Below are 115,343 nucleotides of genomic sequence, written 5' to 3' on the forward strand. Positions count from 1 at the left end.
ATCAGTGGACATTAAAAAAGATGACTCCGATTGAATATCGGAACCATCTTTTCAGTGCTTGATTTTTCAGGGCTTTTTTATTAAACTGTCCATTTTATAGGGTACAGTTCATAGAAAAGAGGGTTTCTTATTACGTGAAAGACTGAGCTAGAGCTGGCGATTTCATTGGCACATGATTCGTTTGTGCATGATTCTCTTCTAAAATTACATCTACAATATGAGCAGCTGGTTCTGGACGATAAATGCTTCCCATTGCTTCTTTCATTTGTAAAAGTTTCTTATCATCCTCTAATAAAGCTTTTGTTTTCTCAAACATTTCAGCATCATCACGTATTACAACTGCTGCCCCCTTGCTCTCAAAGTAAATTGCATTTTCGTTTTCTTGCCCCGGTACAGGTTTGTATAAAATGACAGGTACTTGTAAAGCTGCCGCTTCACTTAATGTAATGCCTCCCGGCTTTGTAATCATACAAGAAGTAACACGGAATAATTCGTCAATATTCTCTATATAGCCAAATACTTTTAGTGCTTCAGAATTTTGTTCCTGTAGCTTCAATAATTCTTGTTTTAGAGCATCATTTTTCCCACAAACAACAACCACTTGTAGATTAGGAACAGACATAAATGACGCGCATAAATCTTTAACGTTCCCTAATACACCATGAGCTCCTGCTACAATAAGCAAAATCTTTTTCTCACGAGATAACTGATATTTATTATATATAAGTTCTGAATTCATAGTTAACTCGAAATTTTTACGAATCGGAATCCCAGTTTCTACAATACGCTCTGAAGGTACACCGATTTCAACCATTACTTGTTTTATATAATCTGTTGCAACAAAATAACGATCTACTTCACGATGAATCCATATTTTATGCAAACAGAAGTCCGTTAATACATTATAAACAGGAATTGAAAAACCTGTTTGTTTTTTCAGCTCTGGCACAGCAATAATTGGAAATGTATTAATGACTATATCTGGTTTCTCTGTATGCAAAAGTGCTTTCAGACGCTTTCTCCCAAAGTTGGCATACCACGATGCGATTTTTTTATCGTAAATTTTCTCTACACCATAATAAAATAAACGATATAACTCTTTACCTATCGTATAGCTTTTTAAATATAGATATTTTGTGATATCCGTTATAATTGGATGTGATTCTCCAAATAAATCACAAACAATCACATCTTCGATTCCTTTTTGACGAAATGCTTGTTCTAATGTTTTTGCTACTTGCACATGACCATTGCCGTAATGTGCTGTTAATATTAAAACCTTGGGGTTTTTTATCAAACAAATCCACTCCTAGCTTTTTCGCTTCTCCGTATTGCATATACGACAATAGGAAAAACATTTTCCTAAAAAAATTACATATTTGGATCCCAACACTTTCATGTTAGCTATGTACCTGTCGTGGATATGCAAGGCATATAAGATTGACCCCTTAATCCTATTTATGCTCATATCTTTACATTATACTTTCCTATAAGAGCTTTCGCAATAATTTGAAGGTGTTCTACATTCCATCATACGCGCCCTAATACATCTTAATTCTTTTTACTATTTAGATTTCCCTTTACAATTATGTAAATTTCTCTTCTAATCCCTTTACAAAAATATGGATATTCCACTTTCAGTATACTCCTTTATCTACATATACTCTAGCGTTTATTAGAGGAAAAAGAAAAGTCTAATCCAAAGTATGGATTAGACCGCTTTTAAAATTTCTTTTGCATGTAAAACACTTTGTTCTGTTGGAGGTTCAACACCTTGAAGAGGATACTTATGTCCAAGTGTTTCCCATTTATATACACCAAGTTTGTGATATGGTAGCACTTCAACCTTTTGTACATTAGATAGACTTTGAATAAAATGAGATAATCTTTGTAAATCTTCCTCGCTATCTGTAACGCCAGGAACTAATACATGTCTTACCCAAATGGGTTTCTTTTTATCTGATAAATAACGAGCAAATTGTAAAATATGCTCATTTGGTTTTCCTGTTAATTTTCGATGCTTTTTAGAATCAATATGTTTTAAATCCAGTAAAACCAAATCTGTGTAATCCATTAAGATATCTAATTTTCTTTGGAACTCTGGTTCTTCTGAGTAACAACCTCCCGAAGAGTCAATTGTTGTATGAATTCCAACTTCCTTACATTTTTTGAATAATTCAATTAGGAACTCTAATTGTAATAACGGTTCTCCACCACTAACTGTAATGCCGCCTCCTGAAGCCTCAATAAAGGGAAGGTAACATGTAACATCCTGCATAATTTCATCAACTGTTATTTCTTTTCCTTTACCAATCTCCCATGTATCAGCATTATGACAATATTGGCAGCGTAATAAACACCCTTGTGTAAATATGACATAACGAATTCCTGGGCCATCAACAGTACCACAAGACTCTACAGAATGAATTCTTCCTTTTACCATGTTACTTCCTCCTTTATTGAAACAACTCCCCCCGTTCCCTTATTAAGAGACAGGGGGAAATTTTTCTTTACATGCTTTCATGCATTGTACGATTAATTACATCAATTTGTTGTTCACGAGTTAATTTAATAAAGTTAACAGCGTAACCAGATACACGAATTGTTAATTGTGGATATTTTTCAGGATGTTCCATTGCATCCAATAATGTTTCACGATTAAATACGTTAATATTTAAGTGATGTCCTTCTTTTACTGCATATCCATCTAACATAGATACTAAGTTACTAACTTGTACCTCTTCTTCTTTACCAAGCGCTTTCGGAATGATGGAGAATGTATTAGAAATACCATCTTGCGCATCTTCGTATGGTAATTTCGCAACAGATAATAGCGATGCTAGTGCACCTTTTGTATCACGTCCATGCATTGGGTTTGCACCTGGTGCGAATGGTTCTCCAGCACGGCGTCCATCTGGAGTATTACCAGTTTTCTTACCATATACCACATTAGATGTAATTGTTAAGATTGACATTGTATGAACAGAATTACGGTATGTTTTATGTTTACGAAGTTTGTTCATAAATGTTTTCACAAGATTTACTGCAATTTCATCAACGCGGTCATCATTGTTACCATATTTCGGGAAGTCACCTTCAATTTCAAAGTCAACCGCGATACCATTTTCATCGCGAATTGGTTTTACTTTTGCATATTTAATTGCACTTAAAGAGTCAGCTACGACAGATAGACCAGCGATACCTGTTGCCATTGTGCGAAGAACTTCAGTATCATGAAGTGCCATTTCGATACGTTCATAGCTATATTTATCGTGCATGTAGTGAATTACATTTAATGTATTTAAGTAAAGACTCGCTAACCATTCCATTGTCATATCAAATTTATGCATCACTTCATCATAATCTAGTACGCTAGCAGTAATTGGTGCAAACTCTGGTCCTACTTGCGCTTTTGACTTTTCGTCTTTCCCGCCATTAATAGCGTATAATAAAGCCTTCGCTAAGTTTGCACGAGCTCCGAAGAATTGCATTTGTTTACCAATTCTCATTGCGGATACACAGCAAGCAATACCATAGTCATCGCCATATTCTGGACGCATAATGTCATCATTTTCATATTGAATTGCAGATGTTTTAATAGACATTTTTGCACAGTAGTTTTTAAATTTCTGTGGTAATTGCTTAGACCAAAGAACTGTTAAGTTTGGCTCTGGCGCAGGTCCTAAATTGTCTAATGTATGCAAGAAACGGAATGAGTTTTTTGTTACTAATGGACGACCGTCAAGTGCAATACCACCGATAGATTCAGTTACCCAAGTTGGGTCACCAGAGAATAATTCATTATAATCAGGAGTTCTCGCAAATTTTACAAGACGTAATTTCATAATGAAATGGTCAACAATTTCTTGCGCTTCCTCTTCAGTTAAAGTGCCATTTTCTAAATCTCTTTCAACATAGATATCTAAGAATGTTGAAGTACGTCCAAGACTCATTGCAGCCCCGTTTTGTTCTTTAATTGCTGCAAGATAAGCAAAGTATAACCACTGGAATGCTTCTTGTGCATTTGTCGCTGGTTTCGAAATATCAAAACCGTGAGAAGCTGCCATTTCTTTTAACTCTTGAAGTGCACGAATTTGCTCAGATAATTCTTCACGTAGACGGATAACATCTTCACTCATTACACTTCCTGTTAGATTTAAATCCTCTTTTTTCGCTTCAATTAAACGATCTACCCCATACAATGCTACGCGGCGATAATCACCAATAATACGTCCACGTCCATATGCATCTGGAAGGCCAGTAATAACACCTGATTTACGAGCTGCTCTCATTTCTGGAGTGTAGGCATCAAATACACCTTGGTTATGAGTTTTGCGCCAATCTCTAAAGATACGACTTAATTCTTCATCCATTTTAAATCCATATGCTTCACAAGATTGCTCTGCCATACGAATACCACCAAATGGTTGTAAAGAACGTTTAAATGGTTGATCTGTTTGAACACCTACTACTTTTTCAAGCTCTTTATTTAAATATCCTGGACCATGTGATGTAATAGAAGAAACAATTTTTGTGTCCATATCAAGAACGCCACCATTTTCACGTTCTTGCTTAGTTAGATCCATTACTTGATCCCAAAGTTTTTTCGTTGCTTCTGTTGCTCCCGCTAAGAAAGATTCGTCACCTTCGTAAACGTTTACATTATTTAAAATGAAATCGCGAACATCAATCTCTGCTTTCCATTTTTCACCTTTAAATTTTTCCCATGCATGTTTTACAGTTTCTAATACTTGAGTCATCCTAATCTCCTCCATTTTTTGATTAGTACAGGACTAAGATTTTTTATATAACAGCTTACACATTTAGAATACTACTTTTAAAAAAAAATGAACGAGATAGTTGTGACACATTTGTGAAACGTTGAGCAAACAACTATATAGATAGTGTTAATATTAGTTTAATACTCTTTTCAATTGGCTCTTTCCTTAATTATATTTTTTTAGTATCCTTATAAACGAATCCTATTCTGTGGTATAAAAAGTCATACCCATTATAAACTGTAATACCCTTACCTCTTATTCTGTTATATTGTTTTTTATGACAGAATAGACGAAGTGTACCAAATCGGTACACTTCTTTTTTATAGCTTTAAACTTTAAACCTTACGACGAACAGGCATCATCACGAATCATTATTTAATCATTCTCTATTTCACGAAACCACTGAATCGTCTCTTTCAATCCTTGTTCCCATGAAACATTAGGATGGAATTGACATATTTCTCTTAGCTTTGTAACATCAGGCTTTCGATTCGGAATTTCTTCAAATCCATGTGGATACACCTTTTCAAATGGTACGTGAACAATTTTGGAAGATGAATTCGTCAATTGATGAATATCTTGTGCTACTTCTTGAATACTTTTTTCGTCTTCAGATCCTATATTAATGATTTCTCCATTTACGTTTTCATCCATTGCGGAAATTGTCGCTTCTACCGCATCACTTACATACGTAAAACAACGCGTTTGCTTTCCATCTCCATATACAAGAAGATCATCACCTTGAAGAGCTGCACGAATAAATCGTGGAATCACCCCAGCATATGGACCATCTTTTGCTCTTGGGCCATAAATATTAAAATAACGGACAATTGTTACTGGTAATCCTTGTAGCGCATATCCTAAACACAATGTCTCTTCTAATGTTTTACAAATTGCATAACTCCACCGAATTTTAGATGTTGCTCCATATAACCGATCACCATCTTCCGAAAACGGTGGCGTTCCTTTTCCATACACTTCAGAAGTGGAGGCGAAAATCACTTTCTTCTTTCCCGTTAATGCTGCTTGTAAAATATTTCTTGTTCCATCAAAATTCGTTTCAATTAATTCAATACTTTTTTCCATCGTAGTCTTTACACCTAAAATAGCAGCTAAATGAAATACAACATCATGCTGATCTACCAATTCATACATCGAATTTTTATCAAGAATACTAATCGGAATAATTGGGATTTTTTCTATTAACTCTTCATGATATTTACTTTTTCCTTTATAAAAATTATCAACAATCGTAACTTGATGACCTCTTTTCACAAGTTCTTCAGCTAAATGTGATCCAATAAATCCTGCTCCACCTGTAATCAAACAACGTTTCTTCATGCACTCACCTTCTTTAGTACACCTCGTGTATCTATTACATGTCCCATTCCTTTACATATATTCCAATCTATATTGGAATGATCTGTTACAATTAGTATACAATCTGCTTTTTCTAATATTTTCTTCTCAAGTGGAATAGAATCATATATTTCGTCTCCAATTTTTGCAGATGAAATATATGGATCGTGATATTGTACTTTATATCCCTCGTTTATTAACAGCTCGATAATTGGTAATGCTGGAGATTCTCGTAAATCATTTACATCTTTCTTATACGCAATACCAATCAGAAAGACAGTTCCTGGAGGAGCACTCCATTCTTTCACCTGCGTTACAATTTGCTTCGGCATCTTTTCATTAATTATATGAGCTGCTTCGATTAATTGACTTGATCGCCCTAGCTGTCTTGCTTTCCACTGAAAATATAAAGGATCAACTGGAATACAATGCCCTCCTATTCCTGGTCCCGGCCAATATGGTGTAAAACCAAATGGTTTTGTCGCCGCAGCTTCAAGAGCTTCACGAAAATCAATCCCTAACTTTTCACAAAGTATATTTAACTCATTTACTAAGGAAATATTAACTAAACGCTGAATGTTTTCAAATAACTTACACATCTCTGCTACTTTTGGAGAACTAACTGGAACGACTGTATCAAATACAGTACTATACAATTTTTGGACTTGTTGCTTACATCTCTCAGTTTGACCACTAATTACTTTTGGAATGGTTTGCACTGTATATTGCTGATTCGCTGGATCGATTCGCTCTGGTGAGTATCCAATATAATAATCTTTTCCAACTTCTTTACCTGATTGAGCAATGATCGGAATGATGACTTCTTCCAATGTACCCGGATATGTGGAACTTTCAAAAATGAAGGTTTGTCCTGCTTGAAGGTTTTGTTTTATATAATGAGAGGCTGCAATAAGAGCACTTAAATCAGGTTCTTTTTGTTTATTAATTGGCGTTGGTACCGTAACAATCACATACTCGCTCTTTTGAAATTCTTCTATCCCTGTATGAGGCGTATAAGCTACCAACTGCTTGTTTTGCACCAAACCTTTTAAGACATTCGAAGAAACATCTGGTATATAGCTATCTCCTTTTTCAATTCGTTCTATTTTTCGTTTATCTTGATCTAATCCGACTACGTTATATCCTCTTTCCGCAAAATGTATCGCTAAAGGAAGACCAACATAGCCCAATCCAATGACAGTTATCTTCCTACTATCATTCATTTTTTCTTCTCCTTTCTCTTTTGCCATATTTACTTCGCTGTTTATGAAATGAGCGTAGCGAAGTTTATCAAAAATACTATTCATTATTTAAAAAATAATGTAATAGTCTATTAAAAACGTTTACTAGTTTCCTCCAGTGTTTACTCAATAGACGCATTCTTAACTTTTTTCATTTATATAAAATAATATGGATAATACATCTGTACATCTTAATGTATACAAGTATTACTGATTTTGTGATAGGTAAGTCATACATTTCCAGAAAAATTAGTAGTTTCGTACATAAAGTGAAACTTTCATCAGCGAAAGCTTTCTTTATCCCCATGTCCTAAAATAACAGATAAGCTCATTACATGAAAAAGCAGATGATGTCTCATCTGCCTTTTTTGCTTCTACTCTTTTAACATAATTAGTGCAGCTACAGCATAGTATACTGCCTTTGGTATTTCAGTCTGTTCTGCTACTGATATCGTAATAAGTGAACCTCCACTGGCTGAAAAATACTGAATAGCTTCTAATGGAATCCCACCTTCTTTTACATCGATATAAGTTCCATCACGCCAAATTCCTTTCTGCAACGTTGCTGATAAATCACCTGTAACCTTTCCAATCTCGTTTCCATTTGATAACAAAAAAATCCATTCCCACTTTGTTAACTTTAATAGTTGATTTAATTCTCCTATTTTTTCTCCATCCACATGATAAAATGAATAAGAATTCCTTATCCCTCTCTTTTTTTTAATTCGTAATACCTCTTTCCCAATTTGATTGTATAAATAAAATTGCTTTTCATATGTTCCTTTTGAAAAGAATGACAAAATACATTTCCAAACTTTTTGTCTATGTGTATGATATATTTCTTTTAATATTCCGATTGCACTTCCATTTAGTCCAAAGTATGTAATTGTTGTAAATATTCCTGTCTCCTTACGCATAACAAATCTTTTTTGCTCTAGCAATACAGTGTCTTCTTTTTCTTGAATGATTTGTTCGATTCTTTTTGCTCTTCTTCTCTCAATGAAGCTATAGATAGATAGTATACTCGCTGTTACTACAACACCTAGTAACTTTATATGCTCTCGTCCTGAACGAAACAGTGTGTCTTTCCTATATTCTAAAAAGAATTCAACCCCCAAAATAATCCACACGATTACAGCAAAAAGCATTATGCGCTTTGCATTACGTGCATGATGCTTATGAATCCCCATACTCTCTCCCCCATATCCATATAATCCTTCTTCATATACAAAAAAACCTCCCCTCTAAACAAACAGAGACTATCTCAAAGATAGCCTCTTACACTTCAATATGTTGCAACATTGTATACATATCATTATTTACTTTACCAAACGATTTAATATTATTTTGAATATTGGATAATAAAATAACATGTATATTTCCGCTTTTGCTAAAGCCATTTAAGCAATTCCAACCGGGCATAACACCGTGATTCGAATAACTGCCTGGATTCACATACCATCCAAATCCATAATCTTTTTTTACAGGTGTGAACATTTGATTATAACTCTCTTTTGAAATGAGTTTTCCAGAGAATAAGCCTTCATTAAATAAATATAAATCATACGCACTTGTATATATATCACCGCATCCATATAATTGTGACATGCTTGGAATAGCAGGTGTTGTCATATTATTATTCACAATCTTATATCCAGTGGAAGGATATCTTGTTTGCTCTAAAGCCCTTCCAAAACCTGAATTTTTCATTCCGATCGCATCAAAAATATGTTGCTTTATATATTCTTCTAACGGTTGTCCGCTCACTTTTTCAACAATATAAGCAAGAATAGAATAGTTAGAATCAGAGTACTTCCATTTTTCTCCTGGATTTGCTAAACGCTTTTGTTCTCCAATTCTCTTTAACAATTCCTCGTGAGAGATGTCTTCACTCCCTGCTTCATATTCTGGAATTCCAGACGTATGCGTTAATAGATGCGATAGCTTCAGTCCCTCACCTTGTGGGAAATCGGGAATATATTTTGTTACTGTATCTTCTGTTTGCAGTTTATTTTGATCCTTTAACTGCATAATCGCAGTTGCTACAAACGCTTTTGAAATCGAACCAATATAAAATGTCGTTTCTGAATTATTTGGTATTTTTTTCTCTTGATTCGCTAGACCATATCCTTTATTTAAAAGTACTTTACCATTCTTTACAACGACTGCCGTTCCACTAAATCCTTTACTTTGCAAATATTGATCTAACTCAGCATTTTCGTTAATATCTTGCGGAGTCTCTTCAACAGGTTGTTCTGCCGCTTTCACTGTTTGTTCTTGTTGTTTTGGTTGTTGCTCACTTTTCTTCGGTACTTCTTCTTTCTTTTTCATCTCTGTTGCAGCTTTTAACGTATTCTCTTTTTTACTATGAGACATAATTTTTGTATATCCAAAATATACAATGAAAAATAACAGACTGAGAATCACTATTCCTTTTATATATGCTATTGATTTCCGAGCTTTCGGATTCACGCTATCCTTTTCCTGTTCCATAACTACCGTTTTCCCCTCATTTTATTCATTTTATGAAAAAACTAGTCCCATTTTTTCACAAGGAATGGAAAATCCATTTCATACCATACTTACTGTATCATGCACTACGCTGATTACCAACTAATATGTACAAAAAAGAAAAAGAAAATTTTCAAAAGTAAGATTCACATATAAAAAAGGATATCCCCTAAAAGATGAATTTTATCAATCTTTTCGGATATCCTCTTTTTTCTTCAATTTATACGTGTTTTTTCATATCTTCAGCAACTGATTCAACGTTCGTTCCAACGATAACTTGCACACTTGTGTTACTTAATTTCATAACACCTTTTGCACCTGCACGTTTTAACGCTGGTTCGTTTACTAAGTTTGCATCTTTTACTTGTAGACGAAGACGAGTCGCACAGTTATCAATCACTGTTAAATTGTCTTTTCCGCCAAGTGCAGTTACATATGTTTCTCCAATAGAACCTGCAACTGGTGCTTCATCGCCTGCTACTACTTCCTCATCATCTTCACGACCTGGAGTTTTTAAATTAAATTTCTTAATTAAGAAATAGAATACTACAAAGTAAATAACTGCATAAATGAAACCGATTCCTGCTAGCAATAATGGTTTTGTTGCAATACCAAAGTTTAAGAAGTAATCAATAGCACCTGCACTAAATGAAAAACCATCATGAATGCCAAGTGATGTTGTTACAAATAATGAAATACCTGTTAATACAGCATGGATACCATATAATACTGGAGATAAGAACATGAATGAGAATTCAATTGGTTCTGTAATACCAGTTAAAAATGAAGTTAAAGCCAGACCAGCTAACATCCCTGTAACCATTTTACGTTTTTCCGGTTTCGCAGCTGCAATCATTGCGAAACATGCTGCTGGTAAACCAAACATCATAACTGGGAAGAAACCAGTCATAAACATACCTGCTGTAGAGTCTCCATTTAAGAAACGAGCAATATCACCATGGAATACAGTTCCTGCTGCATTTGTAAAATCGCCAAATACAAACCAAAAATACGTGTTCATCACATGATGCAATCCAATTGGAATTAATAAACGATTTAATAGACCAAAAATACCAGCACCAGTTGCTCCTAACTGAACAATACCATGTGCTACTGCATCAATACCACTTTGAATTGTCGGCCAAATTTGTCCAAATACTAATCCTAAAAGAAGCATAACAATAGAAGTAATAATTGGTACGAAGCGTTTTCCTGCAAAGAATCCTAACCATTCTGGAAGTTTAATCTTATAAAACTTATTATACAATAAGCCTGTAACTACCCCTACGATAATCCCACCAAAAATAGCCATATCTATTTTCGGTGATAAAGTAGCTGCTTTTGATATATTTGTCATCGTTTCTGCAAGTTTTGATGGCTCTAGATTTTCACTTTTTCCAAGTATATCTTGAACCGATTGTAATTTATCATTCAATTCTGCTGTTGAATATGTTGTACTAAGCGCATTAGTCGTATACTTCATCACATAAAATCCTATTGCACCAGCAAGACCTGCTGCTCCACTACCATCAACTGACAAACCGATTGCAACACCAATTGCAAAAATAAGTGCTAAATTTTCAAAAATAGCTGTACCGGCCTGTGCCATAACAGGTATATCAAAAACATCAGGTTGACCTAATCTCATCAACAAACCTGCTGCTGGTAAAACTGCAATTGGGAGCATTAATGCTTTACCAATACGTTGTAAAAACTGTAACATTATGATTCCCCCTATCTAATTTTTGAAATCGTTACCATTATATAAGTGGTTAAGAAAACGCTTTATCTATCGAAATCATCATAACATACAGTTGTATAGATGTGTAGTTTTTATTTTTGAAAATTTTATGGATATATTTTTTCAAAATGATTATATGAGAGGACATTTTTATCATTGAGATGTTCTTCAGCTCTACTCATTCTGAATCTTGATTAATTGAGCTTTTACAAATATCCCTATTCTCAACCTATTTCTTTACTTTAAAGTTTCACAATCCATAAAGTGAAACTTTAATCAGTGGGGGTTTTCTTCATCCCCCACTGATTATGAGCCCTCACCAATCGGGCTGTTACGGGCCACCTATCTTCCTTGCTTCTCTCTGAACCTTGAGGTGGGAGTCTTACTTGCCCGTTAATGCGGGATAAATAGCAAGATAAAACGAAATCTCTCCTCCTTCCATGAACATTATAAAAGATAACGGATTGTATAAAAGTTTTATTTTATCATTCCACTTTTTCATGGTATTATTTATTTCCCACCATACACGGGAATAGTAAACTTAGTTTATTCAAAATAGGAGCGTTGGTATTATGCAGTGTGTTGAAACAAACAACTTAAAACAGTTGTTAGAACAAGTAAAACCATATACAAAAAAAGGGAAACTTGCTACTTATATCCCCGAATTAGGAAATGCAAATCCAAACGACTTAGGAATTGCAATTTACCATAAAGAAACCGAGTATGTTCATGCCGGGAGCTCCCAAATACTTTTTACCCTTCAAAGTATTTCAAAAGTAATTACACTTGCTCTTGCCCTATTAGACCGCGGTGAAGAATATGTATTTTCTAAAGTTGGAATGGAACCAACGGGGGATCCATTCAATTCCATTATTAAATTAGAAACAACAAGCCCTTCTAAACCTCTTAATCCAATGATTAATGCAGGTGCACTAGCAATTACAAGTATGCTGAAAGGAGCGAATAACGAAGAGAAAATAGAACGAATTCTCAATTTCGTACGTGAAATCACGGATAATCCTACTATTCATTATTCTGCAAAAGTTGCTACTTCTGAGCTAGAAACAGCTTACTTAAATCGTTCGCTTTGTTACTACATGAAGCAAAATGGTATTATCGATAGCGATATTGAAGAACTAATGGATTTATATACACGCCAATGTGCAATTGAAGTGAATTGTATTGATTTAGCACGCATCGGTTTAATTTTTGCAATGGATGGCTATGATCCATATAAACAAAAACAAATTATCCCAAAACATATTACAAAAATTTGTAAAACGTTCATGGTAACTTGCGGTATGTATAACGAATCTGGAGAGTTTGCCATCCGTGTTGGAATCCCTGCAAAAAGCGGTGTTGCCGGCGGCATTTTCGGCTGTGTAAAAGGAGAAATGGGCATCGGCATTTTCGGACCAGCACTAGATGAAAACGGAAATAGCATCGCTGGATTTAAAATATTAGAACTGCTATCAGCTCAAGAAGGCTGGAGTATTTTTTAATGATAACGTTCAAAAGAGGTAACCTATTTCTAGTAAAATAAGGAACCCTCTTTTTATTATGCATATTTCACTCACTTCTGAATAATATAGTACAACCTAACGCTATACTTGGTGGAGGTGTAAAAATGAAATTGATATTCCAAATGGCCAAGCAGCCTGTTTTGGAAAAAACAATCCTTCTCTTTATACTTAGTATTGTAGAAAGCTTAAAATTAAAAGTCGTTTCACTAGATGAGGCGCATCGATACATATTTAATTTAGACGTCTTAGAGTTATTAATGGATCGTAATATTGATGATCAAGTATTAGAACTCATTCATTTCGGAATGAGCCTTGAGGACATTCTTCATGTCCTTCCAGAAGAGCTTGAACAAAGTGTTGAAGAGTTGAAATGGCGCTGTATTCAAGTTCTTAGTGAATACGAAATGTATGAAGAACCCCAGCAATTAATTGAAGATATCCGCTAAAAAAGCACCTATATAGGTGCTTTAATGTTTCTTTAAACTATTTTTATACGTTTCAATATTAACAGGTAATTCTTCCTCTTCTAACGTATGCTCATTCACATCTTTATGAATAAATGCCCCTTTAGGCGGCTGATGATCATGCCCTTTTTTCTTATGGTCAAATGCTTTACCACGTCCCATATCCATCCCCCTTTCTATTTACGAAATCAATATTAGTATGAAGAAAAAAGCGTCGATATATGCAATGCTTTGGTGTATTTCCAAGGAAATACTCGAATTCTATTTTTCTGTATCATGTTTACATTAATTGATCAATTCCAATTAAAATCAATAAAATCCCAGCAATAATTGTCGCCCATTTCCCTAAGTATTCCGCAAAAAATCTTTTTCCGATATAAGAAAAAGCACTAATACAAATAAAACTAAATGCTCCTGAAATGATAGCCGTCCACCAAAGATTTAAATTAGTTACTCCCGCATCAAACCCTCCGGCAATATTATTAATTGACAATGCAACACCTAACACAAGTGCTTCAGAAAAACTAATCGTTTTTGAACCATCAAAATCAGCATTCTCTGGATTACGTAATATGCCGATTATACTCCCATCTTTCTCTAATCCTTCTGCTGATTTATTCAATAAAGGCTGGCATAAAACAAAGATTCCAATGATTCCAAGAACAATTGCTCCAATTAAATTTGCCATAAAATCTGAAATAAATAATGAAATCCAATTTCCAAATAAACCAGCTAATAAAGTAAAAAGAAACCCGAAAAAAGCGATAATGAAGTTGTTAAACCAAGAAATACGAATATTACGAATCCCGTATGCAATTCCTACACCCGCATTATCTAAATTAGAAGCAATCCCTATTAACAAAATAGAAAATAATCCTGCCGAACTCATCAACATTCACTCCTCATTTTTATTTTCCATGCATGTTATGCAAATATTGAGCAATTGTGCCTGTCAGCTTCATATACTGTTAATAAAAACTCAACATTTGTTCAACACTTTAGAAACAAGAAGGAGTGCTAAACTATGTCTACGGAAAATCCGAATGATAAGCTTGGCGCATTACTAAAGAATTTATTAAAAGAACGCGCTCTATCTATGCGTCAATTAGGAACACTCACAAATATTGATCCATCAACGATTTCACGAATTATAAATGGTAAACAACAAGCAAAGCAAAAACATTTGCAAAAGTTCGCTGAATCTTTAAAAGTCCCACCACAAATGCTATACGATGCACTGCATTCAACTTCTTCCCCTATCAAAAAAGAAAAAATCGATATGTATAACTCCATTGATACGATTCAAGATACCCTACAGTCATCGAACCTTTTTGATTATGATTACACAACAATACGCGTCAAACAAGAATTAGAAAACTATGAACGGTATGCGCAAACGACAGAAGGACAAATGCGTATTCATGAAAGCTTCTCAACAAAATTGAAGCAAATTGATAGCACAGGCCCCTTTATTGAGCAGCTAACAGAAATGTATCAACAATTTTGCAAAGATACGATTTCTGAAAAAGAACGTGCTGTAATCGGAAGTGCTTTATTGTATTTTGTTTTATCAACAGACATTATCCCAGATTATATATTTCCTATTGGCTATTTAGACGATGCAATCGCAGTTGAGTTAGTTAAAAAAAAGCTAGCTCATTTGCGGAAAGAGATGTAGAAAATATGACAGAAACCTGTGCCAAACTATCATAAAACATGACAGTTTGGCACAGGTTTTCCATGCTATATCGGCGGTTCGATGCAAAATATCGACCAGACAACACCATTCGTCACTTTGCCTCTATTAAAAAACACTACAAAAAATCGCACAAGTCTTCTCACTTGTACGATTCCATAACAAGAATTATCTTACTTTTCTGTATGACACCATTCGTATATAAAAGCAGTTATTACTTTTGTAAACTCAACGAGTTGCTGAATCTCCACTTTTTCATTCACAGAATGAGCTTCTTCCAAAGTGCCTGGACCATAAATGACAGCTGGAATATCGAATTCGCTAAACCAGCCTCCGTCCGTTACTGTTGCTGACATATCAAGAATGGAACTACGCTTTAATGAAGATTCATGTATAGATGCAAGCCTTTGCACTGCTGGATGATTACCATCTATTTCTAATGACGGAAAAACTTCACCTCGATCTACAATCATTGATTCTCCGCCCCATTCAAATTGTGGTGGATTTTCACGAAGCCATGGATCTGCTGTAGCAATTCTGTCAATATATTCTTCAATTTCTTTTGCAACTTGATCATGCGTTTCATTTGGATAAAAATGCACCGTAATCCATAACCGGCACTCATCGGCAACGAATGCCGCATGCCGTCCTCCTTCAATAACCGCCGGGTTAATCGTTGTTGTTCCAAATGGATACCCTTCATACGTCTTCATTACGGCCCAGTGACGTTCTAACTCCTGAAGTCCCTGGATAATTTTCATCATCTTTTCAATTGCGTTCGCTCCAAATAAACCTCCGCCAGCATGAATCATCTGTCTACGCGTTGCATCATGAAAGGTTTGCGGACTTTTTACAGTGATCCAACCTGTAATGACACCGCCTTGTCCTTGCATATGTAAATCACTCGTATCAACAACAACAGCAAAATCAGCTTCATATCCGCGCTTACAACATTGAAGTGTTCCTGCTTCTCCTACTTCTTCCCCAATTACCGATTGAAAAATTAAATCCCCAGGTAATTCAATTCCTGACTCTTTTAAAAGCTGAATGGCAAATAAGGCTCCTGCTAATCCACCTTTCATATCAGCAGCGCCGCGGCCAACTAACCATCCATCCCTCACAAATGGTTCAAAAGGCCCAGTTTCCCAATCTTCATCTTCTGATACTTCTGCTACATCCATATGCCCATTAATAATTAAACTTTTATGTGAATCACTAGCTGTTCCCTTTTTCACACCAACAACATTTGGGTCATTCGGATACACGTCCCATTTATCAATAACAAAGTCACGTTCTTTCAAGAAATCCGCAATAAATTGCTGCGCTTCATTTGTATTTCTAGCTGGTGGCGCTGGTGTTTCAAAGCGGATTAATGTTTTTGCAAGTTCTAATAGTTCTTCTTTTCGTGAATCGATTTGTTCAAGTAGTTGCGAAATCGACTGATTCATTATACATCCCCCTTTGCAGACATAATGTGTATTTCAATGTTTATTGTCACAAAAAAAGAGACTGTTTACAATTTTACAGTCTCTTTCACTATTTAAAAATCAACCTTTTCTAAATACAATCCGTTCGCATCCGCAAGGCAATTAATCTGATTCCTTTGTTTTGCTTCTAAAATTTGCGGAATTGCTTCAGCGTCAAGCTGTCCTAATCCAACTTCAATTAATGCTCCAACAATTTTTCTTACCATATTGTGAAGAAAACCATTTCCGCTCACTCGAATTTGAATAAACCCTTCGCTTTCAAAAACATCGAGCACATATACTTCTCGAACCATTGATTTCTTTTTCGATTTCGCATTTGAAAAAGCGGTAAAATCATGAGAACCAATGAAATAGTGAGCTGCTTGTTTCATGTTTTCAACATTTAACTTTTTAGGAACGTGCATACTGTATTTACGCATAAACGGGTTCGTATGTTCCTCATTCCAAATTTTATATAAATATGTTTTTGCCTTTGAGTTGTAGCGAGCGTGAAAACGTTCTGGAACTTGCTCCACATCCGTGATGCTAATATCGTTTGGTAAGTATTGATTTAAATATTTTTTCACTTTCGTTTCCACTAATTTTTCATCGACCTTAAAGTTGGCTACTTGGTTCAGAGCGTGTACACCAGCATCTGTTCTGCTACAGCCGATAATTTCAATTTCTTGTCCAATCATTTCTGATAGTACACTTTCAATTTTCCCCTGAATCGTATGATCGTTATTACCAAGGCGCTGCCATCCTTTAAAGCGTCCGCCGTCATATTGAATTGTGAGTTTGTAGTTGTTCATTTTATTCTCCTTATTTTCTAACAAGCCTAACCACATTCTCCACATGTGCTGTATGCGGGAACATATCTACTGGCTGTACGTATTCCACTTCATAGCTCTTCATTAATGTTTTTATATCACGTGCTAGTGAAGATGGATTACAGGAAACGTATACAACTGTTTTTGGTTGTACTTTTAAAATGGTTTCAAGCAGTTTATCGTCACAACCTGTACGTGGTGGGTCAACTACGATTACATCTGGGCGCCATCCTTCTTTTACCCATTTCGGTAACCATTGTTCAGCTTTACCTGCTTCATATTTCGTATTTGTAAATCCGTGGCGTTTTGCATTCTTTCGTGCATCTGCAATTGCTTCTGGAATGACATCCATGCCGCGTACTTCCGCCGCATCGTTTGCAAGCCACAGTCCAATCGTACCAACGCCGCAATACGCATCTACAATTTTTTCTTTCCCTGTTAATGTCGCTGCTTTTTTCGCTTCATTGTAAAGAACAACTGTCTGTTCTGGATTCAATTGGAAAAAGGCACGTGCTGATAATTCAAATGATAAATCACCAAGCGTTTCTTGAATGACTTCTTTCCCAAATAAACGGAACGTCTTATCTCCAAAAATAACAGATGTTTTACGTCCATTTACATTTTGCATAATGGATTTCACAGCTGGCATTTGTTTTTGTACTTCTACGATAAACTGCTCTTTATTTGGGAATTCGTCTTTTGCCGTAATTAACGTAATTTGCACTTCCCCTGTTTGAACTGCTACACGTGTAACGATTGTACGGATAAGCCCTTTCCCTTTCCGCTCATTATAAATAGAAATGTTTAACTTCTCTAAAATACGTTTCACGACTTTCGTCGCTTCGTTTGTTGCCTTATGCTGAATCATACAATGTGCAATATCAATTAGACGATGCGAATTTTGCTCATATAATCCTGTAATGACTTTTTCGTCTTTTCTTCCTACCTGTAACTGACTTTTATTACGATAGTACCATGGATCTTTCATACCAAGCGTCGGGCGAATCTTCTCTTCCAAACTATTCTTCATATACTTTTGAAATGCTTGTACAACGATATCACGCTTCTGATTTAATTGCTCTCCATAATCTAAATGCTGGAGCTGACAACCCCCGCATTTATCATATACTGGACACGGAGCTTTCACGCGATGTGGGGAAGCTTTACGAACGTTTTTCACTTTCGCTTCCGCAAAACCACGCTGAATTTTCGTTGCCTCTGCAACCACTTCTTCACCTGGTAATGCTCCTGGAATAAAGACAACTTGTCTCTTAAAATAGCCAACGCCCTCTCCGTTAATCCCAAGACGCTTAATGGTCACCGGAAACGTTTGGCCAACTTGCAATTTACTTTCATGTTGCTTTTGCACGATTATTACACCTCTACTCTATACTTTTCCATAAATATAACGCTGCATAACTACAGTATGGTCCACACTCTTGTTTTATTTGTTCTAAAAATGCATCATCTGGCTTATTGTCTAATTGAAATAATCCTTGTAGTGCACGCTGAATTCCGATATCTGTTTTGGGAAACATATTCCGGCGCCCAAGTCCAAACAATAAAAAATTTTGCACTGTCCATGCCCCAATCCCTCGTACTGGTAACAATTGTGCTGAAACTTCTTCCTCTGTTTGTTTTTCTAATTCTGACAAATTAAGCTTACCTTCCGCAACCTGTTTTGCTAATCCTATCATATACTCCGCTTTTCGTTGACTAAACTTTTGTCCTCTAAGTTCTTCTATTGAAATCTTTGCTACTCTTTCTGGCGTTGGAAAAAAGAAAACGTCATTTTTCTCTGTTCCATATGTCTTTACAAATTGTTCCGTAAGAACAGTAGCGAACTTTAAATTGACTTGTTGGTGAATGATACATCGAAGCAGACAAGTAAAATAATCAAATTCTAAAATAAGCGGTGTATACGCATATGTTTCAAAAAGTGGATGTAGTGATGTGTTTTGAAAGTGGTCTTGTATCTTTTGCAAAGATTCATTCCACTGGAAGATCGTATAAATCCGTTCCATAACTTGTTCGCGCTGACCTGTCTCACTCGAAATCCAAAATTGTGGTTTCTCGATTGTTCCTAGCCCTTGTACACGAACAACAATCTGTTCTCCATTTATAAACAGTGGAACATACACGATTTTCTCATCTAATTGAACACGATTTAATGGATCAAAAGATAAGCGCCTTAATACTTCTTCAAAGTGGTACGGACTCTTTAACGTAACATGTTCACTCCACATACGTTTCCCCATCCTTTTTACACATCATTATAGCATGAGAAAACCGCAAGCATACATGCTTACGGTTGATTGCGTTTTACTAAATCATCTAGACTTTTAAAATGATACCCTTTCTCTCGTAAATCATCAATGATTTTCGCAAGGGCCTCTGCATTATCTTTTGATACTGCATGTAATAAAATAATCGCACCTGGATGAACCATATTCATCACATTATTATGTGCATATTGCCATCCTCTTTGCTCGTCTACTTTCCAATCAATAAAAGCAAGCGACCAAAATACATTATAATAACCCATTTCTTTTGCAAGTGCCAATGTGCGCTCACTGAAAATACCGCGCGGAGGACGTAAATATTTTACTTCCTTTTGCTTTGTTACTTTTTTAATTTCATCTGTTACACTTTGTAGTTCTTCTTTTAACTTTGCATCATTGACAGTTGTAAGATCCGGATGTGTCTGTGAGTGGTTACCAATAATATGTCCTTCATTTACCATTCGCTTTAATAAATCTTTTTGGCCTTTAACATAATGTCCTGTTACAAAAAATGTCGCTGGTACTTTCTTTTCTTTTAATACGTCTAAAATTTTTTCAGTATATCCATTTTCATAACCATTATCAAATGTTAAATATATATCTTTTTTAGTCGTATCCCCTAAATAAAAGCCACCATTATTACGAAGTAAATCAGTAAACTTTTTCCCTGCATCCGGCGGAGTCTCGCTTTTAGCTCGCGGGATTCCCCAATGATTCGCCTCATTCGTATAAGCAAAAGCAAACTTCGGTACAAATGCCATTATAATCATTAAAATGAGACCTATATACAAATATCTAAACTTCATACATACTCTCCTTTCCATATGTCATCGTACCGGTAGTTTCTGTTTTTAATCTTCCTTTCATGCTGAGCATATTTTTCTACATATACCAAAAAATGCATCTCAAATAACTCGAGATGCATTTTTTCTTTCTTTATTTAAATACTGGTTCTTTAAACTCCGCCAATTTTTCAAGTGACGTTTTATCCACATCAGCATGCAAGCTGTTACCATGAGAATCCATTGTTACAACTGCTTTAAAACCATCAATGCGTAAATGCCACATTGCTTCTGGAATACCAAACTGTAGAAAATCTACATCTTTTACTTCTTTAATACATTCGGCATAATACTGCGCTGCACCGCCAATTGCATTTAAATAGACACCGCCATGTTCTTTCAGTGCAGCTAATGTCTTCGCACCCATACCACCTTTACCAATGACTGCACGGATACCGAATTTCTTCATGATATCTCCTTGATATGGTTCTTCACGGATACTTGTTGTTGGACCTGCCGCTTTAATTTTCCAATTATTATTTTCATCTTTCACTACAACTGGTCCACAATGATAAATGATTTGGCCATTTAAATCTACAGGGCAGTCATGATCTATTAAATGTTTATGAATCGCATCACGTCCTGTGTACATCATACCGTTAATTGTTACAACATCCCCAACGCGAAGTTCACGAATTTGTTCTTCTGTAATTGGGGCTTGTAATACGATTTCACGTTGTTCTTGTTTTTCTTCTACAGCCTCTTGTTGAAGTGTGTCTTCTCCTTCTTGATATAACCAATCGATAATTTCACCTGTTTCTGGGTGAAGTGTTACACCAAGACGGCGATACGCCCAACAATTATACGCTACAGACACATAGAAGCTCGCTGGCAAACGATTGTACACTCCAATTTTACAACCAAGTAAAGTCGTTTCTCCACCAAATCCCATTGTACCAATCCCAAGTTTATTTGCATTCTCTACTACGTATTCTTCTAATTTCTGCAATTCTGGAATTGGATTCACATCATCTAATGTACGGAATAATTGATTTTTAGCTAATTCATATCCCGACGTACGGTCTCCCCCGATACCGACACCGATTACACCTGCGCTACATCCTTGTCCTTGTGCTTGATATACCGCATGAAGAAGACATTTACGAATCCCTTCTAAATCACGGCCTGCTCGTCCAAGCCCTTCTAGTTCGCAAGGCAAGCTATATTGAATGTTTTTATTTTCACAGCCGCCCCCTTTTAAAATTAAACGAGCATCGATATAATCTTTTTCCCACTGTTCAAATTTGATAACAGGTGTTCCTGGCCCTAAGTTGTTTCCACTGTTGTCTCCAAAAAGGGAATCGACAGAGTTCGGACGTAGTTTTCCATCCTTAGTCGCCCGCTCAAGCGCACTATAGATAGCTTCTTTCACTTTTAATTGATTCACACCAACTGGTGTATAGATTTTAAATGTTGGCATCCCTGTATCTTGGCAAATTGGCGAAATGTTGTCATCCGCCATTTTAATATTATTTGTAATTGTGCCAAGTGCCATCGCTGAACGAGTCCCTGCATTCTCTCGTTCTTTTGCTTGTTGAATTGCACGGCGAACATCCTTTGGTAAATTCGTCGACGTTTCAACAATAAGTTGATACATGCTTTCTTGAAGCTTTTCCATTGTTACTCCCCCTCAATTGTGAACGCTACCAAAACGTTACTAGATGAAAACTTCATTCTATCCTTCTTTGTTTGTATGTCTATCATCTGAAAGTAAAATGAAATTTTCCACAACTTGATTATACCTTTTTTTTTATATTCATTCTATTTTATAAAACAAGTTCTCTCCGGTTTCTAAAACGATAAAGTACAACTTTAATCAGTAGGAGAGGCTTCATTCCCCACTGATTATGAGCCTTCACCAATCGAGCTGCTCTAACATAGCGGGATAAAAGAAAAAGTGACCTCCAACATCTCATTGGTGGCCACTTTCATATATTATTAATCTTTTTTAAATTGCTCACATTTTAGTTCTAATTCATCTAACATTGCAAGAAGACGATCTACATCTTCTAATTCCACTTCTTCTGGTTTAATTGAATCAATTACTTCAATGAACATATTTAAACGTTCTTTTAAATATACTAATTGTGAATCTTTATCATGAATTGCTTTTCCCACGAAAGCACTCTCCTTTTTATTCGAGTTGTTTTCATTATACCGTAAAAATGATTGACATGAACATGCATTTTTATCAATTTTTGTACAGAATATTATTCTATACAAATAAATATATAAAAAATTTCTTATTTTTTTATACGCCTTAAGTAACTCTACAATTGTTTGTTATGAAAAGTTTCACTTTATAAAATGTCTATATTCTTCTATTATAGAGAATGGACAAATTGTTATTCCAATAGTCAAAGGAGTATTTCATATGAGTATATCACAAACAATGAAGCCGATTACTCCTTCTTACGATCCATGGGAAGCGTATATGGACCTTGAAGAGTACGGCAAATTACTATTAACAAACGTTGAGTTTACAACGACAACGTTATGCAATATGCGCTGTGAGCATTGTGCTGTTGGGTACACACTGCAACCTAAAGATCCAAATCCACTTCCAATGGAGCTTTTATTAAAACGATTAGATGAGGTGCCTCATTTACGTTCTCTAAGCATCACTGGTGGAGAACCTATGATGTCAAAAAAATCCGTCGACAACTATGTAACACCACTCTTAAAATATGCCCATGAACGAGGCGTTCGCACTCAAATTAATTCAAACCTAACTATAGATTTAGCCCGTTACGAACAAATTATTCCTTATTTAGATGTGTTGCATATTTCACATAACTGGGGGACGATTGATGATTTCGTTGAAGGTGGTTTTGCAATGATGGCCCGCAAACCTACTTATGAACAACGTGCAAAACTGTTTGAGCGCATGATTACAAATAGTAAAGCTTTATCAGATGCCGGTATTATCGTTTCAGCAGAAACAATGTTAAATAAACGTACATTGCCGCACATTGAAAACATCCATCGTCAAATTGTTGAAGAAATGGGATGTAAACGTCATGAAGTACATCCAATGTATCCAAGTGACTTTGCTAGCAATCTTGAAATTTTAACAAAAGCTGAAATCCGAAGCGCCATTGAACATCTATTAGCTATTCGAGATGAAAACGTATGGATGTTATTCGGAACATTACCATTCTATGCATGTAGCGATGATGAACGTGATTTAGCTACCTTAAAAAAACTGCATGAGAGCAAAAATGTAACTGTTCGTAATGATCCAGATGGTCGCTCCCGCTTAAATGTAAATATCTTTGATGGAAATATTATCGTTACTGATTTTGGCGATATCCCCGTTCTCGGCAATGTACAAACAAATACATTACAAGAAGCATACGACAAATGGTACAGTTCCAAAACAGCAAAATCATTAAGCTGCCATTGTCCAGCTGTAAAATGCCTTGGGCCAAATATTCTTGTCAAAAATAGCTACTATCAAAATGAAGATTTCTTAACGAAAGAAGCGAAGATTACATTGTAAGAAAAAACGTCAGCTGCATATAGCTGACGTTTTTTCTATTGCGGGTATGGTGATGGAATGAATTTAAAGGATAAATAATCTTGAATTGGAATAGCGGCTCCAATTCCTTGTGATGTTACATTTTTAACAACCAATCTCTTTTGATTTCCCTTCAAAACAAGATATACCTCACCAAACGTAACTTTTCCTTTTTCATTTACCGCTGGCACATACGCATATAAATATCCCATTTGTTTCGGACTAATTTTGTACACTCGTTCATGATGAGTCCCATATCCAATTGTGGTTTTAAAAGAAAGGGGCAATTGAACTTTTTCAGAAGCCTTTAACAACATCATAGCTTTCACATCTGAGGAGTCTTTAATAGGCGATGTTAGGTTACCTTCTATCGTTTTTTGAATCTCTTGCTTATAGCGAAGCGGGTGCACCGCCTCTACTCCTCTATTATCATACACGTTACGATTTACTTGTTTATATTCCCAATTCATTGTTGTATCTGTTGATTCATAATGTAATGGCCACTGTCCTAAATAAATTTTCGCTTTATATCCGATTGCGAGTGGTGCATTTGAAATTGAAGTTTCATTTAACATCCGAATTAAATCTGGATTTTCAATTTTAATACTTGATGTTTTTAACAATTCTTGCGCAAGCTTACTTGGTTGCAAACGTGGTAAATCTTGTGTTTCATTTGAATACGTATTATCTTTTGAAATATTTAAAACAGATGAGGGCATCTTAACTTGCAAAGTCGTCTTGGCAAGACTATGACAAGGAAATAATAATATTAGTGTGGCTATTGTTAAAAGCCATATACTGTACACTCTTTTCACCTGTCTGACTCCTTCCTAATTAACAGCATAGAAATGATTTACTTTATTTATTCTTTTCTCTCTTCCTCATTGTTATCCGCCTTTCTTCACAACAAGTAAAAACCAATTCCCATAATAAAATAAGCAGCTAATAAAGTGCCTCCTTCAAACCAATTTGTATCCCCATCATTGGAAATTGCAATGGTTAAAAATACAGCTGTAATCATAGAAATGAGTTCTGGCACTGTAAATACTAATGGCATTTTTACCGTGAAGAACATCGAAAGTAGCACGAGTACAGGGGCGACAAACATGGCGATTTGTAAAGTAGAACCGATTGCTATTTCAACAGCGATATCTACCTTGTTTTTATATGCCATAATAATCGCCGAAGCATGTTCAGCAGCATTCCCAACAATGGCAACGATAATAACCCCAATAAATAATTCTGACCACCCAAAAGATTTTGCTACTGTTTCAAATGTATGCACAAGTGCTTCTGAAACATAGGCAACTGCCGCTGTTGAAATTGCTAAAATAAGCAGTGCTTTTCCTTTTGACCATTCAGGTTCTTCTTCATGTTTTACCTCATCACTGTTATGCTGATATACACCACGATGTGTAACCAATTTAAAAAACAGAGCTGCTAAATACATAATGATCATAATAATAGAAACGCCAATACTTAATTGATGTGTCTTTTCAATATCCATTTTCATTGAAAAGACCTCTGGAATAACGAAAGCAACAACGACTGCAAATATTAATAATGCCGAATTGTGCCTTGCATCATACACATTGAAACTTTGTCTTTTATATTTCAGTCCCCCCACAAAAAAAGAAAGACCTCCTACTAATAATAAATTTCCAAGAACAGACCCTGTTAATGAGGCTAATACAACTTCTATCAGCCCTGCTCGTAAAGCAAAAATAGAAATAATAAGTTCTACTGCATTTCCAAAAGTTGCATTCAATAGCCCACCAATTCTTGGACCTGATACAATTGCTAAACTTTCAGTTGCCCTTCCCATAAAAGCAGCTAAAGCAATAATTGTTAAACAATATACAGCAAACATAATTGTTTGTGGCCAATGCAGCGTTTTTCCTAAAATTGAAAGCGGTACCCCAACAAGTGTCAGTATAAGAAAAATTTTATTAAACATCCTTTCCACCCTTCCATCATATGTCCTCACTACTTATTAGTATTCTCCTAACTGGTTCTATTTCATCACAATTCCATTAAAAAAAGCTTGTTTTGTCGAAAACTTATGATAAAAAAAGATAAAAATGCTGGAACTTTCTAAAGATTCTGTTATATAATAAGTATTAACTTAAGTAAACTGTATTAAAACAGATTGAAAGGAGAATACAATATGAAAAGAGAAGAACGGAAAAATATGATTGAATTTATTGAAAAGAAAAAAGGAATCGAACGTGCAGACCTGCTTTTTATGACAGATGAGGAAGTAGAACACATTTATAATGTAACGTACTTTTTGTACGAAGAAATTGTAGAATAATGCGAAGAAAAACCCACCTTTAAAAGAATAAGGGGGGTTCTCTTTTCCTATCTTTTTATACATGAGAATGATTTTCATGTATAATACTAAAAGATTGGAGGAGTTTTACTATGAGTTCATGGTTACTATTCGCACTATTATCAGCAATTGCTGCAGCTCTCGTATCTATATTCGGGAAAATTGGTTTAGATGGCATTGATGCAAATGTCGCAACAACCATCCGCTCAATCATTATGGCATTATTTATGATCGGAGTTATTGTCGTACAAGGAAAATTTCAAACTATTGGAGATGTTCTCCTTAATAAAAAAGCACTGCTATTTATCACATTAAGTGGTATTGCAGGTGCTTCATCATGGCTATTCTATTTTCTTGCCTTAAAAACAGGGAAGGTTTCGCAAGTAGGTCCTGTTGACAAATTGAGTGTAGTCATCTCAATTCTCCTAGCGATGATTATTCTAGGTGAAAAAATAAATCTCATGACTGGAATAGGTGTTGTATGTATTACAGCTGGCGTCTTATTCATTGCTTTTAGCTAATGAACCGCTTATCATGGGCGGTTTTTTCTTCTTTTTAAATAAAGCCAAACTGCAATTGTTATAAGTCCTGAAATGATTAATATCCAAATTCCATAATGATGTAAACTATATTCAACAAAACGCCACTTCTCTCCCAATTTCCAACCAAGTCCGATAAAAACACTAATCCAAATAAGCGCACCACTATATGCATATAAGCAAAAGCGCCATACAGTTAGGTTGGACATTCCAGCAAAATACGCTGTTAAATGACGCACTCCTGGAATAAAGTATCCTACCATTAAAAGAAATGGACCATATTTTTCAAATAAAATATGTGTTTTTTCAATTTGTTTTTCCTTAATTCGAATCTTGGGACCATATTTTTTCAATACAGGTAATCCGAGCTTTAAACCTAATAAATAACTTAACGTAATTCCAAGCATCGCACCTGCCATCCCACTTAAAAATGCTGCAGGTCCTGACATAACACCCTTTGAAATATTATACCCAATAAAAGTTAATAGAAATTCATCTGGTATTGGCAGCCCGACAATTCCACCAGCTAAAGCGATAATAATCCCAAAATATCCGTATTGTGCGATTAATTCACCAATATGTTGTTCCATTTGGATGACACATCCCATGTACAATCGTTATTCCATATTATGCCCTTTCTCATTTTGTAGCAAACATGGTATACATATTCACTATACATGTTTTTTATCATGAACTCTACTCCTATTCTTTCATTGTTCCTATACATCTCATTTTGCAAAGTTACTAAAAAAATAAAAATTCATAAACGATTTTTTTTGTTACAATAAAAGAAAGTTACTGTTAGCATCGGTTTCACTCTTCAGAAAAATGATATAACTGGCAAAAATATATTTTGGTCGATAAAATGCAGATTCTATCCATTAAATGAAAATGCACCCTTTTTACATAACAAATCATTTTTCTAATTTATATAGGGGGAAATAACATGACCACAGAAAAACAATTCATTCAAAAGATATATTATGAAACATTTTTAACAGAACAAACCTCCACTGATGCCCAAAAAATTCTTGGAGAAGCATACATAAATGAATCCCAAAACGAATTTGCCAACATATCAAATATTCGCTTTGCACAAGGTGAGGTTTATTTTCATCATAAAGACTTTGAAGCTGCCATTTTTAAATGGGAAAAAGTAAATAATGAACTTTCTTTCTGGGCAAAGAAAAATATAGGTGATGCTTATTTTAAATTAGGTTTCCTTTCCACAGCAGAAGAAATTTATACTTCTATTAAAACAGAAGATATAACGCTTACAATGGAAGTTGCTTTACAACTCTTTTCTCTTTATATTGAACAAAATCGATTAGGTTTAGCTTTTAAAACGATTAATGAAGCTGTTTCATTCCAACCTGATTATCCTAATATTACTACAATCGCTCGCTCCTTCTATGAAAAGCAAGAAGATTGGAACAACGCAATTGAACTTGCAGTACATGAAGGGATTCGAACAAAATCGTTACACTGGTTTGATATTTTAATTCATTATATCAATCTAGGCTTCACGAAAAATATGAAACCAGAATATTTTTATGAAGCATTGAAAACTTTATATACAGTTGATCAAGCGCAATTTAAAGAACTCATTTCAGCACTTTGGAATAGCTACCGAGAAGAACCAAACTATTTAGCATGGATCCAAACAGTGAATCATTTATTCTTCCATTTAGAAGTAGGTCCTTCCGAAGACTGGAATGAAATTTCTACCCTTTATCAAGAAACATATTGTAAGTTAATTACAGGCCAGCACTTCATGCATGAATTACAAGGAATCATTCCAGATTTATTAACAAATTGGTTCAGCATCACAAAAAAGGAAAATTCTTTATTTGTTTCCGCTGCGGTATTAGCTTGGGATGAAGTCTCTCCTAAAACTTTAGACTCACTACTTGTAAAAAGTGCTACAGCTATTCTTTCTCATTTAGAAGCCAATGAAAAAATGAATATAGATGATATTTCTGCACTGTTTGAAACAATTGCTACATGGGCAGAAAACAATGATGTAGATTTACCACACCAATTCACATTACTTGTTCGCGGTCTTTCTGACTTACAAGTAAAACAATTTCTGATAACCGGAACGAGCAACTTCGATACATCATTATTTATGAATTCAATACTAGGGGAAGACATATTAGGAGATTACCAGTCGGCTCCTATCATTTTTAAAGACAATGTTCAAACGGAAATAAATGAATTTACAGATTTAACAATTCGAAGTGTTTCAGACGTAAACGCATTTCAAAATATGATGATGACACCTTCTCAAGAAGAAACGAGAAAGAACTGTGTCGAGTTCAAACTACCATGTAGATTTTTAAGAAAAAATAAATTCTCATTCATTGTTACACCTAATTTTAAACAAGCGTTACATATGAAGAATACGGCTCTTGAATATTTGCAAGCAACCGATAGCCTCGTTTATATCATCAATACATCTTCACCATTATCGGATGAAGAACTCGATACATTAGTATATATGCGAGAGCAAATGCCCAATTTACAAATTCAATTTATACGAAATAAATTAGATCCAAATATTCATGCAGAGGCAGAACAGCAAATTATCAATGAAATGGAAAATAAGATACGTGTGCACTTCCCATCAGCACAAATCTTTCCTTATTCACCGCTACAAGAAAATAGTCAGGAACTAAGCGATATAACTGACTCTATTCTTTCGAATATCGCTAAGAGAGATATAACACAAGAACGTATAGAAAAATTGTTATGGTTTATTCATAAGACCATTACATATCTCATAAACGAACGTGTAGAGCTAGAAAATACGTTAGAGAAATCAATTCGTTGGAATAAGCATATTTTAGTAAAGTTAAATGGATTTATGAATAATCTCACTGCAATCCAAGCAGATACAATCCGCTCGATTACAGATTCTTACCGATTAACAAAAGAAGAAATTACACATGATATACATGCTCAAATTCCAGAATTGTTACAGAGTTGTTCTGATCTCGTTCAAGAAGATAGTGATTTTAAATCAGTTCATGAAGAAATAAATGATGCAATGAACGAACGAATTCAAAAACATTTACAACAAGTGCTACTGCCTAAATTTACACAATCGATTCAAGAATGGATTGAAACAGCTCATAATGAGTTTATTCAAGGCCAATCTTACTTAGATGAAATGAGTACAACCTTTAATAAACTATACGAAGAAGAACGCATGCAATTACCATGTGATTTCAAACTTCTAGATGATTGGCGCAGGGATGTTGTAAGAATGACGAACCGAATCAACGTCGATAATATCAACATATTACTACGTTTTACACCAACACAATTTTTCTTAAAGAGTGCTGGAAAACTGTTTGGAAATAAAAATCAACCTCTTCTCTCTAACAAATATAAACAATATATTGAAACGGAAGATTATACAGATGTGGCTACAACGATTTCTACACAATTCTTCCTGCAATTTGAATTATTCGAAAGTGCATTAGAACGCGACATTATGATGTTCTTTAAAGATCCGCTTAGCATTTTAAAACAAACTGTAGAAGCAGCCCATCTAGAAATTGAAGAAGATGAGCATAACTTAACAAAATTAAGAACAAACCCAGAAACGTATCATGATCCGTTAGCTCTATTTAAATTACAGCTATTCCAATATACATTTATGTTAAATAAAAAGGGACATCATGAAGTTCCAACTACTTAAACACGAATCCCCCAAGCAATTCTTTAGAATTGCTTGGGGGATTCTTTCTATTATTTCTATATAATTTTCATATGATGAAAAGGATAATAAATAGCAACCAGTGTTCCTAATACTTGCTTCTTATCAATAAACCCTAAACCATTTCGACTGTCTCTACTAATTAAACGATTATCTCCCATAACAAAGATTTTATTTTTTGGCACAGTAATCGGCCCAAAGTCTTCTGTTAAATTAACAAGGAGTTGCTTAGCATGTTTTCGATTTTTCTCTAAATACGGTTCACGATACACTTGATGATTAATATATAATTGATCATTTTTCATCTCAATTACATCTCCCGGTAATCCAATCACTCTCTTCACATAAAAATTGTCTGTCTTCACTACAATAATATCTTCTCTATCATAGCTTTCAAACCTCTTTGCTAATTTATTAATAATGACCTTATCACCATCTTCCAAAGCTGGTCTCATTGATGCCCCATTTACAGTGGTCGGAAAAAACAAAAAGATTTTTGCTAAAAATGCTAGTAAACATGCAATCGCAAATACTTCAAACAATTCACGAAAATGCTTTTTCTTTTCCATCTCCTTCCCCTTTCTTCCCCATCCATATTCGTTTCTATATGCCTAATAATCCGTTATCTCGCTACAAAAAGGACTACTTCAATCGCAGTCCTTCTACTTTATATTCCCGCATAAATAATACACATTTGTGCAGCAACATATGTTAACCACACGAAAAGTGGGTCATATTTTAGCTTTCTTGCACCTATCTCTGTAACTCCAATCATGAAGTCAGAAATCACAAATAAAAATCCACCAAGCGCCGGTAACCACCACATAGTATGAGCTGTATCATCTAACGCGAATGCAAAACAAGCCATTCCTCCCACCCATACTCCATAAATAAGTGCCCCAAGAGTAAATAACCTATCTTGATTTGGATTCCGCATAAAAAAGAACCACCCAAAGATTAACAAGAAGCCATATACAAATAGACCAATAACAAAACCAGTCCATGAAATACCTGTTTGTAAAAATGCTGTTACATAAAAACAATGCGCAATTGCAAAAGTAACCATCCCCCCTATTAATCGATGCCCAAACGGAATAAGCCCAGCCATAAATAAATCACCTACTGTAGACAAGGTCATTCCAATTGCAATCCATCTACGGTATTCAATAGAAGGATCTTGCAGTAAAATCCATATTGCACTCGCGGTTAAGGAAAAACTAAGTACTAAGCGAACAATTAATGGTAGTGGTCTATTCTCCTGCACTTGATTTGTTTGCACAATGGCATAAATCGCCCCAATAATAAATAAAATAATTTGTCCGGTTAATAAAAGATAAATTTCATTCATAATACGTTCTCCTCAATGAATGACATATATTCTTTAACTTTCCAACGTATAAACTTCAATCATGAACATGCGCTCATTTTGCTTTTAGGAAAAAACTTTTAATTGTCTCTATCCATAATCCAATACTCTCTTCCACATAAAGTGAAACTTTAATCAGTAGGGGTTTTCTTCATCCCCCACTGATTATGAGCCCTCACCAATCGGGCTGTTACGGGCAGCCCTACTCCCACCTATCTTCCTTACTCTTTTCTCTGAATCTTGAGGTGGGAGTCTTACTGCCCTAAAATAGCGGGATAAAAAATAAAGTTCTCTTTATCTTTTTTCGTGATATAACATCTTTTTTCCTGTTTTTTCGTCAAATAGAAAAGAGCTCGTTCAAAAGTATCGCTTTTGAACGAGCTCTTTCTCTATATTTTCGTCGTCGTGAGGCGTCGAGAATTGTCGGTTAGTCAATATCTCGTTTCGAATCGATTATATATTATTTTTTCTCTTCTGTTACAATAAGAAGGAAATGTTATAACATTTTAGCATAGACTCTCCTCATTACTTTTCTACGCTACTTTCTTTTCTTTCTTTATCTTTTGTTCCTTAGGTGTGCAATTTACGACAATAATCCCTGCTGCAACACAAGCTAGCCCATATAATACAAACGAATGAATTGCTTCTCCTAACATCATACTAGATAACAATACGCCAAACATAGGAATAAAGAACATATACATTGACACTTTTCCTACTTTGTTATATTTCATAACTGTATTCCATATACAAAAGCCTGCTGCCGATAAGAATGATAAATAAAGGAACATAAAAAAGGTCTTAGTAGTAAATATAAACGGCATAAATCCAACTTGAAATATACCAATACATAATAACCCAATGGATCCGAAAATCATTTGATATGCTGTCATATATCCAACATCTAATGTTTTACTCCCCTCTTTAGCAAGTATATTCCCATATGAATACATCATCGCTGCTCCAAGAAGTAATAAACTCCCGATTCCAAAATGGAATGTAAAACTTCCATCACTTGGTACATTCACTAAAATTACACCACAAAAACCAATGGAAACACCAATTATTTTTCTTATATTGAGTGCATCATCTTTATACAAGAAATGCGCAATTAAAATTTGAAAAAATGAAGATGTTCCTGAAATAATGGCGCCTTCAATACCGGAACTATAACTTATGCCGATATAAAAACATACATATTGCAAAAACGTTTGAAATAACCCGATTTGCACTACTTGTTTTGTTGTTTCTTTTTTAAAGTACATATCCTTTCCTAACGCTTTAAAAAAGAATAAAAGGATTACTCCTGATAAGAAAAAACGATAACCAGCAAATAAAATTTGCTCTCCTACTTCATGTGGCTGAATTCCGAGTTCGGCATAACTTAATTTAATAAAGGGAAAGGCGCTTCCCCATAAAAATGTCGCTGCAATAGCAGCGATAAATACACCGATCGGATGAGTAAAAAATTTCTCTGTCTTCACTTGTTGTCTTCCTTCCCGATCTTTTTACAAACAATATTCATATATATCAAAGGAAAAGAAAAAACACAAGTTTTTCAATTTTTTGTATAAGTAAAAACATATCATAAAAAGAAAACATGTGCTATAATATATAGCAATTACAACATAATAACTATTAAAATTAATTTTCGTTAAAAGTGCTGCTATCCGTATGGATGGCAGCTTTCGTCGTTTTATAAGGGTTTCGATTTTGATTCTTTTTCTCAATAAGAATTTAAAAGGAGTGAATAGGAATGAACTCAGAAATAAAAACATTACCATCAACAAAAAATGTGTCTCGCTTATCTTGGATGAAAACATTGCAAAACCATTATGAACTCATCTTTGCAATCCTATCAGGTATTTTCATTTTAACTGGCTGGTTATTCACGAAACATGAAATGGCAGCAGTTGGCGTAACCTTTTACATTTTAGCCTATATAATTGGAGGATATGCCAAAGCAAAGGAAGGCATTGAAGATACGATCGCTGAGAAAGAATTAAATGTAGAGATGTTAATGCTCTTTGCTGCTATCGGCGCTGCTATTATTGGATACTGGACAGAGGGCGCTATCCTCATATTTATATTTGCCTTAAGCGGCGCTTTGGAATCTTACACGTTAAACAAAAGTCAGAAAGAAATTTCAGCACTTTTGGACTTACAACCTGAGGAAGCCTTGCGCATTTCAAATGGCAACGAAGAACGCATTCCTGTAGAACAATTACAAGTAAATGATACGATTTTAATTAAGCCGGGTGAGCGCGTTCCTGCTGATGGTATCATCCATAAAGGTGAGACCAATATTGATGAAGCGGCAATTACTGGTGAACCCATTCCAAATGAGAAAAAATTGGGTGATGAAGTATTTGCGGGAACTGTCAATTTACGTGGTGCAATTGAAGTAAACATTACAAAACGTAGCGATCAAACATTGTTCCAAAAAATCATCCGCCTCGTTCAAAATGCACAAAGCGAAAAATCACCGTCACAACTATTTATTGAAAAATTTGAAGGAACATATGTAAAAGGTGTATTGTTTGTTGTTGCCCTTATGATGTTTGTTCCTCACTTTTTATTAGATTGGAGCTGGAATGAAACATTTTATCGCGCAATGATTTTACTTGTCGTTGCTTCCCCTTGTGCTCTTGTTGCTGCTATTACACCAGCAACTTTATCAGCAATTTCTAACGGTGCAAGAAACGGTATTTTGTTTAAAGGTGGTATTCATTTAGAACGTCTTGCTTCTGTTAAAGCCATTGCTTTTGACAAAACAGGAACATTAACACAAGGTAAGCCAAGCGTCACTGACGTATATGTGCGTGAGGGAATAGCAAAAAAAGAATTGCTTTCTATCATAGCAGCAATTGAAAGTCATTCTACCCATCCTTTAGCAGAGGCAATTGTTAAATATGCAAAACAAACATATGACATTACACTCCACAAACCCGAAAATGTAGAAGATGTCACTGGATTTGGATTAAAAGGAATAGTGGCAAACAAAGCTTATAAAATCGGAAAAGCAGATTTTATTGGTGAAGATACAAAAACATTCCATAACGGTATTTCTACTATACTGGAACAAGAAGGGAAAACGGTTGTCTACATTCGTGATGATGAATGTATTCTTGGACTTATCGCTTTAAAAGATACTCTTCGTCAAGAAACGATTGCAGCTATTCGTGATTTACAAAGCATTGGTGTGGAAGCCATTATGATTACTGGAGATCATGAACAAACAGCTAAGGCGATTGCAACGGAAAGTAATATAAAAGAGTATTACGCATCCTGTTTACCAGAAACAAAAGTAGAAACAGTGAAACAACTAAAAGAAAAATATGGAACCGTAGCAATGGTTGGAGATGGTATTAATGATGCCCCTGCATTAGCTACTGCCAGCATTGGGGTGGCAATGGGAGAAGGAACTGATGTCGCTTTAGAAACTGCCGATGTAGTTCTCATGAAAAATGAATTATCTCGTCTTGCTCAAGCTATCCGGTTATCAAAACGAATGAATCGTATTGTAAAACAAAATGTTATCTTTTCTTTAACAGTAATTGCTATGCTTATTTGCTCTAACTTTTTACAATTTTTAGCTCTTCCATTCGGCGTTATCGGGCATGAAGGAAGTACGATTCTCGTCATCCTTAATGGCTTGCGATTATTAAAAGGCAATAAATAAACGGGTCCTCTCACAGGACCCGTTTATTTTAATGGTAACCATTTTGTCCGTTCGCACTACCACTCGTTTTATGCTTCGGATGTGAACTACTTTTTTGTTTCCCATTATTTTTGTTATTATGATTCTTTTTATTATTACTCATCATAATCCCCCCTGTTCCTTCTTATTATGGAACAAGGGTTTACTTTTCATTCCGGGAATTATTGTCACTAGTACGGTAAAAATGAAGTAACCCATTAATTTCTCCACCTAGTAAAATGACCCAAGCAGTCAAATAGAACCACAACATTAAAATGATAATACCACCAAGGCCGCCGTATGTATTGGCATAATTTGCAAACTTGTCTACATAATAGGCAAATGAGTACGACACGACAATCCATCCAACTGTTGCAAATAATGCCCCGGATACAACCTCTCTTCTTTTTAATTTGCGATCAGGTGCAAACGTATATAAAAAGCTAAATAAAGCGAATAACACTAAAAAGCTCGCTGCTAATCGTATAATACTCCATACGAAAGAAAAACTTTCTGATAAACCGAGCACTTTAAACACAGCGGCTCCAATTACTTGTCCAAAAACAGGCACAATTAAGGCGAAAACAATCATAAAAATCATTGCCAGTGTAAACACAATAGACAAAGCTCTTGTTACAATAAAGGAGCGCGTTTCCTTTACATCGTAAGCACGATTAAATGCATTCATCACTGCATTTACACCATTTGAAGCAAACCATAGCATTGATAATAAACCGAATGATAGTAAACCACCATTTTGATTATTTATTACTTGATCTACATTTACTTCAATTAAGTTCATTGCCTCTTCAGGCACATAAGGCTCCAATAAGTTGAGCACATTCTCTGTTTGAAGGTCAATAAATCCAAGAAGCGTGATTACAAAAACAAGCCCAGGAAAAATAGCAAGCAAGAAGAAATAAGCGAGCTGTGCTGCTAAGCCCGCTACATCATCTCGCATCGTTCGATCATATAAATCTTTACCAAACGAATAGACACGATTTCCTCTTGCTTTTTCTAGAAATTTTTTCATTTGTCTTTAAACACTTTTCTTCTCTTCTTTATTTTCTTTTAATTCCACATATGCTTCTGTTTTCTTTTCCTCTGTCTGAGAGTCCTTCATAAGTAACTCACGCGCTTCTTTCATACCACCGTCTTGAGCTACTACTGGCTCTTCTTCCGCTTTTAACTCTTTAGATTTTACAGGAGTAGCCTGAATTTCAATTGTTTCCGGCTTCTCTTCTGAATTGATTTTTTTCTTAGTGAAGATTTCTTTCGTTTCCTTTATTGTATCAACAACAGCTGGCGTTAATTTCTTGATTTCTGCTACTTTCGCTTTTACTACATTAAGATCAGCAAACTCGCGCCCTTTATCTGTAACAGTTTGCATTTTTTCTTTTATCTTCGCATTTTCGCCAATTTCAATCATCTTTGTTTTTGCTTTTTCTGCTGTTTGTTTTACCTTTTCACGATTTTCTTTTTTCAACATAGAAACAGCTACACCTGCTGCTACCCCAATTGCAATATTTCGAGCTATATTATTCTTTTTTGCCATATTCCTTCACCCTTTCTTTTCTTATGTTAGAAAGTATGTCTTTCTAAACTCACTCATATTCCTTGCTCATTGCGAATGAATGTTAATAACTTTGCGCACCCTTCTGTTACAAGGTCGTATACTTCTTGAAAGTTCCCTGTAAAATAAGGGTCAGGAACATCTGTCCAGCCACCATCTGGAACAAAATCGGACAGTCTACCAATATAGCCTCCGGATTTACCGATTTTTTCTAAATCCGCTATATTCTTATTGTCCATGGCAATAATATAATCAAACTTTGTTAAGTCTTCTTTTTCTATTTGACGTGCTTTAATTCCTTCAAAAGAGACTTCATTTTCTGTTAAAATTTTTTGCGTTCCTTTATGAGGTGGCTGTCCAATATGCCAATCTCCTGTCCCAGCAGAATCAATTTGAATCTCATTTTCTAACCCTTCGTTTCTAACAAGTTTTCTAAAAATTGCCTCTGCCATAGGTGACCGACAAATGTTTCCAAGACAAACAAACAATACTTGAATCATATTTGTTCTTCCCTTCTTGGTGCTTTCTTATATATACATATAGTATAAACAACCAATTATTAATTATAAAGGAAATTCCTACTAATTTAATAGGATTGAAAAGTTTCATTAACGAAAATGATAAAAAATGTTAAGATAACCTTATGTTATTTCAAAGGGGGACACTTCGGTGGATTTATCCGTAAAGTCACAAGAAAATGTTGAACATATGGTAGAGGCCATTAAAGAAAAATTGCGTATGGTCAATGCAGGTGCCATGAAAGCTGCGAACTTTGACGAAGATAGGTACGAAGATTTACGCGACATTTACGATCATGTTATGAAGCGTGAAACATTCAGTATTAGTGAAATGCAAGCTATTACAGAAGAATTAGGTACATTAATGAAAAAATAGCGAAGACAGGCTGTGAAGAATATTTCTTCACAGCTTATTTTATAGAATTCCAACAAATTCATGAAATCACTTTATTCCGCATCTCCTTAAGCTAAAGTACGGTACAATGGAGATAGAACCTCATCATAGATTATTTCCTCATACATATCACTACATGTTTTTTTACTGGAGGTGCTGATATTGAATGATTGGTACAATAAACAAAAAGAACACTTACTCTCTGAACTCAAAACAAATGAACAGCATGGTTTAACAGATGAAATCGTACAAAAGCGTTTAAATGAATATGGCCGAAATGAATTGAGAACAAAACAAAAACGAACGTTATGGCAACGTATTTTTGCTCAAATCAATGATATTCTTGTCCATGTCCTTATCGTTGCTGCTCTTATTTCCATCTTTGTAGGAGAATGGGCTGATGCAAGTATTATCGCCCTCGTTGTTGTTCTAAATGCTGTAATTGGCATCATTCAAGAATCCAAAGCTGAACAAGCGCTAGAAGCATTAAAAAAGATGTCAACACCAAAAGCCATTGTCAAGCGCAATGGTAAGCAAAAAGAAATTCCATCTGAAGAGATTGTTCCAGGGGATATTGTGATGCTCGACGCCGGTCGTTATGTTCCTTGTGACTTACGACTGATTGAAACTGCAAACTTAAAAATCGAGGAATCTGCCTTAACAGGCGAATCTGTTCCAGTGGATAAAGATTCGCTTTATCATCCTTCCTTACAACATAACAAGCCAGTACCACTTGGTGATCAAAAAAATATGGCATTTATGTCAACATTAGTTACATATGGACGTGGCGTCGGCATCGCTGTAGGCACTGGAATGAACTCACAAATCGGAAAAATTGCTACGCTTTTACATGAAGCAGAAGATGATACAACACCACTCCAAAAAAGTCTAGCACAAGTGGGAAAATATTTAGGTGTTGTCGCTGTAGCCATTTGTATCATTATGTTTTTCATTGGATTTTTTCAAGGACGGGACACACTAGAAATGTTTATGACCGCTATCAGCTTAGCTGTTGCAGCAATTCCTGAAGGATTACCTGCAATCGTCTCAATTGTTCTTGCAATTGGTGTACAGCGAATGATTAAACAAAATGTAATTATTCGCAAGCTTCCGGCTGTTGAAGCCCTCGGTTCCGTTACAATTATTTGTTCAGATAAAACAGGTACATTAACACAAAATAAAATGACAGTTACTCATTTCTATAGTGACTATGAATATGATCAATTAGAAAATTTAAATATTCATAATAAGGCTCATCGCCTATTATTAGAAAATATGATTTTATGTAACGATGCCTCTTATAGCGTAGAATCTCAAACTGGTGATCCAACAGAAATTGCACTTCTTATTGCTGGAGACACCTTCAACATACAAAAAAATACTTTAGAAAACGAGCATAAACGTATACATGAACTTCCATTTGATTCGGATCGAAAGATGATGTCAACATTCCATCAATACGATCGTGATTACTATAGTATGACAAAAGGAGCCATTGATAAACTTTTACCTCGATGCACGCATGTTTTTTCAAATGGAAAAGTCGAGAAATTAACAGAAGATGATACAAAGCGTATATTAGAAGCCGCTCACTCTATGTCACAACAGGCATTGCGTGTCCTTTCATTCGCTTTCAAACGACATGACACAGAACATATCGATATCGATTCTATAGAAGAAAACCTTATATTTATTGGGCTTGTCGGTATGATTGATCCACCGCGAACAGAAGTAAAAACATCGATTGCCGAATGTAAAAAAGCCGGTATTCGTACTGTAATGATTACTGGAGACCATAAAGATACTGCTTTTGCGATTGCAAAAGAACTTGGGATTGCCAAGCAAGATTCTGAAGTAATGATTGGAACGGAATTAGATCGCATGTCAGATGAGGAACTAGCAAATAAAATACATCAGTTACATGTTTTTGCCCGTGTTTCTCCAGAACATAAAGTAAAAATTGTCAAAGCTCTGCGTGCAAAAGGAAATATCGTCTCTATGACTGGTGACGGTGTAAATGACGCTCCTTCTTTAAAACAAGCCGATATTGGGGTGGCAATGGGAATCACAGGAACAGATGTTGCTAAAGGTGCAGCTGATATGGTGTTAACAGACGATAATTTTTCTTCCATTGTGAAAGCAGTTGAAGAAGGTCGAAACATTTATCGCAATATAAAAAAAGCAATTCTTTTTCTTCTTTCTTGTAACTTCGGGGAAATTATTGCACTTTTTTTAGCTATATTACTTGGATGGGCAACACCACTGCGTCCTATTCATATTCTTTGGGTCAATTTAATCACTGATACACTTCCTGCTTTATCGCTCGGTGTTGATCCGGAAGACCCTGAAGTAATGAAAGAGAAACCTCGCGGGGCAAAAGAAAGTTTATTTAGCGGAAGCATCCCTTTTCTTGTTCTAAATGGTATTGTAATTGGAATGATGACTTTAACCGCCTTTATTGTTGGTGCAAAGCTCTATACAGGGGATACAAATCTTTTTCCTCTTTTCCCAACTTATATTCATGAAGATGCTTTATTGCATGCACAAACAATGGCTTTTGTTGTATTAAGTTTTTCTCAACTTGTTCATTCATTTAACTTACGATCACGTACAAAATCTATTTTCTCAATTGGACTCTTTACAAATAAATACTTAGTTTTCTCACTGCTAATCGGTGTCGCTATGCAAGTGTGTATCATCTCGATTCCACCTCTTGCAAATCTATTCGGCGTACATGCTTTAACATTAAAAGATTGGGGATTTGTAATTTTTCTAAGCATAATCCCTCTTATCGTTAATGAAGTGATAAAATTATTCAAGAAAAGCGAAAAAGCGATGAGTTAAATTTCTCATCGCTTTTTTGTTTATCCTCGTAATTCTTTTTTAATATTCTCTGTAAGCTCAGCCATACGCTTACGTCCTTCTTCACGTTCCCGCTTATTTTGTTCTTCAATTTGCTGTGTTTCTTGCATACCCCTTGAAATAATATTCCAAGTTTCTTCTAAAGTCTCCATTTTAATACTCGAAGACCCAGATAACCTTGCGACCTCTACACTTTGTGTTGCGATATTTTGAGCATTTTTCTTAAGAAGTTCATTTGTACGACGATCCAGTTCTGCCATTGAATCCGCAACTAGTTTTTGACGCTTCGCGTTCACAGCTTGAATAATTCCATTTTTGAAGATTGGGATTGTAGTAATGAAGGCTGTATTGATTTTCCCAATTAATTTATTATTACCACGTTGAATCATCCGAATTTGTGGTGCTGTTAACAATGCGACCATACGAGCTTTTTCCAAGTCATCGATACGCTGTTCTAAAATTTCAACAGAGTTTCTAAGAGAGTCTAACTCGATTCCTGCTAATTGGTCGTTATTTTGTACCCGTTCTTCATACATAGGAATTAATTCTGTATTTAAACGTTCTAACAACATTTCGCCTGCTACTACGTACTTTTCTAAATCTAAATAGTATTTTAAATTTTGATCATATAAACCGTCTAGCGTACCGATTGATTTTTTCATTTCATCTTGATACTTCGTAATTTCCACATATACTTTGTCAATTTCGCGACCCATTGTTTGATATTTACTAAAGATTTGTTCAATCAATTTATCTGCTTTTTTAAACATGCGAGAGAAAAATCCACCCTTTTCTTCCGCAAAATCTTTACTATCAAATTTATCCATAATTTTACCAAGTTGTTTCAGTAAATCACCGGAATCTTCTATCTTTGCTAATGACATTGTATGTAAAATTTGATCGGCAAAGCGAGAAATTTCCATTGAAGGCTCTTTACCAAGTTCAATTAATTCCAGCTGATCTTTAATATCAATGGCATTATAAATACGTTGAACTTCTGGATCCTGTCTAAGTTGCATGCGCACATCTTGTGCCGTTTGTTCCGTTAATTCTGTTTTAGAATCAAGTATGACTGGATTATTCATATACAATTCTCCTTTTCCTTATAAAAATGGACGAAATAGCCCTTTAATTGTTTGTGATAAATTTTTATAAGCTGATGCACCATGAAATTCAAGATCAAAATTCACTTCCTCAAGCCAATGGGAATCAAATGCCGCTTCTGCAATATATGGCTCAATATCATTTCTTCCCGTTGGATTAAAGTGTAGTACATCAATACCAATTTGGTTTAAAAATAACAATAGCGCTGCATCAGAACGTGTTAATTCCCCACTCTTCTCATTGTTAAATATAACAATTTTTGGCACTTCTTGTGAATAATCGAATTTCTCAAGAAGCTCTAAAATGTGAGGTGGAATTTGAGAAAGTTGCGCAAAAACATATAATGCAACATCTTGTTTTGTTTCTTTTCCAATTGGTTTAAATAGATCGCTTTCGCATGTATGAATAATAGCTTCTGCGATACCATGCTGCAATCCTTCAGGCAGGCGTTTATGCGGCCACCAATGACTATTCATAATTTGATCTGGATGTAATTTCCCGGCTCGATCTAATGCATCTCGATAATGAAATTGAAAGTTAGCCTTTTGTTCTTTTGTAAATGGAAATCTATTAATTAATAGACTATTATCAAACGACGTAACAGCTTTTAATCGCTGAAAATATTCTTTTTCACTTTTGGAAACCCCTGATATTTTTGCAAATAGAGAAGGAATATAAATATGTTTATTTTCTATAAAAAATGTCGGACGGACAAATGCCTTTTCTTTTGTAAGAATGAAAAGTTCATCATATGTTGTCTTGAGTGTACGTGCTACCGGTGTATACATGCGGAATTGCCACGGTTTGTATAAGAGCGAATTATCATGATGAAGCACTTGTTCAATTTCCTTTGATGCTTGATATGCCACTGTTGCAACACGCTCACGGCGGCGATTTGGAAATGGCTCTAACGAAATTCGTCCTGGATGAGAGAATACAAAAGTTCGCCCCTCTTCATCAATACTTTCCAAAGCATCTTTTCCTTCTGGATGATAATATAAAACGTCACATCCGAGCAGAATAAGAAAATATAAAAAGTAGATGCGACTCTCTTTTGCATCACCATACCAAATAATACGCGGCATTTGTTTTTTATAATGAATTGTAGAGAACCATTTAGCTACATAATTTTCACTTAATTTGATTATATCAATTAAGAAGCGACGGAATCCTTCTGTTTTTAATGATTGATTATGTTGCTTCTCATATAACTTCAATATAGAAATAAACGTACTATGTATATAGTGCTGTAAATCTGGATTCTCTACTTTTGGTAACAATTGCTTCCCCGATAAGTGTGCAACAAGCCGATTTACAGTAAGCCCATTTGGCGTTTCTTGATGCACAGCAAATATCTCTTGAATATAACGAAGTTTTTCGGAATCAATGACTTTATCTAAATTTTGTTCATACAATACATGAATTCCTTTTGCTTCACTATAATCATATAATTCATTAAAATACTCATCAACATCATTAGGTACTCCAAGAATACGACAAGCTATATAGCTAAATTTCATTTCATTTTCTGTTAACTCATATTGTGGACGTTTTTCTAAAATTGTTTCGAATAGTTGCAAATGAACTTCTTCTTTTAAAGGGTGTGGATGAAGTGTAAAACGCGAAAACATGAAGGTTCACCTCCAAAAACATTTACTGTTAAAAAGATTCATTCGTTTATTTCTTTATTATACCATTTTTAATTATAAAAAATGGGCGCTCGTATAACGAGCAAACCCAAGTCAATCATTTATCGTCTTCCTTCGTAGCCGCAACTTCTTCTCTGGCTTGTCCTTTTCGCATATAATGCAAAATAAATGTTGCACCAAATGCGATCACTAAAATCATAAAGAATAACCAGTGCGGTACTTCAATATGAATCACAGATAGTAACATTTTCGCTGCAATAATTAAAATTAAAATATACGCTGTCGATTCAAGCTCAGGAACACGTTCTAATAATCTTAAAAATACGCCTGCAATACCACGCATCATTAAAATACCCAGCATTCCACCTAATAATAGAATCCAAACTTCATTGGATACACCAAAAGCTGCAAGAACGCTATCTACTGAAAATGCAATATCCATAAGCTCAACCATAACAACTGTTCCCCAGAATACACCAAATATTCTAAAGAGAACGCTATTTTGGTTCATACCATGAGCTTCTTCTTCACTCTCACCTTTTCGTTTGTCAATAAAGTACTTGATAGAAAGCCATGCAAGGTAAAGGGCTCCAAGTACTTTCACCAACCATAATTTAATTAAGAACATCCCGATTCCAATTGCAATAAATCGGAACGCATATGCACCAATTAAACCATAAAATAATGCTCTTTTACGCTTCTTTTCTGGCAAGTGTTTTACCATTACGGCTAACACTAGTGCATTATCAGCAGATAATAATCCTTCAAGTACAACAAGTGTACCAATTAAGCCCCAAGATACTGGATCTTGTAATACTCTAATCCACATATCCAAATCGAAAAATTGGGCATACGTATCAAGGATTCCTTGTAAAACGCTCATCTTACCATTATCCCCTATTCTTTGCTAGATTTATAGAAAGGGCAAAAAGAAGGAAACGAAGTTCGTTTCCTTCTTATGCATCCAAGCCATACGCTCTTACAAGCGCACTTAATCCGCCTTGGAATCCGCTTCCTACTGCATTAAACTTCCATTGTCCATTATGACGGTATAATTCACAAAAAACAACTGCTGTTTCAATGGAGAAATCTTCCCCTAAATCAAAACGTAAAATTTCTTCATTTGTTTCTTCATTTGCTAAACGAACAAACGCATTTGCGACTTGTCCAAAGTTTTGATTCCGATTTTCCGCATCATAAATTGTAACTGTAAAAGCTATTTTTTGAATATCCGCTGGAACTTTTGTTAAATCTACAATAAGTTGCTCATCATCGCCTTCTCCTGCACCTGTACGGTTGTCACCTGTATGTAAAACAGATCCACAAGGAGACTGTAAATTATTATAGAAAATAAAATCTGTTTCTTTCGTACATTTTCCGTTTGCATCTAGTAAAAAGGCTGAGGCATCTAAATCATAATCAGATCCACCATCATATGCCTTAATATCCCACCCAAGGCCAATTATTGCTTTTTTTAGACCAGGGCTTGTCTTACTCAAATCAATTTTCTGTCCCTTTTGCAACTGAATCGCCATCGATCTTCACCTCTATTGTCATTCTATATATGATCTACCTCTTGCCCATGAACGTAATTACTCTACATCTAATCCAAAGTTATTACATAATGCACCTAGTCCGCCTTGGAATCCACTTCCTATCGCATTAAACTTCCATTCGCCAGCATGACGATATAATTCGCCAACAACAACCGCTGTCTCAATCGAGAAATCTTCTCCTAAGTCATAGCGGATTAATTCAGCGTTCTTTTCTTCATCTATAATGCGTACGAAAGAGTTAGACACTTGTCCAAAGTTTTGATTGCGACCTTCTCCATCATAAATAGTAATTGTAAAGCAAATCCGCTCAATACTTGCAGGAACGTTCTTTAAATCTACTTTAATTACTTCATCATCGCCTTCTCCTTCGCCTGTACGGTTATCTCCTAAATGTTGTACAGAACCATTTGCACCCTTTGGATTGTTATAGAATACAAAGTCTTCCGCTCCGGAAACTTTTCCATTTGCTCCTACTAGAAAAACGCTAACATCTAAATCAAAATCATATTGTCCATCATAACGATTTGTGTCCCATCCAAGACCTACAAGCACTTTAGATAATCCTGGATTTGTTTTTGTTAAATCAACCTTTTGTCCTTTTTTTAATGAAATAGATGCCATTTATTCTTCCTCCTTAAACTCCATTACTGATAACGAGATACAATCTCACTTAAATTTTTATCTTGCGTACCTTCTCCAACCGCAGAGAATTTCCACTCATTTCCATATCGATACATTTCACCTGCAATTAATGTCGTTTTCCCACCGTAATTTTCAGATAAATTGTAACGTGCTAATTCTTCACGCATTTGCGGATTTTGAATACGAATATACGCATTCTGAATCATTCCAAAGTCTTGACGACGATTCACACAATCATAAATATTTACAACAAACACTAAACGATTAATACGGCTTGGAACTTTATGCAATTCTACGAAAATCGTTTCGTCATCGCCTTCTCCTTCACCTGTTAAATTATCACCTGAATGAATAATACTCCCGCAAGCAGAAAGCTTATTCCCAAAATAAACGAGATCATTCTTATTTACAAAACGATCATTTTCCAGCATAACTACTGATGCATCACAATCGATGTTTGGTTTACTGCCAAATAAGGAAGAGAGAAATCCACCTGATTGTCCCACAGGATCCCATCCTAAACCAACCTGTAGTTTTGCTACTTTTGGTTGTCCCTTCGTTAAATCAATCTTCTGTCCTTTTTCTAAAATAATAGGCATGAAGTTTCTTCCTTTCTACAAGATATTCTCCCGGAAAGGGAAAATATTGTATTCTTCTCTTATATTGTAGCATTTCTTGTCGACTGAAAAAAAGAATAAATTTTCAATTATTATGAAAACATTTAGGCTATTTATTTAGATGAATGTAATAAGTGGTAAATCGCTCCAATCATCCCCGCATGATTACCGTTTTGCGCAATCTCAATCTCGCACTGTTCATAAAACTCTCGATTCATATATTCTTTTACTTCTTTTTTCACTTCTTCTAAAAAAACATCCCCTCTCGCAGTAACCCCTCCCCCAATAATGATTGCTTGTGAGTTAAAAATATAAGCAAGGTTACTAATTCCAATTGCTAAATGCTGAAGGAATTTTTGAACGGCTTGCGTTGCTTCTTTATCATTCTTATCGTATAGCTCAAAGATTTTTTTACCATCCCACTGGCCACCACCTTTATATTGCTTTACAAGACGAATTAATCCTGAAATAGATGCAACTTCTTCAAATCTTTCCCCCTCTATTCGCATATTCCCCCATTCGCCCGCACTAAATGAATGACCACGATACAATTTCTCATCAATGATAATTGCACCACCAACTCCTGTACCTAGCGTAAGCATAATAAAGTTTGCTCTTTGCTGTCCGGCTCCCTTCCATTTTTCTCCTAATGCTGCACAATTCACATCATTCTCTATAGATACAGGGACATTCAATATATTTTGTAATCTCTCAATAATAGGAATGCCCGCATAATTTGGTATATGATCTATTCCGCCCGTTATGATTCCTTTATGAATATCGACAATTCCAGCTGTACTAATGCCGATACCAGAGATATCGTGAAGTTTCATTAAATGATGAGATAAATGAATCACTTTTTGAACAATCTGCTCCCCGCCTAAATGAATTTCTGTCGGAACTGCATGATGTACTAACACTGTTCCCGCTTCTGACACCACTCCATATTTCATTTGCGTACCACCAATATCAACTGCAATATAATGTTTCATTTTATTCCATCTCCCAGTATCCTTGCTTTTCTATACTTAATTATAACGAATCAAATTTCATATAAAAAAAGGATCTTCATTCTATACGTAAGATCCTTTTCCAGACTGAGTCATATATATTAATATGCTTTTCCCCAATAAACTAGATTGTTCGCTTTTTTGTTGCAGCATACACATTCTTCCGCTAACTGCTCTTGTTCAAATGGTATGCAACGCGATGTAACGCCTACCTCTTCTTTTAGTTTTTCTTCACATGTAAGGTCGCCGCACCACATCGCTTTAATAAACCCTTTCTTTGCATTAGCTACTTGCTTCATTTCATCAAAACTTGTAACGCTGTATGTGTTTGCATTACGAAATGCCTTTGCTTTCTGAAATAAGGAATTATGAATTTCATTAAGTAACGATGTAATCCGCTCTTCTAATTGATCTATTGATACACATTCTTTCTCCTTCGTATCTCGTCTAACAAGTACTACTTGATTTTTTTCGATATCTTTTGGACCAACTTCTAAACGAATTGGCACACCTTTCATTTCATACTCATTAAACTTCCATCCTGGTGTTTTACTACTCGCATCTACTCTTACACGTGCAACTTGTTGAATTCGCCCTTTTAGCTCTGCTGCTTTTTCTAATACCCCTTCTTTATGCTGAGCAATTGGCACAATCATCACCTGCACTGGTGCAATTTTTGGTGGTATAACAAGTCCATTATTATCACTATGAACCATAATAAGCCCCCCAATCATTCTTGTTGATACGCCCCAAGATGTTTGATGTACATATTGCCATTTTCCATTCCGATCTAAATATTTAATATCAAATGCTTCAGAGAAATTTGTACCAAAATTATGAGATGTTCCTGTTTGAAGTGCTTTCCCATCGTGCATTAAGCTTTCAATTGTATACGTCGCTTTTGCTCCTGCAAATTTTTCCTTTTCCGTTTTCTGCCCTTTAATGACTGGAATTGCTAAATACTCTTCACAAAACGAAGCATATACATTCAAAATATTTAAAGTTTCCCTTTGCGATTCCTCTGCCGTCTCGTGAATTGTATGACCTTCCTGCCATAAAAATTCAGTTGTCCGAAGAAATGGTCTCGTTGTCTTTTCCCACCGAACAACAGAACACCACTGATTATATAACTTTGGTAAATCATTATAAGACTGTACAATTTTTGAGAAATGCTCACAAAATAATGTCTCCGATGTCGGGCGCACACAGAGTCTTTCTGCTAATTTCTCGTCTCCGCCATGTGTAATCCATGCTACTTCAGGTGCAAAGCCTTCCACATGGTCCTTCTCTTTTTGAAGTAAGCTTTCTGGAATAAATATTGGCATATACACATTTTCATGACCGGACGCTTTTAATTTTTCATCCAACACTTTTTGTATATTCTCCCATAATGCATATCCATATGGACGTAAAATCATACAACCTTTTACACTTGAATAATCAACAAGTTCGGCTTTCTTCACAATATCGGTATACCACTGAGCAAAATCTTCCTCCATTTTTGTAATGGCTTGCACTTGTTCTTTTTTCATATTTTTCCCTCCTTTAAAACATAAAAAAGCCCGTGTCCCGAAATAGGGACCGAGCTTTTGCCGGCGTTACCACCCTGATTCATGTACAAAAGTTGTACATGCTCTCTTTTTTGATAACGGGAATTTCCCGCCGCATATGCAGAACGCAAAGGTAGGTTCCATATCGCCTTTTTAAGAATCTTTCAGCCAATGGATTCTCTCTCTGAGAAAAAGATGAGATATGTACTAGTCCTTTTTCATCGTTATAACAAGATAAATTTTTCTATCATCATAATATAAATCGTATTTTAAAACAATAATTAATTTTCTTATTTTTCTTATTCTTTTTATTCTCTTCTACGTTTATACTTAATCTATACGGATGTATTTCCAAAAAGCTTTAAAAACTGATGAGCGATCATACCAATAAGTGTTCCCAATAATATAAAGAAACATGCTATACCGTACCCCATTCCTTTCCATCCACCAATAACAAAAATTGTGACTAACAAAAAAGCTATGCAAAGAAGGATTACGACAAGTGCAAATATAATATCAAATGATTTTGCTGGAAATAATTTTTTTAGTAAAAATGAAACAGTAAATACGAGAACAATGGTCATCGCTCCAATAATATAAAATACCTCAAATCCATCCATTTCATTCCTCCTTTCATTTACTTTCGTACCCCTATTTTATGTTTGATTTTTCTGAAAGTAAATATTTGAATTCTTTCCTACCATCTTTGTAACCTACTTTTAATAGGAGTATAAACAAATGCAATCTTGAGGAGGGGAAAACGACAATGAATACAGCAGCACCCAATCATGTCATCATTTTATCTTTTGATTGTTTATCAGCTTTAGATTTTCCTATATTACAAGAGCTTCCCCATTTTCAATCCTTGATGCAGCGAGGAGCAATCGCCAAAAAAGTGGAAACAATTTATCCTTCGTTAACATATCCAAGCCACGCTACGATTGTAACTGGCAACTATCCTAGTAAACATGGCGTTATGTGTAATACTTTACTTCAACCAGGGCGAGAATCACCAGATTGGCATTGGTACCGTCGTTCCATTAAAGGAACAACATTATATGACGAAGCACGAAAAGCAAATTTAACAACAGCAGCACTTCTATGGCCCGTTACGGGAAGAGCAAAAATTGACTATAATCTACCAGAAATCTTTCCAAATAGACCATGGCAAAATCAAATTTTAGTTTCATTATTTAGCGGTAGTCTCCTTTATCAACTCGAACTTAACCATCGTTTTGGTCATATTAGAAAAGGATTATCACAACCAGAACTTGATGATTTCGTTCTTGCTTCCGCTGTTTATACGATTCAAACGAAAAAACCTAATGTGATGTTTGTCCATTTTACAGATTTAGACACGCAACGTCATTATCACGGATTTCGTTCTCCTGAAACAGAAGCAGCTATCAAGCGGCACGATGAACGGTTAGGAAAAATAACAAAGGCTTTACAAGCAAGTGGGATATACGAAGAAAGTACCATTATCGCACTCGGTGATCACAGTGCTCTAAATGAAAGTAAAGCAATTCAATTAAACGTTCTCTTTCATCAAAAAGGACTCATTTCTATTAATCGAAGGGGCAAACTCACGCATTGGAAAGCATATTGTCAAAGTTGTGACGGTTCTGCTTACGTGTATGTACAAGATAAAAATGATATAAAAACGATTCAAACTGTTCAACACCTTCTTGAGACTCTTCTTCAAAATAAACAAAATGGGATTGAATTTATTCTTCATGATGAAGCCGCAAAAGAATATGGCGCTGATGGGAATTGTCTTTTTATGCTAGAAGCTCAGGAAGGTTATTATTTCACTGAAAGTTACACCGGAGCCTTTATAAAAGAAATTACAAAGAACGATGTAATTTCTAATAAAAAGTATACATTCGGCACACATGGTTATTCTCCTACAAAACCAAACTATGAAACAATCTTTATGGCGGCTGGAAAAGGAATTCGACAAGGAGTCATCATTCCATATATGCGACTTATTGATGAAGGACCTACCATTGCACGATTACTTGGATTACATCTTGGCAAAACAGATGGAATTGTAATAGAGGATTTACTGCAATTGTAAAGAAAAATGTGTATATGTAAAAATTATGTAAAATTCATCTCTGTTTCTCTTTTTATCCGTTATGTTTTTGTACACTACTATTAGAACATACTAAGGAGGAACATTTTATGGAAAAAATGTCTCGGCAAGAAAAAAGCTGGATATTGTATGACTGGGCCAATTCAGTATATTCACTTGTCATTACAACTGCACTCTTTCCTATTTACTTTAAATCTGCGGCAAAAGAAGCTGGTTTACCCGGTGCAACATCAACAGCATTTTGGGGATATGCAAACTCTATCTCTACACTTCTCATTTCTATACTTGCACCAATACTTGGTACCGTTGCCGATTATAAAGAATTTAAGAAGCGCTTTTTCACCTTCTTTTTCGGTCTGGGCATTCTATTTACAAGTATGCTAGCTATCGTTCCTACTTCACAATGGCATCTATTACTCATTTGTTATATGTTCGCTTTAATCGGATTTGCTGGTGCAAATATCTTTTATGATGCATTTTTAGTCGATGTTACATCAGAAGAGCGGATGGACCAAATTTCAACGCGCGGATTTGCACTAGGCTATATCGGAAGCACCATCCCTTTTATCGGTTGCATTGCTCTTATTATGTTAGCGCAAAAAGGAATCATTCCCTTATCAGCAGGCATAGCGAGTCAAATTTCTTTTGCGATTACAGCCCTTTGGTGGGGACTATTTACAATTCCAATGCTAAAGAATGTAGAACAAAGACACTATATTGAAAGAGAATCAAAACCGATTATTATGAGTTTTAAGCGTTTAGCAAATACTTTTAAAAACATAAAACAATATCGAACCGTCTTTATATTCCTACTCGCTTACTTTTTCTATATCGATGGAGTAGATACGATTATTACTATGTCGACAGCTTATGGAACAGATCTTGGTATTAGCGCAACAAATCTCCTTATCATTTTATTTGTCACACAAATTGTAGCTTGCCCATTCGCTTTATTATATGGAAAACTCTCTGAAATGTTTACAGGAAAGAAAATGTTATATTTCGGTATCATCATCTATATTATTATTTGTATATATGCTTATTTTCTAAAAACAACGTTAGACTTTTGGATTCTTGCTATGCTTGTCGCAACTTCTCAAGGAGGGATTCAAGCATTAAGCCGTTCCTATTTTGCTAAATTAGTACCGAAAGACTCCGCAAATGAGTTCTTTGGGTTTTATAACATTTTTGGTAAATTTGCTGCAATTATCGGTCCCGTACTCGTCGGTGTTACAACCCAATTAACCGGAAAAACAAATACTGGTGTATTAAGTATTACGGTTTTATTTATTCTAGGGGGCTTCATACTAACACGCGTACCTGAACACACTACTTCCGTTACACCACCAACGCCAAAATCAGAAACATTATAATAAAAAAGTTGCCCTTTTATAGAAAGTGGCATTTTTTAGTTTAAAAATATACTTTCAAACCATGTTCGAAGCGCATGAATCATTCCAATTTTAACAGCAAGTTTAATAACAAAAGCACCTCCTGCAACCATTAAAAAGAATGCTAGCTTTCTTTTATTTTTCACTTTCTGTTTCTTCTCCATGTTCTCACCTATAATATTGTTTTTTCTTTATTTAATAATATAATTCATTCTACGCTATGTGCAAATGAACTAATCAAACGTTTGTTTAAAACGAAATATGCGCCCTTAAAAAGTGGAATAAAACAAATCCATTTACACGTCAATCATATACACACAAGTACCACTAAACTTACCCCTACTACAAATATACTACACTGACTTTATTTTTTCTCTTACCGCTTATACGTTCCTAATCTTCAACAAGCCTAAACGATAATACTAGACTCAAATCATATCGATATTTTATACTTTTCAGCTACTGCTCCTTGTGGAGTATTGTATTTCATATCCAATTTGTAAATTTAATTTTTCCTATTCTTTCTCTTAGTCTGCAAAATTATTTTTACACTATCAATATATATTTATCAAAAAACTCCAAATAAAAAGGGCGTAAATCGCCCTTTTTATCCTTTATTCAAATGAACTTTTAACACCATTTTGCTTTGTACTTTCCATTTGATTTGTCACTTTCGCACCACTTATATTCATACGTAAAATAGGTAAAATTGCCATTAAAATGAGTAGCATTGCTATACAAAAGACAACAATGATTGAGGTTACTTCTTTTAACCCCCCAGCAAATGCATTCCCCATTAGCATAGCTCCCATAAAAATTGGAAGAATGGTACCATTTACACGTCCAACCATATTTTCTGGTACAAGCTGAATCATAAGTGTGCCAACAACAATATTAACACAAGCTAAACAAATTCCCGTTCCAAACCTCATGAAGCTAGTCAACCAAAATGATGTCGATACCCCCTCTACGAGAAATGATAGAGCTAACACAAACATACCAAACACAAACGTTTTCTTCGGATGTACCTTAGAAGCAAATATAGCAGCAACACCACCTCCAATTAGCATTCCTATTCCATCAGCAGCTGCTAAATATTGAACGGCTTCCTTCTCTAATCCTAATCGTTCAATAACGAGAAAAACTTCTAATGGATTCGTTAATCCAACCGCTAAACCGATAATCGCAAAAGCAACTGTAATCATACATAAATTTTTCGTTTGAAGAACGAATTTCCATCCTTCCTTTATATCACTTCCTAATGTACGCTCTACTTTTTCCTCTTGTTCAATCCATATTGGTAAAAAGGACAATGTCAGGGCAGATAACAAAAAGAGTCCAATTAAGCTATATAACGCTGTAAACAACCCTAATTGTGTATAAACAACAGACCCTATAACTGGACCAAAAATGAGAAACAATGACTGTAACGTTTGATTGAATGCAATCGCATTTGAAACATACTTTTCTTCTACATAACGTTTAAAAATTTTTGATGATGAAGGCTGAGAAAATTGTCCAACAATCGCTGAAACAAGCGTTGCAAAAAATATAGCCTGCCAATAATCCATTTTTAACAATACAACAATGCCTATAATGGAGCATACACTTAATATATCTCCAGCTACCATTGTTCGGTTCGGATTCCATCGATCAGCTAGTGCACCGCCGACAAATGAAAAAATAAAAATAGGTGCATACTCCATAACCGATAATAATGAAACTGAGATAGGATCGTTGTTCGTCCTTTCCATAACAAAATATAAAAGTGCCATATTTCTTATCCAAATAGCAAATTGTTGCAAAACATCAGATATCATGATTAATAAAAAAGCGCGATTACTAAATAAATTTTTCATTTGAACCCTCCTTATAAACCGACCGTTCGGTCTATTTTTTTATAAGAGAAAGACTACTGATTTAAGAATCAGCTGCCATTCCTTGTAACAATACATCAATCGCTTTTTTATAAACTCGTTTCATCTCTATAGGATCAAGTTCATAGTAAAGCACACCAAGCCCAGACAGTAAACCATTTACAATATACATAAGATCACGAATATTATCCTGACGAAATTCCCCAGATTGGATTCCTTCCTCAATTAATTTTTCAAATACACCATATGATGCTCTTGCTAAAGCGAGCATTTCATCTAGTACTTCTTTACTCACCACTTGGCTTGTAGAAAACTCTTCTACCGCACTAAAAATCGGGTGTTGTGTATCTTCTACATGAAATTCCGCAAGACCATATAATTTTTCAGTGCTCGTATGATATTGCTTTTCTTTCACACTCCACTTCTCAATCCAATCATACGTATGTTGTTTGACCACAAATAAAAATAGTTCTTCTTTGCTTTTGAAATGATAGTAAATACTTCCTTTACTGCGCTCTGTAATTTCACAAATCTCTTCCATAGATGTTGCAGCGTAACCTTTTTGCGAAAATAATTCTTCTGCTTTGTATGCGATTTCTTTTTTTATTTCTTCTGCACTTTTTCTCATATTTCCCTCCAACAAACCGACCGTTCAGTCTAATGATAACAAATATAAAATCTTCATTGCAAGGTGATATTTCCTAAATTCAGAAAAAATATTTTTTAACAATTTCATAGCAGTTCATCTTAATTAATCAAACGTTTGTTTAAAAAGAAATACACTCATAAAAGAGCGTATTTCTAACAGTCTCCACCACCGCAGCAGCCGCCATCGCCTCCGAAAGAACTTCCACAATCATGGGAACTACCGCTATCATGTGAAGTTCCGCTATCAGATCCTGCAAACAAAACGAGCGGAGATGAGGTATGAGTAGATGAATTGTCCCCATTTCCTGTTTTATGTAGGTTTACTTTCTTACTATTTGAGCGAACTGTTTTTACAATCATTCCAATTAAAATGATAAATAACAATGCTGCGATTGCAAATCCCATTTCAATTTCCCCTTTCTATTACAAACCACTACATGTTTCATGTCTTGCTCTCTTACCGTAATTTATGCAGGATTTGATTTTGATACATACGAAAAGCCGAACTTCCTTTTATTTTTCTTTTTTCCATTAACTGTTGAAAGCGAAGTGTTTTTTCCGTTAACTCTTCTTTTAACTTTTTCTTTTCTGACTCATCATAACAACACGCAATCAAGTCCTCTATTTTTAATATATCCTTTTGTAACTCCATCTCCGGAGGAATCATATGCGCATTCTTCAAAATTTTATAACTCATTCTAAGTTCTGGAGGTACCATTGAAAGATCTTCTAATTGCAGTGGTTTTCCCTTCCCAGGTAAATCATTCAGATCACCATTATGAATTGCTTGCCGAATTTTTTCCTCAGCAATATGCAAGAAAACATCCACACTCTCCCCTCCTTACATCCTTTTCCTATTATGTTACAGGAACATACAAAGAATTGCCATGTCATAATATCTCTTCTCTAAACAATTCTTTCTCAAATGATTCTCTAAATCCCTTTATTTTCAAGTTTTATTCTCCCTACTGTATGCATACTTCGCTTACTGCACTCCTTTATATTGAGAAAGTCTTTTTCCAAGCAATAAAACGTTTACACTCAATATGGTGTTTGCTACGATGAAATTAACCTCTCTTACTTGTATAGACCTCGTGATGTCTGTTTGTTTTTGTTAATCGGCAATTTTGCCATTACACATATTTCAATTTTGAAAGGAGAAATGATAATGAGGATAAAAAAATGTTCACTCTTGCTTCTGTCTCTACTACTCTTCTTGCCTCTTTTTCTTACAAACTTTATAGCTCCAAATTTCGCATCAGCAGATTCGACATCAACAAACAAAAAAATTGTTGGATATTTCCCTTCGTGGGGAATCTATGGCCGCAACTATCAAGTTGCCGATATAGATGCTTCTAAGCTCACTCATTTAAACTATGCATTTGCTGATATTTGTTGGAATGGCAGACATGGCAACCCTTCTACACACCCAGATAACCCTAATAAACAAACTTGGGCATGTAAAGAATCTAGTGTCCCACTACAAAATAAAGATGTTCCAAACGGTACGCTTGTATTAGGCGAACCATGGGCCGATGTCAATAAATCCTTTCCAGGTTCAGGAACAACATGGGAAGATTGCGATAAATACGCTCGCTGCGGGAATTTTGGAGAGTTAAAGCGATTAAAAGCAAAATATCCACATTTAAAAACACTTATATCCGTTGGGGGATGGACTTGGTCTAATCGCTTTTCAGACATGGCTGCTGATGAAAAAACGAGAAAAGTATTTGCCGAATCTGCTGTCGCCTTTATTCGAGAATACGGTTTTGATGGTGTGGATTTAGATTGGGAATATCCAGGCGTTGAAACAATTCCAGGTGGGAGTTACCGTCCCGAAGATAAACAAAATTTCACACTACTTCTCCAAGACATTCGAAATGCACTCGATAAAGCGAGCTCTGAAGATGGAAAATCCTACTTATTAACAATTGCTTCAGGTGCAAGTCAGCGCTACGCTGACCATACAGAGCTTAAAAAGATTTCCCAAATTGTAGATTGGATTAATATTATGACATATGACTTTCATGGAGGATGGGAAGCTACTTCCAATCATAATGCTGCACTATATAAAGATCCTCAAGATCCAGCAGCTGATACAAAATATTATGTAGATGGTGCAATAGAAATTTATAAAAATGAAGGTGTCCCAGCAGATAAAATTGTACTAGGTGTTCCTTTTTATGGTCGCGGTTGGAAAAGTTGTGGGAAAGATAACAATGGACAATATCAGCCATGTACACCAGGTAACGATGGAAAACTAGCTTCTAAAGGTACTTGGGATGATTATTCTACCGGTGATACAGGAATATATGATTATGGTGACCTAGCAGCAAACTATGTAAACAAAAATGGCTTTGTCCGTTACTGGAACGACAACGCTAAAGTGCCATACTTATACAACGAAAATACAGGAACATTTATTAGCTATGACGACAATGAATCTATGAAACATAAAACAGATTATATAAAAGCAAAAGATTTAGGCGGGGCAATGTTTTGGGAATTAAGTGGAGATTGTCGTAAGAGCTCAAAGTATGACTGTAATGGTCCAAAGTTACTTGATACATTAGTCACGGAACTATTAAGGGGGCCTATTCAGCAAAAGGATAACGAACCCCCAACAACTGTAAAAAATATTGTTGTGACCAACAAAAATGCCAACTTCGTACAACTAAGTTGGACAGCATCTACTGATAATGTCGGTGTTACCGAATATGAAGTTCGTTCTGGAGAAGAAAAATGGACAACAACAACAAATCACATCACAATTAAAAATTTAGCACCAAACACAGAATATGCTTTCTCTATCATTGCAAAAGATGCTGCTGGAAACCAATCACAGCCTTCTTCTATTACTGTTAAAACAGATGACAGCAATACTTCGCCCCCAGATGGTACTGAGAATGTGAAATTTACAGTTACTTCTAATTGGGGTAATGGTTATAATTTCTCTATTACAGTTAAAAATACTGGAACGACACCTATTAAAAATTGGAATTTAGAATTTGATTACAACGGAAATTTAACACAATTTTGGGATTCGAAACTGATTCGTAAAGAAAATGATCATTATGTCATAACAAATGCTGGCTGGAATAGTGAAATTCCTCCGGGTGGCTCTGTTACAATTGGTGGTGCCGGAACAGGCACTGTAGCAGATATGTTAAATCCTGTTATACAAACAAATTAGTTTGAAGTTACTCTCTATTTATTGAACTCCCCCATCTATCTTTCTAAGAATCCCTGATGGGGGAGTCTTATTTTTAATACCTCTCCACGGTTTGTTATTCACTCTAATCAGTTGAAGTTATTCGTATATTTACTATGTCCCTGTCTCGTTATAAATCTATTTCAAAACAGATCCTGTCTTCATACCTTCTCACCTTATTGTATTCCGCTATTTGAGAGCAGTAAAACTCTCGCTGATTAATCATTCCTCTCCCAGATTCCTTTCATTTAGCATGGAGACGCTTTCCTTTTCGAACAAAAACAAGTTATCGTTATATTATGTTTCTAATATGAAGTTTATGTGAAGTTAGATTGAAGTTTACATGAATTTCCTTTTAAATCTCTTGTTTTTCTTTATTCACCACATTATCCTGTAATTATAGGGACAATCGTTGTTCCAATTTAAGCTATCTATACATATAAACAAAGATAGTAGCCTGTTAGGGAAAGGCATCTATAAATAGTTATAAAATAGACAATATGATAGAAAAAGCACGCTTATATGCGCACCATAAGCGTGCTTCTTCATATAATTCTCATGTAAGAGTTCTCCAAAATCATGTTAATCACAGGGAAAAGGCATTCACTATAAATGTGAATGTTTTTCTTTTGTCGAGCTTCTATTTCTCTAAAAAATAACAAGCCTCTGAACATCTCACATTCAGAGGCTTTCTTTATTTCTTCATATACGGAGCTAATATCTTTAAAATTTCTGTTTTATCTTCTTTTAATTCAACAGATGTTAACATATCCATTGTTCGCGGACGAGGTAAATGAACGTGTACTTCACCTACAATAGTTGCTGGTCTTTGTGATAAGATGAATACACGATCAGATAATAGTATCGCTTCGTCTAAGTCGTGCGTTACCATTACAATTGTTTGTTTCTCTTGATGCCAAGAATCTAAAAGCCAGCGATGCACTTCCATTTTTGTAAAGGCATCTAATTTTCCGAACGGTTCATCAAGTAACATAATAGGTTTCTCACATAAATACGTACGGAGAAAGCTAATCCGTTGCCTCATTCCTCCAGATAATGAGTCGGGATAATGATCTGCATATTCAAACAACCCAAATTGTTTTAATGCTTCCATCCCTTCTGCTAAACGCTCTTGCTTAGACTTCTTTCCCTCAATTTCTAATGGCAATACAATATTCTGCAAAGCTGAACGCCACGGAAGCAATAAATCTTGCTGCGGCATATAACTTACACAATCTTGTGTTTGTACAAGCTCATCATGATACGTAATCTCACCGCTCGTTGGATCTTCAACACTTGCGATCATATTAAGCAATGTACTTTTCCCACAACCGCTCGGGCCTACAAATGATACAAATTCGCCTTCTTGTATAGAAGCATGAATATTCTCTAATACATTTTTACCATCGAATGCTTTCACAACATCTTTTATTCGTAATCCACTCATTTTTCACTTGGAAGGAATTCATTTGTAAAGGCATCTTTTACATCAATTTTCTTTTTGATTACCTTATTATCGTATAAGAAATTCATGTAATTTGTCCAAACTTCTTCCTTCTGTACTCCCCACACTTTTGCATCATCTTGATATTTTGTACTTAACCACTTTTGACTTTCTTGCACTAACTCTTTATTAATATCTGGAACATTCTTAATTAAAATATCAGCTGCTTGTTTTGGTTCCTGAATTGCAAAATGATATCCTTCTGCTGTTGCACTCATAAACTTTTTCACAACATCTTTATTTTGCTTTATGTTCTTTTCACTTGTAATAAGAACAGGGCTATAAAAATCTAGTGCTGGATCTAAATCTTTTACCATTATTGTATTTAATTCTTTTCCTTGACGTTTCGCTTCAATTCCATCCCAGCCATAATAAATCCATTCAAAATCAGCATCACGACCAATTGATTTGAAGAAGTCTGTTTGTCCAAGCACAATTTTTTCTACTTTACTAAAGTCTGCTTGATGTTTATCCATAATGGTTTTTAAAGTTGCTTCTTCTGCTGGTGCACCCCATCCTCCATAACGCTTTCCTTCAAAATCTTTTGGTGAAGTAATATTATCTTTTTTTAAAGAGGCAAATGCCGATGTGTTATGTTGTATAATTGCTCCAATTGATACAACTGGAATCCCTTCCACACGTGCCGATGTAACATTTTCTTGATAGCTCACACCAAAATCAGCTTTTCCAGAAGCAATCATTTGCTCTGCTGATACATTATCACCAGGCTGTATAATTTCTACATCTAAACCTTGTTTCTTATAATAATCTTTTGTTTTTGCTACATATAAACCAGTATGGTTTGTATTCGGAAACCAATCTAAAACAACTTTTACTTTTTTCTCTTTGTCACCGCTCTCTTCTTTCTTCACTGTATTACAGCCGACAACACTTACTGCAAGCAGTGTTGCTAACATGACTTTTAAACTCTTTTTCATTTTTTGTCTTCCTTTCTATATATCCATGGTGCTGTTATTCTTGCCATAAATTCTACGATAGAATATAAAAATAACGTGACGATTACAACCATAGCCGCTATGCCAAATACACGAGCAGTTAAAAATGACTTTGTTGCACGGGTTAACATAACCCCTAATCCTTCGCTTGCACCAAGCCATTCACCAATAATTGCCCCCATCACACTATATGTAACAGCAATTTTTAAACCTGAGAAAAAATATGGAAGCACAGCAGGAAATTTTACTTTTTGATACATTTGCCATTTTGATGCACGCATTGTTTGTAATAATTTGAGCATATTTTTATCTACTGTTTGAAACCCTTCTAAAATACTAAGGGCAATGGGAAAGAAACAAACGAGAATAACAACCATCACCTTTGGTAGCATTCCATATCCAAACCAAATGATAAATAAAGGTGCAAGCACAACAATTGGAATAGTTTGTGAAATGACAAGTAACGGATTCATAAGAAGACGAAAAATCGGGATAACATCCATAATAATAGCAATACTTGTTCCAAGTAGAATTGCAAAAAACAAACCGCTTATCACTTCTTGCAACGTCTTTGTTATATTTGGAAGTAATAGCTCTTTCATGCCAATTAATTCTTGTACAATTGTAGAGGGCTTTGGCAATATCCATGGTTCAATGTGAAATAATGAAACAGATCCTTCCCATATCGCAATGAGAAGAATCAGCCAAATCGTTGTAATTACGAAATTAGATCGCTTCTGTTTTGTCATATTCATCACGATACTTCCATACTTTTTCATCAATTGTTACACCTGTACTTGGACGATAGTGGATTTTAATAGAAGTAATCACTTCTTCTGCTCCAGCATCTACACAAGCTTGTTGTGCACGTTTTATAATATCAAGAAGTTCATCTAACTCTCCTTCCATCGTTGTTTCCATCGCACCTACTTCATAACGAACACCTGATTGTTGGACAACTTCAATTGCCTTATCCACAACTGCATATAAATCTTTTGTTTTTGCTTGTGGTACCACTGAAAATGAAATTGTAACTTGTTGTGACATGCTAAAATCCCCTTTGCAAAATAATATGTTTGAAAACAAGAAAAGGCTTTCCCACTATGACGTAGGAAAGCCTTGTATGCAAGTTATTATAAAATAACATATGCTACATTTCCTTAAGCAACTCCCTACGCTGGCATTATCCAGATCAGGTTGAGGGTCGATGTTCCTTTACATCCTCTCAGCCACTTGGCTCCCCGGTCCTTAATTCGTTTTCATTGTAGCATGATTTATTTTATTGAACAAACAAAAGCATGGTATATCTTATCTGTTATTTTTCTATGTTTGGAAAATACCCCACTTGTTTTCCATGTGCTAATAGCTTCTGAATAAACTGTTTGTCAATGACTGGCACTGCAATTTGCTTTTTCTTTATCCATTCATTTGTTCTTTTTGTACCTATTACAATTTCAGACTGCTGCGCTCCATCGCCAGCTACTTGTGAAGCAATCAATTCTGCTATCTCCTCATCCTCTTTCGCTAACTGTAACCCTGAATCTACATATTGCGAAAGCGGAACAACTTCTAAATGATGCCCACATTCTATCATTAACTGCACAAAATGTACAAAGTCAATCGGATCTGGATGACAAATATGCAATGTTTCCCCTATAATTTGAGAATCTTGCATATACGTCACAATCGATTTACTTGCAAAATCAATTGGAGCAAAGTCCACTTTCCACTTCACGTTTGGCGCTTGTCCAATTAATAACATCGTTTTAATGAGACGATAAAATGCATTTCCTTCAATATTTCGTTGAAATACTCCCGTTTCGGAATGGCATGCTAAATTACCAGCGCGATAAATATTCCCTCTCATGCCACGACTCATTGCTTCACGAACAAGATTTTCTGCCTGTAATTTACTATTGGAATATACATTCTCTAGCTCTACATTATACTCAAAATCACCGCGTTTTTTATACGTATCCCATTGTTCTACTGCTAAATCGATTGGAATACTAATCGTAGAAATAAAGTGGAATGCTGCTCCTTCATCGGCTAATGCAAGCATGCGCTTTGTCCCTTGAATATTTACATTTTCAAATTGCTTTACATCACCGAAATGTCTTACATCCGCCCCGCAGTGAACGACTGCATCAACTTTAGAACGTATCGCTATAAACTCTTCCTTACTAAGCCCAAAGTATTCTTCACCAAGGTCACCAGGAACAGCTGTGATACGTGCCAGAGCTTCATTTGGAATATCATGAAAATAGCCTGTTAAAGTTTCAATAATTCTTTGCTCTACATCTTTTTTAGGTCTTACTAAACAGTAAATATGAGCTGAAGTTTGCTGTAATAATTCATATAGGATATGTGATCCTAAATAACCTGTTGCTCCTGTTAAAAAGACATTTGAAATCCGGTTATTAGTTATTCCTTCCGTATATTGAATCGCCTCTGGTTCATGTATCCATTTATATTCATGAAATACATTTTCTTCTCGGGTTAACTCCCTTTGTATTCGCGCTAACTTATACACTGTTTTTTCCTTAAAGAAGTCTTGAATTGTTAAATGCGGAAAATCTTCTTTTAACAATGTTAAAATACGTAATACTTTTAATGAATGCCCACCAATAGTAAAGAAATCATCATGTACACCAATTTTGGAAACTCCTAATACTTCTGCCCAAGCCTGTGCGATGACCTTCTCCGCTTCAGTAGATGGTGCCACATATTCTTGTAGACGAGTCGGCTCATACGCTTCTTCTAGTTGTCCTAGTTTCTTAACATCTATCTTCTTATTTGGTGTAAGCGGTAGTTCATCAATATAAATTAACTTAGACGGAATCATATAATCTGGTAACTGCTCTTGTAACTTGTAAATGAGTTCTGGTATTTCTTTTTTCGTTAAAGTTGTATAAAAAGCAATCAAATATTGACTTCCTTCTTTACTTTTCTTAGCAAACACAATATTTTCTTTTACATTATGATTTTGAGAAATTTGATTTTGAATTTCTCCTAACTCAATACGATGTCCTCTAATTTTCACTTGATCATCTTTTCTATGTAAAAATTCAATATTCCCGTCTTCTAAGAGTCTAACGATATCTCCAGTTTTATATATATTAACAATAGGGTTGAATGGGTTTGGAACAAATGCTTCTACTGTTTTTTCCGGTTTATTAAAATATCCTTTTGCTAGTCCTACTGACTCTATATGCAGTTCGCCAGGTACACCAATTGGACAAAGCCTCATATTCTCATCCAATATCATAATTTGATAATTCGCACACGGCTTACCAATTGGAACACTTACAATATTCTCATCCAACTGACTCGGAATCGGATAAGTTGTTGTTACGACTGTACACTCTGTCGGTCCGTATACATTATGAATTTGAATATTTGTTCCAATTCTTTCTCTCCACAATTTAATTACCTCGATCGGTAACATCTCTCCGCCAATCGCAATCCGTTTCAATGAACTCAGCTTATATATCTCTTCATCTTCTAAATAAGTTGCTACTTGTCTTACAAAAACTGTCGCTAACGCTAAAATAGAAGTTGCTTTTACTTTATGGATTGCATTTGCAAATGCTTCTACTGATAAACGTTCTTCTTCTAATAATACATATAAAGTGCCTCCGCAAAATAAAGCAGCAAATAACTCCCATACAGAAGCATCAAAGCTAAATGAAGGAAACTGTGCAAATACATCCTCTTCTGTTAATTCATATTGTTGTTGCATCCAAGTACATAGATTGACAACACCTCGATGAGCTAACATTGTCCCTTTCGGATTCCCTGTCGATCCTGATGTATAAATCATATATGCTATATCATCACAATTGATAGGAAGCTTCACATCATTCACTACATAATTCTCACTATCATAAATTGAGATTGCTTGAATACCTTTAGATGTAATCTCTGTTTCTTTTGTTAAAATAACTTTCGCTTTACTATCTTGAATAATATACTCAATTCTACTTTCCGGATAATCTGGATCAATTGGAACATATGCCGCATTAGCCTTCAACACAGCTAATATACTTATCACGGTGTCGATACTGCGTTTCATAAAAATCCCCACATAATCTCCTGGTTTCACACCATTTTGTATTAACATGTGAGCTATTTGATTACTTCTTTGATTCAATTCTTGATACGTTAAAGCACCTTCTTTAGAAGATAATGCAATACGATTTGGAAATTGCTCAACCGTTTTATAAAACATCTCGACAATGCTTGTTTCTGGATATGTTGCTTTCGTATTATTTATCTCATTATAGAGCGCTATCTCTTCATCTGTAATAATATGAAAATTCTCAACAAGTTCATCCCTATTCTGTAAGGCGTGTATGAATACTCTCTCTATTTGCCTCATATAGCGAGCAATCGTCTTTTCCTTCCAGATCAAACTATTAAATATTACTTCTACACCTTGCTTCTCTTCCGTAAGGACAAATTGTAATATATCATTCTCCTGTGAATGATAGTATGTTTGACCAATAATAATAGGTGAAATTCCAGATAGATTATAATGCGCTTGTAATTCTTGTATGTCTGTCTCATCCATCGCTTGAATTTGACCTATTTGCTCAGCAATCTGTTCTTTTAAAGTTTTATAAGAAAGGAAATGAGAGATTTCGATCATAATAGGAAATAGTTGTTCCCTTTCATGATACAAAACAATTATATGTTTCTCATTAGTAATATGATGTAACCACATTATACTTGCTCCCAACAGATCAACCATATGAGCTGCTATTGGAAACAATATTGTTTTTGTCTCTACTTCTCCTTCTAGATTTCGGAAATCCATAGGGATTCTACTTTTTCCGTTTATTTTTTCTAGAGACTCTTTAATTTTTTCATTATAGGAATTTGTTAATACTGCTTCCATTTCATTCACTTCCCTTACTATCTACACCTTGTTTATACTCTATTCGCTTTTAAATTCACCAATCAATTCTTGTAACTCTTGAGCAAGCCAACTTAAAGATGTTGCTAGCTCAGCAATTTCTTGAACAGACATCTCTTGCTCTTTCATGCTTTCTTCTACGTGATTACTACTTTCTGCATATGTCTTAGCAATATGAGATAAATGATTCACAACCTGCACGATTCCTTGACTTTTTTGTAAAACATCACTTGAAGTACCTGAAACTGCTTTCACTTGATTTGTAACAGACTGCGCTGATTTTGAAATTTTTTCAAAGAACTCACCGCTACTATGAACAAGCTCAATTCCTGATTCAACTTCTTTTGAACCTTTTTGCATCGAAACTACAGCTTCTTCCGTTTCTGCTTGTGTTTCTCCAATCAATTTGGCAATATCTTTAGCTGATGCCTCTGTCTGCTCCGCTAATTTACGCACTTCATCTGCTACAACTGCAAATCCTCTACCAGCTTCTCCAGCTCGCGACGCTTCAATAGAGGCATTTAGAGCAAGTAAGTTTGTCTGATTTGAAATGCCTGTAATTACTGTTACAATATCGCTAATTTGTTTTGAACGATTTTCTAACGAATAGATAATAGAAGATAAATCTTGAACCGCACTTTGAATTAAATTCATTTGTTTCACAATTTGAGAGATAACTTCATTTCCTTCTAAAGAATGTTTCTCCATGCTTTCAGATGCACTTGTAACATGCTTCGCAGCACCTGTAATTCCCTCAAGGCTACTGCCCATCTCATTTACAATATGCAAACATTTTTGTACGGAAGCCTCTTGAGACTGTGCTCCTTCATTTAATCCTTCTATAGAACTTGCAATCTCTTGAACAGCCATATTGTTTTCTTCTGTACTTGCCGATAACTCTTGTGAAGAAGAAGAAACTTGTTCTGCTGTCTGCTTTACTTTATCGATAATTGCTTTAAATTTTTGTATTGTCGTGTTGAAATAAGCATTAATAATTCCGATGTCATCTGATCGTTCCCGCAATTGAATATTTAAATCGCCATCTCCTACTTTTCGTAATCCTTCACGCAACTCATGTAACGGCGCTAAAGAATTACGAACAATAAAGAATTGAATTACAATAGCAAGCACTAATGATATACTCATAAAGATTAAACCTTGTATGATAAATTTTTGTTTTGTACTCGGGACAATCGACGCATCTACATCCGCTGCTACAATTGCAATCATATTTTTTTCTTTATCCATAATCGGCTCTAATATCGTTACCCATGAACCAAGCTGATCTTCATATACTTCTGTCATTTGTGCTTTCTTTGTATCCATTACTCTATGGTATGCATTCATCCAATGAGCCGGCATATCGTAATAATCACCTGGTTTCACAGCTACAGATTTAGCTAATTCAGTATTCAATCCGACAATTTGTGGCGCATCTTTTTCATTTGTTTTTGCCCCTGTAATATATACTTGCCCAACACTTTTCAAATCTTTTGCCGCTTTATCGAGCTGCTCTGTAATTCTTTCCTTCTTCACTCTTTGACTTGTAGGATCTTCTGCAACCTCTCTAATCAATTTCTGATCTAGTTCATTTAATACAACATCACCTGTTTCAATTGACTGTTTTTCAAATAAATTCATCATGTTATTTTGGAACATGTTAAGACTTAATACCGCCATACTTCCAACAAGCGTAAAAATAACCAAAACAGTCAACAAGACATTTTTCTGTAAAAATGATAGCTTATGCCAATATTTCCCCATAAAAGTACTTCCTCCTTATTTTTTATATAGTTAAATAATATAATATTCCAGTCCCTAAATTGATATTATTTCTCATTTAAGGACACGTAAATAAAAAAAGACCAATGTCAAAAATTGGTCAAAACTACCCTAATCTATTCGGCAACTGACTCACTTAGCCTTCTCTTAACCTTAGGCCCTACAGTTTTGTATCCTTATGTTTCCACAAGTTTGCCTTTCTCGCTCAACGAGTTGAATAATATGGGAGTTTTATGAGAATTAACTATTCCCTTTCACAGGTTACAACATCATAATCAAAATGTCTACTTATTAAAAAATAGTGATATAGTATTTTTTCAAAATACTTTCACGAAAAGGATGAATGTTCCTTTTTATATGTTATATAATAAAAAATGTTTAGAAATAAGGGGTTTTCTTGAATTATTTCGATTTTTTCATTCAAATTAAATTATTCAAAAATATTAACCCATTAAATTTCCGGAGGTAGTTTATTATGTTTTGGTTACAATTTCTTACCTTACTACTCTGTATTTTCATCGGCGCACGCCTTGGTGGAGTTGGCTTAGGAGTGATGGGTGGCGTTGGTATGGCAATACTTGTATTTGTCTTTCACCTACAACCTACAGCGCCTCCAATCGATGTAATGCTAATGATTTTAGCAGTCATTACAGCTGCTGGTGCTCTTCAAGCAGCTGGAGGAATGGACTACCTTGTCCACCTTGCTGAAAAAGCATTGCGGAAAAATCCAAAGCGTATTACATTTTTTGCACCTATTGTTACTTATTTATTTACATTATGTGCTGGAACAGGCCATGTTGCCTATTCTGTCCTTCCCGTTATCGCGGAAGTTTCACGCGAATCAGGTGTTCGCCCTGAGCGTCCAATGTCAATCGCTGTAATTGCTTCCCAACAAGCCATTACAGCTAGTCCTATTTCAGCAGCAACTGTTGCACTTCTAGCAATGCTAGCTGATTATAAAATTACGTTATTTGATATTTTAAAAGTAAGTATTCCATCTACTTTTATTGCTTGTATGCTAGCAGCTTTCGTTGCAAGTAAAATGGGAAAAGAGTTAAAAGATGACCCTGAATATTTAAAGCGATTAAAAGAAGGTATGATTCCACAATTAGAAGAAAAGAAAGAGTTCGTCGGTACAAAAGGAGCAAAATTATCTGTTATCCTTTTCTTATTCGCAACTGTTTTCGTTGTTCTCCTTGGTTCATTTGAAGCACTGCGACCAGGCTGGACAATCGATGGAAAATTCGTTCACCTATCGATGCCAAATGCAATTGAAATGGTTATGCTAACAATTGCCGCTCTTATTATTATTTTATGTAAACCAAATGTGGAAAGTATTGTATCTGGTAACGTTTTCAAAGCTGGTGCTACAGCTGTTGTTGCTATTTTTGGTATCGCTTGGATGGGCGACACGTTCTTTAATGGTAACTTACCTTTCATTCAAGGATCTATTCAACATTTAGTAACAAGTGCACCATGGTTATTCGCTATTGCACTATTTGTTCTATCTATCTTATTGTATAGCCAAGCAGCTACTGTACGTGCTCTTATGCCACTTGGCTTATCGCTTGGTATTTCACCAGCACTTCTTATTGCAATGTTCCCTGCAGTAAATGGTTACTTCTTCATTCCAAACTACGGAACAATCGTTGCTGCAATTAACTTTGACCGTACAGGCACAACACGTATTGGTAAATATGTACTAAATCATAGTTTTATGATTCCTGGTCTCATCGCAACCTTTGCTTCTATCGGTATCGGAATGTTACTTATTTCGATTATGTTTTAACAAAAAAGCGCATCACTTATTCTATAAGTCATGCGCTTTTTTCCATTTAATCAAACGTTTGTTTAAACGAGTACCTTTGTTTTATACAACCCTCTAACTAAACTCTTCTACTCTATACTAGGCTCCAATATATATTGACTTACCTCTGCTAATAACTTTGGAAAATCATCTGGAAAAAAGTGCCCTAATCCTTCTCTTACAATACATTTGCACTCAATATTATATGTTTTAAATACATCCATTAACTCCATCGTTTTCTCATATAAGATGAGAAAACAACCGTTCAACCCCCATCTTTACTTCTTCACTTGATGTACGAATGCTTTCGCACTGTCAAAGGCTGAACTCGCCAAACTAATAGCTGAAATAACCGAAACACCATCTGCCCCTGCTTCTATTACAGAAGAAGCATTTTCGATTGTAATTCCACCGATTCCAACTATCGGTATATGAATACCTTTTTCTCGAAAATAACGTAATCCATTTAATCCTTGAACTGCTTTTGTATCTTTTTTTGTGTTTGTTGGAAAAATAGGGCCTACTCCTAAATAATCCGCACCATTTGCAATGGCAAAATGCGCTTCTTCTATTGTATGAGCAGACACTCCAACAATTTTATCGCCCATTTTTTCACGGACAACTTCAATTCCTTCATCATCTTGGCCGACATGAACACCGTCTGCATCCAGCTTGAGCGCTAAATCCACATCATCATTCACAATAAAAGGAACACGATACTCCTTACATAGCGCTTGTAACTGTTTTGCAAATTGGATTCTTTTTTCTCCAGTTAGAGCTCCTTTTCCTTTTTCCCGAAATTGAAAAAGGGTAATGCCACCATCTAGTGCTTCTTTCATTACTTGTAATGGATCTTTGTGACAGTTATTGCTCCCCATAATAAAATATACTTGCAATAACTGAGACATCTTTTCTGTTTCAGTGCGCGCCATCTCTCTCATCTCCCTAACGAACTTCTTCCATTTTTCCATATTGTTCAATATCGCTTACGGTAACATTTGCTAATTGATTTAAGAATTCTATTTGGAAACTGCCTGGCCCTTGATCTACTGTTTTACTCGCAGCAATCTCCGCTGCTACTCCATAAAACGTTAACGCAGCAACCGCTGATTTTACATAATCTTGTTCAACTGCTGCAAATGCTCCCATTACTGAAGTTAATAAACAACCTGTTCCTGTCACCTTTGTTAAAATTGGATGACCGTTACGAATTATAACCGTTCGCTTACCATCTGTGACAATATCTTCTTTTCCTGTAATTACTGCGACTGTATCTAGTTTGTTCGCTGCTTTTGTTGCAATTGCTACAGAATCACCATCTCCAGTTCCAGCATCCACACCTTTAATTTCCCATTTTTCATGAATAACATTCGCAATTTCCGCTGCATTTCCGCGGATCATTGCTAACTTTATTTCATTTGGTATATGTCTTGCCACTTCTGTTCGATACAAAGTTGCTCCGGCCCCAACTGGATCAAATAATACTGGGACATGCTGTTGATTTGCTGCTTTTCCAGCAATGAGCATTGCTTCAACTTCATTTGGCCGGAGCGTACCCATATTTAAAACGAGCGCCCCTGCAATGCTAGCCATCTCTGCTACTTCTTCTTTTGCATATGCCATGACAGGTGATGCTCCTAACGCTAGCAAGCCATTTGCTGTAAAGTTCGTTACAACTACATTTGTAATATTATGCACGAGTGGATTCGTTTCTCTTACTTGTTCCACCACTTTAGCAATTTCTGTTATATTCATCGTTTCATCTCCTCCTCGTTTCATAATGGGAGATACACAAAAAGACACTTCGCGTATGCAAAGTGCCTGAACATGTGTTTTACACTCTCCCTACGCTGGCATTATCCAACAGGTTCTAATGGTCAACGACAGATTAGTCGTACTCTCAGTCTGCATCCGCAAACTCCCATGTGTTTTCTTATTCATCTACTTCAAAGTCTACTCTTATTCTAGTAAAATAACAAGTTCTTTCCTTTCTATATGAAAAGTGAATTAAAAAGAGAGCATTCGTCTTTGTATTGCTTTATACCGAAGCGTTATGTATAGAAAAACAGCGATAGGAGCGCAGCCTATCGCTGTTTTTCATTCTATTATTTTAAAGCTTTAGATACTTCTTTTACCATTTCTGATACAGACTCAAGTCCGCCACCAGATAGGTACCAGTAGTTTGGATCTAAATAAACTACATTGCCATCTTTCACAGCATTTGTTTTACTAACGATTTCGTTTTCCACTACTTGTTTTGCAGAAGATTTGCCGCCAACAGCAGCACCTCTATCTACTACAAATAAGTAATCTGGGTTTTTCTCTAAAATATATTCGAATGAAATTTTATTACCATGTGTATCAGCTTTAATATTTGGGTCAACAGGAGTTACACCAAATACATCATGGATAATACCGAAGCGAGATTGTGGGCCATATGCACTTACTTGACCATCATTCGCTAAAATGACTAAACCTTTTTTATCGCTCTTCTTAGCTTTTTCATTTAATGCTGCTACGTCTTTTTCAACTGCTGCAATTTCTTTTTTCGCTTGTTCTTCTTTACCGAAGATTTTTGCTAATGTTTCAACATTTTCTTTAAATGATTTCATGTACTCTTTTGCATTTAACTCTACATAAATTGTTGGAGCAATTTTTTCAAATTCTTTGTATGAATCAGCTTGTCTTCCAGAAATGATAATTAAATCTGGATTCATTTCGTTAATTTTTTCGAAATCTGGCTCTTTTAAGCCACCAACATTTGTATATTTTTTATCTTTATATTTTGAAAGATATGATGGGATATTTTTCTGTGGTACACCAGCCACATCAACGCCTAATTTATCTAAAGTGTCTAATGAACCAAAGTCAAATACTACAACTTTTTTCGGGTTTGTTTTAACTTTTGTTTCCCCTAACTTATGCTTGATTGTCATTTCTTTCGCTTTACTTTCACTAGCTTCTGTCTTTTTATCAGTAGAAGCATTATTGCTACATGCTACAGCCATAATAGCAAGCATGAAAGTTAATAGTAGCATTGCTAACTTTTTCATTTCAATCACCTCTATAAAATTTTTAAAATTATTTTAACTGATCGTGCATTTGCACAATCAAAAATAACTTCCTCTTATGAAAAATAAATACAAATATTATTTCCAGCTATTTCTTCAATGTGGATATCCATATCATAAATCCCCTTTAAAACTGCTGGATTAATAATTTCATTTGTTGGCCCTTCTTTCATGACCTTTCCATCTTTCAAAGCAACAATACGATCGGAATAACAAGAAGCAAAATTAATATCATGAATTACAATTACAACTGTTTTCCCTAGTTCTTCAACTAAGCGTCTCAGTACTTTCATAATTTGTACAGAATGCTTCATATCTAAATTGTTAAGTGGCTCGTCTAGCAAAATATATTCCGTATTTTGAGCAATCACCATAGCGATATACGCCCGTTGTCTTTGCCCACCACTTAGCTGGTCTAAATATTTATGCTGAATATCCTCAAGCTCCATATAACGAATTGCTTCCTCAATATGTTTCTCATCTTCCTTTGTCAAGTTTCCTTGTGAATATGGGAATCTACCAAAGCTTACTAATTCGCGAATCGTGAGGCGCAAATTAATATGATTCGTTTGCTTTAAAATAGAGATTTTTTTCGCAAGGTCATTGCTATTCCACTCACTAATCTCTTTATTCTCTATATAAATTTCACCAGCATCTTTTTTTAATAATCTGCTAATCATGGAAAGCACTGTACTTTTTCCCGCTCCATTTGGACCGATGAAAGACGTGATTTTTCCTTTTGCAATTTTAATCGAAACATCTTCAACAACGTTTTTGTTTCCATATTGTTTTGATATATTTCTTACTTCTACCATGATTTACTCTCCTTCAATAGAAGATAAATGAAGTATACGCCCCCAACAAAGTTTACAATGACGCTTAAAGTTGTATTAAATTCAAATACTCTTTCAACGATCAATTGTCCACCTACTAGAGCGATAATACTAATAAAGATAGAACCCATAATTAAATATTTGTGTTTATATGTGTACAAGAATTCACGCGCAACGTTTACTACAAGTAATCCTAAAAATGTAATGGGACCAACTAGCGCTGTAGAAATAGAAACTAAAATTGCGATAACAATTAAAAGTTTTTTTACGACTTTGTCATAATCTACTCCTAAGTTAATTGCTTCTTCTCTTCCAAGTGATAATACGTCTAATAGTTTCAATTCTTTATATACGTAAGCAACCACTACTATAATCCCAATAACGGATACTGCAAGTAACTCTGTTTTCACGTTGTTAACACTTGCAAACATTTTTCCTTGCACAATTTGAAATTCATTCGGATCAATAAGCACTTGCATAAAAGAAGACAAACTTTGAAAGAATGTCCCGAATATTAATCCGATTAAGAGTAAGAAATAAATATTATTTCCTTCTCTTTTAAATAAAAATTTATAGAGAAACAGTGAAAAAATCACCATTAAACTAACTGATATAAGAAAGTTCACATTTGTATTCATCATCGCAAAATGCTGTGACCCAAATAAAAACACAACAAAAGTTTGAATAAACATGTAAAGCGAGTCTAACCCAATCACACTCGGTGTTAAAATACGGTTATTACTAATTGTTTGGAAGATCATTGATGAAAACGCAATAGCTCCACCTGTTATGATCATCGCTAACAATTTCTTCGCTCGTCTTGGTAACGCATAATCTAGTGTGTTCATATTTAAGTTAATGAATAAAAAGATTCCAATGGCTATTACAGATACAACGGCAAGTACTGCCAACATCAACTTATAATTCTTTTGTTTTCTATGCTGCATATGCGTTTCTCCTCATTAATAAATAAAGGAAGATTCCGCTTCCGATTACTCCTACTGTAAGACCAATCGAAATTTCATACGGATAAATTACGACCCTACCAAGTATATCGCAAGCTAGTACAAAAACAGCTCCTAACAAGGCAGTATGAGGTAAACTATTTTTCAAATGATCTCCGCGATAAATTGAAACGATATTTGGAATAATAAGTCCTAAAAATGGAATCATCCCAACAGTTAAAACCACTAGTGCAGAGATGAGAGAAACGATAATAAGCCCAATATTTAGCACCCGATTGTAATTCATTCCTAAATTCGCTGCAAAATCTTCTCCCATTCCAGCAACGGTAAAACGATTTGCATATAAAAAGGCGATGATTACAAGCGGAATACTGAAATATAAAATCTCATATCTCCCCTTCATAATCATTGAAAAGTCGCCTTGTAGCCACGAATTAATATTTTGAATTAAATCATATTTATAAGCAAAGAATGTTGTAATGGAACTAATAATGTTCCCAAACATAATTCCAACAAGCGGAATAAAAATAGCATCCTTAAACTTAATTCGCTTTAAAATTTGCATAAACAAAAATGTACCAACTAACGCAAAAATAAATGCGATAAACATTTTTTCAAGCGGGCTTGCTGTCGTAAAAAGCATTAACGAAACTAAAACGCCCAACTTTGCACTATCCATTGTTCCCGCAGTTGTTGGAGATACAAATTTATTTCTGCTCAGTTGCTGCATAATTAAACCACTTATACTTAAACTGACACCAGCAACAATAATACTAATGAGACGTGGTAATCTACTAATAAATACAATTTGCATTTTCTCTTGATTCCAATGCAAAACATCTGTTAGACTCACATCTTTTACACCAATAAAAATAGATGCAACCGATAAAACAATCAGCATGACAAATAAATATCTTTTTTTCATAATGTCTTCATGGTACAGATTATGTTCTGTCGCCATCACTTGATTTCAAACAGATTATAATCCTATCATTTTATCCCCCTCACCTATTTATAGAATGATAGAAATCATAATTTCAGCAACCTTTTCGTTTCTTGCCACGAATTGTTCATCATAATCCAACCTCTTTTTTATATGTATAAATCGGATTTATCTGACATTTCGGCAATGTTATGGTAACCTTCTCTTAATGATAATGAATTTCATTCGCGATGTCAACGCATAACTTATGATACAGTGAGGTTGTAAGCAATAGAAATCCCCTCTATACTCTACCGATTATCCCTACTAATCAGGCTGTTACGGGCAGTCCTACTCCCCCCGATTCTTGAAGCGGGAAAATAGCGGGATAAATAGATGAAGTTGTATTCAAAACAGCACGTGGTAATTACTCCAAAGCAGTTTCATAAGGTTTATAGAGAAAATAAGAAATGAAGACAAGAAGTAGAAATTCTTAAATCAGCTCTGTCCATTATGACTAGTAAATAGAAGGTGTTTCTTACTGTTCTTCTTGAAAACTGTGGTATATTAAACGGTATATAGTTAGTAAAGGAGTTTGAATACATGGCAAAGAGTGTAGTAATTGCTGAGAAACCATCAGTTGCACGTGATATCGCAAAAGTATTAAAGTGCACGAAAAAAGGAAATGGGTTTTTAGAAGGTGACAAATATATCGTGACTTGGGCTCTTGGACACTTAGTGACGCTTGCAGACCCTGAGGCTTATGATAATAAGTATAAAACATGGAATCTTGAAGATCTTCCAATGCTTCCAGAACGTATGAAATTAGTTGTTATAAAACAAACGGGAAAACAGTTTCATGCTGTGAAACATCAACTTAGTCGAAATGATGTTCATGAGGTGATTGTGGCTACTGATGCAGGAAGAGAGGGAGAATTAGTTGCCCGTTGGATCATTGAAAAAGCAAGAGTAAAGAAACCAATTAAACGTTTATGGATTTCTTCTGTAACAGACAAAGCAATTAAAGATGGTTTTAACAATTTAAAACCAGGTAAAGCTTATGATAATTTATACGCCTCAGCCGTTGCTCGTTCTGAAGCAGATTGGTATATTGGCTTAAATGCTACTCGTGCATTAACAACAAAATTCAATGCTCAATTAAATTGTGGGCGTGTACAAACACCAACTGTAGCTATTATTGCTAGTCGTGAAGATGAAATCAAAAACTTTAAAGCTCAAACATACTACGGTATTGAAGCTCACACAACGAATAAATTAAAACTAACTTGGCAAGATGCAAAAGGGAATAGTCGTAGTTTTAATAAAGAAAAAATGGATGGTATCGTAAAAAATCTGGATAAACAAAATGCTACTGTTGTGGAAATTGATAAAAAACAGAAGAAATCATTCTCTCCTGGCCTTTATGATTTAACTGAACTACAGCGTGATGCAAATAAAAAATTTGGTTACTCTGCGAAAGAAACATTAAACATTATGCAAAAATTATATGAACAGCATAAAGTGCTAACGTATCCACGTACAGATTCACGTTATATCTCCTCAGATATCGTTGGAACACTTCCAGAGCGCCTAAAAGCATGCGGTGTAGGAGAATATCGCTCTTTAGCACATAAGATTTTAAATAAGCCGATAAAATCTAATAAATCATTTGTTGATAATAGTAAAGTAAGTGATCATCACGCAATTATTCCAACAGAAGGATATGTTAATTTCTCTGCTTTCACTGATAAAGAACGTAAAATTTATGATTTAGTTGTAAAACGTTTCTTAGCTGTTTTATTCCCAGCATTTGAATACGAGCAACTAACATTACGCACAAAAGTTGGGAATGAAACGTTCATTGCACGCGGAAAAACGATTTTACATGCTGGTTGGAAAGAAGTATACGAAAACCGTTTCGAAGACGATGATGTAACTGATGACGTAAAAGAACAAATTTTACCTCGCATTGAAAAAGGCGATACATTGAATATAAAACTAATTATGCAAACATCAGGTCAAACAAAGCCACCTGCACGATTTAACGAAGCAACGTTACTTTCAGCAATGGAGAATCCTACAAAATATATGGATACGCAAAATAAACAACTTGCTGATACGTTAAAATCGACTGGTGGATTAGGCACAGTAGCGACACGAGCTGATATTATCGACAAGCTCTTCAATTCATTCTTAATTGAAAAGCGTGGCAAAGATATTCATATTACATCAAAAGGACGTCAGTTACTTGATTTAGTACCAGAAGAGTTAAAATCGCCGACACTAACTGGTGAATGGGAACAAAAACTTGAGGCTATCGCAAAAGGTAAACTAAAAAAAGAAGTATTCATTTCAGAAATGAAGAACTATACGAAAGAAATTGTTTCTGAAATTAAATCAAGTGATAAAAAATATAAACATGACAACATTTCAACGAAGTCTTGTCCAGACTGCGGTAAACCAATGCTAGAAGTAAACGGCAAAAAAGGAAAAATGCTCGTATGCCAAGATCGTGAATGTGGCCATCGTAAAAATGTATCTCGCACAACAAACGCTCGTTGTCCGCAATGTAAAAAGAAATTAGAATTACGTGGGGAAGGTGCAGGTCAAATCTTTGCATGTAAATGTGGCTATCGTGAGAAGCTGTCTACCTTCCAAGAACGTCGCAAAAAAGAGTCTGGTAACAAAGCAGATAAACGTTTCGTTCAAAAATATATGAAACAGCAGCAGAAAGAAGAAGAACCATTAAATAATGCATTAGCAGAGGCATTAAAGAAATTAAAATTTGATTAAATGAAAAAAATTGTCCATCTAAAGTTTTGATGGACAATTTTTTTATATTCAGGTGAAACAGTGAAAATCAATTTAGCAAAAGGATATGGGGACTGAACTTATAGTATGCAGTAGCATTATCCAGAAAAATATTTCTAATCGTTTGATTTCCAACCTTATTTACAACACCGCGCTGGAACATAGTCTCAATATTGCCCTGTGATAAAGTGAAACTTTAATCAGTGGGATTTTCTCCATCCCCCACTGATTATGAGCCCACACCAATCGGGCTGTTACGGGCAGCCCTACTCCCATCTATCTTCCTTGCTTCTCTCTGAATCTTGAGGCGGGAGTCTTACTGCCCTAAAATAGCGGGATAATCGAAAAAACACTCAACAAAAAAATTTAAACCTGCTATACATTTTTCGATTCCTTCAAAAATCGGATTCATTTCTAAAACGCCATATTGATAAAACAAAAGGTTCCTACCAAATTCGGTAGAAACCTTTATGATTAGTGAATAATTTTACTTCCTTTTGCATTCTCAACAAACTTTTCACTCGATTTATTAATTGGTGTTTTCAGTAATAATGCAAGAATTAACATGATTACAACGAACACACTTAATACAAGTAAATCTCTAATGACAATATCCCAAAGCATTCCACCTACTGTTTCACGAATTGCACTAATCGCATATGTGAACGGCAAGAATGGATACATTGCTTGGAAGAATTTCGGTAACATTTGAATTGGGAACGTTCCTCCCGATCCAGCTACTTGTAGTACGAGTAAAATGATTGCCATGGATTTCCCAACGTTTCCGAAAACAGAAACGAGAGAGTATACGATGCAAACAAAGACTGCACTACTAAATAAACTGAATACCACAAACCAGAATTTATCAACTACGTACGTACCAAGTAAGAACATATCTCCCATCGATACGATAAACGCTTGTGCAAGCCCTATCGTTAAGAACGTTAAGAAGCGTCCAAAATAAATTTCATGACTCTTATATTCCGCCCCCGGTTCATGCACTTCTACTGTTAATAATGAAACCATTAACAATGCCCCTACCCATAATGCAAGCACTGTATAGAACGGTGACATTGCTGAGCCATAGTTTGGCATTGCAAATAATTTATTTTCTTTTAATTTCACAGGATTTGCAAAGAAATCACTTTGCTTTTCAACATCATTTTTCAATAAACGAATAATATCTTTTATATCCTCTTCCGATTCAAACTGACGAATTTTATCTGCTAGTTCCTTTATTTTTTGCTGAGTAGCTGGCATCTCTGCTTTAATATCTTTCAATTTCTTTGTGCCTTCTACCAATCCTTTTGAGGAGTCTTCTAGCAGCTTCTTCACATCTGGAAGCTTTTTATTCGCATCACTTAAAATTTTAGATGTATTTTTTGACATCTCTTTTGTACGTGCAATTGCTGCATTGAAGTTTGGAACGATTTCGGAATCGTACTTTGCTAAAATATCACCTAATTGTGCTGAAGTATTTTTTGATACTTCATTAATACTTTCAATAACATCTTTCGCAGGTTGTTGCCCTTTATTAATCGCGTCAATTCCTTTATCGGTTAATTTTATACCCTTTTGTAGAAGACTTTGTGCTTTTTTCAGCTTCGCAATTTGATCATTAAAGTTTTTATCCTTATTGACATCAGCAAAAACTTTATTCGCACTCTCTAAGACAGGTATCATATCAGTAATCATATTTGAAGCTGCTTGGAATTGACTATTTAAACTATTTAAAGCTACTTTTGTTGAATTTAATCCATTGATCCCTTTATTTTCAAAATCTTCTTTTGCTTTTTGAGCCTCTGCTTTTTTTTGTTCATATTGCTGCCTTACCTTATCATACTCTTCATTCACTTTATCACTAGTCTGCTCAAAAGTACTGACTGCTTTTTTATAATCCGCTACAAACGTTTCATTATAATCTTTTTCCGCTTGATTAATTAAAGTGTTTGTTGCATCTAATTTTTGATTAATTGCGTCTCTCACATCTTGTTTTACTTCTTGACCTGAACTAATTAAATCATTAAGACGTTTAAATCGATTGTTCAAATCTTGCTGTCCTTCTCGAATAGCTGTTAAATGTGCTACTCTATCACCGAAAAACTTCTTACCAAAATCAGTTGTTGCATTCTGCTGAAGTGTAGACATCATCGTAATGATTGAAGAAAGATTGTCTATATGAGTTTGGAGATTATTAGAAATAGTAGTGATATTTTTCTTTGCTATTTCAGGATCAATACTTCCATTTTGTAACCCATCCATCACACTTTGTGCATATGCAGTACCTGTACGTGCTGAGTTTAAAACACTATTCACTGTTTGATTAATGTTTCTTGCTATATTTTTGTAACCTTCATCATTCATTTTTGGAAGGTCCGGAAGCGTAGGTAACTGAGAAATATCAGGAATATTCAAATTCGCTCCAGGTCCCATTAAGAAATCTGTTATAGCCGCTGCACCATCCATTCCGCTTTTTAGAGCCGTTAAATCTCTCTTTATTGCTCCTGGTGCATTCTGTAATGTCTCATCATTTCGTGCAAAGAATTTATCTAAGTTGTTCAAAGTTTCCTGTCCATCATTAATGACACTCTGTACAACTGGCAAATCCTCTTGCGCTACTTTTACAATATCTTGCGCCCTAGTTGCATCATCTAGTGCTGTGTCCACAAGTTTATTCATTTCTGGGAACTGCGCTTCTAATTTAAATACAAGATCTTTTACTTTTTCAATACTTGGCAAGTTTGTTTCTAAATCGATTCCAAGGCTATTGAAAATTTTAAAAATCTCTCCATTTGCTGTTTTAACAAAGTTCTTACTAATTTCTTCTGTAATACCTGATGCACCTTTTGCTGTAATTTTCGGTGCAATCGCATTTACTTTTTCGTTTACGAAATAATCTAGTTCTGGCTTTTGCGGATTATCACTAATAACCGTCGCAATTTTTTCAGAGAAATCTTTTGGAATTGTAATACTTGCATAGTAATCTCCATGTTCAACTCCGTAAATTGCTTGTTTCTCATCAACAAACTTCCAACCTAGATTTTTGTTTTTCTTGAGCGAATTGACAATTTCGTCCCCGATGTTAATATCTTTCCCCCTTATATTCGAACCAGCATCTTGGTTAGAAACTGCAATTGGCACTTCTTTTGTATTCCCGTATGGATCCCAAGAAGCTTTAATGTTAAACCATGCATATAACGATGGCAAAATCATTAATCCTAGTACAATAACAATCGCAGCCCAATGTTTAGCTACATTCCGTACATCTGTCGTATAAATACGCCATATTTGTTTCATATAAGCAATCACCTAATTATATATTTTTCCTTATCCTAAAAACGATACATGCATTTTGCAATTATATCATTTTCCACCACCCGAATTAAACGAAAATACACGATTTTTCCAATCCATTCTTTTGCTTACTTCATTATATAACGAAGTAAGCAAAAGAATACATACAAAATGACCAAATTGGTTTTACATTCATTAATAACAAATATATAGGAAATGTCATAAAAAATACAAGTATTTTCTCTTGGAAATACTTGTATTTTTTAAAACCATCCTCATAGATTTTGCAGCACTATGAGGATTTCTTCTATTATATGTTCAATTGAACTTCTACTCCAAAATGATCTGAAATCATTTTCCGATTCATACCATTAAAAATAACTTTTGAAGAAAGAACCTTTATTGGTTTGTTACTTAACACGAGATCAATCCGCAAGTTTTGCTTATTTTCGTCCCAGCCAGCAATTTTCCCTTGTACGGTTGTTCCTTCATCTTTTTCCATCGCTAATGCGTATGTATCGTAAAATTTATTTTGTATCATATAATCGTATCCTTCTCCTCTTAAATGAGCATTATTATTAAAATCACCCATTAAGAATGAAAGTTCATGATCATCGATATGCTCCATAAAACGATTCACTTGTTCTCGGAATGATTCTTCCTCATCATTCCACCAACCAAGATGACAAGAATAAAATGTTATGTTTTTCCCTTGATAAAAAATTGTTGCATAAACAATCTTACGTGTTTTCCAATACGTTGTATCCTTACTTTCTGATACGAAGAAAGAACCTCGTTTTACAATCGGATGCTTCGTTATAATGGCTGAACCTTCTTCATATATATCATAGCCAATATGCGCGAAGTCCCAAACCATATTGTAATTTTCTAAACCTAACTTTTTAAGCTCTGCAAGCAATATAAGGCCAAAGTTATCCTTCTTTTTGTTACCATATACACTTTGAGCTTTTATAGATTGGCTTACCTCTTGTAAAGCAATTACATCGTAATTTTCTTCTTGAATCGTCTTAGCGAGATATTTTATTTTTTCTAACTGATTCTCTTCTTGCCAAGAATGACAATTTAAAGTTAATACTTTCATTTCTTATGCACCTAACATATCTTGAATATCTGATTTTAATACATCAGCTTTGGGACCGTATACAGCTTGCACACCTTTATCTTTTACGATAAGTCCTAAAGCCCCATTTTGTTTCCACTCTGCTTCTGGTGCAACAACTTCTAAATCTTTCACCGTTACGCGTAAACGTGTCATACAGGCATCTACGTCCGCAATATTATCTTTCCCACCTAGAAGGTCGATAACCTTTGTTGCTAACGATCCCTCTTTTACATTCGCTGCTGTTTCTGAAGAATCATCTTCATTATCAATATAGTTACCAGCACGCCCTGGAGTTGGTAAATTGAATTTTTTAATTAAGAAATGAAATACGGTAAAGTTTAAAATAAAGAACATTACTGAAACAATCACAAAATGAATTAAATCTCTTGTTAATCCTGCATGAACCATCATTGGTGTACGTGTAAGTAGTTCAATAAATCCAAATGCATGTACTCGTAAATGAATAAGATCTGCCAATGCAAATGCAAGCCCTGTTGTAATTGCATACACTACATATAATACTGGTGCGATGAACATAAACATAAATTCAATCGGCTCTGTTACACCTGTTAAAAATACTGCTAATGCTGCTGAAAAGAACATTGGCTTATATTTTGCACGTTTGTCTTTATCAACATTGTAAAACATTGCAAATGCAATCCCAATTAGTGATGCTGTCGATCCAATTACTTGTCCTACTTTAAAACGAGCTGGCACTACATTATTTAACAAATCGTTATATGCTTTTGTATCCCCATTTGCTAATAAATTATTTAAATCCGTAACCCATGCCAACCATAGCGGGTCTTGTCCTGCAACTACTTGACCAACTTTCGAACCCGTTAACATTGTATATGTCCCGCCAAGTTCTGTATAGTTCATCGGAATCGTTAACATATGATGCAATCCAAACGGCAATAACAGACGCTCTAATGTCCCATATACAAATGGCGCGACAACTGGTGCGCTGTCTTTCGATGCTGCGATCCAGCGTCCAAATTCATTTAATCCACTTTGGATGAATGGCCATAAAAGTGATAAAACAATTGCCGTAATGGTAGACCAAACAATTACAACAAATGGTACAAAACGTTTCCCATTAAAGAATGCCAATGCCTGTGGTAATTTATCATAGTTATAATATTTATTATATAAAGCGGCACCTAAAAACCCTGTAATAATCCCTACGAATACCCCCATATTGAGCGCTGGTGCACCAAGTATAGAAGTGAAATAATCCTTTACAAGCAAATCTCCGGCTAATAGTGAAGAAACTTTCGCTTTTGAATCCGCTAACATTTCAGTGTTAACACCAAATATAGCTCCCGTAATCCGGTTTGTTAAAACAAATGCTAACAACGCTGCAAACGCACCGCCTGCACGGTCCTTTGCCCAAGATCCCCCAATTGCTACTGCAAATAAAATATGCAAGTTTGTAATAATCGCCCAGCCAATGTCTTCCATAACTCTAGCAATCGTATGTACAGCATTTACATCTCCAGCAGCCATACCGATCAGCTTACCAACGGAAATCATTAAACCTGCAGCTGGCATAACTGCTACAACAACTAATAATGCTTTCCCGAACTTCTGCCAAAAATCAAAAGATGTAATTTTCACCTGCTTCTTCCTCTCCTTTATTTACAAGCTTTCTAATGAAACAAAATATAATTCCTCCTACATTTACGAAAACGATCCCTCACCAAATCAACGCAAACGTTTTCATAAATTAATTTTAATAAAAGCGTTTTCACATTGCAATAAAAATTTATTTTTAAAACAAAAAAAGATGCTACGAGAGCATCTTTTTTTGTTAAGAAATGCAATAAATTCTTGTTTCATAAGGATTTAAGATGATTTTCTTATCCACTTCATCTTCTGCAATTTCATAGTTACTCAAAAGCAATCGTTTGCGTTCTAACGTGTATGAATTCTCATTATAAATAGCTTCCTTGCTTGACAGATTGCTAATCACAATCATTTTTTCATCATGTAATGTACGCGTATACGCATAAATTTGCGGATCATCCTCTAATAATAGATCATACGTACCGTAATTGAAAACAGCATGTTCTTTTTTTAGAGCAATCATTTTCTTATAAAAATTCAAAATAGAATTTGGTTCTTCTTGCTGCTTTTGGACATTGATTTCTTTATAATTTGGATTGATTCCAAACCAAGGTGTTCCTGTTGTAAAACCTGCATTTTCTTCGCTACTCCACTGCATAGGTGTACGTGAATTATCGCGACAAGATGCCCATATAATTTCCATCATTTCTTGATGCGATACACCTTGTGCAATTTTCTCACGGTATAAATTTTTAATCGCTACATCGTCATAATCATCGATATTCGGAAACTGAACATTTGTCATCCCAATCTCTTGCCCTTGATAAATGAATGGTGTTCCATGCATAAAAAAGTACATCGCCCCTAAAGCTGTTGCGCTTTCCTGCCAATACTGCTGATCATTTCCCCAAGTCGATACAATACGTGGCTTATCATGATTTTCAATATAAAGTGCGTTCCATCCTTTATTCTCTAAACCTTTTTGCCATTTCGTTAACACTTTCTTTAACTCTACAACATCAAGTTCTTTTTTCTTTTCAGCATCCCATAAACTTAAATGTTCAAATTGAAATACCATATTGAATTTACCGTTTTCTTCTCCAACCCAAAGATCTGCATCTTCTATTTTGACACCATTCGCTTCTCCAACAGTCATAATATCGTACTTTGCAAATGTATTCTCTTTTAGTTCTTCTAATAACGGCTGAATACCATTCACATTCATATGTTTATCAAAAGAAGATACATAAGGTAGCCCTTTTGGATTTGGCATATCTTTTAGTCCTTCTTCCTTCTTAATATGGCTAATCGCATCCACACGGAATCCATCTATTCCCTTATCTAACCACCAGTTCACTGTATCATATAAGGCTTCGCGAACCTCTTTATTCTCCCAATTTAAATCCGGCTGTTTCCGTGAGAATATGTGTAAGTAATATTGCTCTGTTGTCTCATCATATTCCCAAGCAGAACCATTAAAAATACTTTCCCAGTTATTTGGCTCTTTTCCATCCTTACCATCACGCCAAATATACCAATCGCGTTTTGGATTATCCTTAGATGATCGCGATTCAATAAACCAAGGATGTTCATCACTTGTATGATTAATAACTAAATCAATAATTAATTTCATACCGCGCTTATGCACTTCTTCTAGTAATGCATCAAAGTCCGCCATTGTACCGAACTCATCCATAATCTCACGATAATCACTAATATCATAACCATTATCATCGTTTGGTGATTTATACATTGGACAAATCCAAATAACATCTATCCCTAAATCTTTTACATAATCAAGCTTTGCGATAATACCTTGTAAATCTCCAATACCATCACCATTTGAATCCATAAAGCTACGTGGGTAAATTTGATAAGCGACAGCTTCTTTCCACCATATTTTATTCATAATAGCGCTCTCCTTCTATATCCCTCTTTTTTATGCAAACGTTTTCGTAACACTATCATAACAAAATATATCGAGTTTGCAACGACAATTTTCATCTTATTATTCAATATCCTCTTTTCTTTCAAAAACAATACCTCTTTATTTTGTACCTATCTTTTTGCAAATTTACAGATTATCTCTTATCTATCCCCTTTTGTTCTCACTAAATAAAAAAGCCATCCAATTTATGTTTGATTTCTCTCAACATTTTGGATGACTACCTCTTCCTCTTCTCATTTCTTCTCCTACTCATTCTGTCAATTATAGGCTGTCTTTTGCTCATGTAATAACTTTAATTCGATATTTGGTGTTGTATTTCCCACTACACTTTCATCTAATGTAACTGGAATTTGGATTTTAAATTGTTTTGTTTCATGCCGCTGTAAATAAATAGGTGTTGGCACTTGATACCCTTTGATATTTTGTTTTGTATCTTGATGCAAAACAAGTTGTAATGCTTGTGCATGATTGCGATAATTCTTTAAAGTAACTACACAATTTTCCTCTAGTTTCTCTCCTCTTTTCTCTAGCTTGCATTCACTATCTTCCTTTTTATATTCAATTGCCTCTAAACCTCTTTTTCCCGCATAGTACCATGTTTTATCAAGAGTTTGAATGAGTTGATTGAATGCGAATGGCAATATACACATTATTACTCCTATACATACACTTTTCATTTTATGAAATCTTTTTAACCAATTAGAATGATTCTTTTCCATCCACTTCATAAAAAATAAAAAAGAGAGCCCTTGTAATACGCAAGATATAACCCATACATTTGAAATTGTATAATCCATATAAGTATATGTATCTACTGGAAGTCCATATGAATGAAATAATTTCTCTCCTACTAATTCGTTATCGTTTGGAAATTTCAATACTAGTAATACCCCGACACTATAAAATATAGCAAGCAATCGATCATATTCAATACGGATCATTCTTTCTTCCCCTTTGTTTTTATTATCGATTTTAGCTAATATTATCGGAATATACAATCTTTTTGCACGGAAATACTTCATAAATATATGTATTCATATACCATTTAAATGATATATGAATGAATACATCATTCTGTCTCAATGCTTCTTCTTTTCTCCCGCTATTTTAGGACAGTAAGACTCCCACCTCATGATTCAGAGAGAAGCAAGGAAGATAGGTGGGAGTAGGGCTGCCCGTAACAGCCCGATTGGTGAGGGCTCATAATCAGTGGGGGATGAAGAAAACCCCACTGATTAAAGTTTCACTTTATCACATTCATTATTTTGTTTTTCACATAGAGATTTCTTCAAAATAAGTAGGATCATGTATTGTAATTTTTTTACCTAACACGGTAACAATACTATCATTTTTCAATTGTTTTAATACACTGCTAACTGTCTCTCGAGACGTTCCAGATATTTTAGAAATTTCAATCGTTGTAAGTGGACATGGGATTACAATTTCTTCACCGTTTGGTTCGCCTAAGTCATGCATTAAATAATTTAACGTTTGAATGACACGATCTTGTGCATTGGGGATAGTAATGTTTTGCACACGATTTTCATTCAACTTTAATATTGAGGATAACTGCTGAACAATTTGCATTAATTGTATTCGATTTGCCTTCACCATATCTTCAAAAATCACTGTCGGAATATAGTACACATCGACATCCGTTATGGCTTCTGCTGTATAGCTGTAACCTTTGTCAGTAAACATACCACTGCAAGGAAAAATAGAAAATCTCTTTACATAGTCTTCATATAATAAATTTCCACTTTGATTTACTCGTTCTAACTTCACAAAACCATCTAACATGAGGTAAATTCGTTCCCTTGAATCTCCTTCTAAAAATAAAAATTGACCTTTCTTATAAGTGCGCCAATAAGTAAATTCCGTTAAGCCTTTTAACTTTTTGTCTGTTAAATGAGAAAATAATTCAAACTGCTTTAAATCTTTAACCACATTCCGCCTATTCATAAAAAAATCCCTCTTTCTTGCTATACATGGTATTGAAACATCAAGAAAGCGCATTCAAGTAGATTTTATCATAATCAATCTATATATCTTAATTTCATAATGAATACTTTATGAACATTGATTACTAAAAATTATTAGTAAGTAAAAAGAATGAAGTTAACCGCTTCATTCTTTTTACTTACTAGTTATAAATAAGCTACCTTACACATACACATGCTTCCTGTTGAGAAATAATAGTACCTGCTTTCTCTTCCAATGCTTCATATATTTTGTCTAAAGAAGTAATAATTGTTTTTCGTTCTGGGCTTGCATTAACAAAATGAATCGCTGCTTCAATTTTCGGAAGCATACTTCCTGGTGCAAATTGCTGTTCCTCTATATATTTTTTTAATTCATCCACCCCAATCGTTTCTAGTCTCTTCTGATTTGGTTGATTATAATTTATATATACATAATCAACTGCGGTTAAAATGATAAGAGTATCCGCACCTACTAGTTCAGCTAGCTTTTGGGCAGCAAAATCCTTATCAATAACAGCCTCCGTTCCCTTCAATCCTTCTTCAGATTCAATTACCGGGATCCCGCCACCTCCAACAGCGATTACGATATTCCCATCTTCTACTAATGAATTGATTACTTTATGTTCATGAATGCTCACAGGCTTTGGTGATGGAACAACTCGTCTCCATCCTCTTCCGGCATCTTCCTTAAATACAGCTTTCGTTTCCTTCATTAATCGTCTTGCTTCTTCTTCTTTATAAAAGGGGCCAATTGGTTTTGTTGGGGTTTGAAATGCTTCATCTTTTTCATCAACAACAACACGTGTGATTACTGTTGCTACTTCTTTTTTTATATTTCGTTTTTTCAGCGCTTTTTCAATTGCATTTTCCATCCAATACCCAATCATCCCTTGGCTCATCGCACCGCAAGTATCCAATGGCATCGCTGGTGTTTTCTCTGTTTCCGCTGCTTTTTGTTGTAATAAAATATTGCCAACCTGCGGACCATTTCCATGTGCAATAACAATATCAACGTCATTTTCCATAATTTTAACGAGTTGTTCTGCCGTTCTTTCTAGCGCTTCTTGCTGAGCCTCAGCAGTAGCATTTCCAGATTGTATTGCATTTCCCCCGAGTGCAACTACGATTTTTCTTCGTTTCATATTTCAACCCTCCAATTGATTTTTTTATAAAGTAATACTTCCTGTAATTAATCCGTAAATTGCAAAGAATGCTAAAGCGCCAATTGCTACAGATGATGCCAATTCTAAACGAGTAAATATTTGTTTTTGGTTCGTTTGCTTTTGAACATTGTAAAAAATGAAAATTCCAGGTGCATATAAAGTCATTGTTAATAACAAGTATTCTAATCCCGCTGCATAGACTAACCAGGCTCCATAAATACTTGCAACTAAACCAATGATTATATTTTTTGTACGATCGTTTTCTTCAGATTGTAAACTATATTTAAGTTGATAAAATGCTGAAAAAGCATAAGGAATTAAAATAGCTGATGATGCGAGAGAGAATGCAAAATTATACGCTTGATCTGAAACAACAAATGTTAATAAGAAAATTTGAATGAGCCCATTTGTGATCCACAATGCGTTCACAGGAGCTTTATTCTCATTCTCCTTTGCAAACCATTTCGGAAATACTCCGTCTTTTGCAGCTAAATATGGAATTTCGGATGCAAGTAACGTCCAGCCTAACCAAGCACCTAATACAGAAATGACTAAACCTAAATTAATAAAGGTCGCACCCCATTTTCCAACTATGCTTTCGAATAAATATGCCATGGCTGGATTTTTCAAATTTGCCACATCAGCTTGTTTCATAAGACCAAGAGATAATAATGTAATTAAAATATAAATAATCAGTGTGCCAATTAATCCAATGACTGTCGCTTTTCCAACATCACTTCTATTTTTAGCGCGGCTTGATAGGACAACAGCCCCTTCTACACCAATAAATACCCAAAGTGTTACAAGCATTGTACTCTTCACTTGACTACCTACCGCTCCCCAAGAAAAAGAACCAGCTTGTCCCCAAAAACCATCTAAGAAAATATCAAAATGAAAAGCGAAAATTCCTACCACAATAAATACAAATACAGGCACTAATTTCGCAATTGTCGTTACTAAGTTCACAAGTGCCGCTGATTGCACCCCGCGTAAAATGAGCATGTGAACGCACCAAAGTAATACACTTGCTCCAATAATAGATGCGACGTTTTGCCCCCCTTCAAAAACAGGGAAGAAATACCCTAATGAAGCAAATAATAATGTACCGTAAGCAACATTCCCTAGCCAAGCTGACAACCAATACCCCCATGCACTATTAAACCCCATAAAGTTACCAAATCCAGCTTTTGCATAACTAAAAATACCACCATCTAAATCTGGTCTTTTGACAGTTAAATTTTGAAAAGATAAACCAAGAGCAATCATTCCAATACCCGTTATAATCCATCCAATCATAACAGCCCCTGCGCCAGCGCCTTTTGCCATGTCACTCGCCAAATTAAATGCACCACCGCCAATCATAGAACCAACTACAAGGGCGATTAAAGTAAATAATCCTAATTTCTTTTCTTCACCCATTCCACTCACCTCTCTTAATTTGCAATACTACAAATTGGAAATGATCGTGTCTAAAGAAGGAGAAAGAAGGAAGACCTGCTTCCTTCTTTATTCTATATCTCCTAAAGTAGCTGCCATAACCGCCTTAATTGTGTGCATTCTATTTTCAGCTTGATCAAATACTTTTGAATGTTTGCTGCGGAATACCTCGTCTGTTACCTCCATTTCTCTCAATCCATATTTTTCATAAATTTCTTCACCGTACATTGTTTCCACATCATGAAATGCAGGTAAACAATGTAAGAAAATCACATTATCATTTCCTGTTGCTTTTATCATTTGCATATTCACTTGATAAGGGGTTAATAAAGCAATCCGTTCGGCAAATTTATCTTCTTCTCCCATAGATACCCATACATCTGTATAAATTACATCTGCATCTGCAACCGCTTCTTCCACATCGCTTGTTACCATGACACGATTACTATATTTTTTCGCTAAATCGATTACTTCTTGCGCTGGCCATAATGACTCTGGTGCACAAATACGAACTTCCATTCCAACAATTGCACCACCAACTAATAAACTATTCGCTACATTATTCCGGCCATCACCAACATAAACAAGCTTCACACCTTTCAAACGTCCTACGTGCTCTTTAATTGTTAGAAGATCTGCAAGTGTTTGTGTTGGATGCCACATATCTGTTAAACCGTTCCATACTGGCACACCAGAGTTCGCAGCTAACGATTCTACTGTTTCATGAGAAAAACCGCGGAACTCAATTCCATCAAACATACGGCCTAACACTTTTGCTGTATCTTCAACAGATTCTTTTTTACCAAGCTGAATATCACCTTTTCCCAAATATTCAGGATTTGCACCTAAATCAGTACAAGCGACTGTAAATGCGCATCTTGTACGGGTAGAAGTTTTTTCAAATAGGAGTGCAACGTTTTTTCCTTCTAAATAACGATGTGGGATACTATTTTTCTTTTTCTCTTTTAATTCCGCTGCTAAATCAAGAAAATATAATAATTCTTCTTTTGTAAAATCCTTTTCAGCAAGAAAACTTCTTCCTTTTAAGTTTGGTCTCGTCATTAACATCGTTCATCCCTACTTTCTCCGTTATTTATCACTAAATATCTTTTCTAACAATCGGCATACTCATGCAACGTGGGCCCCCACGACCGCGTGATAATTCCGAGCTTAATACTTCAATTACTTCAATTCCATGTTCACGTAATAAAGCATTTGATACATAGTTGCGATCATATGTAACAACTACTCCTGGAGCAATTGCTAATGTATTCGATCCATCATTCCATTGTTCACGAGCAGAAGCAATTACATCTCCTCCTCCACAAGGAATCAATACTAATTCTTTTAAACCTAAAACTTCTTTTAAAACTTCCATCAACGATGTGCGATGTGTAATTTTAAGAGTCTCTTCATCTAGACCTTTTTCCAAAATGTAAATGTTCATATTCCCTTTTGGTCCTTGAATAGCTGGGTGAATGGTAAATTTATCATAGTCAACCATCGTAAAGACTGTATCTAGATGCATAAATGCTCGACATTTTGGAATCTCTATTGCTAATACTTTTTTAATTTTATTTTGACGACTAAATAAGTTCTTAGCCAACCGTTCAATCGCTTTTGCTGATGTACGAGCAGATACACCAATCGCAATTGTCTCTTCATTTAAAATGAGTTCGTCACCGCCTTCAATTGGAAACTTATAATCACGATCTAACCAAACTGGCACATTATGATCTGCAAATCGTGGATGATATTTCATAATGTATTCCATAAACAATGATTCACGTCTACGTGCTGGTTCTCTCATTTTATTAATGGTTAACCCTTCCCCTATCGTAGCCGCGGGATCACGAGTAAAATATAAATTTGGCATTGGGTCTAAATAAAACGGATAATGATCTTCCATTAATTCGTATAGATGTGTTTTCTTACTTGTGTCAATTTCATTTTTCCGCACACCGCCCATAATTTTTTGAATCAATTCTTCATTTGAAAAGGAAAGTAAATATTCTTTTAAGGTTTGATGTGCAACATTGACATCAGCTTGCCCTTCTTTTAAAATACGATCAACAAATTCTTCACGAAGTTTTTTATCAATTAATGCCTCAGCTGCTAGCGTTTCTAAATAAAGAACCTCAATACCCCGATTGCGCAATGTTTGTGCAAAATAATCATGTTCTTTTTGAACAATTGGTAAGTATGGAATATCGTCAAATAATAATTGTTGTAAGTAATCTGGCGTTAAATTTTCTAATTCTTTACCAGGACGTTTTAATAAAACCGTTTGTAATTCCCCAATTTCTGAAGTAACATGAATTGGATGTTTCATTTGTTGTACCTCCCTTTAAGTTCGTTTGATATCTTACAAGTACATCATAAACAGAAAGCATTTCCGTTTTTGTGAAAAGGTTAACATTCAATGGTGAAATATTTCACAAATTATTTTTTTAAAGTCATATATAGTTGTATTTTTATAAGTCGTTTCATCACATATCTCACAATATAGTTATTTATTCTGTATATATGATGAATATTAGAGTATGAAATGTATAAAAAAATCCTATTTCTAATTTCTATTAGAAATAGGATTTCATCTACATAATAAAATTCAGTCGTTCTTCTAAAACTTTTCTATCAGAAAGAGAATGAGAAATAATAAGACATGTATCATTTCCACATACACATCCTATTTTTTCTTTCCAATCTAACGAATCCAACAAAGCACCAATCACATGTGCATTACCCGGTAACGTTTTAATAACCGTTAATCGATCTACATAATCAACTTTCACAACTACCTCTCTTAATTTCTTCTTTAACTGCATATCCGTTTGTAAATGATCCTTCGAGAAAAGCTTATATATCAGTAATCCTTTTGAAGAGGCTACTTTTATTACATTTAATTCTCGAATATCTCTCGAAATAGTAGCTTGTGTTACAGACACACCTTTTTCTGCCAATAATTCAACTAATCGCTCTTGTGTATCTATTTCATATTCTTCTACTAATTGTTTAATAAGTCGTTGTCTTTTTTCCCTTTTCATAAAAGACACCCCTTCTAACATTATAGTTTTATTATATCTTGCTATAATTTCCATTCAAAAGAGGCAATCATAAAAGTTGCGGAAACGTTCATAGTTTTTAGTAGAAATTTATTATTTACATCACTTATGATGTATTGTGTTATGCAGCTAGAAAATATCTATGATAAAAAACTACTCATAAAGCGCTTCAGAAAAAACTATCGCAAAATAAAAAGGAAGAACATAAAATCATTCTTCCTTTTATCCCGCTATTTTAGGACAGTAAGACTCCCACCTCAAGATTCAAAGAGAAGCAAGGAAGATAGGTGGGAGTAGGGCTGCCCGTAACAGCCCGATTGGTGAGGGCTCATAATCAGTGGGGGATGAAGAAAACCCCCACTGATTAAAGTTTCACTTTATAACATAAATCGTTCTATTGTTTGTTTTAACTCAGTTGCCTGTTTTTCTAATTCCTCTAACAACTGATCGATTGCTACCATATTTTTAGATTGTTGCATGGTTACCCTTGCAACTTCTTGTGAGCCTGCCGATGTTTCTTCTGCAATTGCTGCTACTGCTTTCGTTTGCGTACCTGTTACATGAATATGTTCTACTTGCTCCTTCATATAACCACTAATCTTTTTCGTTGCATCTGCTACTTCCATAATACTTTCTGACATCTCTTTTAAAATTAATTCAGTTGCTTCTCCGCGCTTCGCTTCTTCGTTAGCAGACTTAACTTGCTCTGTCATTTGTGTTGCTACTTGTTGTACTTCATTCTTCATATCGCAAAGTAACTGTGATATATTTCGCGCTGAACTATCGCTCTCATCAGCTAGCTTCCGAACCTCTTCTGCTACAACAGCAAATCCTCTTCCGTGTTCTCCAGCGCGAGCAGCCTCAATTGATGCATTTAGCGCCAATAAATTTGTTTGACTCGCTATTTCACTTACCACAGAGACAATATGTTCAACTTGTTTCATTCGTTCTTCTAATTTTTGCACATTGTGCATCGATTGTTCATTCTCTTTTGCAAGTGTCTGAATTCCTTTAATAAGTGATGTGAATACTTGCGTACTTTGACCTAATGCTTGCACCATTTCAGAAGATAATTGATCAGATTGCTTTGCCTTTTCTTCCACCTCACTAGCAATGGATGTTGTTTTATCGACAGTGGAAACAATCGTCTGAATAGATGCCGCTGACTGTTCAGCTCCTGAGGAAATTTCAGCTAATGTTTCTGACACAACTTGTGCCTGCTTTGTCGCTTCATTTGTTTGTTTTCTAATTTGCTGTACTTGCGTGTTTGTATAAGAAAATGTTGTATCGATATTATTTACCATTGTGCGCAAATTTCCTAGCATCATATTAAAAGCAACGCTTAAGGATTTTATTTCATCATCTACTTTTGGCAGTGGTACATTTTCACGAATATCACCTTCAGCAGCTCTATGAGCAGCTTCCTCCAATTTACGTAAAGGTTTAATTAAAAAAATTGCTGCAACATATGCTAGAATACCAGACCATATTACTCCTAACAGCATTACAACAATATTATAAACTGTTTGACTTACATAGCTTTGAAAATAGTCATACAACACATAAATAAAAAATAAACTTGTCGAATACGTAATCAATGCCAAAATTGTTGTAAATAACATAAGCTGCATACGTAAACCAAAAGAAAAGGTTTTTTGCTCTCTTTCCATATTCGCATTCCTCCCCATTAACTATATAAATACTACTTATATATTATTATCCATATTTTTATTATAGAAAGATATAAAGATTTTAGAAATACCTTATAATAAGAAAACAAATCACAATCTTCTCCATATAACGCGAAAAATACTATACTGGCTCATGAAATAAAATTTCACACATAACATCTAAAACTTTAAAAAATAGAGGATTTTGCCGTTTTATGACTAATAACAAAAAGAAGGGACAGATTTATTAAAATATAAAATTCACTGGGGGATTGGTATGATTGAAGTTCAAAATTTAGTAAAATCATTTGACTCATTACATGTTTTAAAAGGGATTAACTTAGAAGTAAAGGAAAAAGAAGTTGTCGTTTTAGTTGGTGCAAGCGGTTCTGGGAAAAGCACTTTACTCCGCTGTCTTAACTTTTTAGAAATGTACGATGAAGGTAACATTCGTCTACAAGGGGAACAAATTGATCCTCAACATACAGATTTAAACAAAGTCCGCGAAAACGTTGGTATGGTCTTTCAACATTTTAACCTCTTTCCTCATATGACCTCATTAGAAAACATCACAGAAGCACCCATTCATGTAAAAAAGTTAGATAAGGCAAAAGCAAAAGAAATCGGAATGGATTTATTAAAAAAAGTCGGTTTAGAAGATAAAGCAAATATCACACCGCACTTATTATCTGGTGGTCAAAAACAACGTGTTGCCATTGCACGAGCTCTTGCGATGAACCCGAAAATCATGCTATTTGATGAGCCTACATCAGCTCTTGACCCTGAACTTGTTGGCGAAGTATTACAAGTGATGAAAGAACTTGCTAGTGAAGGAATGACGATGATTATTGTTACTCACGAAATGAGCTTTGCACGAGATGTAGCCGACCGCGTCATCTTTATGGATGATGGTCAAATTATCGAAGATGCTCCGCCGGAACAATTCTTCTCCGCACCATCAAATGAGCGGGCAAAACAGTTTTTAAGAAATGTTTTATAGTGTCTAAAGACAAAGCGGACACATACACTACTACCCAACACCATATATAAAAATGTCCGTATTGATAGGAACAATATATAGGAGGGGTTATATGAAAAAGAAAGTATTTACTATCGTTGCAACCATTACGCTGAGTATCTCGTTCATATTGGGGGCCTGTAGTAAAGAAAGTCGTACTACGTCTACAGATGGAAAAAAAGAATTTCGTTATGCAATGAGCGGATTATATAAACCTTTTAATTATAAAGAAAATGATGGGAAACTTATGGGTTTCGATATTGAAATTGGAGAAGCTCTTGCAAAAAAAATGGGAATGAAGCCTGCACCTGTTACCAATCCTTGGGAAACATTAATCCAAGGTCTTCAGGCTAAAAAATATGATGTCATCTTAGGAAGTATGGCAATTACAGAAGAACGATTAAAGGCTGTTAGTTTCACAAAACCATATTATCGTTCTGGCGCTCAAATCTTCGTATCAAAACAGAATGATTCCATCTCCTCTGTTGATGATTTAAAAGGGAAAAAAGTTGGCGTTGTAAAGGCAAGTACATTTAAAGCACTTGTTGAAAAGCAAACAGATAAAATAACAGAGTATGATAGCGATCTTACAGCCCTTATGGATTTAGAACCTGGTCGTGTCGATGCTGTTATTACCGACCAAATGGTTGGACTTCGCATGATAAAAGAAGGAAATTCTTCTATAAAAGAAGCTGGAAAACCATTAAACCTTGATGAAATGGCCATCGCTGTTCGTAAAGATGATAAAAAAATGGTTGATAAAGTGAATAAAGCATTAGACGAAATTATTAAAGATGGCACGTACGAGAAAATTAGTAAGAAATGGTTTGGTCGCAACATTCTTGGAGAAGAGGAAAAAACAAAATAAATAATTCTCCTATTCTGTAAAAAATACGGTGCCCCACATAAATTGTGGGGTATTTATATCCACTATAAATGCTAACCAATATGAGGTGAAATGAATGATTGAAATTTTTTTATCTACTTATCCAACGTTGCTCAAAGCAGTTCTTATCACATTGCAATTGACTTTAACTTCTTTACTACTTGGTTCACTCATTGGATTACTATTTGCATTCTTTCGCATTTCAAACAACAAACTATTAAATAGTATTGCTCATATTTATATTGCTGTTATTCGCGGTACTCCCTTAATCGTACAAATTGCGATTTTGTACTTCGGTATTACTTCTATCGTTGTTTTCACACCATTTTGGGCCGGTGCCATTGCTTTAGCGATTCATAATGGTGCCTATATTACAGAAATTTTCCGCGGCTCCATTCAATCTGTAGACCGCGGGCAATTAGAAGCTGCCCGTTCTCTCGGAATGTCTTATCCACTAGCTATGCGTCGCATTATATTACCACAAGCATTTCGCCTTTCAATACCTTCTTTAGGAAATCAATTTATTATTGGATTAAAAGATTCTTCCCTTGTTGCTTACGTTGGTATGTCAGAATTATGGGGATCTGGGTTATCGATTGCCGCTGGAAATTACCAACAATTAAATACCTATATCGTAGTAGGTATCTATTATCTTGTCCTTGTTTTACTATTCACTTATTTAGTGAATCTCCTAGAAAAAAGGCTGAGTCATAAGCAAAGTAACGCTGTACAAATGAATAACCAAAAGGAAAAAGCCGTTTCTATGTAGAAAAGCAAGCTACTGATCATAGCTTGCTTTTCTTTATCTACAATTATGAATTTGCCTTGTTCATTGATTCTTCTTTCACATGCTCCTCACGATACGAAATATTCTCCGGATCTAGTCCATTTCCTAGCGACCCATAGAAATGCTTTTTTTGCGGATCAATCAATTCACTGCCTTCATAATACACGCGCGGTGTTTTCCAAAGCGCTACTAACGCTTTACTCATCGGCATTTCATGATAACGTTCCGGCCACATTTCTTTAATTTTCTCTTTTACTAATGGATAGTATTTCGAACTCATCGCAGGGAACAAATGATGTTCTGTATGATATGAAAAATTGAAATGTAATACATCAACCCAGCGTGGTACTGTTACAGATAAACAGTTTGCTAATGGATCATTTACAGGAACAATTGGATTTAAACGATGATTGGTTGCAATATATGCCATTACAATAAAGTTTGCAATCAATAACGGAATCACATATGCAAACAACCATTTCATCGGTCCCATAATAAACAAGAGACTCATCCAAACTGTCCATGGCAAAAGAAGTTGAAGCCATACCGCTCGTTGATTCGACGTTTTAAATTCTTTTATAAAATGAAAGAACATTCGAGTTGAGTGTAATGTAAATTGAAATGTTAATGACAAAAAACTAAAGAATGAACGTACGTGAAGTGGTAAACGATACACCCATCTTAAAAATTGACTCTTTTTCATCTTCTCAAGTGTTGGCCATGCATCTGGATCATTTTCTTCATGTTGTGTATGAACATGGTGCGTCGCATTATGCCACTTTCTCCAAAGCTTTGGTCCTGTAGTTAATGGCATAAACGCAATCGCTCCTAATAAATCACGAAGCCATGCTTTTCTTACAACCGTTCCATGTAAAATTTCATGCCCTAAAAATCCAAGTGAAGCAAAACACAATCCAAGAACAAGTGCAATTCCGAGATTTACCCACGCATTCAATTCAAACAAACCAATCGTTATTAACCCTGCTACTGCCACAAGCAAATAAGCTAAACCGCCAAATAGACGGGTCGGAACTGGTTGAAATGCTTTTTTTGGCAAGTGCGGTGATACACGTGCTGCATACCATCCAAACGTATGAAGCTCCTTCATCCTTTTGCCCCTTTCTTATGCCATGCTTACGCAAACTGCATAGATCAATTGTTGTTTCCAGATTGATATGACTAGATGATGCAAAAAAGCTTATATCATAAGGAAAATATACTCACTCTATCGTCACTTATTATCGCTTTTATTATCAATGAAAAACATTTCTCTTTTTACTCTCTATCAACCTTTCCACATGTTGAATCATATCAATAGACTTTCTACATTGTCAACACATTTTATTACTAGGTCATAAAATGTGGTTATACTTTTATAATCATATCTTATTTTACCAAAGAAAAAACCTATGTTTTAACAGGGTTTTTCCATTATATTAAAAACTCATTGATATACATAAAAAGCTTTTTTTATTAGATATGAGTTGAGCTAGTTCCTATATAAATTTTTATTTCACAAAATATTCACTCTTAAAACGAATAACAAAAATATTATATTAATATATCATTATAAAAATATTTCTCCTAACAAAATATTTTACGTTTCATACCAAATTTTCTCACATGAATTTCATATAAGTGGGAAAAATGAATAGGAAAAATATCCTAAATTAGGAGGCTTGCATCATGATTAATCATTCTTTTCCTGAATTTCCTCATTCTTACTGGATTGACTCTACCTCACTCCCTACCTTTCCTGCTCTATCTGAAAATATAAAAACAGAAGTTGTCATTATTGGTGCTGGTATTACAGGAATTACGACTGCTTATTTACTCGCAAAAGAAGGTATGAAAGTTGTTTTACTGGATTCTGACCGTATCTTAAATGGGACAACTGGACATACAACAGCAAAAATCACCGCACAGCATGACCTCATTTATGATGAGTTCATCAATCACTTTGATATAGATAAAGCCCGCCTCTACTATGAAGCGAATCATCAAGCTTTACAATTTATAAAAGAAACTGTAAAAACCCATCATATCGAATGTGGATTTACAGAAGAAGATGCTTATTTATATACAACATGTAAAGATGAGCTAAGAAAGTTAATAAACGAATACGAAGCATATAAAAAACTAGACATTCCGTGTGAATATGTAACGTCTATTCCAGTTCCTCTTTCCATTCAAGCCGCGCTTGTAATGAAAAAACAAGCACAATTTCATCCTCTTCACTACTTAAAAAAGCTTGTTGAGGAATTTATTCAAATGGGTGGTACCATTTATGAACATACAACGGCAATTGATATAGAAAAAGGGTTTTATCCACAAGTCATTACAAAAAATGGACAACGTATCACTTCTGGATATGTCGCCATCTGCTCTCATTTTCCGTTTTATGATAAGAGCAGTTTTTTCTTCACAAGAATGTATGCAGAACGCTCCTATGTACTTGCTATTCAATCTAAAACAGAATATCCAGGGGGCATGTATTTAAGTATTGATAATCCTACACGTTCTTTACGATCCACAACGATAGACGGAACAAAACTGATCCTTGTTGGCGGTGAAAGTCATAAAACAGGACAAGGAATTAATACGATGCTTCATTATGAGGCGCTGCACTCCTTCGCTGAGGAAATATTTGAAATAGAACAGATTCCTTATCGATGGTCAACACAAGATTTAATCACTTTAGATAAAATTCCTTATATTGGGCACATCAATGAAAATAATCCAAATATATTTGTCGCAACCGGATACCGCAAATGGGGAATGACGACCTCAACTGTCGCAGCACAACTATTAACGGCATCTATCACAAAAAGAAACAGTCCTTACAAAGAACTCTTTGCGCCATCGCGCTTTCATGCTGATCCAGACATAAAAACGTTTGTCTCTCAAAATCTAGATGTAGCTAAACATCTCATTGAAGGAAAACTAGAATTTGCTCTTCGTGAACCAGAAGATCTTGCAAATGGTGAAGGTGCTGTCGTAAGAGTGAACGGCAAACGTGCTGGTGCTTATAAAGATGAGAATGGGAAATTACATATCGTCGATACAACTTGTACACATCTCGGATGTGAAGTGGAATGGAACAGCGGTGACTGTACATGGGATTGCCCTTGTCATGGCTCGCGCTTTTCTATTAACGGGGATGTAGTAGAAGGGCCTGCTAACCAACCTTTAAAACGAGTATATGAAGAATAACCTTACTTTAAGAAAAAATGGACTTATCCAACAGGCAGTTTCGATGAGTCCATTTTTCTGTATAATCTCTTGCTGAATCTTGAAGCAAAAGGCGTATAAATAGCGAAAAAATTCGACAATTGAAGGGAATTGTTTATATATAACCAAATAATACAGTAAACCGAAAAAAAGAGGTGTATATGATGCAAATCTCTTCTCCTCATCCAGAATCCGCAAAAACAGCCCTTTCAAATTCTACTACAAGGCTTGTTGTTCTAATCTGTTGGTTAGCTATTTTAGCTGATGGCTACGATTTAGGTATTTATGGGGCGATTTTGCCAACACTTTTAGAAGATCAAAATTGGGCTTTATCGCAGACTCAAGCGGGTACAATTGCCAGTTATGCTCTTTTTGGTATGTTTATTGGCGCCATTCTTGTCGGAACGATTACAGATTATATCGGCAGAAAATGGACCTTAGTATTTTGTTTATCTCTTTTCTCTCTAACAATGGGCTTAGCTGCTATTGCTTCATCTCCTGAATTATTTGGTTTTTTTCGCTTTATTGGCGGCATTGGTCTAGGTGGCGTCATTCCGACTGCTTCTGCACTTACAATTGAATATTCACCCGAGAAACGGCAATCCTTTATTTATGCACTTATGTTTACTGGTTATCCATTAGGAATTGTGTTAGGAGCTATTTTATCCATCTTTATGTTACAAGATTTCGGTTGGCGAACAATGTTTGGTATTGGCATGATTCCTCTTCTTCTCGTTCCTATCATTATTCGTTACTTGCCGGAATCAATTCAATTCTTACTTTCACGCAGTCGTCAAGAAGAGGCGACTCGAGTTAGCGGGCGCTTTCAAATTCAGTTACCTCAAAAACAAATATATAAGCCATCCTCTAAAGAAAAGCAACAAGGTGGATATTTCGTATTATTTTCAAAACAATATGTAAGAGCAACCTTACTCTTTTGGCTCACTTATATAATGGGGATGTTTCTTATTTATGGATTAAATACATGGCTGCCTCAAATGATGCGGAAAGCTGGCTATCCGTTAGGCTCTAGTTTATCCTTCTTGTTAATGCTTAATATCACCGCAGCAATTGGAGCTTTATTTGCAGGAGCCATCGCAGATAGAATTGGGGCGAAAATCATCATTAGCTTCTCTTACCTCATGGCCGCTATCTGTATCGGATTATTAACCATACAGACTTCCACTACTATGATTTATATTTTAATTGGAATTGCTGGAATTGGTTCCGTTGGCATCACACAAATATTAAATGCATATGTCACTCAGTATTTCCCTTCTCGTATACGTGCTACTGCTTTAGGCTGGGGACTTGGCCTTGGGAGAATCGGCGCGATTGCTGCCCCCATTATTATCGGTATCTTCATGACATTGCAGTATAATCAAGTATGGAATTTTTATGTATTTGCATTTGCAGGTCTGATTGCCGCTATTTCTGTTTTCTTTATTCCTAACCAGACTTCAAATCATGATAAGTAAAAGACTGTCCAAAAGTATCTCTTTTGGACAGTCTCTGTTTCTCTTTTTAATAGCGATGTGATAGCAAACTTTACAAGTCAGTTCTGATAGATTATATTTTGTGCTTTTGTTGTACTGAAAAACATTTTCTATAAATTTTTCACACAAACGTTTCTGCTCTTTTCAAATACAATCTCTCGGAATAAGCGATTTAATTCCTCATTTTCTACTACAGTTCTTTTTTCAATACGTTTTGCATATTCTTGATAATATGCGATTTGTTCCTTCAAAAACTGATGTAATCTAGGCATTCTCGGTAAAGTATCTAACTTATCTCCTGTTTTTTTCATCCAAAATAAATACTTTATTTCCTCTAAAACACTATGTTCGAAAGAGAGTTCATTTATGACACGTGCAAATTCCACAGGTGGCACTGTTCCTTTCTTCTCTAGCCACTTACATGCTAAAATCGGACGCAATACATAAAAATATTTTTTCACCTGCATGTCCTCTCCCTGTAAAAACTTACGATAATTTTTCGAAGCCATATGCAAATAGTGGTACATTGTTGACTTGAGATTAAAACGATGTTCGCTCATTTTTTGTAAACACGTTGATAAGTCAGAGTTTTTCACATAACAGATCGGAGAATGAATCCATTCTAATAAAGATGGATTTGATTTTGCAAATAATCGCAATGCCTTTCGAATATCCCATCCACTTATATCTAAAGTGTTATGAATGGGACATTCGATGACTTCTCTCTTTTCATCTATAGATAAATACCACTCCAAACGGTGAACATAGACAAACCGAACATCATAATCACTAGCTTTAGAATGCCATCCCCATGCACGACTGCCCGCCTCTACTGCAAATAAAATTTCCACGTCATGTTCTTTCTCAATTTTTGCTAATTCGACTAGAATTCTTTCTTTCATATGTATCTCCCTATTTTTTGATCATTTCCCTGGAAATTCGACAAGACATAACTAGCTGTCAGGAAGCCCCTGACAGCCTAACAAGCCAATCTTACTTCTGAACAATCACTTGTTCAATTTTTTCAATTTCTCTTTGTATGTCATCTTTATATGCATCAACTTTTGAAAAATCCATCGCCTTTATATAAATTCGCTCCAACTTATCTCGAACTGTTTTTGCTTTTGCTAAAAAGGATATTGCTTCATTCATTTTTAACTTATATCGTATCGATACTTCACGAATTTCCTTCGCATATTTTTCATCTGTACCCGGCGTGACGATGAGTTCATACATATCGATTACTTCATCTCCCTCTCGACTCGGAAAATATTCGTGAGGCGCTGTACTATCGAATATCGCAAACCCTAATTCTCTTACAATTATCATATCCAGACTATTTGGATCAAATCCACAATGATATACTTCAACTTCGAATCTTTTTTCTTCTGCTACAGCTGCTATTTTTTTTAACATTGTCGATTTTCCAGACCCTGGGCGTCCTTTTATAAAATAACGATGCGGGATATCCTCTGTTAAATTTGGTACAAAATCCACTGCTCCTTTTGGAGTTGCTGCTCCTAAAAAACGATGTTTCACAACTGCTTTTTCTCCTGTATGATGAGCAAATAATTTTTGAATAAGCTGATTTGTTAATTCATTTGCTTTTTCGAAATCAATGTTATCAATATAAATTTTTTCCCAAACATCATGTACCTCTAAAGCCTCTTGAAAGCAACTATACGCAGATTGAAACGCTCCGCTTGCTTCCGAGATATACCGCGCAATCTCTTTCTTATGTTTCTTTAACTCTTCCGCGTCCCATGCCGTTCCTAAATTCACATATTCCTCCACAACACCAGGCATCTTCGGCTCGATAACATGCGGCGCTGTTCCATCTACAATACCTACTTTTAATTTCGGAATAATAACACCATCAATTGATTTATTATCTGAAGAGCAATGTAACAGTTCAATATCATACCCTTTTTCATTCCATTCACGCCCTATACTTTTCATCAATGATGATTTCCCTGTACCTGGCCCCCCCTTTAATATAAACAATCGATCTAACCCCGTTAAACATTCATCAAATAAATTATGAAATCCTCGAGCAGTGTTTCCTCCAGCATAATAATTTAACACTTTCCCTGTCACTGTACTCACTCCTTTGGAGCAATTTATTTACATAAGTTACAATATGCAATCCTTTTCTATTGGGTGAATACCTATTTTTATTCTTGCAATAAAAATAGAAATACCTTACAATTTAAATAACGAAATTTTCAGACTTTACAACTAAATATACTTCTTATCGAGAGAGGCGGAGGGACTGGCCCTTTGAAGCCCGGCAACCTCAGTTACAAAAAACTGAACAGGTGCTAAATCCTGCAAAATGCAAAGCATTTTGGAAGATAAAGTGTATTTACATATTTATATGTAAAGCCCATCTTTCTTGATTTGAAAGATGGGCTTTTTCTCTATCCAACTTGATTTTCAAACCTCTATGCGCGGTTGGATATTTACTTCCTCATCTATAAAGAATGGGACTATGTCAGTTTTTCAATTTATAAAAAAATTATTGGAGGTTTCACAATGAAAATAATTGATTTATCTCAAACGTTCGAAAACAATATGTCTCAATTCCCAGGCACTCCAGCCATTCACTTGGAAGCTATTACAAGTGTGGAAGAAGCAGGCTTTCAAGTTACAGATTTCCATTCGGTTGTTCATGTTGGGACACACTGTGATGCACCTGCTCATTTTATTTCCGGCACATCAACAATTGATCAATTGCCACTGGATCGTTTTGTAGGAGAAGCGATTCTTATTGACGTAACACATAGAAAAGAACGAAAATTACCAAAAGAGGTTCTTCATCATGCTGGAGTAAAAGAAGGGGATATCGTTATCTTCCATTCGAATCTTTCAAACAAATGGAACACAGAAGCATATGAAAAAGAGGCTTTTTATCTTTCAGAAGAACTCGCCGAAGAATTAGTAAAATTAAAGGTAAAATCTGTTGGTTTAGACTTTATTTCTCCTGATGAAGTAACAACAGAAACTTCACCTATTCATCATATTTTACTCGGGAATGATATTTATTTAATTGAAAACTTAACAAACCTAGATGAAATTGAAACAAAACGTTTCTTCTTTTCAGCAGCACCTTTAAAAATTAAAAATAGTGACGGTGCTTTCGCGCGTGCATTTGCTGTTATTTTCTAATAAACTAGACAGGGAAAAAATGTGGCTCTTTACCGCTTTATTTTCTCATACTACTAAAAAAGCAAAGGTCATCTTTGACCTTTGCTTCGATATTTTCTATTTAAATTCATAACAAGCTGTTCAATTTTCGGACGAATCCAAGCTAAATAATCTCGATCTTTCTTTTTTGTACAAGCAATTTCTTCTCCATCCACCATTTCGATTAGTTCTAATTCTAACAGTTGCCTCGTAAATGCAAGGATGTTTACTTCTTCATTTGGATATTCTTCCTTTAACTTCTCTTCAATTTCTCTTAATAAAAATCCGTCACGCATCATTGCAAGTGCATCGATACAAAGTGGCGGCATTTCATATTTTTCTCCTGTAATTGTATCCTTTACAATATAATTCTTTTGCTCTTTTCGAAATTGAATTGTGTGTAAACATACAGTCGAATTTAATGTTAATTCCATCATACCACCTCTTTCATCTAATCTGCATAGAAAAAAGATGCGTGCGCATCCCTTAATAAACCAAGAAACCATTACAGAAATATAAAGCCCATGTCGATATTTTCCTTCATTATAAACGAAGTATTTTATAAAAAAAAGTACTCTAATACATTTTATAAAATGTTTATATTTACACAACAAGAGCACTTTTCAGAAAAGTGCTCTTGTCCTAAAGATATGTGGTTATGTCATCTTTAAAATTATTATACAATATCTAGAAACAAATCATGAGGCACAATATAAAGGCATTTTATACTGTTGGTAACGTTAGTTCTACCTTTGTACCTGCACCAATGCTACTTTTTATATTCATACTTCCTTGATGCTCCTGAATAATCTTATGTGTAATGATTAATCCAAGACCCGTTCCATTTTCTTTTGTTGTATAAAATGCTTTACCGAGCTTTTTCATTTCTTCCTCATTTATCCCACATCCTTGATCCTCAATAAACAAGGATAACTTACCTTTCATGTTTGCCTGAGCAGAAATTTTAAGATTACCGCCCTCCTTCATGGACTCAATCCCATTTTTAACAATATTCAACAATACTTGTTTTAATTGCTTTTCATCTCCATTGACTTTTGGTAATTCCCTATTTAATTGCATATGAATCTTCACATGATATTGGTCTGCATAACTTTCCATTAATCGAACAACATATATTAAAATATCTTGTATATTACAACATGTATATTCTTTTGATTTTGGCTTTCCTAATATCATTAACTCATTCACAAATTCGTTAATTCGTTCAATTTCCTTTAACATAATCTCATAACTGATCGCTTCATCTGGATTCCGCTCTTTTTGAATTTGAGTAAAACCTTTTAAAGCTGTTAAAGGATTGCGAATTTCATGTGCAATTGTTGTAGACATCGTTCCGATTAAAGCTAAATTTTCTGTCTGCTTCACACGACTCAAGATTTCTAGTACAGTTCTAACATACGATTGAAATCTTTTTAGTAAAGAATGTGAAATCAAACAGAAAAAGATACATAAAACGAGCGGAATAATAACTTTCCCATCTTGTAAAAACAAACAAAAAAATGTATATTTTCCAATTACGAGTGCAGAAACTAAATAAAAATATCTTTTATTCACAAACACTGGCGCGAATAAAACGAAAAATATTTCAACCATATTTCCGTTATCAAATCCCCGATCTGTTTTCAAATAAATCATTAAGTTATTAATAAAGTCTACAGCCATATACCCCATTAGAAATAAATACTTTATAAAATATGTATATCCCCGTCTTTGTAAATATATAGAAATAGGAAATAATAAAATAACAAAAATATGCACGCCAATTCCTAGCCCACCTTCGGGCCATCCTACCTTCGCTTCGTTTATATTCATTGTAGGATATACAAAAAAGTATATAATGTCATATAAAAAGAATATAATATAGAATAATAATAAAAATACTTTTAAAGCTTCTCTTTCCTCTTGCATCAAGCTTTTCAATTTGTTCATAGTAAATACTCCTCTTAATTTGTCCCCAAACCTCATTATATTTACTAACTCTTTATATTATAATGATGAAGTTGCTTTCAGAACAATCGCTGCCCTTTAAATAACCTCTTTATTATTACACTACATCCACTTTACTTGATTATACAACAGACCGTCTGTATATAAAATGGTTCCATTCTCACTGAATAGGGCAAAACACTATGCACTATGCCCTTTTGGGATGCTAGACTACCTCGGTTTTCGTTAACGAATCCAGACAGTAAATTAACATGAATCATACTCATCATTTCAAAAAAAAATTCTGTTTCAAATACCTTCAAACAGAATTTTAAATAGCATTTACTATTCATTTTAATCTTCGTCTTTCACATCCATATCTTCAGGAATTGGTTCATTTAATATTTCTTCGATTAATTGTTTATATTTTTCCATCTGCTCTAAATGTGTATTAAACTGCTCTTTATTTAACAAGTACTGTTCCCCATCATATACAGCACGGATCCGCTTTTGCCGAACTAATTCTTCAATATATGACTTCGGGAGGTTTAAATACTCAGCAGCCTCTTCTATCGTTATATACATTTTTTTCATTCCTTTATTTATTTTTCATATCTATCATTTATCTTACTTTATTATAGGATACTTTTGTAAATAATTTAAAAAGATTTAGTAAATACGTAGCAAAAAGCAGGTAGATGCATTCCATATACTGTATAATAATATAAGTAAGCTTTTTTACAAATATAGATGGTATTACCCATTGACACAAAGGAGAGTTAACATATGGCTACTCGTCACATCATTACTATGTTAGAGCAATCATTACGCGCCGAAACAGAACAGACAGGTTCTTATCTATCTAAAGCTTTACCAAAAAGAATTATGGAACGAGCAAAAATGACCGATAAAAATAAGACATATCAAACCATTGGAGATTGGTATAAAAACCATTTCTTATACCAGCAAGATGATTTTCTTTGGGCTAAATATGCCTTCTATGATGCATATTGCGAAGCATTACAAAAACAAGGCCACTTAACAAAACGTGTTCGTCACATATTAGAATCTGTAGCTAGAAAACATGGAAAACAATACATTTCATCTGTACAAAATTGGAATTTCCCTGATCAAAAAGCACAAGGGACTGCCTGATTTCGTGTTTTCAAGCACATATAATATAAGCTCATACTATATATGCACTAGAAGGATTCATAAGTTGCACGTCTTCTTGTCTATTTCAAATATCGTTATACGACGTGAATTTATGAAACCGGTGTCATAGTTATGATAGCAAATAGGAAAACACCCAAATTACTTCCCCTTTCTATATATAAGTGGGTTTGTAACTGGGTGTTTCATACTTTCCTAGACTAATATTATTGCTCATACTTTCCATGATATACTAAAAAATCTTCCCTTTACTTTTCCTTCAAAAACAGAAATGATGAGGAATTTCCTATTCCCTATCTTCCCTTACTCCCAAGGCCATTTATTCTATCATTTGCTTCATTAATTCTCGATTGCGTTTTTTAAACACATCATTATGTGAAGAGACCATTCCATATTCGCTTGCATCTGGCTGGATAAACTGTTTTGCTTTATTAACAGCATTACCGGCATCGTGAAATGCCCCTGCAATTAAATGCAACTTCCCATCATGTTTTAAAATATCTCCAGCAGCATATAGACCTGGTATAGAAGATTCACTGTTTGCATTTCCCGCAATGAAATAATTATCAATCATTTCAATGTTCAATTCGCTATTCTCTAATAATGTCATATCACGTTCGTAACCATGGTTGATAATAACTTCATCAATCGATAAATAGGAAATTTCTCCTGTTGCATGATTCGTCAATTCCACGCGTTCAATTGCTTCATGATTTTCTCCTGCAATTAGTTTTGTAATAGATGTATTGAACAAGCAAGAAACCGAGCTGTTTATCAATTGTGTAATCTGTGCTTCATGGCCAGATAACGCATCTTTTCTATATGTTACATATACCTTTCTCGCAAGCTGTTCCAGTTCATTTGCCCAATCAATCGCTGAGTTCCCTCCACCTGAAACAATAACTGTTTTATCCTTAAAATGTTTCAAAGATTTTACTGTATAATTTAAATTCGTTACTTCAAATCTTTCAGCACCTTCAATCGTTAATTTTTGTGGTTTCAGTATTCCGCTTCCTGTCGCTACAATAACAGTCTTCGAAAAATGTTGTTGCCCAGAAGAAGTTGTTAATAGAAACATTCCATATTCGTCGCGGGTAATCGATTCTACTTTTTCATTTAAGACTACTTCTGGATGGAATGTTAATCCTTGTTCTACAAGTTGCTCAATTAATTTTGCCCCTGTAACTGGTGGCAATCCTCCAATATCCCAAATCATTTTTTCAGGATAAACATGTATTTTCCCACCTAAATGTGGTTGAAATTCAATTATTTTTGTTTTCATTTCTCGTAATCCACTATAAAACGCTGAATAAAGCCCTGCAGGTCCCCCACCAATTACAGTTACATCAAATAATTCTTCTTTATTCATTCATGTTCACTCCTCAGTTATAATCAAATGATTATCATTCTCAATAAAATATAACTTGTTTCCATTAGATTTACAATCAAAATTACTATTGACAAGGTAAAGAGATAACATTATATTATTTACAGAATCGACATTGATAATCATTATCAATATGTAAAGAATTGCTAATTTTAAAACTATTTTAGTCATTCTTTCTTTCGTACTAACATATATCACTAAAATTTTCATAAGGAGAATATAACATGAAGAAATTATTTATTTCATTAACAGCTTTATTCGTTCTAGTTATGAGTGCTTGTAGCAACAGCTCATCAAACAAGAAGAACGAGACAAAAGAAAACAAGTCTGAAACAATTACATACCAATCTGAAAATGGTAAGGTTGAAGTTCCTGCAAATCCGAAGCGTGTCGTTGTTTTATCATCATTTACAGGTAACGTCATGTCGTTAGGCGTAAACCTTGTTGGAGTTGATTCATGGTCTAAGCAAAACCCACGTTTTCAAAAAAAGTTAGCAGATGTTGCGGAAGTATCTGATGAAAACATCGAGAAAATTATCGAATTGAATCCTGATTTAATCATTGGTTTATCAAATATTAAAAACGTTGATAAATTAAAGAAAATCGCTCCGACTGTAACATTCACGTATGGAAAAGTAGATTACTTAACTCAGCATATAGAAATCGGTAAATTACTAAATAAAGAAAAAGAAGCAAAAGCTTGGGTTGATGATTTCAAAAAACGTGCACAAACAGTAGGGAAAGATATTAAAGCGAAAATCGGAGAAGACGCAACTGTTTCTGTTATTGAAAACTTCAATAAACAAATTTATGTGTACGGCGAGAACTGGGGCCGTGGAACAGAAATTCTATACCAAGAAATGAAACTAAAAATGCCTGAAAAAGTAAAAGAAAAAGCATTAAAACCAGGCTATTACGCCTTATCTACTGAGGTTCTTCCTGAGTATGCTGGAGATTACTTAATCGTAAGTAAAAATAAAGATGCTGATAATTCATTCCAAGAAACAGAATCATATAAAAACATTCCAGCTGTGAAAAATAATAGAGCATATGAAGTCAATATGATGGAATTCTACTTTAATGATCCACTTACACTAGATTTCCAATTAGATTTCTTCAAAAAAGTTTTCTTGGTCAATAATACAACAATGAGGAATTCTTACAATAAGAATTCCTCTTCCTTTATTCTATGAAAAGAAAAGATGTGAAACTGATGACAAAAAATAATCTACGTTCCACCTCCTTTATATACAAATTTATATTAGGAATCATTGTATTTCTTCTTATTTTTATGGCTTCGATGGTATTCGGTGCTGCAGATACAACGATAAAAGATGTCTGGCTAGCACTTACTTCTTCAGCTCAAGGTGAAAAGCTCTCCCTTATTCGGGAACTTCGCCTACCACGTGAAATTGCAGCCATTTTTGTCGGGGCTGGACTCGCGGTTTCGGGTGCCATTATGCAAGGGTTAACTCGAAATCCTCTTGCTGATCCAGGTATCCTTGGACTAACAGGTGGTGCTAATGCAGCTCTTGCCATTACGATTGCATTTATTCCTTCTGCAAACTACTTTTATATCATGATTGCTTGTTTTATCGGAGCAGCAATCGGTGCCATTATGGTTTTTGGAATCGGAATGATGAAACAGGGCGGACTTTCTCCGCTTCGAATCGTACTTGCTGGTGCAGCAGTGTCCGCATTTTTAATTGCAGTTTCAGAAGGGATTGGAATTTATTTTAAGATTTCTCAAGACGTATCAATGTGGACGGCTGGAGGCGTAATTGGAACAACGTGGAGCCAATTGCAGCTCATTATTCCTGTCATTTCAATCAACATATTTATTGCTATCTTACTTTCAAAGAAGTTAACAGTCCTCAGTCTAAGTGAGGAAGTTGCGATTGGACTCGGTCAAAAAATCATTGTAATTAAAATAATCCTTTTTATTATCATCATTTTACTTGCCGGAGCTTCCGTTGCACTCGTTGGCAATATGGCATTCATCGGCCTTATGGTACCTCATATGGTACGCCCAATCGTTGGACCGGACTATCGATTTGTCATTCCGATGTCTGCGCTTGCCGGGGCTTCTTTTATGCTACTTGCAGATACAATCGGTCGTACAATGAATGCTCCATATGAAACGCCACTTGTTGCCATTGTCGCTATTGTTGGGCTGCCATTCTTCTTATTCATTGTACGTAAAGGAGGCCGAGCGTTCTCATGATTCAAACTATGATAAGAAAACAACGCCTTATTATACTTGCCTTACTCATTCTTATTATCACGACGATTACAATTAATATGGGACTCGGAGCAGCTTCTCTTTCCTATGATAGACTCTTTCCAACATTGTTTGGACAAGGAACCTTTAAAGAGGAATTTGTTCTATTCTCCCTTCGGTTACCTAGAATTACGATTACACTATTAGCAGGAATGGCACTTTCGCTATCTGGAGCTATACTGCAAGGAATTACCCGAAATGATTTAGCGGAACCAGGGATTATTGGGATTAACTCAGGTGCCGGCGTTACAATTGCGATTTTCTTTTTATATTTTCCAATCGATGCAGGTTCCTTTGTCTACTTACTTCCTGTTGTCGGATTTATCGGAGCTTTTTTGACCGCTTGTCTCATCTATAGTTTTTCTTATCGAAAAACGACTGGGCTTCAGCCGATTCACTTAACATTAACAGGGATTGGATTTTCATTCGCGCTCTCAGGAACAATGATCGTCATTATTTCATCTGCCGAGCGTGTGAAAGTGGACTTTATTGCAAAGTGGATTGCCGGAAATATATGGGGAGACGATTGGGTCTTCGTATTAGCAATTCTTCCATGGTTAGCTATACTCATCCCATTCATCTTATATAAAGCAAATCGGCTTAATATCCTAGCCTTAAACGAACCAGTCGCAATCGGCGTTGGAATCGAACTCGAAAAAGAACGCCGCTCTCTTCTCCTAGCAGCTGTGGCATTGGCTGCCGCTGCCGTTTCAGTTACAGGAGGCATTGCTTTTATCGGTCTTATGGCCCCGCATATCGCAAAATCATTAGTAGGACCTAAACATCAAATGTTTGTCCCCGTAGCCATTTTAATTGGAGGCTGGCTCCTGTTATTAGCTGATACAATCGGTCGTCATATCGTCGAGCCTAGCGGAATTCCTGCAGGTATCGTTGTTGCTTTAATTGGTGCTCCTTATTTTATATATTTACTATTTAAAAGTCCAAAGTAAATTATATAAAAATCCCCTAAGAATAAAGTGTTCTTAGGGGATTTCTTCTCTATTCATGCTTATAAACATCAATACGTTCAACAAGATTATTAGAAAAGCTACAAGAAATCGAATAAATCTAACAAATTCGAATTTATTATGAATGTCGTTTCCTTATTTATATACTCTATCTTCCATTAATGTTTCGTCAAAAGCTCATTCATTGCTAACCTTCCATTTTCTAATACTTTAATTTTATACGTATTGTTAAAGCTTTTAATTTTTGTTGTCCCATCATCATATGTAATTCCATATTCTTCATAAGCAGTTACTACATATTCTGCTTTGTTAATTGATTTAATACCGTTCACTTGATAGGTTAGCAACGTCTCTGAGATATTTTTATCATTTATATATTTCATATATTTTTGACTTTCTCGGTACGCTTTTCCTTGCGGATCTAAAAAACTCTTTATGTACGAGAAGTCGTTTTCCTTAATTGCTTTCATACCAGCATCTGCATATTTCTCCATAAAAGCTCGAATTTCATCTTCTGATACTTGTTCCTTAGTAGACTCCTCTATTTTATATTTATTTTCTGAGAAGTTTTCTTTCTCCTGCCCCTTTTCAACTGATGTGATCCGCTCCTCTTGTTTCTTTTGTTCCTTTTTCAGCTCACCTTGAGATTCAAGATATAAATACATAGGAGCCTTATCTAAGTCCTCATAGAGGCTTTTCATAATTGTAGAAGCAAACGACATATCCCCATGAATAAACTGCTGATTCATTATATTATATGTTGTAAAAAGTTTTATTGTATACTTGACCAACTGTTGCTCAGACTCTGTATATCCATGTTTCTTAGGATCAATCTCATCCGATAACAATTTCTCATAATTTCGAAAAAAACTTAAAATGAATTCATGATCTTTTCTAGAAATTGGTCCTCGTTCACTCCGAACAGGAACACCTTTTGCAATTTCATCTGTAGCGTTAGAAACAATACTTAGAATCTTTCGACTCTCTCTACTAACTTTCGAACTCGTATCATGATAAAAATAATGATTATACGCTATATAGCCTCCTATCGAAATTATTATAAACAAAAATATAAATAAGCACTTTTTAAACAAAACTTCCTCCTTATCATCTATAAACTTTATTTCGTTCGTAATTACTAAAATACTCTATATTACATTATAAAATCTATATATTTCTACAAATAATTTATTTTTTGTAAAAAAATTTAATAACTTCAGTTGATTTCTTCTTTTTTATATTGCCTTCTTAATTATTTTTCACATAAAAATATACATCCCCCTAAAACTATTTCGCTATAATCGCTAGTGTTCCATATTCTTAATCACTTGTCATACACACTCTCTGTAACAGCGTGAGCGCCCCTACTTCATCTGTAATACCTTTTGTTATGCATTCACTTCATAGCAAGCAAGTTTTGTATGAATCTCGTTAGATTTATGAAGCATCGCTTAGTTTGCTTCCCCTTCATTGATTGCTTTATCTGTCAATCCTTCATGAAAACTTAATGCTTTACTTGAAATAAAGTGAAACTTTAATCCGTGGG

Annotated in this window: 99 protein-coding genes, 4 riboswitches and 1 other annotated feature (1 of these 104 running past the window's edge); of the genes, 25 read left to right on the forward strand and 74 right to left on the reverse strand. The window is 35.0% G+C overall.

Annotated features, from left to right (window positions below; all coding sequences use genetic code 11):
- Window positions 1–130 precede the first annotated feature (130 nt).
- From MR063_RS13560 to nagE, 8 genes are all read right to left on the reverse strand, one after another.
- Window positions 131–1,297, reverse strand: a complete 1,167-nt coding sequence (locus tag MR063_RS13560; protein ID WP_242198515.1) for a diglucosyl diacylglycerol synthase — start codon at window positions 1,295–1,297, stop codon at window positions 131–133.
- Between the two features lie 414 nt (window positions 1,298–1,711).
- Complete coding sequence (gene pflA, locus MR063_RS13565) at window positions 1,712–2,443, reverse strand: pyruvate formate-lyase-activating protein (RefSeq protein WP_242198517.1); 732 nt, start codon at window positions 2,441–2,443, stop codon at window positions 1,712–1,714.
- Between the two features lie 67 nt (window positions 2,444–2,510).
- On the reverse strand, window positions 2,511–4,760 hold the full coding sequence (pflB, locus tag MR063_RS13570) for a formate C-acetyltransferase (protein WP_242144431.1): 2,250 nt from the start codon (window positions 4,758–4,760) through the stop codon (window positions 2,511–2,513).
- Between the two features lie 396 nt (window positions 4,761–5,156).
- Window positions 5,157–6,122 carry an NAD-dependent epimerase/dehydratase family protein gene (locus MR063_RS13575; protein WP_242198522.1) on the reverse strand — a complete coding sequence of 322 codons (966 nt, stop codon included), beginning with the start codon at window positions 6,120–6,122 and terminating at the stop codon, window positions 5,157–5,159.
- Window positions 6,119–7,363: a nucleotide sugar dehydrogenase gene (locus MR063_RS13580; protein ID WP_242198525.1), complete on the reverse strand. Its 1,245-nt coding sequence runs from the start codon at window positions 7,361–7,363 to the stop codon at window positions 6,119–6,121. Before MR063_RS13580 ends, MR063_RS13575 begins: the two co-directional genes overlap by 4 nt.
- 392 nt (window positions 7,364–7,755) lie before the next feature.
- The gene (locus MR063_RS13585; RefSeq protein WP_242198526.1) at window positions 7,756–8,571 is read right to left on the reverse strand and encodes a sugar ABC transporter ATP-binding protein; all 816 of its coding nucleotides are present in this window, start codon (window positions 8,569–8,571) and stop codon (window positions 7,756–7,758) included.
- A gap of 88 nt (window positions 8,572–8,659) precedes the next feature.
- Entirely contained in the window at window positions 8,660–9,874 is a 1,215-nt protein-coding gene (locus MR063_RS13590; RefSeq protein ID WP_242198528.1) for a serine hydrolase domain-containing protein, read from the reverse strand.
- A 238-nt stretch (window positions 9,875–10,112) separates the two neighbouring features.
- Window positions 10,113–11,615, reverse strand: a complete 1,503-nt coding sequence (nagE, locus tag MR063_RS13595) for an N-acetylglucosamine-specific PTS transporter subunit IIBC (RefSeq protein WP_242198530.1) — start codon at window positions 11,613–11,615, stop codon at window positions 10,113–10,115.
- 590 nt (window positions 11,616–12,205) lie between these two features.
- Here nagE and glsA point away from each other — a divergent pair.
- Window positions 12,206–13,135, forward strand: a complete 930-nt coding sequence (gene glsA, locus MR063_RS13600) for a glutaminase A (protein WP_242144426.1) — start codon at window positions 12,206–12,208, stop codon at window positions 13,133–13,135.
- Window positions 13,136–13,260: 125 nt separating this feature from the next.
- Entirely contained in the window at window positions 13,261–13,602 is a 342-nt protein-coding gene (locus tag MR063_RS13605) for a DUF3969 family protein (RefSeq protein ID WP_242144425.1), read from the forward strand.
- A 21-nt stretch (window positions 13,603–13,623) separates the two neighbouring features.
- On the opposite strand, the gene MR063_RS13610 is transcribed toward MR063_RS13605, so the two are convergent.
- Together MR063_RS13610 and MR063_RS13615 are read right to left on the reverse strand one after the other, a co-directional pair.
- Window positions 13,624–13,782: a hypothetical protein gene (locus tag MR063_RS13610; RefSeq protein ID WP_000532411.1), complete on the reverse strand. Its 159-nt coding sequence runs from the start codon at window positions 13,780–13,782 to the stop codon at window positions 13,624–13,626.
- Between the two features lie 118 nt (window positions 13,783–13,900).
- Window positions 13,901–14,509, reverse strand: coding sequence for a manganese efflux pump (locus MR063_RS13615; protein ID WP_242198532.1), 609 nt, complete (start codon window positions 14,507–14,509; stop codon window positions 13,901–13,903).
- 135 nt (window positions 14,510–14,644) lie between these two features.
- On the opposite strand from MR063_RS13615, the gene MR063_RS13620 reads away from it, so the two are divergent.
- Entirely contained in the window at window positions 14,645–15,298 is a 654-nt protein-coding gene (locus MR063_RS13620) for a DUF1232 domain-containing protein (protein ID WP_242198534.1), read from the forward strand.
- Between the two features lie 191 nt (window positions 15,299–15,489).
- Here MR063_RS13620 and MR063_RS13625 read toward each other — a convergent pair whose 3' ends face one another.
- From MR063_RS13625 to MR063_RS13655, 7 genes are all read right to left on the reverse strand, one after another.
- Entirely contained in the window at window positions 15,490–16,764 is a 1,275-nt protein-coding gene (locus MR063_RS13625) for an acetylornithine deacetylase (protein WP_242198536.1), read from the reverse strand.
- Window positions 16,765–16,856: 92 nt separating this feature from the next.
- Entirely contained in the window at window positions 16,857–17,594 is a 738-nt protein-coding gene (gene truA, locus MR063_RS13630) for a tRNA pseudouridine(38-40) synthase TruA (RefSeq protein ID WP_242198537.1), read from the reverse strand.
- A gap of 10 nt (window positions 17,595–17,604) precedes the next feature.
- Window positions 17,605–18,984 carry a 23S rRNA (uracil(1939)-C(5))-methyltransferase RlmD gene (gene rlmD / locus MR063_RS13635; protein WP_242198796.1) on the reverse strand — a complete coding sequence of 460 codons (1,380 nt, stop codon included), beginning with the start codon at window positions 18,982–18,984 and terminating at the stop codon, window positions 17,605–17,607.
- A 10-nt stretch (window positions 18,985–18,994) separates the two neighbouring features.
- Entirely contained in the window at window positions 18,995–19,858 is an 864-nt protein-coding gene (locus tag MR063_RS13640; RefSeq protein ID WP_242198541.1) for a DNA-3-methyladenine glycosylase family protein, read from the reverse strand.
- A gap of 59 nt (window positions 19,859–19,917) precedes the next feature.
- Window positions 19,918–20,700, reverse strand: a complete 783-nt coding sequence (gene pdaA / locus MR063_RS13645) for a delta-lactam-biosynthetic de-N-acetylase (protein WP_242144420.1) — start codon at window positions 20,698–20,700, stop codon at window positions 19,918–19,920.
- 130 nt (window positions 20,701–20,830) lie between these two features.
- A complete protein-coding gene (gene fumA / locus MR063_RS13650; RefSeq protein WP_242198542.1) occupies window positions 20,831–22,354 on the reverse strand; it encodes a class I fumarate hydratase in 1,524 nt (507 codons plus the stop codon).
- A gap of 320 nt (window positions 22,355–22,674) precedes the next feature.
- Window positions 22,675–22,854, reverse strand: a complete 180-nt coding sequence (locus MR063_RS13655) for an SE1561 family protein (RefSeq protein ID WP_242198544.1) — start codon at window positions 22,852–22,854, stop codon at window positions 22,675–22,677.
- 256 nt (window positions 22,855–23,110) lie between these two features.
- On the opposite strand from MR063_RS13655, the gene yfkAB reads away from it, so the two are divergent.
- Window positions 23,111–24,238: a radical SAM/CxCxxxxC motif protein YfkAB gene (gene yfkAB, locus MR063_RS13660; protein ID WP_242198546.1), complete on the forward strand. Its 1,128-nt coding sequence runs from the start codon at window positions 23,111–23,113 to the stop codon at window positions 24,236–24,238.
- 35 nt (window positions 24,239–24,273) lie between these two features.
- Here the strand turns inward: yfkAB and MR063_RS13665 are convergent, their stop codons facing one another.
- Both MR063_RS13665 and cax read right to left on the reverse strand, forming a co-directional pair.
- Window positions 24,274–25,071, reverse strand: a complete 798-nt coding sequence (locus MR063_RS13665) for a YfkD famly protein (RefSeq protein ID WP_242198548.1) — start codon at window positions 25,069–25,071, stop codon at window positions 24,274–24,276.
- Window positions 25,072–25,157: 86 nt separating this feature from the next.
- The gene (cax, locus tag MR063_RS13670) at window positions 25,158–26,213 is read right to left on the reverse strand and encodes a calcium/proton exchanger (RefSeq protein ID WP_242144416.1); all 1,056 of its coding nucleotides are present in this window, start codon (window positions 26,211–26,213) and stop codon (window positions 25,158–25,160) included.
- A 210-nt stretch (window positions 26,214–26,423) separates the two neighbouring features.
- On the opposite strand from cax, the gene MR063_RS13675 reads away from it, so the two are divergent.
- Window positions 26,424–26,570, forward strand: coding sequence for a BH0509 family protein (locus MR063_RS13675; RefSeq protein WP_242144415.1), 147 nt, complete (start codon window positions 26,424–26,426; stop codon window positions 26,568–26,570).
- 110 nt (window positions 26,571–26,680) lie between these two features.
- Complete coding sequence (locus MR063_RS13680; protein ID WP_242144414.1) at window positions 26,681–27,109, forward strand: EamA family transporter; 429 nt, start codon at window positions 26,681–26,683, stop codon at window positions 27,107–27,109.
- Between the two features lie 11 nt (window positions 27,110–27,120).
- Here MR063_RS13680 and MR063_RS13685 read toward each other — a convergent pair whose 3' ends face one another.
- Window positions 27,121–27,717, reverse strand: coding sequence for a DedA family protein (locus tag MR063_RS13685; protein WP_242144413.1), 597 nt, complete (start codon window positions 27,715–27,717; stop codon window positions 27,121–27,123).
- A 356-nt stretch (window positions 27,718–28,073) separates the two neighbouring features.
- Between MR063_RS13685 and MR063_RS13690 the strand changes: the two genes are divergently transcribed.
- A complete protein-coding gene (locus MR063_RS13690; protein WP_242198550.1) occupies window positions 28,074–30,833 on the forward strand; it encodes a tetratricopeptide repeat protein in 2,760 nt (919 codons plus the stop codon).
- 56 nt (window positions 30,834–30,889) lie between these two features.
- Here MR063_RS13690 and lepB read toward each other — a convergent pair whose 3' ends face one another.
- The 3 genes from lepB to MR063_RS13705 all read right to left on the reverse strand — a co-directional run bounded on the left by lepB (window position 30,890) and on the right by MR063_RS13705 (window position 33,701).
- On the reverse strand, window positions 30,890–31,420 hold the full coding sequence (gene lepB / locus MR063_RS13695) for a signal peptidase I (RefSeq protein WP_242198552.1): 531 nt from the start codon (window positions 31,418–31,420) through the stop codon (window positions 30,890–30,892).
- Window positions 31,421–31,518: 98 nt separating this feature from the next.
- Entirely contained in the window at window positions 31,519–32,199 is a 681-nt protein-coding gene (locus tag MR063_RS13700) for a lysoplasmalogenase (RefSeq protein ID WP_242198554.1), read from the reverse strand.
- A 551-nt stretch (window positions 32,200–32,750) separates the two neighbouring features.
- The gene (locus MR063_RS13705; RefSeq protein ID WP_242198556.1) at window positions 32,751–33,701 is read right to left on the reverse strand and encodes a DMT family transporter; all 951 of its coding nucleotides are present in this window, start codon (window positions 33,699–33,701) and stop codon (window positions 32,751–32,753) included.
- 272 nt (window positions 33,702–33,973) lie between these two features.
- Between MR063_RS13705 and MR063_RS13710 the strand changes: the two genes are divergently transcribed.
- Window positions 33,974–35,899, forward strand: coding sequence for a heavy metal translocating P-type ATPase (locus MR063_RS13710; protein WP_242198559.1), 1,926 nt, complete (start codon window positions 33,974–33,976; stop codon window positions 35,897–35,899).
- Window positions 35,900–36,080: 181 nt separating this feature from the next.
- On the opposite strand, the gene MR063_RS13715 is transcribed toward MR063_RS13710, so the two are convergent.
- From MR063_RS13715 to MR063_RS13725, 3 genes are read right to left on the reverse strand one after another with little or no spacing between them, the layout of a single operon-like run.
- Entirely contained in the window at window positions 36,081–36,950 is an 870-nt protein-coding gene (locus MR063_RS13715) for a YihY/virulence factor BrkB family protein (protein WP_242198561.1), read from the reverse strand.
- A 6-nt stretch (window positions 36,951–36,956) separates the two neighbouring features.
- Window positions 36,957–37,472 carry a DUF4075 domain-containing protein gene (locus MR063_RS13720; protein WP_242144406.1) on the reverse strand — a complete coding sequence of 172 codons (516 nt, stop codon included), beginning with the start codon at window positions 37,470–37,472 and terminating at the stop codon, window positions 36,957–36,959.
- Window positions 37,473–37,525: 53 nt separating this feature from the next.
- Window positions 37,526–37,990: a low molecular weight protein-tyrosine-phosphatase gene (locus MR063_RS13725; protein ID WP_242198564.1), complete on the reverse strand. Its 465-nt coding sequence runs from the start codon at window positions 37,988–37,990 to the stop codon at window positions 37,526–37,528.
- 169 nt (window positions 37,991–38,159) lie between these two features.
- Between MR063_RS13725 and MR063_RS13730 the strand changes: the two genes are divergently transcribed.
- Window positions 38,160–38,384 (forward strand): DUF1128 domain-containing protein, encoded by a 225-nt coding sequence (locus tag MR063_RS13730; protein ID WP_242198567.1) that lies wholly within the window; start codon window positions 38,160–38,162, stop codon window positions 38,382–38,384.
- Between the two features lie 180 nt (window positions 38,385–38,564).
- Window positions 38,565–41,246, forward strand: coding sequence for a calcium-translocating P-type ATPase, PMCA-type (locus MR063_RS13735; RefSeq protein WP_242198569.1), 2,682 nt, complete (start codon window positions 38,565–38,567; stop codon window positions 41,244–41,246).
- 20 nt (window positions 41,247–41,266) lie between these two features.
- Here the strand turns inward: MR063_RS13735 and MR063_RS13740 are convergent, their stop codons facing one another.
- From MR063_RS13740 to MR063_RS13780, 9 genes are all read right to left on the reverse strand, one after another.
- Entirely contained in the window at window positions 41,267–42,349 is a 1,083-nt protein-coding gene (locus tag MR063_RS13740) for a toxic anion resistance protein (RefSeq protein ID WP_242144403.1), read from the reverse strand.
- A gap of 18 nt (window positions 42,350–42,367) precedes the next feature.
- Entirely contained in the window at window positions 42,368–43,999 is a 1,632-nt protein-coding gene (locus MR063_RS13745; protein ID WP_242198571.1) for a YceG family protein, read from the reverse strand.
- A 115-nt stretch (window positions 44,000–44,114) separates the two neighbouring features.
- Entirely contained in the window at window positions 44,115–44,900 is a 786-nt protein-coding gene (locus MR063_RS13750) for a TerC family protein (RefSeq protein ID WP_242198575.1), read from the reverse strand.
- A gap of 73 nt (window positions 44,901–44,973) precedes the next feature.
- On the reverse strand, window positions 44,974–45,552 hold the full coding sequence (locus MR063_RS13755) for a TerD family protein (protein ID WP_242198578.1): 579 nt from the start codon (window positions 45,550–45,552) through the stop codon (window positions 44,974–44,976).
- Between the two features lie 57 nt (window positions 45,553–45,609).
- A complete protein-coding gene (locus MR063_RS13760; protein ID WP_242198579.1) occupies window positions 45,610–46,194 on the reverse strand; it encodes a TerD family protein in 585 nt (194 codons plus the stop codon).
- A gap of 23 nt (window positions 46,195–46,217) precedes the next feature.
- Window positions 46,218–46,814 (reverse strand): TerD family protein, encoded by a 597-nt coding sequence (locus MR063_RS13765; RefSeq protein WP_242198581.1) that lies wholly within the window; start codon window positions 46,812–46,814, stop codon window positions 46,218–46,220.
- A 131-nt stretch (window positions 46,815–46,945) separates the two neighbouring features.
- Window positions 46,946–47,824 carry an ROK family protein gene (locus MR063_RS13770; protein ID WP_242198582.1) on the reverse strand — a complete coding sequence of 293 codons (879 nt, stop codon included), beginning with the start codon at window positions 47,822–47,824 and terminating at the stop codon, window positions 46,946–46,948.
- Window positions 47,825–47,943: 119 nt separating this feature from the next.
- Entirely contained in the window at window positions 47,944–49,374 is a 1,431-nt protein-coding gene (proS, locus tag MR063_RS13775) for a proline--tRNA ligase (RefSeq protein ID WP_242198584.1), read from the reverse strand.
- A gap of 41 nt (window positions 49,375–49,415) precedes the next feature.
- Window positions 49,416–49,623, reverse strand: a binding site (T-box leader).
- 104 nt (window positions 49,624–49,727) lie between these two features.
- Complete coding sequence (locus MR063_RS13780) at window positions 49,728–50,012, reverse strand: YesK-like family protein (RefSeq protein ID WP_242198587.1); 285 nt, start codon at window positions 50,010–50,012, stop codon at window positions 49,728–49,730.
- A 146-nt stretch (window positions 50,013–50,158) separates the two neighbouring features.
- Between MR063_RS13780 and MR063_RS13785 the strand changes: the two genes are divergently transcribed.
- Together MR063_RS13785 and MR063_RS13790 are read left to right on the forward strand one after the other, a co-directional pair.
- On the forward strand, window positions 50,159–51,472 hold the full coding sequence (locus MR063_RS13785) for an alkaline phosphatase family protein (protein WP_242198589.1): 1,314 nt from the start codon (window positions 50,159–50,161) through the stop codon (window positions 51,470–51,472).
- A gap of 107 nt (window positions 51,473–51,579) precedes the next feature.
- Complete coding sequence (locus MR063_RS13790; protein ID WP_242198591.1) at window positions 51,580–52,863, forward strand: MFS transporter; 1,284 nt, start codon at window positions 51,580–51,582, stop codon at window positions 52,861–52,863.
- A gap of 35 nt (window positions 52,864–52,898) precedes the next feature.
- Here the strand turns inward: MR063_RS13790 and MR063_RS13795 are convergent, their stop codons facing one another.
- The 5 genes from MR063_RS13795 to MR063_RS13815 all read right to left on the reverse strand — a co-directional run bounded on the left by MR063_RS13795 (window position 52,899) and on the right by MR063_RS13815 (window position 56,235).
- Window positions 52,899–53,045, reverse strand: coding sequence for a histidine kinase (locus tag MR063_RS13795; RefSeq protein ID WP_242198593.1), 147 nt, complete (start codon window positions 53,043–53,045; stop codon window positions 52,899–52,901).
- Window positions 53,046–53,495: 450 nt separating this feature from the next.
- Complete coding sequence (locus MR063_RS13800; RefSeq protein ID WP_242198596.1) at window positions 53,496–54,740, reverse strand: MFS transporter; 1,245 nt, start codon at window positions 54,738–54,740, stop codon at window positions 53,496–53,498.
- 61 nt (window positions 54,741–54,801) lie between these two features.
- Window positions 54,802–55,386 carry a TetR/AcrR family transcriptional regulator gene (locus tag MR063_RS13805; protein WP_242198599.1) on the reverse strand — a complete coding sequence of 195 codons (585 nt, stop codon included), beginning with the start codon at window positions 55,384–55,386 and terminating at the stop codon, window positions 54,802–54,804.
- A gap of 173 nt (window positions 55,387–55,559) precedes the next feature.
- Complete coding sequence (locus MR063_RS13810; RefSeq protein ID WP_242198601.1) at window positions 55,560–55,811, reverse strand: hypothetical protein; 252 nt, start codon at window positions 55,809–55,811, stop codon at window positions 55,560–55,562.
- A gap of 52 nt (window positions 55,812–55,863) precedes the next feature.
- The gene (locus MR063_RS13815) at window positions 55,864–56,235 is read right to left on the reverse strand and encodes a DnaJ family domain-containing protein (RefSeq protein ID WP_242144388.1); all 372 of its coding nucleotides are present in this window, start codon (window positions 56,233–56,235) and stop codon (window positions 55,864–55,866) included.
- A gap of 339 nt (window positions 56,236–56,574) precedes the next feature.
- Here MR063_RS13815 and MR063_RS13820 point away from each other — a divergent pair, with 339 nt between their 5' ends.
- On the forward strand, window positions 56,575–58,599 hold the full coding sequence (locus tag MR063_RS13820; protein ID WP_242198603.1) for a glycosyl hydrolase family 18 protein: 2,025 nt from the start codon (window positions 56,575–56,577) through the stop codon (window positions 58,597–58,599).
- 712 nt (window positions 58,600–59,311) lie between these two features.
- Here the strand turns inward: MR063_RS13820 and MR063_RS13825 are convergent.
- The 6 genes from MR063_RS13825 to MR063_RS13850 form a co-directional block, all read right to left on the reverse strand.
- Complete coding sequence (locus MR063_RS13825; protein ID WP_242198605.1) at window positions 59,312–60,064, reverse strand: ABC transporter ATP-binding protein; 753 nt, start codon at window positions 60,062–60,064, stop codon at window positions 59,312–59,314.
- Entirely contained in the window at window positions 60,061–61,059 is a 999-nt protein-coding gene (locus MR063_RS13830) for an ABC transporter substrate-binding protein (protein WP_242198607.1), read from the reverse strand. The genes MR063_RS13825 and MR063_RS13830 overlap by 4 nt, the downstream gene beginning before the upstream one ends.
- Window positions 61,056–61,832 (reverse strand): ABC transporter permease, encoded by a 777-nt coding sequence (locus MR063_RS13835; protein ID WP_242198798.1) that lies wholly within the window; start codon window positions 61,830–61,832, stop codon window positions 61,056–61,058. The genes MR063_RS13830 and MR063_RS13835 overlap by 4 nt, the downstream gene beginning before the upstream one ends.
- The gene (locus MR063_RS13840; protein WP_242198609.1) at window positions 61,804–62,124 is read right to left on the reverse strand and encodes an MTH1187 family thiamine-binding protein; all 321 of its coding nucleotides are present in this window, start codon (window positions 62,122–62,124) and stop codon (window positions 61,804–61,806) included. Before MR063_RS13840 ends, MR063_RS13835 begins: the two co-directional genes overlap by 29 nt.
- A gap of 105 nt (window positions 62,125–62,229) precedes the next feature.
- A riboswitch (TPP riboswitch) is annotated at window positions 62,230–62,331 on the reverse strand.
- Between the two features lie 61 nt (window positions 62,332–62,392).
- The gene (locus MR063_RS13845; RefSeq protein WP_242198611.1) at window positions 62,393–65,977 is read right to left on the reverse strand and encodes a non-ribosomal peptide synthetase family protein; all 3,585 of its coding nucleotides are present in this window, start codon (window positions 65,975–65,977) and stop codon (window positions 62,393–62,395) included.
- Between the two features lie 39 nt (window positions 65,978–66,016).
- A complete protein-coding gene (locus MR063_RS13850; protein ID WP_242198613.1) occupies window positions 66,017–67,759 on the reverse strand; it encodes a methyl-accepting chemotaxis protein in 1,743 nt (580 codons plus the stop codon).
- Between the two features lie 137 nt (window positions 67,760–67,896).
- Window positions 67,897–67,984, reverse strand: a riboswitch (cyclic di-GMP riboswitch).
- 268 nt (window positions 67,985–68,252) lie between these two features.
- Here MR063_RS13850 and MR063_RS13855 point away from each other — a divergent pair.
- The gene (locus MR063_RS13855; protein WP_242198615.1) at window positions 68,253–69,566 is read left to right on the forward strand and encodes an anaerobic C4-dicarboxylate transporter family protein; all 1,314 of its coding nucleotides are present in this window, start codon (window positions 68,253–68,255) and stop codon (window positions 69,564–69,566) included.
- Between the two features lie 107 nt (window positions 69,567–69,673).
- Here MR063_RS13855 and MR063_RS13860 read toward each other — a convergent pair whose 3' ends face one another.
- The 7 genes from MR063_RS13860 to MR063_RS13890 form a co-directional block, all read right to left on the reverse strand.
- Window positions 69,674–69,853 (reverse strand): hypothetical protein, encoded by a 180-nt coding sequence (locus MR063_RS13860; protein ID WP_242198618.1) that lies wholly within the window; start codon window positions 69,851–69,853, stop codon window positions 69,674–69,676.
- A gap of 9 nt (window positions 69,854–69,862) precedes the next feature.
- Window positions 69,863–70,516: a thiamine phosphate synthase gene (gene thiE, locus MR063_RS13865; RefSeq protein WP_242198621.1), complete on the reverse strand. Its 654-nt coding sequence runs from the start codon at window positions 70,514–70,516 to the stop codon at window positions 69,863–69,865.
- Window positions 70,517–70,529: 13 nt separating this feature from the next.
- Window positions 70,530–71,339, reverse strand: a complete 810-nt coding sequence (thiM, locus tag MR063_RS13870) for a hydroxyethylthiazole kinase (protein WP_242198623.1) — start codon at window positions 71,337–71,339, stop codon at window positions 70,530–70,532.
- Window positions 71,340–71,409: 70 nt separating this feature from the next.
- Window positions 71,410–71,519: riboswitch (TPP riboswitch) on the reverse strand.
- A gap of 170 nt (window positions 71,520–71,689) precedes the next feature.
- Window positions 71,690–72,637 (reverse strand): siderophore ABC transporter substrate-binding protein, encoded by a 948-nt coding sequence (locus MR063_RS13875; RefSeq protein WP_242198625.1) that lies wholly within the window; start codon window positions 72,635–72,637, stop codon window positions 71,690–71,692.
- 74 nt (window positions 72,638–72,711) lie between these two features.
- The gene (locus MR063_RS13880) at window positions 72,712–73,470 is read right to left on the reverse strand and encodes an iron ABC transporter ATP-binding protein (RefSeq protein ID WP_242198628.1); all 759 of its coding nucleotides are present in this window, start codon (window positions 73,468–73,470) and stop codon (window positions 72,712–72,714) included.
- Window positions 73,464–74,435: an iron chelate uptake ABC transporter family permease subunit gene (locus tag MR063_RS13885; RefSeq protein ID WP_242198630.1), complete on the reverse strand. Its 972-nt coding sequence runs from the start codon at window positions 74,433–74,435 to the stop codon at window positions 73,464–73,466. The genes MR063_RS13880 and MR063_RS13885 overlap by 7 nt, the downstream gene beginning before the upstream one ends.
- Window positions 74,425–75,378 carry an ABC transporter permease gene (locus MR063_RS13890; protein WP_242198800.1) on the reverse strand — a complete coding sequence of 318 codons (954 nt, stop codon included), beginning with the start codon at window positions 75,376–75,378 and terminating at the stop codon, window positions 74,425–74,427. The genes MR063_RS13885 and MR063_RS13890 overlap by 11 nt, the downstream gene beginning before the upstream one ends.
- 600 nt (window positions 75,379–75,978) lie before the next feature.
- Between MR063_RS13890 and topB the strand changes: the two genes are divergently transcribed.
- On the forward strand, window positions 75,979–78,168 hold the full coding sequence (gene topB, locus MR063_RS13895; protein ID WP_242198632.1) for a DNA topoisomerase III: 2,190 nt from the start codon (window positions 75,979–75,981) through the stop codon (window positions 78,166–78,168).
- 492 nt (window positions 78,169–78,660) lie between these two features.
- On the opposite strand, the gene MR063_RS13900 is transcribed toward topB, so the two are convergent.
- The 12 genes from MR063_RS13900 to MR063_RS13955 all read right to left on the reverse strand — a co-directional run bounded on the left by MR063_RS13900 (window position 78,661) and on the right by MR063_RS13955 (window position 95,437).
- Window positions 78,661–81,483, reverse strand: a complete 2,823-nt coding sequence (locus tag MR063_RS13900; protein WP_242198635.1) for a YhgE/Pip domain-containing protein — start codon at window positions 81,481–81,483, stop codon at window positions 78,661–78,663.
- Between the two features lie 307 nt (window positions 81,484–81,790).
- Window positions 81,791–82,582, reverse strand: a complete 792-nt coding sequence (locus tag MR063_RS13905) for an endonuclease/exonuclease/phosphatase family protein (protein WP_242198637.1) — start codon at window positions 82,580–82,582, stop codon at window positions 81,791–81,793.
- A 3-nt stretch (window positions 82,583–82,585) separates the two neighbouring features.
- Complete coding sequence (locus MR063_RS13910; protein WP_242198639.1) at window positions 82,586–84,223, reverse strand: PTS transporter subunit IIBC; 1,638 nt, start codon at window positions 84,221–84,223, stop codon at window positions 82,586–82,588.
- Window positions 84,224–84,416: 193 nt separating this feature from the next.
- Window positions 84,417–86,081, reverse strand: coding sequence for a glycoside hydrolase family 13 protein (locus MR063_RS13915; RefSeq protein ID WP_242198642.1), 1,665 nt, complete (start codon window positions 86,079–86,081; stop codon window positions 84,417–84,419).
- Window positions 86,082–86,377: 296 nt separating this feature from the next.
- On the reverse strand, window positions 86,378–87,061 hold the full coding sequence (locus MR063_RS13920; RefSeq protein WP_242198645.1) for an ABC transporter permease: 684 nt from the start codon (window positions 87,059–87,061) through the stop codon (window positions 86,378–86,380).
- Between the two features lie 331 nt (window positions 87,062–87,392).
- A complete protein-coding gene (locus MR063_RS13925; RefSeq protein ID WP_242198647.1) occupies window positions 87,393–88,082 on the reverse strand; it encodes a Crp/Fnr family transcriptional regulator in 690 nt (229 codons plus the stop codon).
- Window positions 88,083–88,278: 196 nt separating this feature from the next.
- Window positions 88,279–89,244 carry a carbamate kinase gene (gene arcC / locus MR063_RS13930; protein WP_242198650.1) on the reverse strand — a complete coding sequence of 322 codons (966 nt, stop codon included), beginning with the start codon at window positions 89,242–89,244 and terminating at the stop codon, window positions 88,279–88,281.
- A 24-nt stretch (window positions 89,245–89,268) separates the two neighbouring features.
- Window positions 89,269–90,684, reverse strand: coding sequence for an arginine-ornithine antiporter (arcD, locus tag MR063_RS13935; RefSeq protein ID WP_242198653.1), 1,416 nt, complete (start codon window positions 90,682–90,684; stop codon window positions 89,269–89,271).
- Between the two features lie 87 nt (window positions 90,685–90,771).
- On the reverse strand, window positions 90,772–91,770 hold the full coding sequence (argF, locus tag MR063_RS13940; protein ID WP_242198654.1) for an ornithine carbamoyltransferase: 999 nt from the start codon (window positions 91,768–91,770) through the stop codon (window positions 90,772–90,774).
- A gap of 31 nt (window positions 91,771–91,801) precedes the next feature.
- Window positions 91,802–93,034 (reverse strand): arginine deiminase, encoded by a 1,233-nt coding sequence (arcA, locus tag MR063_RS13945; protein WP_242198655.1) that lies wholly within the window; start codon window positions 93,032–93,034, stop codon window positions 91,802–91,804.
- 265 nt (window positions 93,035–93,299) lie between these two features.
- Window positions 93,300–93,749, reverse strand: a complete 450-nt coding sequence (gene argR / locus MR063_RS13950; protein WP_242198656.1) for an arginine repressor — start codon at window positions 93,747–93,749, stop codon at window positions 93,300–93,302.
- Between the two features lie 395 nt (window positions 93,750–94,144).
- A complete protein-coding gene (locus MR063_RS13955; protein WP_242198657.1) occupies window positions 94,145–95,437 on the reverse strand; it encodes a methyl-accepting chemotaxis protein in 1,293 nt (430 codons plus the stop codon).
- Window positions 95,438–95,714: 277 nt separating this feature from the next.
- Between MR063_RS13955 and MR063_RS13960 the strand changes: the two genes are divergently transcribed.
- From MR063_RS13960 to MR063_RS13970, 3 genes are all read left to right on the forward strand, one after another.
- On the forward strand, window positions 95,715–96,437 hold the full coding sequence (locus MR063_RS13960; RefSeq protein ID WP_242198658.1) for an amino acid ABC transporter ATP-binding protein: 723 nt from the start codon (window positions 95,715–95,717) through the stop codon (window positions 96,435–96,437).
- A 91-nt stretch (window positions 96,438–96,528) separates the two neighbouring features.
- Entirely contained in the window at window positions 96,529–97,323 is a 795-nt protein-coding gene (locus tag MR063_RS13965) for an ABC transporter substrate-binding protein (RefSeq protein WP_242198659.1), read from the forward strand.
- 94 nt (window positions 97,324–97,417) lie between these two features.
- Window positions 97,418–98,110: an amino acid ABC transporter permease gene (locus MR063_RS13970; protein ID WP_242198660.1), complete on the forward strand. Its 693-nt coding sequence runs from the start codon at window positions 97,418–97,420 to the stop codon at window positions 98,108–98,110.
- 43 nt (window positions 98,111–98,153) lie between these two features.
- On the opposite strand, the gene desB is transcribed toward MR063_RS13970, so the two are convergent.
- Window positions 98,154–99,236, reverse strand: a complete 1,083-nt coding sequence (desB, locus tag MR063_RS13975) for a Delta(10) desaturase DesB (protein ID WP_242198661.1) — start codon at window positions 99,234–99,236, stop codon at window positions 98,154–98,156.
- Window positions 99,237–99,814: 578 nt separating this feature from the next.
- Between desB and MR063_RS13980 the strand changes: the two genes are divergently transcribed.
- The gene (locus tag MR063_RS13980; protein WP_242198662.1) at window positions 99,815–101,341 is read left to right on the forward strand and encodes an FAD-dependent oxidoreductase; all 1,527 of its coding nucleotides are present in this window, start codon (window positions 99,815–99,817) and stop codon (window positions 101,339–101,341) included.
- 182 nt (window positions 101,342–101,523) lie between these two features.
- Window positions 101,524–102,837, forward strand: coding sequence for an MFS transporter (locus tag MR063_RS13985; protein ID WP_396021842.1), 1,314 nt, complete (start codon window positions 101,524–101,526; stop codon window positions 102,835–102,837).
- A gap of 128 nt (window positions 102,838–102,965) precedes the next feature.
- Here the strand turns inward: MR063_RS13985 and MR063_RS13990 are convergent, their stop codons facing one another.
- Window positions 102,966–103,757 (reverse strand): nucleotidyltransferase domain-containing protein, encoded by a 792-nt coding sequence (locus MR063_RS13990; RefSeq protein ID WP_242198667.1) that lies wholly within the window; start codon window positions 103,755–103,757, stop codon window positions 102,966–102,968.
- A 91-nt stretch (window positions 103,758–103,848) separates the two neighbouring features.
- Window positions 103,849–104,952, reverse strand: coding sequence for a PRK06851 family protein (locus MR063_RS13995; RefSeq protein WP_242198669.1), 1,104 nt, complete (start codon window positions 104,950–104,952; stop codon window positions 103,849–103,851).
- Window positions 104,953–105,103: 151 nt separating this feature from the next.
- Window positions 105,104–105,216: riboswitch (SAM riboswitch) on the forward strand.
- Window positions 105,217–105,390: 174 nt separating this feature from the next.
- Here MR063_RS13995 and MR063_RS14000 point away from each other — a divergent pair.
- Window positions 105,391–106,023 carry a cyclase family protein gene (locus tag MR063_RS14000; protein WP_242198672.1) on the forward strand — a complete coding sequence of 211 codons (633 nt, stop codon included), beginning with the start codon at window positions 105,391–105,393 and terminating at the stop codon, window positions 106,021–106,023.
- 68 nt (window positions 106,024–106,091) lie between these two features.
- Here MR063_RS14000 and MR063_RS14005 read toward each other — a convergent pair whose 3' ends face one another.
- From MR063_RS14005 to MR063_RS14015, 3 genes are all read right to left on the reverse strand, one after another.
- Window positions 106,092–106,478, reverse strand: a complete 387-nt coding sequence (locus tag MR063_RS14005; protein WP_242198802.1) for a hypothetical protein — start codon at window positions 106,476–106,478, stop codon at window positions 106,092–106,094.
- A 286-nt stretch (window positions 106,479–106,764) separates the two neighbouring features.
- Window positions 106,765–107,991, reverse strand: coding sequence for an ATP-binding protein (locus tag MR063_RS14010; protein WP_242144352.1), 1,227 nt, complete (start codon window positions 107,989–107,991; stop codon window positions 106,765–106,767).
- 351 nt (window positions 107,992–108,342) lie between these two features.
- Complete coding sequence (locus tag MR063_RS14015) at window positions 108,343–108,573, reverse strand: helix-turn-helix domain-containing protein (RefSeq protein ID WP_242144459.1); 231 nt, start codon at window positions 108,571–108,573, stop codon at window positions 108,343–108,345.
- A gap of 201 nt (window positions 108,574–108,774) precedes the next feature.
- Here MR063_RS14015 and MR063_RS14020 point away from each other — a divergent pair, with 201 nt between their 5' ends.
- A complete protein-coding gene (locus MR063_RS14020; protein WP_242144351.1) occupies window positions 108,775–109,143 on the forward strand; it encodes a hypothetical protein in 369 nt (122 codons plus the stop codon).
- A gap of 337 nt (window positions 109,144–109,480) precedes the next feature.
- On the opposite strand, the gene MR063_RS14025 is transcribed toward MR063_RS14020, so the two are convergent.
- A complete protein-coding gene (locus MR063_RS14025; RefSeq protein ID WP_242198674.1) occupies window positions 109,481–110,530 on the reverse strand; it encodes an NAD(P)/FAD-dependent oxidoreductase in 1,050 nt (349 codons plus the stop codon).
- 242 nt (window positions 110,531–110,772) lie between these two features.
- Between MR063_RS14025 and MR063_RS14030 the strand changes: the two genes are divergently transcribed.
- Genes MR063_RS14030 through MR063_RS14040 form a run of 3 tightly spaced genes read left to right on the forward strand, consistent with a single transcriptional unit; the run spans window position 110,773 to window position 113,779 of the window.
- Entirely contained in the window at window positions 110,773–111,741 is a 969-nt protein-coding gene (locus MR063_RS14030) for an iron-hydroxamate ABC transporter substrate-binding protein (RefSeq protein WP_242198677.1), read from the forward strand.
- Entirely contained in the window at window positions 111,738–112,772 is a 1,035-nt protein-coding gene (locus MR063_RS14035; RefSeq protein WP_242198680.1) for a FecCD family ABC transporter permease, read from the forward strand. The genes MR063_RS14030 and MR063_RS14035 overlap by 4 nt, the downstream gene beginning before the upstream one ends.
- Window positions 112,769–113,779, forward strand: a complete 1,011-nt coding sequence (locus MR063_RS14040) for a FecCD family ABC transporter permease (protein ID WP_242198683.1) — start codon at window positions 112,769–112,771, stop codon at window positions 113,777–113,779. The genes MR063_RS14035 and MR063_RS14040 overlap by 4 nt, the downstream gene beginning before the upstream one ends.
- A 176-nt stretch (window positions 113,780–113,955) precedes the next feature.
- Here MR063_RS14040 and MR063_RS14045 read toward each other — a convergent pair whose 3' ends face one another.
- On the reverse strand, window positions 113,956–114,864 hold the full coding sequence (locus MR063_RS14045) for a TcaA NTF2-like domain-containing protein (RefSeq protein ID WP_242198685.1): 909 nt from the start codon (window positions 114,862–114,864) through the stop codon (window positions 113,956–113,958).
- A gap of 384 nt (window positions 114,865–115,248) precedes the next feature.
- A protein-coding gene (locus tag MR063_RS14050) for a hypothetical protein (protein WP_242198688.1) crosses the window boundary here: on the reverse strand, window positions 115,249–115,343 show its 3' portion. It continues 70 nt past the right edge of the window; only the last 95 of its 165 coding nucleotides appear in the window; the start codon falls outside the window, past its right edge; the stop codon is at window positions 115,249–115,251.

The sequence above is a fragment of the Bacillus cereus group sp. BfR-BA-01492 genome (assembly GCF_022662815.1).
Lineage (GTDB): Bacteria > Bacillota > Bacilli > Bacillales > Bacillaceae_G > Bacillus_A > Bacillus_A cereus_BD.

Coding starts and splice junctions, on each gene's coding strand:
- pflA (WP_242198517.1), bottom strand. CDS start 2,443: ATGGTAAAAGGAAGAATTCATTCTGTAGAGTCTTGTGGTACTGTTGAT.
- pflB (WP_242144431.1), bottom strand. CDS start 4,760: ATGACTCAAGTATTAGAAACTGTAAAACATGCATGGGAAAAATTTAAA.
- MR063_RS13575 (WP_242198522.1), bottom strand. CDS start 6,122: ATGAAGAAACGTTGTTTGATTACAGGTGGAGCAGGATTTATTGGATCA.
- MR063_RS13580 (WP_242198525.1), bottom strand. CDS start 7,363: ATGAATGATAGTAGGAAGATAACTGTCATTGGATTGGGCTATGTTGGT.
- MR063_RS13585 (WP_242198526.1), bottom strand. CDS start 8,571: ATGGGGATTCATAAGCATCATGCACGTAATGCAAAGCGCATAATGCTT.
- MR063_RS13590 (WP_242198528.1), bottom strand. CDS start 9,874: ATGGAACAGGAAAAGGATAGCGTGAATCCGAAAGCTCGGAAATCAATA.
- nagE (WP_242198530.1), bottom strand. CDS start 11,615: ATGTTACAGTTTTTACAACGTATTGGTAAAGCATTAATGCTCCCAATT.
- glsA (WP_242144426.1), top strand. CDS start 12,206: ATGCAGTGTGTTGAAACAAACAACTTAAAACAGTTGTTAGAACAAGTA.
- MR063_RS13605 (WP_242144425.1), top strand. CDS start 13,261: ATGAAATTGATATTCCAAATGGCCAAGCAGCCTGTTTTGGAAAAAACA.
- MR063_RS13610 (WP_000532411.1), bottom strand. CDS start 13,782: ATGGGACGTGGTAAAGCATTTGACCATAAGAAAAAAGGGCATGATCAT.
- MR063_RS13615 (WP_242198532.1), bottom strand. CDS start 14,509: ATGAGTTCGGCAGGATTATTTTCTATTTTGTTAATAGGGATTGCTTCT.
- MR063_RS13620 (WP_242198534.1), top strand. CDS start 14,645: ATGTCTACGGAAAATCCGAATGATAAGCTTGGCGCATTACTAAAGAAT.
- MR063_RS13625 (WP_242198536.1), bottom strand. CDS start 16,764: ATGAATCAGTCGATTTCGCAACTACTTGAACAAATCGATTCACGAAAA.
- truA (WP_242198537.1), bottom strand. CDS start 17,594: ATGAACAACTACAAACTCACAATTCAATATGACGGCGGACGCTTTAAA.
- MR063_RS13640 (WP_242198541.1), bottom strand. CDS start 19,858: ATGTGGAGTGAACATGTTACGTTAAAGAGTCCGTACCACTTTGAAGAA.
- pdaA (WP_242144420.1), bottom strand. CDS start 20,700: ATGAAGTTTAGATATTTGTATATAGGTCTCATTTTAATGATTATAATG.
- fumA (WP_242198542.1), bottom strand. CDS start 22,354: ATGGAAAAGCTTCAAGAAAGCATGTATCAACTTATTGTTGAAACGTCG.
- yfkAB (WP_242198546.1), top strand. CDS start 23,111: ATGAGTATATCACAAACAATGAAGCCGATTACTCCTTCTTACGATCCA.
- cax (WP_242144416.1), bottom strand. CDS start 26,213: ATGTTTAATAAAATTTTTCTTATACTGACACTTGTTGGGGTACCGCTT.
- MR063_RS13675 (WP_242144415.1), top strand. CDS start 26,424: ATGAAAAGAGAAGAACGGAAAAATATGATTGAATTTATTGAAAAGAAA.
- MR063_RS13680 (WP_242144414.1), top strand. CDS start 26,681: ATGAGTTCATGGTTACTATTCGCACTATTATCAGCAATTGCTGCAGCT.
- MR063_RS13685 (WP_242144413.1), bottom strand. CDS start 27,717: ATGGAACAACATATTGGTGAATTAATCGCACAATACGGATATTTTGGG.
- MR063_RS13690 (WP_242198550.1), top strand. CDS start 28,074: ATGACCACAGAAAAACAATTCATTCAAAAGATATATTATGAAACATTT.
- lepB (WP_242198552.1), bottom strand. CDS start 31,420: ATGGAAAAGAAAAAGCATTTTCGTGAATTGTTTGAAGTATTTGCGATT.
- MR063_RS13700 (WP_242198554.1), bottom strand. CDS start 32,199: ATGAATGAAATTTATCTTTTATTAACCGGACAAATTATTTTATTTATT.
- MR063_RS13710 (WP_242198559.1), top strand. CDS start 33,974: ATGAACTCAGAAATAAAAACATTACCATCAACAAAAAATGTGTCTCGC.
- MR063_RS13715 (WP_242198561.1), bottom strand. CDS start 36,950: ATGAAAAAATTTCTAGAAAAAGCAAGAGGAAATCGTGTCTATTCGTTT.
- MR063_RS13720 (WP_242144406.1), bottom strand. CDS start 37,472: ATGGCAAAAAAGAATAATATAGCTCGAAATATTGCAATTGGGGTAGCA.
- MR063_RS13725 (WP_242198564.1), bottom strand. CDS start 37,990: ATGATTCAAGTATTGTTTGTTTGTCTTGGAAACATTTGTCGGTCACCT.
- MR063_RS13740 (WP_242144403.1), bottom strand. CDS start 42,349: ATGAATAATCCAGTCATACTTGATTCTAAAACAGAATTAACGGAACAA.
- MR063_RS13745 (WP_242198571.1), bottom strand. CDS start 43,999: ATGTTTTCGCGTTTTACACTTCATCCACACCCTTTAAAAGAAGAAGTT.
- MR063_RS13750 (WP_242198575.1), bottom strand. CDS start 44,900: ATGAGCGTTTTACAAGGAATCCTTGATACGTATGCCCAATTTTTCGAT.
- MR063_RS13755 (WP_242198578.1), bottom strand. CDS start 45,552: ATGGCGATTCAGTTGCAAAAGGGACAGAAAATTGATTTGAGTAAGACA.
- MR063_RS13760 (WP_242198579.1), bottom strand. CDS start 46,194: ATGGCATCTATTTCATTAAAAAAAGGACAAAAGGTTGATTTAACAAAA.
- MR063_RS13765 (WP_242198581.1), bottom strand. CDS start 46,814: ATGCCTATTATTTTAGAAAAAGGACAGAAGATTGATTTAACGAAGGGA.
- MR063_RS13770 (WP_242198582.1), bottom strand. CDS start 47,824: ATGAAACATTATATTGCAGTTGATATTGGTGGTACGCAAATGAAATAT.
- proS (WP_242198584.1), bottom strand. CDS start 49,374: ATGAAAAAAGAACAAGTGCAAGCCATTACAAAAATGGAGGAAGATTTT.
- MR063_RS13780 (WP_242198587.1), bottom strand. CDS start 50,012: ATGGATGGATTTGAGGTATTTTATATTATTGGAGCGATGACCATTGTT.
- MR063_RS13785 (WP_242198589.1), top strand. CDS start 50,159: ATGAATACAGCAGCACCCAATCATGTCATCATTTTATCTTTTGATTGT.
- MR063_RS13790 (WP_242198591.1), top strand. CDS start 51,580: ATGGAAAAAATGTCTCGGCAAGAAAAAAGCTGGATATTGTATGACTGG.
- MR063_RS13795 (WP_242198593.1), bottom strand. CDS start 53,045: ATGGAGAAGAAACAGAAAGTGAAAAATAAAAGAAAGCTAGCATTCTTT.
- MR063_RS13800 (WP_242198596.1), bottom strand. CDS start 54,740: ATGAAAAATTTATTTAGTAATCGCGCTTTTTTATTAATCATGATATCT.
- MR063_RS13805 (WP_242198599.1), bottom strand. CDS start 55,386: ATGAGAAAAAGTGCAGAAGAAATAAAAAAAGAAATCGCATACAAAGCA.
- MR063_RS13810 (WP_242198601.1), bottom strand. CDS start 55,811: ATGGGATTTGCAATCGCAGCATTGTTATTTATCATTTTAATTGGAATG.
- MR063_RS13820 (WP_242198603.1), top strand. CDS start 56,575: ATGAGGATAAAAAAATGTTCACTCTTGCTTCTGTCTCTACTACTCTTC.
- MR063_RS13825 (WP_242198605.1), bottom strand. CDS start 60,064: ATGAGTGGATTACGAATAAAAGATGTTGTGAAAGCATTCGATGGTAAA.
- MR063_RS13830 (WP_242198607.1), bottom strand. CDS start 61,059: ATGAAAAAGAGTTTAAAAGTCATGTTAGCAACACTGCTTGCAGTAAGT.
- MR063_RS13835 (WP_242198798.1), bottom strand. CDS start 61,832: ATGAATATGACAAAACAGAAGCGATCTAATTTCGTAATTACAACGATT.
- MR063_RS13840 (WP_242198609.1), bottom strand. CDS start 62,124: ATGTCACAACAAGTTACAATTTCATTTTCAGTGGTACCACAAGCAAAA.
- MR063_RS13845 (WP_242198611.1), bottom strand. CDS start 65,977: ATGGAAGCAGTATTAACAAATTCCTATAATGAAAAAATTAAAGAGTCT.
- MR063_RS13850 (WP_242198613.1), bottom strand. CDS start 67,759: ATGGGGAAATATTGGCATAAGCTATCATTTTTACAGAAAAATGTCTTG.
- MR063_RS13855 (WP_242198615.1), top strand. CDS start 68,253: ATGTTTTGGTTACAATTTCTTACCTTACTACTCTGTATTTTCATCGGC.
- thiE (WP_242198621.1), bottom strand. CDS start 70,516: ATGGCGCGCACTGAAACAGAAAAGATGTCTCAGTTATTGCAAGTATAT.
- thiM (WP_242198623.1), bottom strand. CDS start 71,339: ATGAATATAACAGAAATTGCTAAAGTGGTGGAACAAGTAAGAGAAACG.
- MR063_RS13875 (WP_242198625.1), bottom strand. CDS start 72,637: ATGAAAAAGTTAGCAATGCTACTATTAACTTTCATGCTTGCTATTATG.
- MR063_RS13880 (WP_242198628.1), bottom strand. CDS start 73,470: ATGGTAGAAGTAAGAAATATATCAAAACAATATGGAAACAAAAACGTT.
- MR063_RS13885 (WP_242198630.1), bottom strand. CDS start 74,435: ATGCAGCATAGAAAACAAAAGAATTATAAGTTGATGTTGGCAGTACTT.
- MR063_RS13890 (WP_242198800.1), bottom strand. CDS start 75,378: ATGAAAAAAAGATATTTATTTGTCATGCTGATTGTTTTATCGGTTGCA.
- topB (WP_242198632.1), top strand. CDS start 75,979: ATGGCAAAGAGTGTAGTAATTGCTGAGAAACCATCAGTTGCACGTGAT.
- MR063_RS13900 (WP_242198635.1), bottom strand. CDS start 81,483: ATGAAACAAATATGGCGTATTTATACGACAGATGTACGGAATGTAGCT.
- MR063_RS13905 (WP_242198637.1), bottom strand. CDS start 82,582: ATGAAAGTATTAACTTTAAATTGTCATTCTTGGCAAGAAGAGAATCAG.
- MR063_RS13915 (WP_242198642.1), bottom strand. CDS start 86,081: ATGAATAAAATATGGTGGAAAGAAGCTGTCGCTTATCAAATTTACCCA.
- MR063_RS13920 (WP_242198645.1), bottom strand. CDS start 87,061: ATGATCCGTATTGAATATGATCGATTGCTTGCTATATTTTATAGTGTC.
- MR063_RS13925 (WP_242198647.1), bottom strand. CDS start 88,082: ATGAATAGGCGGAATGTGGTTAAAGATTTAAAGCAGTTTGAATTATTT.
- arcC (WP_242198650.1), bottom strand. CDS start 89,244: ATGAAACGAAGAAAAATCGTAGTTGCACTCGGGGGAAATGCAATACAA.
- arcD (WP_242198653.1), bottom strand. CDS start 90,684: ATGGGTGAAGAAAAGAAATTAGGATTATTTACTTTAATCGCCCTTGTA.
- argF (WP_242198654.1), bottom strand. CDS start 91,770: ATGTTAATGACGAGACCAAACTTAAAAGGAAGAAGTTTTCTTGCTGAA.
- arcA (WP_242198655.1), bottom strand. CDS start 93,034: ATGAAACATCCAATTCATGTTACTTCAGAAATTGGGGAATTACAAACG.
- argR (WP_242198656.1), bottom strand. CDS start 93,749: ATGAAAAGGGAAAAAAGACAACGACTTATTAAACAATTAGTAGAAGAA.
- MR063_RS13955 (WP_242198657.1), bottom strand. CDS start 95,437: ATGGAAAGAGAGCAAAAAACCTTTTCTTTTGGTTTACGTATGCAGCTT.
- MR063_RS13960 (WP_242198658.1), top strand. CDS start 95,715: ATGATTGAAGTTCAAAATTTAGTAAAATCATTTGACTCATTACATGTT.
- MR063_RS13965 (WP_242198659.1), top strand. CDS start 96,529: ATGAAAAAGAAAGTATTTACTATCGTTGCAACCATTACGCTGAGTATC.
- MR063_RS13970 (WP_242198660.1), top strand. CDS start 97,418: ATGATTGAAATTTTTTTATCTACTTATCCAACGTTGCTCAAAGCAGTT.
- desB (WP_242198661.1), bottom strand. CDS start 99,236: ATGAAGGAGCTTCATACGTTTGGATGGTATGCAGCACGTGTATCACCG.
- MR063_RS13980 (WP_242198662.1), top strand. CDS start 99,815: ATGATTAATCATTCTTTTCCTGAATTTCCTCATTCTTACTGGATTGAC.
- MR063_RS13985 (WP_396021842.1), top strand. CDS start 101,524: ATGCAAATCTCTTCTCCTCATCCAGAATCCGCAAAAACAGCCCTTTCA.
- MR063_RS13990 (WP_242198667.1), bottom strand. CDS start 103,757: ATGAAAGAAAGAATTCTAGTCGAATTAGCAAAAATTGAGAAAGAACAT.
- MR063_RS14000 (WP_242198672.1), top strand. CDS start 105,391: ATGAAAATAATTGATTTATCTCAAACGTTCGAAAACAATATGTCTCAA.
- MR063_RS14005 (WP_242198802.1), bottom strand. CDS start 106,478: ATGATGGAATTAACATTAAATTCGACTGTATGTTTACACACAATTCAA.
- MR063_RS14010 (WP_242144352.1), bottom strand. CDS start 107,991: ATGAACAAATTGAAAAGCTTGATGCAAGAGGAAAGAGAAGCTTTAAAA.
- MR063_RS14015 (WP_242144459.1), bottom strand. CDS start 108,573: ATGTATATAACGATAGAAGAGGCTGCTGAGTATTTAAACCTCCCGAAG.
- MR063_RS14020 (WP_242144351.1), top strand. CDS start 108,775: ATGGCTACTCGTCACATCATTACTATGTTAGAGCAATCATTACGCGCC.
- MR063_RS14025 (WP_242198674.1), bottom strand. CDS start 110,530: ATGAATAAAGAAGAATTATTTGATGTAACTGTAATTGGTGGGGGACCT.
- MR063_RS14030 (WP_242198677.1), top strand. CDS start 110,773: ATGAAGAAATTATTTATTTCATTAACAGCTTTATTCGTTCTAGTTATG.
- MR063_RS14035 (WP_242198680.1), top strand. CDS start 111,738: ATGAAAAGAAAAGATGTGAAACTGATGACAAAAAATAATCTACGTTCC.
- MR063_RS14040 (WP_242198683.1), top strand. CDS start 112,769: ATGATTCAAACTATGATAAGAAAACAACGCCTTATTATACTTGCCTTA.